The organism is Catellatospora chokoriensis (assembly GCF_011297315.1).
Lineage (GTDB): Bacteria > Actinomycetota > Actinomycetes > Mycobacteriales > Micromonosporaceae > Catellatospora > Catellatospora citrea.
This window is the reverse complement of record NZ_JAAOTI010000021.1, coordinates 1-115,343: the sequence shown is the minus strand read 5'-3', so window position 1 is coordinate 115,343 and position 115,343 is coordinate 1. Positions and strand designations below refer to the sequence as shown.

At 72.7% G+C, this 115,343-nt stretch carries 92 protein-coding genes and 2 pseudogenes (1 of these 94 running past the window's edge); 25 read left to right on the top strand and 69 right to left on the bottom strand.

Going from position 1 to position 115,343, the window contains the following annotated elements; genetic code table 11:
- From HAV39_RS28135 to HAV39_RS28105, 7 genes are all read right to left on the bottom strand, one after another.
- Positions 1–179: the start of an FAD-dependent oxidoreductase gene (locus tag HAV39_RS28135; RefSeq protein ID WP_191842201.1), read on the bottom strand. 1,084 nt of this gene lie to the left of the window's left edge; 179 of the gene's 1,263 nt are visible here — the first part of the coding sequence; it begins with the start codon at positions 177–179; the stop codon falls past the left edge of the window.
- A complete protein-coding gene (locus HAV39_RS28130) occupies positions 172–1,557 on the bottom strand; it encodes an acetyl-CoA carboxylase biotin carboxylase subunit (RefSeq protein WP_191842200.1) in 1,386 nt (461 codons plus the stop codon). Before HAV39_RS28130 ends, HAV39_RS28135 begins: the two co-directional genes overlap by 8 nt.
- A 9-nt stretch (positions 1,558–1,566) precedes the next feature.
- Entirely contained in the window at positions 1,567–2,163 is a 597-nt protein-coding gene (locus HAV39_RS28125; protein ID WP_191842199.1) for an acetyl-CoA carboxylase biotin carboxyl carrier protein, read from the bottom strand.
- A complete protein-coding gene (gene accA, locus HAV39_RS28120) occupies positions 2,160–3,869 on the bottom strand; it encodes an acetyl-CoA carboxylase carboxyl transferase subunit alpha (RefSeq protein ID WP_191842250.1) in 1,710 nt (569 codons plus the stop codon). The genes HAV39_RS28125 and accA overlap by 4 nt, the downstream gene beginning before the upstream one ends.
- Positions 3,870–3,895: 26 nt before the next feature.
- A complete protein-coding gene (locus tag HAV39_RS28115; protein ID WP_191842198.1) occupies positions 3,896–4,156 on the bottom strand; it encodes an acyl carrier protein in 261 nt (86 codons plus the stop codon).
- A 104-nt stretch (positions 4,157–4,260) separates the two neighbouring features.
- Positions 4,261–6,192, bottom strand: coding sequence for an AMP-binding protein (locus HAV39_RS28110; RefSeq protein WP_191842197.1), 1,932 nt, complete (start codon positions 6,190–6,192; stop codon positions 4,261–4,263).
- Positions 6,182–7,114, bottom strand: a complete 933-nt coding sequence (locus tag HAV39_RS28105; RefSeq protein WP_191842196.1) for an SRPBCC family protein — start codon at positions 7,112–7,114, stop codon at positions 6,182–6,184. The genes HAV39_RS28110 and HAV39_RS28105 overlap by 11 nt, the downstream gene beginning before the upstream one ends.
- A 295-nt stretch (positions 7,115–7,409) precedes the next feature.
- Here HAV39_RS28105 and HAV39_RS28100 point away from each other — a divergent pair, with 295 nt between their 5' ends.
- The 4 genes from HAV39_RS28100 to HAV39_RS28085 all read left to right on the top strand — a co-directional run bounded on the left by HAV39_RS28100 (position 7,410) and on the right by HAV39_RS28085 (position 13,146).
- Positions 7,410–8,270, top strand: coding sequence for an AfsR/SARP family transcriptional regulator (locus HAV39_RS28100; RefSeq protein WP_191842195.1), 861 nt, complete (start codon positions 7,410–7,412; stop codon positions 8,268–8,270).
- Positions 8,271–8,481: 211 nt separating this feature from the next.
- Positions 8,482–9,750, top strand: coding sequence for a beta-ketoacyl-[acyl-carrier-protein] synthase family protein (locus HAV39_RS28095; RefSeq protein WP_191842194.1), 1,269 nt, complete (start codon positions 8,482–8,484; stop codon positions 9,748–9,750).
- On the top strand, positions 9,747–10,988 hold the full coding sequence (locus HAV39_RS28090; protein WP_191842193.1) for a ketosynthase chain-length factor: 1,242 nt from the start codon (positions 9,747–9,749) through the stop codon (positions 10,986–10,988). The genes HAV39_RS28095 and HAV39_RS28090 overlap by 4 nt, the downstream gene beginning before the upstream one ends.
- Before the next feature lie 214 nt (positions 10,989–11,202).
- Entirely contained in the window at positions 11,203–13,146 is a 1,944-nt protein-coding gene (locus HAV39_RS28085) for a multicopper oxidase family protein (protein ID WP_191842192.1), read from the top strand.
- 82 nt (positions 13,147–13,228) lie between these two features.
- Here HAV39_RS28085 and HAV39_RS28080 read toward each other — a convergent pair whose 3' ends face one another.
- The 5 genes from HAV39_RS28080 to HAV39_RS28060 form a co-directional block, all read right to left on the bottom strand.
- The gene (locus tag HAV39_RS28080) at positions 13,229–14,509 is read right to left on the bottom strand and encodes an alpha/beta hydrolase family protein (protein ID WP_191842191.1); all 1,281 of its coding nucleotides are present in this window, start codon (positions 14,507–14,509) and stop codon (positions 13,229–13,231) included.
- Between the two features lie 182 nt (positions 14,510–14,691).
- The gene (locus HAV39_RS28075; protein ID WP_191842190.1) at positions 14,692–15,366 is read right to left on the bottom strand and encodes a phosphatase PAP2 family protein; all 675 of its coding nucleotides are present in this window, start codon (positions 15,364–15,366) and stop codon (positions 14,692–14,694) included.
- A complete protein-coding gene (locus HAV39_RS28070) occupies positions 15,359–18,721 on the bottom strand; it encodes an efflux RND transporter permease subunit (RefSeq protein ID WP_191842189.1) in 3,363 nt (1,120 codons plus the stop codon). The genes HAV39_RS28075 and HAV39_RS28070 overlap by 8 nt, the downstream gene beginning before the upstream one ends.
- A gap of 16 nt (positions 18,722–18,737) precedes the next feature.
- Positions 18,738–19,199: an efflux RND transporter periplasmic adaptor subunit gene (locus HAV39_RS28065; RefSeq protein ID WP_203736068.1), complete on the bottom strand. Its 462-nt coding sequence runs from the start codon at positions 19,197–19,199 to the stop codon at positions 18,738–18,740.
- Positions 19,200–19,206: 7 nt separating this feature from the next.
- The gene (locus tag HAV39_RS28060) at positions 19,207–22,347 is read right to left on the bottom strand and encodes an efflux RND transporter permease subunit (protein ID WP_191842188.1); all 3,141 of its coding nucleotides are present in this window, start codon (positions 22,345–22,347) and stop codon (positions 19,207–19,209) included.
- Between the two features lie 234 nt (positions 22,348–22,581).
- On the opposite strand from HAV39_RS28060, the gene HAV39_RS28055 reads away from it, so the two are divergent.
- A complete protein-coding gene (locus HAV39_RS28055) occupies positions 22,582–23,304 on the top strand; it encodes a Bax inhibitor-1/YccA family protein (RefSeq protein ID WP_191842248.1) in 723 nt (240 codons plus the stop codon).
- A gap of 103 nt (positions 23,305–23,407) precedes the next feature.
- Here HAV39_RS28055 and hisF read toward each other — a convergent pair whose 3' ends face one another.
- Together hisF and HAV39_RS28045 are read right to left on the bottom strand one after the other, a co-directional pair.
- The gene (hisF, locus tag HAV39_RS28050) at positions 23,408–24,166 is read right to left on the bottom strand and encodes an imidazole glycerol phosphate synthase subunit HisF (protein WP_191842187.1); all 759 of its coding nucleotides are present in this window, start codon (positions 24,164–24,166) and stop codon (positions 23,408–23,410) included.
- Complete coding sequence (locus HAV39_RS28045; RefSeq protein WP_191842186.1) at positions 24,163–25,119, bottom strand: EamA family transporter; 957 nt, start codon at positions 25,117–25,119, stop codon at positions 24,163–24,165. The genes hisF and HAV39_RS28045 overlap by 4 nt, the downstream gene beginning before the upstream one ends.
- 71 nt (positions 25,120–25,190) lie before the next feature.
- Here HAV39_RS28045 and HAV39_RS28040 point away from each other — a divergent pair, with 71 nt between their 5' ends.
- On the top strand, positions 25,191–26,099 hold the full coding sequence (locus HAV39_RS28040; protein ID WP_191842185.1) for a LysR family transcriptional regulator: 909 nt from the start codon (positions 25,191–25,193) through the stop codon (positions 26,097–26,099).
- Positions 26,100–26,191: 92 nt separating this feature from the next.
- On the opposite strand, the gene priA is transcribed toward HAV39_RS28040, so the two are convergent.
- The 6 genes from priA to hisD all read right to left on the bottom strand — a co-directional run bounded on the left by priA (position 26,192) and on the right by hisD (position 31,055).
- Entirely contained in the window at positions 26,192–26,914 is a 723-nt protein-coding gene (priA, locus tag HAV39_RS28035) for a bifunctional 1-(5-phosphoribosyl)-5-((5-phosphoribosylamino)methylideneamino)imidazole-4-carboxamide isomerase/phosphoribosylanthranilate isomerase PriA (RefSeq protein ID WP_191842184.1), read from the bottom strand.
- A complete protein-coding gene (locus HAV39_RS28030) occupies positions 26,914–27,246 on the bottom strand; it encodes a hypothetical protein (protein WP_120316091.1) in 333 nt (110 codons plus the stop codon). Before HAV39_RS28030 ends, priA begins: the two co-directional genes overlap by 1 nt.
- 55 nt (positions 27,247–27,301) lie before the next feature.
- Positions 27,302–27,925, bottom strand: coding sequence for an imidazole glycerol phosphate synthase subunit HisH (gene hisH / locus HAV39_RS28025; RefSeq protein WP_120316092.1), 624 nt, complete (start codon positions 27,923–27,925; stop codon positions 27,302–27,304).
- A 22-nt stretch (positions 27,926–27,947) separates the two neighbouring features.
- Positions 27,948–28,574 (bottom strand): imidazoleglycerol-phosphate dehydratase HisB, encoded by a 627-nt coding sequence (hisB, locus tag HAV39_RS28020; RefSeq protein WP_191842183.1) that lies wholly within the window; start codon positions 28,572–28,574, stop codon positions 27,948–27,950.
- A gap of 67 nt (positions 28,575–28,641) precedes the next feature.
- On the bottom strand, positions 28,642–29,721 hold the full coding sequence (locus HAV39_RS28015) for a histidinol-phosphate transaminase (RefSeq protein ID WP_191842182.1): 1,080 nt from the start codon (positions 29,719–29,721) through the stop codon (positions 28,642–28,644).
- On the bottom strand, positions 29,718–31,055 hold the full coding sequence (gene hisD / locus HAV39_RS28010) for a histidinol dehydrogenase (RefSeq protein ID WP_191842181.1): 1,338 nt from the start codon (positions 31,053–31,055) through the stop codon (positions 29,718–29,720). Before hisD ends, HAV39_RS28015 begins: the two co-directional genes overlap by 4 nt.
- A 141-nt stretch (positions 31,056–31,196) precedes the next feature.
- Here hisD and HAV39_RS28005 point away from each other — a divergent pair, with 141 nt between their 5' ends.
- Positions 31,197–31,880 (top strand): LON peptidase substrate-binding domain-containing protein, encoded by a 684-nt coding sequence (locus HAV39_RS28005; protein WP_120316095.1) that lies wholly within the window; start codon positions 31,197–31,199, stop codon positions 31,878–31,880.
- On the opposite strand, the gene HAV39_RS28000 is transcribed toward HAV39_RS28005, so the two are convergent.
- Positions 31,850–32,515 carry a hypothetical protein gene (locus HAV39_RS28000; RefSeq protein WP_191842180.1) on the bottom strand — a complete coding sequence of 222 codons (666 nt, stop codon included), beginning with the start codon at positions 32,513–32,515 and terminating at the stop codon, positions 31,850–31,852. The genes HAV39_RS28005 and HAV39_RS28000 overlap by 31 nt on opposite strands.
- A gap of 122 nt (positions 32,516–32,637) precedes the next feature.
- On the opposite strand from HAV39_RS28000, the gene HAV39_RS27995 reads away from it, so the two are divergent.
- Positions 32,638–34,005, top strand: a complete 1,368-nt coding sequence (locus tag HAV39_RS27995; protein ID WP_191842179.1) for an SUKH-3 domain-containing protein — start codon at positions 32,638–32,640, stop codon at positions 34,003–34,005.
- Here the strand turns inward: HAV39_RS27995 and HAV39_RS27990 are convergent, their stop codons facing one another.
- From HAV39_RS27990 to HAV39_RS27980, 3 genes are all read right to left on the bottom strand, one after another.
- Positions 34,006–35,259 (bottom strand): SUKH-3 domain-containing protein, encoded by a 1,254-nt coding sequence (locus HAV39_RS27990; RefSeq protein WP_191842178.1) that lies wholly within the window; start codon positions 35,257–35,259, stop codon positions 34,006–34,008.
- 141 nt (positions 35,260–35,400) lie between these two features.
- Positions 35,401–35,967 carry a hypothetical protein gene (locus HAV39_RS27985; RefSeq protein WP_191842177.1) on the bottom strand — a complete coding sequence of 189 codons (567 nt, stop codon included), beginning with the start codon at positions 35,965–35,967 and terminating at the stop codon, positions 35,401–35,403.
- Positions 35,964–44,279: a toxin glutamine deamidase domain-containing protein gene (locus tag HAV39_RS27980; protein ID WP_191842176.1), complete on the bottom strand. Its 8,316-nt coding sequence runs from the start codon at positions 44,277–44,279 to the stop codon at positions 35,964–35,966. The genes HAV39_RS27985 and HAV39_RS27980 overlap by 4 nt, the downstream gene beginning before the upstream one ends.
- A 188-nt stretch (positions 44,280–44,467) precedes the next feature.
- Between HAV39_RS27980 and HAV39_RS27975 the strand changes: the two genes are divergently transcribed.
- Entirely contained in the window at positions 44,468–44,914 is a 447-nt protein-coding gene (locus HAV39_RS27975; RefSeq protein WP_191842175.1) for a YbaB/EbfC family nucleoid-associated protein, read from the top strand.
- Positions 44,911–45,294 (top strand): hypothetical protein, encoded by a 384-nt coding sequence (locus tag HAV39_RS27970; RefSeq protein ID WP_191842174.1) that lies wholly within the window; start codon positions 44,911–44,913, stop codon positions 45,292–45,294. Before HAV39_RS27975 ends, HAV39_RS27970 begins: the two co-directional genes overlap by 4 nt.
- Before the next feature lie 14 nt (positions 45,295–45,308).
- Here HAV39_RS27970 and dnaE read toward each other — a convergent pair whose 3' ends face one another.
- From dnaE to HAV39_RS27835, 27 genes and pseudogenes are all read right to left on the bottom strand, one after another.
- Positions 45,309–48,842 carry a DNA polymerase III subunit alpha gene (dnaE, locus tag HAV39_RS27965; RefSeq protein WP_191842173.1) on the bottom strand — a complete coding sequence of 1,178 codons (3,534 nt, stop codon included), beginning with the start codon at positions 48,840–48,842 and terminating at the stop codon, positions 45,309–45,311.
- Positions 48,843–48,932: 90 nt separating this feature from the next.
- Positions 48,933–49,916, bottom strand: a pseudogene (locus HAV39_RS27960) (MinD/ParA family ATP-binding protein); the annotation flags it as partial.
- A gap of 293 nt (positions 49,917–50,209) precedes the next feature.
- A complete protein-coding gene (locus tag HAV39_RS27955) occupies positions 50,210–51,268 on the bottom strand; it encodes a hypothetical protein (RefSeq protein WP_191842172.1) in 1,059 nt (352 codons plus the stop codon).
- Between the two features lie 46 nt (positions 51,269–51,314).
- A complete protein-coding gene (locus HAV39_RS27950) occupies positions 51,315–52,253 on the bottom strand; it encodes an RluA family pseudouridine synthase (protein WP_191842171.1) in 939 nt (312 codons plus the stop codon).
- On the bottom strand, positions 52,244–52,810 hold the full coding sequence (locus tag HAV39_RS27945; protein WP_191842246.1) for a signal peptidase II: 567 nt from the start codon (positions 52,808–52,810) through the stop codon (positions 52,244–52,246). Before HAV39_RS27945 ends, HAV39_RS27950 begins: the two co-directional genes overlap by 10 nt.
- 162 nt (positions 52,811–52,972) lie before the next feature.
- Positions 52,973–53,407, bottom strand: a complete 435-nt coding sequence (locus HAV39_RS27940) for a TraR/DksA family transcriptional regulator (RefSeq protein WP_120321371.1) — start codon at positions 53,405–53,407, stop codon at positions 52,973–52,975.
- A gap of 587 nt (positions 53,408–53,994) precedes the next feature.
- Entirely contained in the window at positions 53,995–55,473 is a 1,479-nt protein-coding gene (locus HAV39_RS27935; RefSeq protein ID WP_373311587.1) for a potassium/proton antiporter, read from the bottom strand.
- 14 nt (positions 55,474–55,487) lie between these two features.
- Positions 55,488–55,808, bottom strand: a complete 321-nt coding sequence (locus HAV39_RS27930) for a DUF167 domain-containing protein (RefSeq protein WP_191842169.1) — start codon at positions 55,806–55,808, stop codon at positions 55,488–55,490.
- Positions 55,809–55,969: 161 nt separating this feature from the next.
- Complete coding sequence (locus tag HAV39_RS27925) at positions 55,970–56,632, bottom strand: hypothetical protein (protein ID WP_155386686.1); 663 nt, start codon at positions 56,630–56,632, stop codon at positions 55,970–55,972.
- Positions 56,633–56,985: 353 nt separating this feature from the next.
- Positions 56,986–57,765 carry a DivIVA domain-containing protein gene (locus HAV39_RS27920; protein WP_120316109.1) on the bottom strand — a complete coding sequence of 260 codons (780 nt, stop codon included), beginning with the start codon at positions 57,763–57,765 and terminating at the stop codon, positions 56,986–56,988.
- 54 nt (positions 57,766–57,819) lie between these two features.
- Positions 57,820–58,116 (bottom strand): YggT family protein, encoded by a 297-nt coding sequence (locus HAV39_RS27915; protein WP_191842168.1) that lies wholly within the window; start codon positions 58,114–58,116, stop codon positions 57,820–57,822.
- Between the two features lie 24 nt (positions 58,117–58,140).
- The gene (locus HAV39_RS27910; protein WP_191842167.1) at positions 58,141–58,905 is read right to left on the bottom strand and encodes a cell division protein SepF; all 765 of its coding nucleotides are present in this window, start codon (positions 58,903–58,905) and stop codon (positions 58,141–58,143) included.
- A 168-nt stretch (positions 58,906–59,073) separates the two neighbouring features.
- Entirely contained in the window at positions 59,074–59,817 is a 744-nt protein-coding gene (locus HAV39_RS27905) for a YggS family pyridoxal phosphate-dependent enzyme (protein WP_191842245.1), read from the bottom strand.
- Positions 59,818–59,998: 181 nt separating this feature from the next.
- Complete coding sequence (gene ftsZ / locus HAV39_RS27900; protein WP_120316113.1) at positions 59,999–61,108, bottom strand: cell division protein FtsZ; 1,110 nt, start codon at positions 61,106–61,108, stop codon at positions 59,999–60,001.
- 285 nt (positions 61,109–61,393) lie between these two features.
- Positions 61,394–62,236 (bottom strand): cell division protein FtsQ/DivIB, encoded by an 843-nt coding sequence (locus HAV39_RS27895; RefSeq protein WP_191842166.1) that lies wholly within the window; start codon positions 62,234–62,236, stop codon positions 61,394–61,396.
- The gene (gene murC, locus HAV39_RS27890) at positions 62,236–63,705 is read right to left on the bottom strand and encodes a UDP-N-acetylmuramate--L-alanine ligase (protein WP_373311588.1); all 1,470 of its coding nucleotides are present in this window, start codon (positions 63,703–63,705) and stop codon (positions 62,236–62,238) included. The genes HAV39_RS27895 and murC overlap by 1 nt, the downstream gene beginning before the upstream one ends.
- Before the next feature lie 26 nt (positions 63,706–63,731).
- Positions 63,732–64,862 (bottom strand): undecaprenyldiphospho-muramoylpentapeptide beta-N-acetylglucosaminyltransferase, encoded by a 1,131-nt coding sequence (gene murG, locus HAV39_RS27885; protein WP_191842165.1) that lies wholly within the window; start codon positions 64,860–64,862, stop codon positions 63,732–63,734.
- Positions 64,862–66,382 (bottom strand): FtsW/RodA/SpoVE family cell cycle protein, encoded by a 1,521-nt coding sequence (locus HAV39_RS27880; RefSeq protein ID WP_191842164.1) that lies wholly within the window; start codon positions 66,380–66,382, stop codon positions 64,862–64,864. Before HAV39_RS27880 ends, murG begins: the two co-directional genes overlap by 1 nt.
- 76 nt (positions 66,383–66,458) lie before the next feature.
- Positions 66,459–67,850 (bottom strand): UDP-N-acetylmuramoyl-L-alanine--D-glutamate ligase, encoded by a 1,392-nt coding sequence (gene murD / locus HAV39_RS27875; protein WP_191842163.1) that lies wholly within the window; start codon positions 67,848–67,850, stop codon positions 66,459–66,461.
- Positions 67,851–67,855: 5 nt separating this feature from the next.
- Positions 67,856–68,965 carry a phospho-N-acetylmuramoyl-pentapeptide-transferase gene (mraY, locus tag HAV39_RS27870; protein WP_120316119.1) on the bottom strand — a complete coding sequence of 370 codons (1,110 nt, stop codon included), beginning with the start codon at positions 68,963–68,965 and terminating at the stop codon, positions 67,856–67,858.
- Entirely contained in the window at positions 68,962–70,386 is a 1,425-nt protein-coding gene (locus tag HAV39_RS27865) for a UDP-N-acetylmuramoyl-tripeptide--D-alanyl-D-alanine ligase (protein WP_191842162.1), read from the bottom strand. The genes mraY and HAV39_RS27865 overlap by 4 nt, the downstream gene beginning before the upstream one ends.
- Positions 70,387–70,463: 77 nt before the next feature.
- A pseudogene (locus tag HAV39_RS27860) lies at positions 70,464–72,035 on the bottom strand (UDP-N-acetylmuramoyl-L-alanyl-D-glutamate--2,6-diaminopimelate ligase); the annotation flags it as partial.
- Between the two features lie 49 nt (positions 72,036–72,084).
- Positions 72,085–74,310, bottom strand: coding sequence for a peptidoglycan D,D-transpeptidase FtsI family protein (locus HAV39_RS27855; RefSeq protein ID WP_239120138.1), 2,226 nt, complete (start codon positions 74,308–74,310; stop codon positions 72,085–72,087).
- 76 nt (positions 74,311–74,386) lie between these two features.
- Complete coding sequence (ftsL, locus tag HAV39_RS27850; RefSeq protein ID WP_120316122.1) at positions 74,387–74,938, bottom strand: cell division protein FtsL; 552 nt, start codon at positions 74,936–74,938, stop codon at positions 74,387–74,389.
- 37 nt (positions 74,939–74,975) lie between these two features.
- Entirely contained in the window at positions 74,976–75,962 is a 987-nt protein-coding gene (gene rsmH, locus HAV39_RS27845) for a 16S rRNA (cytosine(1402)-N(4))-methyltransferase RsmH (RefSeq protein ID WP_191842160.1), read from the bottom strand.
- 196 nt (positions 75,963–76,158) lie between these two features.
- A complete protein-coding gene (gene mraZ, locus HAV39_RS27840) occupies positions 76,159–76,590 on the bottom strand; it encodes a division/cell wall cluster transcriptional repressor MraZ (RefSeq protein ID WP_120316124.1) in 432 nt (143 codons plus the stop codon).
- A gap of 374 nt (positions 76,591–76,964) precedes the next feature.
- Positions 76,965–77,240: a hypothetical protein gene (locus HAV39_RS27835; RefSeq protein WP_191842159.1), complete on the bottom strand. Its 276-nt coding sequence runs from the start codon at positions 77,238–77,240 to the stop codon at positions 76,965–76,967.
- Positions 77,241–77,453: 213 nt separating this feature from the next.
- On the opposite strand from HAV39_RS27835, the gene HAV39_RS27830 reads away from it, so the two are divergent.
- Genes HAV39_RS27830 through HAV39_RS27820 form a run of 3 tightly spaced genes read left to right on the top strand, consistent with a single transcriptional unit; the run spans position 77,454 to position 80,135 of the window.
- Complete coding sequence (locus tag HAV39_RS27830) at positions 77,454–78,698, top strand: MurT ligase domain-containing protein (RefSeq protein ID WP_191842242.1); 1,245 nt, start codon at positions 77,454–77,456, stop codon at positions 78,696–78,698.
- Positions 78,691–79,398, top strand: coding sequence for a type 1 glutamine amidotransferase (locus tag HAV39_RS27825; protein WP_373311568.1), 708 nt, complete (start codon positions 78,691–78,693; stop codon positions 79,396–79,398). Before HAV39_RS27830 ends, HAV39_RS27825 begins: the two co-directional genes overlap by 8 nt.
- Positions 79,399–79,439: 41 nt before the next feature.
- The gene (locus HAV39_RS27820) at positions 79,440–80,135 is read left to right on the top strand and encodes a TVP38/TMEM64 family protein (protein ID WP_191842158.1); all 696 of its coding nucleotides are present in this window, start codon (positions 79,440–79,442) and stop codon (positions 80,133–80,135) included.
- Here the strand turns inward: HAV39_RS27820 and HAV39_RS27815 are convergent, their stop codons facing one another.
- From HAV39_RS27815 to leuS, 3 genes are all read right to left on the bottom strand, one after another.
- Positions 80,136–80,555 (bottom strand): PIN domain nuclease, encoded by a 420-nt coding sequence (locus tag HAV39_RS27815; protein ID WP_191842157.1) that lies wholly within the window; start codon positions 80,553–80,555, stop codon positions 80,136–80,138.
- The gene (locus tag HAV39_RS27810; RefSeq protein ID WP_191842156.1) at positions 80,546–80,752 is read right to left on the bottom strand and encodes a type II toxin-antitoxin system VapB family antitoxin; all 207 of its coding nucleotides are present in this window, start codon (positions 80,750–80,752) and stop codon (positions 80,546–80,548) included. The genes HAV39_RS27815 and HAV39_RS27810 overlap by 10 nt, the downstream gene beginning before the upstream one ends.
- A gap of 157 nt (positions 80,753–80,909) precedes the next feature.
- On the bottom strand, positions 80,910–83,723 hold the full coding sequence (leuS, locus tag HAV39_RS27805) for a leucine--tRNA ligase (RefSeq protein ID WP_191842155.1): 2,814 nt from the start codon (positions 83,721–83,723) through the stop codon (positions 80,910–80,912).
- A 549-nt stretch (positions 83,724–84,272) separates the two neighbouring features.
- Here leuS and HAV39_RS27800 point away from each other — a divergent pair.
- From HAV39_RS27800 to HAV39_RS27790, 3 genes are read left to right on the top strand one after another with little or no spacing between them, the layout of a single operon-like run.
- The gene (locus HAV39_RS27800; protein WP_120321374.1) at positions 84,273–85,283 is read left to right on the top strand and encodes an AAA family ATPase; all 1,011 of its coding nucleotides are present in this window, start codon (positions 84,273–84,275) and stop codon (positions 85,281–85,283) included.
- A gap of 3 nt (positions 85,284–85,286) precedes the next feature.
- Positions 85,287–86,588, top strand: coding sequence for a DUF58 domain-containing protein (locus tag HAV39_RS27795; RefSeq protein WP_191842154.1), 1,302 nt, complete (start codon positions 85,287–85,289; stop codon positions 86,586–86,588).
- Positions 86,585–89,044, top strand: a complete 2,460-nt coding sequence (locus HAV39_RS27790) for a transglutaminase TgpA family protein (RefSeq protein ID WP_191842153.1) — start codon at positions 86,585–86,587, stop codon at positions 89,042–89,044. Before HAV39_RS27795 ends, HAV39_RS27790 begins: the two co-directional genes overlap by 4 nt.
- A gap of 92 nt (positions 89,045–89,136) precedes the next feature.
- Here the strand turns inward: HAV39_RS27790 and HAV39_RS27785 are convergent, their stop codons facing one another.
- The 7 genes from HAV39_RS27785 to HAV39_RS43360 all read right to left on the bottom strand — a co-directional run bounded on the left by HAV39_RS27785 (position 89,137) and on the right by HAV39_RS43360 (position 95,452).
- On the bottom strand, positions 89,137–89,538 hold the full coding sequence (locus HAV39_RS27785; protein ID WP_191842152.1) for a DUF3040 domain-containing protein: 402 nt from the start codon (positions 89,536–89,538) through the stop codon (positions 89,137–89,139).
- A gap of 125 nt (positions 89,539–89,663) precedes the next feature.
- Positions 89,664–90,971, bottom strand: coding sequence for a DNA polymerase IV (locus HAV39_RS27780; RefSeq protein WP_275413895.1), 1,308 nt, complete (start codon positions 90,969–90,971; stop codon positions 89,664–89,666).
- Positions 90,972–91,152: 181 nt separating this feature from the next.
- Complete coding sequence (locus HAV39_RS27775) at positions 91,153–92,319, bottom strand: alkaline phosphatase family protein (protein WP_191842241.1); 1,167 nt, start codon at positions 92,317–92,319, stop codon at positions 91,153–91,155.
- Entirely contained in the window at positions 92,316–93,071 is a 756-nt protein-coding gene (locus tag HAV39_RS27770) for a methyltransferase domain-containing protein (RefSeq protein ID WP_191842150.1), read from the bottom strand. Before HAV39_RS27770 ends, HAV39_RS27775 begins: the two co-directional genes overlap by 4 nt.
- A gap of 83 nt (positions 93,072–93,154) precedes the next feature.
- Entirely contained in the window at positions 93,155–93,880 is a 726-nt protein-coding gene (locus tag HAV39_RS27765; RefSeq protein WP_191842149.1) for a PASTA domain-containing protein, read from the bottom strand.
- Positions 93,881–93,907: 27 nt separating this feature from the next.
- Positions 93,908–95,209 carry a chymotrypsin family serine protease gene (locus tag HAV39_RS27760; RefSeq protein ID WP_191842148.1) on the bottom strand — a complete coding sequence of 434 codons (1,302 nt, stop codon included), beginning with the start codon at positions 95,207–95,209 and terminating at the stop codon, positions 93,908–93,910.
- A 111-nt stretch (positions 95,210–95,320) separates the two neighbouring features.
- Positions 95,321–95,452 (bottom strand): hypothetical protein, encoded by a 132-nt coding sequence (locus HAV39_RS43360; protein ID WP_275413896.1) that lies wholly within the window; start codon positions 95,450–95,452, stop codon positions 95,321–95,323.
- A gap of 195 nt (positions 95,453–95,647) precedes the next feature.
- On the opposite strand from HAV39_RS43360, the gene HAV39_RS27755 reads away from it, so the two are divergent.
- The 3 genes from HAV39_RS27755 (at position 95,648) to HAV39_RS27745 (ending at position 99,745) form a co-directional block, all read left to right on the top strand.
- Complete coding sequence (locus HAV39_RS27755; RefSeq protein ID WP_203736069.1) at positions 95,648–96,796, top strand: tyrosine-type recombinase/integrase; 1,149 nt, start codon at positions 95,648–95,650, stop codon at positions 96,794–96,796.
- On the top strand, positions 96,793–99,237 hold the full coding sequence (locus HAV39_RS27750; RefSeq protein WP_191842146.1) for a tyrosine-type recombinase/integrase: 2,445 nt from the start codon (positions 96,793–96,795) through the stop codon (positions 99,235–99,237). The genes HAV39_RS27755 and HAV39_RS27750 overlap by 4 nt, the downstream gene beginning before the upstream one ends.
- A 100-nt stretch (positions 99,238–99,337) precedes the next feature.
- Positions 99,338–99,745: an HIT family protein gene (locus HAV39_RS27745; protein ID WP_191842145.1), complete on the top strand. Its 408-nt coding sequence runs from the start codon at positions 99,338–99,340 to the stop codon at positions 99,743–99,745.
- Here HAV39_RS27745 and HAV39_RS27740 read toward each other — a convergent pair.
- The 4 genes from HAV39_RS27740 to HAV39_RS27725 all read right to left on the bottom strand — a co-directional run bounded on the left by HAV39_RS27740 (position 99,725) and on the right by HAV39_RS27725 (position 106,412).
- Complete coding sequence (locus HAV39_RS27740; protein WP_191842240.1) at positions 99,725–103,024, bottom strand: error-prone DNA polymerase; 3,300 nt, start codon at positions 103,022–103,024, stop codon at positions 99,725–99,727. The two genes, HAV39_RS27745 and HAV39_RS27740, sit on opposite strands and share 21 nt — an antisense overlap.
- Positions 103,025–103,418: 394 nt before the next feature.
- Complete coding sequence (locus HAV39_RS27735; protein ID WP_191842144.1) at positions 103,419–104,948, bottom strand: DNA polymerase Y family protein; 1,530 nt, start codon at positions 104,946–104,948, stop codon at positions 103,419–103,421.
- A gap of 109 nt (positions 104,949–105,057) precedes the next feature.
- Positions 105,058–105,828, bottom strand: coding sequence for a hypothetical protein (locus HAV39_RS27730; protein ID WP_191842143.1), 771 nt, complete (start codon positions 105,826–105,828; stop codon positions 105,058–105,060).
- Positions 105,829–105,986: 158 nt separating this feature from the next.
- Positions 105,987–106,412 carry an SAV_6107 family HEPN domain-containing protein gene (locus tag HAV39_RS27725; RefSeq protein ID WP_120316138.1) on the bottom strand — a complete coding sequence of 142 codons (426 nt, stop codon included), beginning with the start codon at positions 106,410–106,412 and terminating at the stop codon, positions 105,987–105,989.
- A gap of 473 nt (positions 106,413–106,885) precedes the next feature.
- Here HAV39_RS27725 and HAV39_RS27720 point away from each other — a divergent pair, with 473 nt between their 5' ends.
- The 3 genes from HAV39_RS27720 to HAV39_RS27710 are packed head-to-tail and all read left to right on the top strand — an operon-like array spanning position 106,886 to position 108,940.
- Positions 106,886–107,866 (top strand): EamA family transporter, encoded by a 981-nt coding sequence (locus HAV39_RS27720; RefSeq protein WP_191842142.1) that lies wholly within the window; start codon positions 106,886–106,888, stop codon positions 107,864–107,866.
- A 46-nt stretch (positions 107,867–107,912) separates the two neighbouring features.
- A complete protein-coding gene (locus HAV39_RS27715) occupies positions 107,913–108,401 on the top strand; it encodes a YbaK/EbsC family protein (RefSeq protein ID WP_120316139.1) in 489 nt (162 codons plus the stop codon).
- Complete coding sequence (locus HAV39_RS27710) at positions 108,398–108,940, top strand: GNAT family N-acetyltransferase (protein WP_191842141.1); 543 nt, start codon at positions 108,398–108,400, stop codon at positions 108,938–108,940. The genes HAV39_RS27715 and HAV39_RS27710 overlap by 4 nt, the downstream gene beginning before the upstream one ends.
- Positions 108,941–108,952: 12 nt before the next feature.
- On the opposite strand, the gene HAV39_RS27705 is transcribed toward HAV39_RS27710, so the two are convergent.
- The 3 genes from HAV39_RS27705 to HAV39_RS27695 form a co-directional block, all read right to left on the bottom strand.
- Positions 108,953–109,642: a CDP-alcohol phosphatidyltransferase family protein gene (locus HAV39_RS27705; RefSeq protein WP_191842140.1), complete on the bottom strand. Its 690-nt coding sequence runs from the start codon at positions 109,640–109,642 to the stop codon at positions 108,953–108,955.
- 46 nt (positions 109,643–109,688) lie between these two features.
- Positions 109,689–110,609: a methylenetetrahydrofolate reductase [NAD(P)H] gene (metF, locus tag HAV39_RS27700; protein WP_191842139.1), complete on the bottom strand. Its 921-nt coding sequence runs from the start codon at positions 110,607–110,609 to the stop codon at positions 109,689–109,691.
- Between the two features lie 110 nt (positions 110,610–110,719).
- Positions 110,720–111,004 (bottom strand): hypothetical protein, encoded by a 285-nt coding sequence (locus tag HAV39_RS27695; protein ID WP_191842138.1) that lies wholly within the window; start codon positions 111,002–111,004, stop codon positions 110,720–110,722.
- 553 nt (positions 111,005–111,557) lie between these two features.
- On the opposite strand from HAV39_RS27695, the gene HAV39_RS27690 reads away from it, so the two are divergent.
- Together HAV39_RS27690 and HAV39_RS27685 are read left to right on the top strand one after the other, a co-directional pair.
- Positions 111,558–112,823, top strand: coding sequence for an NsdA family TPR-like regulatory protein (locus HAV39_RS27690; protein ID WP_191842137.1), 1,266 nt, complete (start codon positions 111,558–111,560; stop codon positions 112,821–112,823).
- Positions 112,824–112,832: 9 nt separating this feature from the next.
- Positions 112,833–113,903: a polyprenyl synthetase family protein gene (locus tag HAV39_RS27685; RefSeq protein ID WP_191842136.1), complete on the top strand. Its 1,071-nt coding sequence runs from the start codon at positions 112,833–112,835 to the stop codon at positions 113,901–113,903.
- Between the two features lie 4 nt (positions 113,904–113,907).
- On the opposite strand, the gene HAV39_RS27680 is transcribed toward HAV39_RS27685, so the two are convergent.
- The gene (locus HAV39_RS27680) at positions 113,908–114,348 is read right to left on the bottom strand and encodes a guanyl-specific ribonuclease (protein WP_239120145.1); all 441 of its coding nucleotides are present in this window, start codon (positions 114,346–114,348) and stop codon (positions 113,908–113,910) included.
- A gap of 57 nt (positions 114,349–114,405) precedes the next feature.
- Between HAV39_RS27680 and mptB the strand changes: the two genes are divergently transcribed.
- The gene (mptB, locus tag HAV39_RS27675) at positions 114,406–115,305 is read left to right on the top strand and encodes a polyprenol phosphomannose-dependent alpha 1,6 mannosyltransferase MptB (RefSeq protein WP_191842135.1); all 900 of its coding nucleotides are present in this window, start codon (positions 114,406–114,408) and stop codon (positions 115,303–115,305) included.
- The last annotated feature ends 38 nt before the right edge of the window (positions 115,306–115,343 follow it).

Below are 115,343 nucleotides of genomic sequence, written 5' to 3'. Positions count from 1 at the left end.
ACGGCCAGCCCCCCGGGCTGCAGGATCTCCCCGCGGTAGGCCCGTTCGAAGCTGGACGACTTCTCCACCACCGTGACCTCGACCCCGGATCGGGCCAGCAGCAGCGCGAGCACCAGCCCGGCCGGCCCGCCGCCGATCACGCAGACATCGGTGAGGACGTCACTGTCCCTGTCAGCCAATGGATGCCTCCTCGGTCAGACCCCGCGCCGCGCCGCACGTGATGCCGGCGACCAGCGAGGTGTCGTGGGTTCCCTCGATGAACTGCGGATGGTCGAGCACCGCGAGCAGGAAGTCGCGGTTGGTGGCCAGGCCCGGCCCGGCGGCGTGGAACTCGCCCAGCGCCCGCCGCATGCGCAGCAGCGCCTGCGGCCGGTCCGGCGCCCACACCACGACCTTGGCCAGCAGCGGGTCGTACGCCGGGGACACCCGGCCGCCCGGGTAGGCGTCGGTGTCGACGCGGACGAACGGGCCCGCGGGCAGCCGCAGCTCGGCCAGCCGCCCGGGTGCGGGCACGAAGTCACGGGACGGGTCCTCGGCGTTGACGCGGCACTCCATGGCCGCGCCGCGGGGGGCCAGGTCCTCCTGGCGCAGGGTCAGCCGCTCCCCCGCGGCGATCAGCAGCTGTTCGCGTACCAGGTCGATGCCGTGGGTCAGTTCGGTGACCGGGTGCTCGACCTGGATGCGGCAGTTGACCTCCATGAAGTGGAAGCCGCCGTCGTGGTCGACGAGGAACTCGAAGGTGCCCGCGCCGACGTAACCGGTGGCCAGCGCCCCGCGCAGGGCCGCCTCGCCCATCTGCCGGGCGAGTTCGGGCGACAGGCCCGGCGCGGGCGTCTCCTCGATGATCTTCTGCCGCCGCCGCTGCGCCGAGCAGTCGCGCAGGCCCAGGTAGACGCCGTTGCCGTACTGGTCGCAGAGGATCTGCACCTCGACGTGCCGGGCGGCGGGCAGGTAGCGCTCCAGGTAGAGCCGGTCGTCGCCGAACAGCGACTGCGCCGCCGACTTCACCTCCCGGAACTGCCGGACCAGGTCGGCCGGCTCGCGTACGACCTGCATGCCGCGCCCGCCGCCCCCGGCCACCGCCTTGACGATGACCGGGTAGCCGATCCGGGACGCGACCTGTGCCGCGAGGTCCGGGCACTGCACCGGGCCGTCGCTGCCGGGCAGCATGGGCAACCCGGCGGCGGCCATCGCGGCGCGGGCGGCGGCCTTGTCGCCCAGCCGCTCGATCACCGCCGCGGGCGGGCCGACGAAGGTGATGCCGCAGGCCTCGCAGGCCTCCGCGAAGTCGGGCACCTCGGACAGGAACCCGTATCCGGGGTGGACCGCGTCCGCGCCGGTGCGCCGGGCCGCCTCCAGGATCGCGGACATGTTCAGGTAGCTGGCGCGCGCCGGGCCGGGGCCGATGCAGACGGCCTCGTCCGCGAGGTCCACCACCGCGGCGTCGCGGTCCTCGGTGGAGTAGACGGCGACCACGCGCAGCCCCAGCTCGCGGCAGGTGCGGGCGACGCGCAGGGCGATCTCGCCCCGGTTGGCGATGAGCACGGTGGTGAACACGGCGGCCCCCTAGTGCCCGGTCGCCGGGGCGAGGGTGAGCAGCCGGTCGCCGTACTCCACGGACGTGCCGTCCGCGACGTGCACGGCCACGATCTGCCCGTCGCGTTCGGCCTCGACGGGGATCATCAGCTTCATCACCTCGATGATCGCGACCTGCTGGCCGCGCCGGACGTGGTCGCCCTCGCTGACGAACGGGGCCGTGCCCGGCTCCGCCGCGCGGTAGAAGGTGCCCACCGTGGTCGCGCAGATGTCGGCGAAGCCGTCCGCCGCCGGCGCCGGAGCCGGCGCGGGAGCCGCGCTGGCGACCGCGACCGCGCCGGACGTCGCGGCCCGTGCGACGGCCGCGACCGGCGCGGGCTCGGTCGGCAGGACGGCGTTCTCGTCTGCCCACTCCAGCTCGACGAGCACGTCGCCGGCCCGGATGCGCAGCGCGCTGGGCTGCCGGTCCACGCCGGACAGCAGTTGCTGGGCGCTGCGACGTACGTCGTCGAGGTCGTCGGCCACGGTGCGGCCCGTGTCGGGCAGCGAGCCGTGCATCGAGCAGACGTCGGCGGTGTCCACCGGAACGGGTGGCACGCGCAGGGAAGGATCCAGCAGACCGGTCACCACGAACCTCCTTCGGTCGGGATCAGTACGGCCTCATCGGGCCGGCGCGAGCTGCCGAAGCGCCGGAAGCGGGCACGCCGCTGCGCGACGAGGCGGGACTGGTCGAGCCCCGCGAGATCGGCCAGCTCGGCATGGACGGCGGCGCGCAGCGCGGCGGCCGCGGCGGCGTGGTCGGCCTCGGCGCCGCCCGGCGGTTCCGGGATGACCCCTTCCACCACGCCGAGTTCGAGCAGGGAACGGGCGTCCACACGCAGTGCCTGGGCGGCGGCGGGCGCCGCGGCGGAGTCGCGCCACAGGATCGCCGCGCAGCCCTCGGGGCTGATCACGGTGTACACCGCGTTCTCCATGATCAGCACACGGTCGGCCACGGCGATGCCGAGCGCGCCGCCGCTGCACCCCTCGCCGGTGATCACCGTGACCACCGGCACGGGCAGCGAGCCCATCAGGCGCAGGTTCTCGGCGATGGCGGTGGCCTGGCCCTGCTCCTCGGCGTCCACCCCGGGGTGCGCCCCGGGCGTGTCCACCAGCGTGACCACGGGCAGGCCCCACTTGGCGGCCAGCCGCAGCAGCCGGGCGGCCTTGCGGTAGCCCGCCGGTCCCGGCATGCCGTAGTTGCGGCGGGCCAGCTCGCGGGTGGTGTGGCCCTTCTCGTGGCCGATCACGACCAGCGGCGTGCCGCCGAGCCGGCCGACCCCGCCGACGATCGCCGGGCAGTCCCCGCCCACCCGGTCGCCGTGCAGTTCCTCGAAGTCGTCGAGGACCATGCTGAAGTAGTCGGAGGTGGTGGGCCGGGCGATGTTGCGCGCCCGGCGGACGGCCTCCCAGGCCGGCCGCTCGGGCAGCAGCGCGGGATCGCGGACCACCGTGGACGCGCCGCCCTCGACCGGGGCGGGTGGCAGGGCGTCGCGGCGGGTGCCGACGGCCAGCAGCCGGCCGATGCGGTGGCGCAGCGCCGGACGCGGGCAGATCAGATCCAGAAAGCCGCGCGCCAGCAGGAATTCCGCGGTCTGGAAGCCGGCCGGCAGCTCCTGTTTGATGGTCTGGGCGATGACCCGGGGCCCGGCGAAGCCGAGCCGCGCGCCGGGTTCGGCGACCACGACGTCGCCGAGCATCGCGAACGAGGCGGCCACACCGCCGTAGGTCGGGTCGGTGACCAGGCAGACCGTGGGCAGCCCCGCCTCGTCGAGCTGGTGCAGCGCCTGCGCGGTCTTCGCCATCTGCATCAGGCCGATGACGCCCTCCTGCATGCGCACCCCGCCGGACGCGGTGACCAGCAGCAGCGGCAGCCGCTGCGCCAGCGCCGTCTCCGCCGCGCCGGTGATCAGCTCGCCGACGGCGCCGGACAGGCTGCCGCCCATGAAGCGGAAGTCCATCACCGCGGCGATCGCGGGCGTGCCGGCCATCCGCAGCCGGCAGCACACCACCGCCTCGGTCAGCCCGGTCGTCCGCCGGGCTTCGGCGATGCGCTGCGGATACGGCTTGTCGTCGACGAAGCGCAGCGGATCCGCGGCGTCGGCGACGAGATCGAGCGGCTCGACCGAGCCGGGGTCGGCGAGCAGCGCGATCCGATCCCAGGCGGCCAGCGGGCGGCAGTGCCCGCACTGCGGGCAGATGCCGCTGCTGCGGGCCAGCCGCTTGCCGTAGACGACAGCCTGGCAGCGGCTGCAGGAGACCCACTCCGCGGCCGGGCCGGCCGGACCGGGCATGTCGCCCGATCCGGCCTCATGCCCGGTCACGACAAGGCCCCTGTCCTGGCGGAGCTGACCAGGTCGATCAGCTGTCCAGGTGTGCTCACCGCCAGTACCGCGTCGTCAGGCAGCCGGATGCTGAGGTCACGCTGCAGCCGAGCGGTGGTCTCCAACAGCGCCAGGGAGTCATACCCCAGGTCGGCGAAGTTGGTGTCGGCGATGTCCCCGTCCAGGTCCACTCTCTCGTCCGCCCCTGCGACATCGCGCAGGATGCGCCGCACGTCCTCGATGGTGAATTCGTTCATGACGCGCTCCCTTCCGTTTCGGCATCGGCATACTCATGACGCCCACTCGCTTCGCTCGCCGGCGTCATTGCCGCAAATGATCATGATTCGCTCGCTGCGCTCGCTCACCGGGAGGCGAGCGGGGCGTGCTCGTCGACCGCGTCGTACAGGTCGTGCTCCGGGACGGCCAGCCCGGCCAGCTTCACGACCTGCTCCCGGAAACCGGGGGTCTGCACGGCCTTGGCGTGCGCCGCCGCGTCGGCCCACTGCACGGTCTCGATGAAGACCTCGGGCTGGCGGCGCGAGCGGTAGAGCTGGCGGCCGATGAAGCCGGGCTGCCCGCCCATGTACGCCGAGATCTCGTCGAGCACCTGCTCGAACCGGGCGACGTCGCCGCTGACAGTGATCTTGTTGATGAACGTGACCATGTGGTCGCTCCTTCGGGTGTGGGCGGCGCCATGCCGCTCGTGTACGTGGGTGCGCACGTCCCGGCGGCGGGCTTTGCCGTTGGGCGAGCGCGGGATCTCCCGCACCAGCTCGATGCCGTGCAGGTGCTGGTATTCGGGCAGGCCCGCGTTGACGAACGCGACGACCTCGTCCGGGCCGACCTGCTCGTCATCGGTGACGACCAGGGCGTACGCGACAGCGCCGCGGTACTCGTGCGGCATGTCGACGACCATGCAGTCGGTCACCGCCGGATGGCGCATGATCACCCGTTCCAGCTCCACGGGTGAGACCAGCCAGTTGTCGCACTTGAAGACGTCCTTGAGCCGGTCGACCAGGAACAGCGTCCCGTCGTCGTCGAGCCGGCCCACGTCGCCGGTGTCGAACCAGCCCTCGGCGTCGAACGGGCGCCGCACCCCGTCCGGGGTCAGGTAACCCGCCATCAGCTGCGGCCCGCGCAGCTGCACCTCGCCGGGTGTGCCGGCGGGCAGCGGCTGCCGGGTGTCCAGGTCGACGACCCGGCACTCGGTGCCGGCGACCGGCCGGCCGACCGAACCCGCCGACGGCCGGTCGATCCGGTCGCAGTGGGTCAGCGGCGCGGTCTCGGCCAGGCCGTACCCCTGGATCACCGGGACGCCCAGCCCGGCGCAGAGCCGGGCCGCGGCGGCCGGGGCCAGCGCGGACCCTCCGGAGAGGATCGCCCGCACCCCCGGCATGCGCCAGGTGGGCAGCCGCGGGTCGGCGGCCATCCGGGCCAGCCGCACCGGCAGGCTGTAGAAGTGCGTCGCGCCGGTGCGGGCCGCCGTCGCGACGGCCTGCGTCGGGTCGGCGTCCGGGCACAGCACCTGGGTCGTCCCGGCGCTGACCGCCGAGTTCAGGTGCATCGGGTGGTAGGTCGGCAGGTGGTTGAGCGTGACCGTGTCCGGCCCGAGCCCGTGCACCCCCGCCACCTGGGCCGCGTTGTAGACCAGGTTGCGATGGGTGAGCAGGACCGCCTTGGGCCGCCCGGTGGTGCCGCTGGTGAACTGGATGACCGCCACCGCGTCCGGGTCGTCGACGGGCGAGTCGAACCGGGCCGCGCTCCCCGCCGGCGCCCCCGCGGCCGGCACGCAGTGCTCACCCGGACGGTCCAGGTAGAACACGTGCGCCAGGCGCGGCAGGTCGAGCCGGATGCGCTGCAGCTTCTCGGCCATGTCGGCGACGCCGACGAGCACCTGCACCCCGGCCGATTCCAGCGCGTACGCCAGCTCCTCCTCCCCCTGCAGCGGGTTGATCACGGCGCACACGTGGCCCGCCCGCACCGTGCCGTAGTAGGCGACGGCGAAGGCCGGGTGCAGCGCGGCGGCGACGCCGACAACGGCGCCCGGCAGGCCCGGCCGCGATGGCGCCGTGTCCCGCGGGAGCAGCCCGGTGAGCTTGGCGGCGAAGCCGTCGGCGGCTGCGTCGAGCTCCGCGAACGTCATCGCGCGGGACCCGGTCTGCACCGCGGTCCGGTGCGGCGCGCTCACCGCCGCCCGGCGCAGCAGGCCGTCAAGGGTGCCGCCGGAGCGGGCCAGCGTGTCGGCCAGTGCCCGCTCGGCGGCGACGGCGTCGGCGTCGGTGCTACTGGGCACGGGCCGGCTCCTCGGCGTACGCCTGCGCGTGGCGCAGCGTCTGCAGCGAGTTGGTGCTGAGCACCCGGCGCAGGTAGCGGCGGGCGTCGGCGACCGTGGTGTCGTCGCCGAGCAGGTTCAGCGCCGACGGCTTGATGGTGGCCGTGTGCCGGGCATGCACGGTGACGCCCTCGGGCGTCTCCACGAAGTGCCAGTGCCCGGTGTGCGCGTCGAGCAGCTTCGGCAGGCCGATCTGCTTGTAGATGATTTTGTGGGGCAGGCAGACGCGCACCGAGCGGGTGGTGTGCGCGCGGCCCTCCGGGGTGACCGTGTCCATGTCGAAGAACTGCACGCCGGGCTGGTCCTCCGTCATCGACAGTGCGGTGACGTGCGGGACCCGCTCGGGCCACTTGTCGGCCGCGTACAGGAACTCGTAGACCTGCTGCGGCTGCCCGGCGATGAACAGCGGGTCCTCGAAGGAGATGACCAGCTGCTCCAGCTCGTCCCAGCGCTCGGCCAGACCCTTGACCCGGGACACGATCTCCTCGGCGCCTTCGAGCTGCGCCGCGGCGGCGTCCGCGCCCGCGTCGCCCGGCACGGCGGTCACGGTCACCGTCAGTTCGGCCTCGCAGGCCTGCTCGCCCTGCGGCGCGAACGCCCACTCGGTGCGCACCGACACCAGCGGCGCGGCGCAGTCCCGCTGCTCGGTGACGACCCGCAGCCCGGCCCTGTCGACCGTGCGAGTGGTGCTCCACTGGCGTACGGCGTCGCCGTCCAGCGCCCACCAGCGCACGTTCGCGCCGTCGGCGTCCGGCTCGGCGTGCACGCCGTCCGGGAAGAACTGCGGCCAGTGCCGCAGGTCGTTGATGATCTCGAAGGCGACCGCGGCCGGCGCGGCGATCTCCGCGCGCTGGGTCTCGGTGTACACCTTGTTCTTGGACATCGGCGCTCCTCTACGGGCCGGGATGGGGATTTCGGCCGCACGCGGTCATCCGCGGCGAACCGGTCTGCCATGAACCGTCGCAGCCGGCCACTTGAGGACCGGTGGAAACCGACTTGAATGCGCAGGTCAAGCCACCACGCCGCGATCACGGCGGCCGGATGAACCGGCGCACCGGCCGCTTCAGAAAGATCGTCACCAGTTCCGCCGAATGGGACAGATCGCCCCTCGCGAGCACTAATAGTGGTGGAGGCGGCTTTCGCACATCGCGAGCGCGACGAGCCATTCGGGGGTGGACATGCAATGTCGAGTACTCGGCCCGCTGGACGTACGCAGCAGCGGGGTGTCGGGTGATCTGACCGCGCCCAAACCGCGCAAGGTGCTGGCGCTGCTGCTGATCCACGCCGACCGGGTGGTGCCGATCGACCTGCTCACCACCGAGCTGTGGGACGACGAGCCGCCCGCGAGCGCGCTGACCACGCTGCAGACCTACATCCTGCAGATCCGGCGCATGCTGGCCCGCACCTGCGGCATGGACCCGGCCACGGTGGCCCGCGAGCTGCTGGTCACCCACGCCGACGGCTACCAGCTGCACCTGGACGGTGCCTCGCTGGATCTGCACGAGTACCAGCGGCTGGCCGACCAGGGCCGCCTCGCCCAGCTCTGCGGCGACCGGGTGCACGCCTCGCGGCTGCTCGGCGCGGCGCTGGACGTGTGGCGTGGCTCGGCGCTGGTCGACGTGCGGCTCGGCCCGGTGCTGCGGGTCGAGGCGCAGCGCCTGGAGGAGGCGCGGCTGGCCACCTGGAAGCAGCGCATCGACGCCGATCTGGAGCTCGGCCGCCACCGCGAGATCCTGGGCGAGCTGGGCTGCCTGGCCGCCCGTCACCCGCTGCACGAGGACCTGCAGGCCCAATTCATGATCGCGCTGTACCGCGCGGGCCGGCGCACCGACGCCCTGGACGCCTTCCGCCGCCTGCGCGAGGTGCTCATCGGCGAACTGGGCCTGGAGCCCTCCCGGCGGATCCAGCGCGTGCAGCACGCCATCCTCACCGCCGACCCGGTGCTGGACACCGCGTCCGCCCTGGACACCGCTTGGACCTGGGAGGCCGGGGCGTCCGCCGGCAATGAGCTGGTCGCCGCGGGGCGCGGCCTGTCCTGACCGCGGCCGCCGGCGTCTCGGCTCGCCGGCGGACATGTTCACTGCGGTGCGTGCTCGTCTTCGGACGCGAAGGCGTCCCGAAACGGGCACGCACCGGTCGTGTACCCCTGTCCTCCGCGGTCGGCCGAGCCGCGGCGAAGTTTCTCAAGCGGGCCTCAAGCGGGCAGGGAGGACGCTCGACGAAGGTCCACCGACCCCGCAGGAGGCGTCCATGCATCGACGTGTCGTGATCACCGGATTGGGCGTGGTGGCGCCGGGCGGCATCGGCGCCAAGGCGTTCTGGGAGCTGCTGACCTCAGGACGCACCGCGACCCGCACCATCAGCTTCTTCGACCCCACGCCGTTCCGCTCCCAGGTCGCCGCCGAGTGCGACTTCGACCCGGCCGCACACGGCCTCACTCCCGCGCAGACGATCCGGATGGACCGCGCGGCGCAGTTCGCCGTCGTCGCCGCCGCGGAGGCCGTCTCCGACGCCGGCCTGGAACTCGCCGAACTGGACCCGTACCGGGTCGGCACGGTGGTGGGCAGCGCGGTCGGCGCGACCATGAGCCTGGAGCGCGAGTACGTCATCGCCTCCGAGCACGGCCGGCGCTGGCTGGTCGACAACGCACACACCTCGCCGCACCTGTACGACTACTACGTGCCCGGCTCGTTCGCGGCCGAGGTGGCCTGGTCCATCGGCGCGGAGGGCCCGGCCGCGGTGGTCTCCACCGGCTGCACGTCCGGGTTGGACGCGGTGGCGTACGCGGCCGAGCTGATCCGCGAGGGCAGCGCCGACGTGGTGGTCGGCGGAGCCAGTGACGCGCCCATCTCCCCGATCACGGTGGCCTGCTTCGACGCCATCAAGGCGACCACGCCGCGCAACGACGATCCCGCGCACGCCTCCCGGCCGTTCGACAACAGCCGCAACGGTTTCGTGCTCGGCGAGGGCTCGGCCATGTTCGTGCTGGAGGACCTCGAACGGGCCCGGCGCCGCGGCGCACCGGTGTACGCCGAGATCGTCGGCTTCGCCTCGCGCTGCAACGCCTTCCACATGACCGGGCTGCGCCCCGACGGCCGCGAGATGGCCGAGGCGATCCGCAACGCCCTGGACACGGCCAGGATGGACCCGACCGCGATCGGCTACGTCAACGCGCACGGCTCGGGCACCAAGCAGAACGACCGGCATGAGACAGCCGCGGTGAAGCTGGCGCTGCGCGAGCACGCGTACGCCACCCCGATGAGCTCGATCAAGTCGATGGTCGGGCACTCGCTCGGCGCGATCGGCGCGATCGAGGTGGCTGCCTGCGCGCTGGCCATCACCAACGGCGTGGTGCCGCCCACGGCCAACCTGCACGAGCCCGATCCCGAGTGCGACCTCGACTACGTCCCGCTGGAGGCCCGCGACCGGCGGCTCGACGCGGTGCTGTCGGTCGGCAGCGGGTTCGGCGGCTTCCAGAGCGCGATGCTGCTGGCCCGCCCGGAAGGAGACGCCCGATGAGCGAGCGCAGCGCGCAGAACGCCGACGCACCGGTGGTCACCGGCCTGGGCGTGGTCGCCGCGACCGGACTGGACGCCGAGACGTACTGGAAGGCCACCCTGGACGGGCGCGGCGGCATCGGCCGCATCGCCCGGTTCGACCCGGCGCAGTACCCGTCCCGGCTGGCCGGGGAGATCCGCGACTTCGATCCCGCCGCCCACCTGCCCGACCGGCTGCTGGCGCAGACCGACCACGTCACCCGCTTCTCGCTGACCGCCGCCGCGCAGGCCCTGACGGACGCGGCCGTCGACCCGGCGGTGCTGGGTGAGTACGACATGAGCGTGGTGACCGCGAGCTCGGCGGGCGGCTTCGAGTTCGGGCAGAAGGAGCTGGAGAAGCTGTGGTCCAAGGGTGGTGACCACGTCAGCGCGTACCAGTCGTTCGCCTGGTTCTACGCGGTCAACACCGGGCAGATCTCCATCCGGCACGGCATGCGCGGCCCCAGCGGGGTGCTGGTCACCGACCAGGCCGGCGGGCTCGACGCGATCGGCCAGGCGCGCCGCCACCTGCGCGCGGGCACGGCGCTGGCGATCACCGGCGGCGTCGACGGCTCGCTGTGCCCGTGGGGCTGGATCGGCCAGCTCGCGACCGGCCACATCAGCGAGTCCGACGACCCGGCGCGCGCCTACCTGCCGTTCGACCGGGACGCGAACGGGTTCGTGCCGGGCGAGGGCGGGGCGATCCTCGTCGTCGAGCAGCGCGAGGCCGCCCGGCGCCGGGCCGCGCCCCGGGTGTACGGCGAGATCAGCGGCTACGCCGCCACCTTCGACCCGGCCCCCGACCGCGACCGCCCACCGGGCCTGCGCCGCGCGATCGAGCTGGCGCTGGCCGACGCGGGCTGCCCGGCGGCGGAGATCGACGTCGTCTTCGCCGACGCGGCCGGCGTGCCCGAACTGGACCTCGCCGAGGCCACGGCACTGAACGGGGTGTTCGGTCCGGGCCGGGTGCCCGTGACCGCGCCCAAGACGATGACCGGGCGGCTCGCGGCCGGGGCCGGCGGGCTCGACGTCGCCACCGCGCTGCTGTCCCTGCGCGACCAGGTCATCCCGCCGACCGTCAACGTCGGCACGCTCGCCGACGGCTGCCGGGACCTGGACCTGGTCCTCGACGCCGCCCGCCCCGCGCCGCTGCGCCGCGCGCTGGTCCTGGCCCGCGGCATCGGCGGCTTCAACGCCGCCGTGGTGGTCACCGCGCCCTAGCCGGAAGAAGATCGCCGTTTGGCGCCAGAACCCGAGGTCAGACCAGAGGTTCCGGCACCAGACGGCGATCTTCGTGGGTACGGGACGGCCGGTGCGCCTGTTTGCCGAGGTGGTGGTGGGCGGTTACGTTGGCGAGGTTCCTGGCATTTTGGACAAAACGTGCCTATGCGCCGCTCGCCAGGTTCTCCGACATCGGCGACCGAAGGGTGCAGCGATGCCTTCCCGACGACAACTTCTGAGCACCGGACTGCTGTCCGGCGCGGCGGTCTTCCTACCTTCCCCGGCGGGCGCGGCCCGGCCCGCGGCCGCCGCGGCCGCCGCGGGCCGGCTCGACGCCTCGAAGATTCACAAGTACAAGACCCGGCTGCCGGTCCCGGCCGCGATGCCCGCGGTCTCCACCAGCGGCAACGCCGACCGGTACGCCGTCGAGGTGCGCCAGTTCCGCCAGCAGATCCTGCCGCCCGGCATGCCGCAGACGCAGGTCTGGGGATACGGCTCCGCGGCCCACCCGAAGACGTTCGGCTACCCGGCCCGCACCATCGAGGCCACCGTCGACCGCCCGGTCGAGGTCACCTGGATCAACGGCCTGGTCGACGCCAGGGGCCGGGCCCGGCCGCACCTGCTGCCGGTGGACCCGACCCTGCACTGGGCCAACCCGGCGGGCGGCGCCGGGCACCAGGACATGCCCGCCCACTTCGGCGGCACGCCCGCGCGCTACACCGGCCCGGTGCCGATCGTGACGCACGTGCACGGCGCGCACGCCGCCGAGGAGGCCGACGGCTACCCGACGGCCTGGTACCTGCCCGACGCCCCGCTGCCGCGCGGCTTCGCCGCCACCGGCTCGGACTTCGCCGCGATGCGGGAGAAGGCGGAGAGCTACGGTCCGCGCTGGCAGCCCGGCCAGGCCGTGTTCCGCTACGACAACGACCAGGCCCCGGGCACGCTGTGGTATCACGACCACGCGCTCGGCATCACCCGGCTCAACGTGTACGCGGGCCCGGTCGGCTTCTACCTGATCCGCGGCGGCGAGCAGGACCTGCCGGCGGGCACGCTGCCCGGCCCCGCGCCGGGCCCCGACGACCCGGAGAACACCCGGTACTACGAGATCCCGCTGGTCATCCAGGACCGCTCGTTCCACACCGACGGCTCGCTGTACTACCCGGACAGCCGCAGCCAGTTCCACGACGCGTTCGCCGGTCCGTACGTGCCGGCCAGCGACATCGCCCCGATCTGGAACCCGGCGTACCTGGCCGACACCATGGTGGTGAACGGCCGCACCTGGCCGCAGCTGGCCGTCGAGCCGCGCCGCTACCGGTTCCGGCTGCTCAACGGCAGCAACTCCCGCTCGCTGATCCTGAAGATCGCGGCCAGCGCGACCACGCCGCGCCCGGCCGCCGCGGTGACGTCGTTCTGGCAGATCGGCTCGGACGGCGGCTGGCTGCGCGAGCCGGTGCGGCTGGAGCAGCTGCTGCTCGGGCCCGGCGAGCGGGCGGACGTGATCGTCGACCTCACCGGGCTGGCCGAGGGCACCGAACTGTTCCTCATCAACGAGGCCCCGGACGTGCCGTACGCCGCGGGCGTGCTCGGCACCGACTACCAGCCGGCGAACCTCGCCACCACGGGCCAGGTGATGAAGCTGCTGGTCATCCCGTTGCGCGGCCAGGACACCAGCGTGCCGCCCGAGCACCTGACCCTGCCCGCCGCACCGAAGCTGGCCGACTCGGCGGCGGCCTGGCGGGTGCTGCTCGACGACCTGCCGTCGGCGATGCTGACCGGGGTGAACCACCGCGTCGCGACGCTCGGCACGGTCGCGCCGGACCGCACCCAGACCCCGCTGCGCTGGCACGACGCCCCGACCGAGAAACCGGTGCTGGGCCGCAGCGAGACCTGGGAGATCCTCAACTTCACCGACCACTCGCACACGGTGCACCTGCACCAGGTGCAGTTCGAGGTGGTCAGCCGGCAGCCCTTCGGCATCCCGCCCAAGCCCCGCCCCGCGGAGGCCTGGGAGTCCGGCCGCAAGGACACCGTGCTCACCCACTCCGGCGAGGTGACCCGGGTCAAGGCCGTCTTCGACCGGCCCGGCCGCTTCGTCTGGCACTGCCACATGCTCGAACACGAGGACAACGAGATGATGCGCCCCATCCTCGTCGCGTAGGTGGAAAGGAAGGGCACCTTCACATCGCTCCGCGATGTAGAAGGTGCCCTTCCTTTCGCGCCAGGGGCGCTGAGCTGCGGCGTCAGAGTGGCGTCTTCGTCACCTTGCCGACGTGGTCGACGTACCAGCGCTCGCTGGTCAGCGGCACCCCGCGCAGCCGGTCGGCGAGCCAGTCCGCGGCCAGCGTCGGCGCGAACGGGCCCAGGTTCGCCGCGGGCACGCCGCCGATCGAGTGCCGCGAGTCCTGGTACACCACCAGCTGCTTCGGCCCGCCGACGTGCGCCAGCAGCGCCTCGGTGCACTCCAGCGGGCTCAGCTCGTCGCGGTCGCCGGCCAGCACCAGGTACGGCATGGACAGCTGCTCGGCGTGGCCCTCCCAGGTCAGCGTCCGGGCGAAGTCGTCGAACGCGTCCTCGTCGGTGTGCCCCGACATGTACATGAACCGCATCTTGTAGGTCGGCCAGGCCTGCTCGAACGCCGCCGTCCAGCCCGGCTGGTGGCAGGTGTTCATCACCGCGCAGGCCTTCAGCCGGGGCTCGTGCGCGGCGGCGATGGTCCCGGCGAACGAGCCGAAGCTGATGCCGCTGAGCACGATCCGCTGCGCGTCGACCTCCTCGCGTCGGGACAGCCAGTCCACGCACGCGGTGCCGGTCCGCGCCCAGGCGGGCACGGTGGTGTGGATGCCCATCATGGCGGCCTCGTACTGCCCCGGCCCCTCGATCGCCAGCACCGCGAAGCCCCGGGCCAGGAAGCGGTCGCCGTGCAGCGCGACGGTGGCCTCTTTGAAGCTGTCCATGCCGGGCACCGCGATCACGGTCGGCACGCGCCCCCCGTGGTAGCCGGGCGGCAGGTGGAACCAGGCCGGCAGCGACCCGCCCGCGAACGGGATGGTGACCGCCTCGATGCGGTGGTCGGCCAGCTCGGCGTAGTGCGCGTAGCAGGCCCGCTTGCGCCGGTGGTAGAAGCGGTTGACCTCGTCGTCGGTGTGGATGGGCCACTGCGCCGCACCCCAGTGCACCGCCGCCATGAAGTAGTTGTCCCGCGCGGTGACCTGGTGGCCGTCCGCGGCGGCCGCCTCGGCACGGGCCTCCCGGCGCCGGGCCACCGCCTCGAAGGTGGGGGCGAAGTCGGCGTACCGGCGCACCCGGGCGCGCACGGTGGCGAAGTCGGCCCCGGCCTCCACGCCGCAGGCGGCGTTCCAGTAGATGGAGCGGGGCTGGTCGAAGTCCACTCCCGTCTCGGCGATCGCCGCCTCCAGCCGGTCGCGTTCGACGAGCCAGCGCCGGGTGCTCCGGACGGGCCGCTCGGGTCCCGGTGGCGCGGCGGCCGGCCGGGTGTCCGTACGTGATGTGACCTGGTCCATGACCATCTCCTTCGTCGCGCGACACCGTCGCCGGCCGGCGCGCAGCACGCCGGCACACCGTCCCGATGGCGCGCAGCGGCGCCGCAGGGCTGCCCGACGGTGTCCGCCGCGAAGCCAGGCGGCACCGTCCCCGTAAGCACCCTGGCACACCGCCGAGCTCCGTGAGACCGAATCAGTCCAGGTCAGACGTTCACCCGAGGGCGGGAGGCGGCACGCAGGCGGTCGTGCACCACCGCGGCCGCCACGACGACGGCGAGCCAGCACGCGCCCAGGGCGTAGCCGGCCAGCACGTCGGTGAGCCAGTGCACGCCGAGATACATCCGCGAGAAGCCGACCAGCAGCACCACCGTCGTGGCCGCCAGCCAGACCAGCGGCTTCGCCGCACGCCCGACGCGGACGCTGACCAGCAGGGCCAGCACCCCGTACGCCGCCGCGGCCTGCGCGCTGTGGCCGGACGGAAACGCGTACCCGGTCGCGGTGGTCAGCACCTCGCCGACGACGGGCCGCGGCCGCACCGTGAGCAGCTTGCCGACGGTGACCAGCAGCGCGCTGCCCATGGAGACGGCCAGCACCAGCGCCACGGTGCGCCGCCGGTCGCGCCACACCGGCAGCAGCAGCGCCGCCAGCACCAGCAGCGGCACCGTCACCCAGCCGCTGCCCAGCCAGGTCACGGCCTGCATGAACGGGGTCAGCCAGGGCGTGCGGTGATCCGCCAGCCAACTCGCGACCGGCGGATCACTCCTGCTCAGCTCCTCCTGCGCGACCACGTCGTCGGTGATGCCAGCGAGCACCCACACCCCGACGAGCGTCGCTCCCGCGCCGAAGGCCAGCCACCCCCGCAACGCGCGATCAGGCAACGCGCAACCTCACCCTGATCATGCGGACGCGAGCGGCCGCCGCGGGGCCTGCCCGCACCCCGCCGCGGGAGGCCGCACGAGCCGTCGCCGCGCCTGGTGACGGTCCGCCGGGGTGCGCGGCCCCGCGGTCCATCGCCAGGTTCGGCGACAGCCCGGTCTGCGGGCCGGTGCCCGGCTGCGGGTCGGTCGCACCGTGCCGGGGACCGGACGGCGAGGTCGGCGGGGTCGGGCCCGCGTCGAGCGTGTCGTCGCGGCGGCCCCGGCCGAACCTCAGGTACAGCGCGGGCAGCACGAACAGGTTCAGCAGGGTCGAGGTGACCAGGCCGCCGAGGATCACCACGGCCATCGGGTACTCGATCTCGTGACCCGGCAGGTTGCCCAGCACCACCAGCGGCACCAGGGCCAGCGCGGTGGCCAGCGTCGTCATCAGGATCGGCGACAGCCGCTCGCGCGCGCCGCGCAGCACCAGCTCCAGCCCGAACGTCTCGCCCTCCTCGCGTTCCAGGTGCTGGAAGTGGTTGATCATCAGGATGCCGTTGCGGGCGGCGATGCCGAGCACCGTGAAGAAGCCCACCAGCGAGCCGAGTGAGATCACCCGGCCGCTCAGGAACGCCGCCAGCACGCCGCCGACCAGGGCCGCGGGCAGGGTGAGGAAGGACAGCGCCGCCAGCCGCCAGCTGCCGTAGCACGCCTGCAGCAGGAAGAAGATGGCGACGGCGGCGATCACGGCGTACACCAACAGCCGCCGGTCGGCGGCCTGGCGCTCGGCGTACTCCCCCAGGATCTGGGCGTAGTGGCCGCGCGGGAAATCGACGGTCTGCATCTTCTCCTCAAGCTCGCCGACGACCGAACCCAGGTCGCGGCCCTTCACGTTCGCGTCGACATCGATCTTGCGCAGGGTGGCATCGTGCTCGATCTGGTTCGGCGTCGCCGCGATGCGCACGTCGGCCACCTCGCCCAGCGGCACCGTGCCGCCGGCGGGCACGTCGATCGGCAGCTGCCGGATCGCGGTGACGCTGGCCCGCGTCTCAGGCGTGCTCCAGACCTGCACGTCGTATGACTTGCCGTCGCGGAAGACGTCGCCGACCTCCTCGCCCGCCATCAGCGTGGCAGCCGCGCGGCGCACGTCACCGGGCTTGATGCCCAGCTGCTGCGCCTTGGCGAGATCGACCTCGATCTCGACCTGCGGCACCTGCTTCTGCAACGAGATGTGTTCGTCGACCACGCCGTCGATGCCGGACAACACGTTGAGCACCTTCTCGGCCTGCTCGCGCATGACCTGGAGGTCCTCGCCGTAGATTCGCACCACGATCGCGTCGCCGGACCCGGTGAGCACCTCGCGGATGCGCTCCTTGAGGTAGGTCTGCACGTCGCGGACCAGGCCCGGGTAGCTGTTCACGACCGCTTCGATCTTCTGGTGCGTCGCGTCGTAGTCGGCGTCCGGGTCGATGCTGATCCAGTTCTCGCCGAAGTTGACCCCGACCACCTCGTCGGCGATGAGCGCCTGTCCGATGTGCGCGCCGAAGTTGCGCACCCCCGGGATGGCCATGAGGTCCTTGCTGGCCTGCTCGGTGATGCGCACCTCTTCCGGATGCGACGCGCCGGGCTCGGTGACCCAGTGCATCAGGAAGTCGCGCTCCTTGAACGAGGGCAGCAGCGCCTGGCCCAGGCCGGGCAGCACCGCGAGGCCGGCCAGTGTCATGACCGCCACCAGGGCGTACGCTCGCACCGGCCGCGTGGTGATGCGGCTCAGCGCCGACTGGTAACCCCGCTGCAGCCAGCGCACCAGCGGCGACTCCCGCCGCTCCAGCGGCGCCCGGCGCAGCAGGATCAGCGCCAGGGCCGGGGTGACCGTCAGCGCGACCACCATGGACACCAGCACGGCCAGCATGTAGGCCAGGGCCAGTGGCCGGAAGAACGCGCCGGTCAGGCCCTCCAGGAAGAAGATCGGCACGGCCGACGCGATGATGATCAGCGTGGCGTAGACGATCGGGCCCCGGACCTCCAGCGATGCGTCGAGCACCAGCTTGGCGGTCGTGGGCACGGAGTCGTCGGCGCCGGCCCGCCGCGCCTGGCGCAGCCGTCTGACTATGTTCTCGATGTCGATGATGGCGTCGTCCACCACCACGCCGACGGCGATCACCAGCCCCGCCAGGATCATCGTGTTGATGCCGTACCCGAACGCGTGCAGCACGAGACCCGCGCCCACCAGCGACAGCGGGATGGCCACCACGCTGATCAGCGCGGTGCGCCACTCGAACAGGAACAGCGCCAGCACCAGCACCACCAGCAGGCAGCCCAGCAGCAGCGCCCGGCCCAGGTTGTGGATGGCGGTCTCCACGAAGGTGGCCGGCCGGAAGATGGTCGTGTCGACGGAGATGCCGGCCAGGCCCGGCGAGAGCTCCTTCATCGCCGCCTCGACGCCCTCGGTCACCTCCAGCGTGTTGCCCCAGGGCAGCTTCTCGACGATGAGCATGATGCCGGGCCCACCGTTGATCACCGCATCGCCGATCAGCGGCTGGTGGTCCTCCTTGACCGTGGCCACGTCCGCCAGCAGCACCTTCTTGCCGTCCCGCTCGGCCACCGGGACCTGCGCCAGATCCTGCGGCGTCACGATCGGCAGCACGTGCTGGATCGCCATGCGCTGGTTCGGGGTCTCCAGGAAGCCGCCGGTGCCGATCACCGCACCGTCGGAGTAGCGCAGCAGGCCCGCGTCGAGCGCGTCGGCGGTGACCTCCATGACCTCGTCCAGCGACACGTCGTGCGCCTTCATCCGGGCCGGATCGGCCTGCACCTGCATCATCTGCAGGCGCTCGCCCCAGATGGCCACGTTGGCCACCCCGGGCACGCGCAGCAGCCGGTTGCGGATGGTCCAGTAGGAGACCATCGACATCTCCATCACGGACCGGCTGTCCGAGGACAGCCCGATCTTCATGACCCGGCTGGTCGAGGACAGCGGCTGGAGCATGACCGGCGGGCTCGCCCAGGTGGGCAGCATCGCCGACGCCTCGTTGAGCCGCTCCGACACCAGCTGGCGCGCCTTGAGCAGGTCGGTGCCCGGCTTGAAGATGAGCACGATCGACGACAGCTGCGACACCGACTTGGACCGGATGTCGGCCAGCCCCTCCACCCCGTTGAGCGCCTGCTCCAGCGGCACCGTGACCAGCGCCTCGACCTCCGCGGCGGACAGTCCCAGGCTGGGTGTCTGCACCTCGACGCGCGGCGGGGCGAACTCCGGGAACACGTCCACCGGCATGTCGCGCAGCTGGCCGGCGCCGAAGAACATCATGCCGCAGGCGATCGCCACCACCAGCGCCCGGAACTTCAGGCTCGATCCGACGATCCACCGCATCATGGCCGCGCCGCCCCCGTCACTTGCCGATGCCGGTCTCGGCGCCGTACAGCTCCGCCGCGCCTACGGACACCACCTTGGCCCCGGCCGCCGGCCCCTGGGACAGCCTGACCTGGTCACCCTCGATCTTGGTGACGGTGATCGGTTCCCGCTGGTAGCTCAGCGGCGCCGTCTCGACGTAGGTCCATGTGCTGCCGTCCGGCTGGTAGATGAGCGCGGAGTACGGGATGGTCTTCACCCCCGCCGCCTCAGCCATCGGCACCGTGGTCAGGCCGAGCCGGCCCACTCCCTCCTCGGTGAGCGTGACCTTCTTGACCTTGCTGCCTTCGATCGCCTCCACCTTGGCCGGTTTGGCGGGTGTCGAGGTGCTCGTCGGCACCCCCCTGGCCGCGGCGACGCCCAGCGCGCCGACCACCAGCAGGCCGACCAGCAGGCCGCCGACCGTCCACCGGTCGAGCTTCTCGCCGAAGTGGTGTCTCATCGCCAGGTCACCCCAACCGTGGATCTGCGTGGAGCGCGAGGTCCTCGCGCTGCGAGCCGGCCCCGAAGCGCAGGTAGAGCGGGGGCACGGCGAAGAGGCTGAGCAGCACGGCCAGCACCAGGCCGCCCAGCACGACCAGCACGATCGGCCGCAGCAGTTCCATGCCGGCCCGGCCGCCGAGCAGCAGGAGCGGCAGCAGCAGGGCGAACGTGCACACCGCGGTGACCAGGATCGAGCCCGCCTGCTCCCGGGCCGCCCGGGTCACCAGGCCCGGACCGAACGGCTCCCCGCCCTGCCGCTCGAGGGCCTGCAGGTGGCCGACCATCTGGAGCACGAACCGGGCCGTGATCGCGGCCACGGCGACCAGCGCGACCAGCGTGGTGATCGCCGACAGCCCCGAGATCAGCCCGGCGACCAGCCCGCCGGCCATCGCCACCGGCAGCGCCAGGAACACCAGCGCGGTGAGCTTCCAGCTGCCGATCGCCGCCTGCATCAGCAGGAAGATCGCGATGAGCGCCGCGACGCCGACCAGCAGCAGCCGGTTCTGGTTCTCCTGCTGGTGCTCGTACGCGCCCAGCAGCTCCGCGTGGTGCTCCAGCGGGAACGGGATCGCGCCCAGCTTGGACTCGACGTCGCCGACCACGGCCCGGTAGTCGCGTCCCTTGATGCCCGCGCTCACGTCGACGTACCGGAACACCGAGTCGCGCTCGATGACGGTCGGGCTCGGCGCGATCGACACGTCGGCGACGTCGCCGAGGCGGATCTGCTGCCCCGACGGCGTGTTGATCCTGAGGTCCTGAATGCTGGACAGGCTGTTGCGCACCGCCGGCGCACCCCAGACGACCACCTCGAAGACCTTCTGGTCCTCGAAGAGGTTGCCGACCTGGATGCCGGACAGCATCGCCGCGGCCGCCCGGCGCACGTCACCGGGCTTGATATTCGCCTGCTGCGCCTTGGCCAGGTCCACCTTGACCCGCACCGTCGGCTCCTCCACCGGCAGGTCGGCGGTCGGGTTGACCACGCCGTCGACCGAGCCCAGCATCTGCTGCACCTCGGCCGCCTTGCTCCGCAGCACGTCGAGGTCCTGCCCGTACACCCGCACCACCACGGCTTCCTCGTCGCCGCCGAGCAGCTGGGTGATCCGCTCCTCGGGGTAGGTCACCACGTCGGTGTCCAGCCCCGGGTAGCTCTTCACCAGCGAGGCGATGGCGGCACGGGTCGCGCCGTAGTCGGCGGCCGGATCGATGTTGACCCACAGCTCGCCGGAGTTGACGTTCACCACCTGGTCGGACGTGATCGCCCGGCCCAGGTGCGCGCCGACGGCCCGTACGCCGGGCACCGCCTGCAGGTCCTTGCTCACCTTCTCGGTGATCCGGGTCATCTCGATGCCGGAGGTGCCGGGGGTGGTGTCCCAGTGCACCAGCAGGCTGCGCTCGCGCAGCGCCGGCATCAACGTCTGGGCCAGCGGCTGGGCCAGGGCCAGCACACCGCCCAGCGCGACGAGCCCGGCCAGCCCGTACGCGATGGCGGGCGTGCGCAGCACGGGCGACAGCGACTTCGGGTACCAGCCGCGCGCCGTCCGCAGCAGCGGCGAGGAGTGCCTTTCCAGGGCCGCGTTGCGCAGCAGCACCAGTGACATGGCCGGGATGAAGGTCAGCGCCACCACCGTCGAGGCCAGCACGACGGCGATGAAGCCGAGGGCCAGCGGCCGGAAGAACAGGCCGGTGAGCTCCGGCAGCAGCAGCACCGGTGCGGCCGCGACCAGGGCGATGACGGTGGCGTACGCCATCGGCTTGCGCACCTCGAGCGCCGCGTTGAAGACGGCCCGGCCGACCGGCTCCTCGCTGCCCGACAGCCGGCGTTCGCGCAGCCGGCCCGCGATGTGCCGGACGTCGCCGACCGCGTCGGCGATCGCGAACACCACCCCCAGCACGAGGCCGGCCAGCAGCATCAGGTTCACGCCGTACCCGGCGAAGCTCAGCACCACCCAGGCCAGCGCCACCGACACCACGACCGCCAGGAACGCGGTGAGCGTGGTGCGCCACTCCCAGAAGCACAGCGCCAGCACCAGTGCGAGCAGCAGCAGGCCGAGCAGCGCGACCAGGGCGGAGCTGTCCAGCGCCTGGTCGATGAAGGCGGCCGGCTGGTACACGTTCGTGTTCATGTCGATGCCGGTCAGGCCGGGCTTCATCGCGCTGAGCGCGGCCTGCACGTCCTTGGTCACCTGCATGGTGTTCGCGCCGGGCAGCTTCTCGATCACGAGCATCAGGCCGGGGCCGCTCTCCACGAGCGCGTCGCCGATGAGCGGCTGGTGGTCCTCGACCACCGTGGCCACGTCACCCAGGCGCAGGCGCTTGTCGCCCTCCTGGCTCTCGATGGTCACCTGGGACAGGTCCTGCGGGGTGCGGATGGGCAGGATGTGCTGGATGCTCAGGCGCTGGTTGGGCGTGTCGATGAAGCCGCCGGTGCCGGGGGTCGACGCCTCCAGGAAGGTGAGCGGGGAGACCCACAGCGCGTTGCCGGTGGTCGCGATGACCTGGTTGAGCGTCACGTCGTTCTGCTGCAGCTTCGCCGGGTCGACCTGCACCTGCAGCTGCCGCTCGCGGTTGCCCCACACCGCCACGTTGGCCACGCCCGGCACGCCGATCAGGCGCGGCTTGATGACCCAGCGGGCCAGCACCGACATCTCGGTGAGCGGGACGTCCTCAGAGGTCAGGCCGACCATCATGACGCGGTTGGTCGACGACAGCGGCTGCAGCATCACCGGCGGGCTGGACACGTTGGGCAGCGCACCGGCCTGCGTCAGCCGCTCCTGCACCATCTGGCGGGCCCGGTACACGTCGGTGCCGGGCTCGAAGATCAGTTCCACTGAGGAGAGTCCGGGCACCGACTCGGAGTTGATGTGGTCGAGCCAGGCGACGCCGTTGAGCAGGTCGGACTCCAGCGGCACGGTGATGAGCTGCTCGACCTCCTCCGCGGACAGGCCGAGCGCCTCGGTCTGCACCTCCACGCGGGGGGCGCTGAACTCGGGCAGCACGTCCACGGGCGCGCTCTTGAGCCTCACCGCGCCGAGGACCAGCAGCGCCGCCGCCAGCGGCAGGATCAGCAGGCGAAACTTGAGACTGGTGCCGACGATCCAGCGGATCATGGTCGTGGACCTCTCCTCCGGCGACCGGCGGAGCGGAAGGTACATCCGTCCGATGGGGTGCGAACGACAGTTCGCCCAACACGCATAAGCTGACCGTAAACCGCTTCTGCCCGATTTGAGAAGCACATTCGGATTTCAGAGTTATCCCAGTAAACGCACAGACTGAGAGCATTTAGACAGCTAATGTCCGGTTGAGAGTGCCGTTCACGTCGTCAGCGGAGGACGTCCGTGGTGATGCAGAGCTCCAATCCCGTGCTCACCCGTCCGATCGAGGCGCCGGTGGTGCTCGACCAGCGGCGCGGCCTGACCCTGGACGGCGTGTGCGGGCGCACGCTGGTGCTCATCGCCGTCACCGTGGCCTGCGCCGCCGCGGCCTGGAACCTGCTGCAGGCCCCGGCCTGGACCGGGATCGCCGTGATCGGCTCGACGCTGGCGACGCTCGTGCTCGCCCTGGTGATCACCTTCAAGCAGATCACCAACCCGCTGGTGATCAGCGGGTACGCCGTACTGCAAGGGATCTTCCTGGGAGTGGTCAGCCGGGAACTCGAGCAGCAGTTCCCCGGCATCGTCGTGCAGGCCGTCATCGGCACGTTCGGCGTCTTCTTCGCCATGGCCGCGCTCTACCGGGCCCGCATCCTGCGCGCCAGCAAGCGGTTCACCCAGGTGATCACCGGCGCGCTGCTCGGCATCCTGCTGCTCAGCCTGGTCGACCTGGCCCTGCGCCTCTTCGGCCGCGCCCTGCCGATCTACCAGGCCGGCACGCTGGGCGTGATCTTCGCGGTCATCTGCATCATCGTCGGCGCGCTGACCTTCGTCATCGACTTCGACCAGGTCGAGCGCGCGGTCGCCGCCGGCCTGCCACCCCGCTACGGCTGGTACCTGGCCTTCGGCATGCTGGTCGGCCTGATCTTCCTCTACTGGCAGATCCTCCGCCTCCTCAGCTACCTCCGCCGCTGAGCCCAAAGGAAGGGCACCTTCTTAACGGTTTCCGTAGTGGAAGGTGCCCTTGTTAGCGTTCCGAGGCGGTGAGCTGCGACTACTCGCGCTCGACATGGTCAGGTCAGCGGACGGGGCGGCCGGCGGCGCGCAGGGCGGTCTTGACCTCGCTGATGGTGACCTCGCCGAAGTGGAAGACGCTCGCCGCCAGCACGGCGTCGGCCCCGGCGTCCACGGCCGGCGGGAAGTCGGCGGCCTTGCCCGCGCCGCCGGAGGCGATCACGGGGATGTCGACCACGGCCCGGACCTCCTTGATCAGTTCGAGGTCGAAGCCCTCCTTGGTGCCGTCGGCGTCCATGGAGTTCAGCAGGATCTCCCCCGCGCCGAGGTCGGCGACGCGGCGCGCCCACTCGATCGCGTCCAGCCCGGCCGACTTGCGGCCGCCGTGGGTGGTCACCTCGAACCCGCCGCCGTCGGAGAGTCGCCGCACGTCCAGCGACAGCACCAGCACCTGGTTGCCGAAGCGGCGGGCGATCTCGGTGATCAGCTCCGGGCGGTGGATCGCCGCGGTGTTGACGCCGACCTTGTCCGCGCCCGCGCGCAGCAGCACGTCCACGTCGTCGACCGAGCGCACGCCACCGCCCACAGTGAGCGGGATGAAGACCGTCTCCGCGGTGCGCCGCACCACCTCGAGCATCGTGCCGCGCCCCTCCACGGAGGCGGACACGTCAAGGAAGGTGATCTCGTCGGCGCCTGCCGCGTCGTACGCCGCCGCCAGCTCCACCGGGTCACCGGCGTCGCGCAGGTCGACGAAGTTGACCCCCTTCACCACCCGCCCGGCGTCCACGTCCAGACAGGGGATGACCCGCACCGCGACACTCATGCGCTCGACGCTACCTGCCGACCCGCCGCGACGACCCGCTGGTCCGGCTCGTGGGACGCGGCGCGGCGCGGTGGCTCGCCGTCCACCGGGACCGCGGCCCGGCCGCCGCCGCTCGCCCCGAGCAGCACTCCCCCGATGACCAGCGCCCCGGCGATCACGTCGCCCGCCTGCAGCGGCTCACCCAGGAACAGCGCCGCCGAACTCATCCCGAAGAACGGGACGAGCATCGAGAACGGGGCCACCGTCGCCGCGCCGTACCGCTTGATCAGCACGCCCCATCCGGCGAACCCGGCCAGCGTGGAGATCCCCGCGATGTAGGCCAGCGCGCCCAGGCCCGACAGGTCCAGCCCGGACAGTGCCGCGCCGATCCGGTCCGGCCCCTCGAACAGCAGCGACAGCGCGAACAGCGGCAGCGTGGCCACCGCCGACACCCAGACCATGAAGCGCAGCATGTCGGGCGGAGCGGCCCGCCGCATCATGATGTTGGCGACGCTCCACGCCACGGCGGCGGCCAACACCAGCACGAACCCCTCCACCGGCCGGTCCGACCCGAGCCGGGAGGCGACCAGCCCGACGCCCGCCACGGCGACCGCGAGCCCGGCCCACTGGCGCGGTCCCGGCCGCTCACGCAGCAGCGCGACCGCGAAGACCGTGGTGAAGATCGCCTGGCTCTGCAGCAGCAGCGAGGACAGCCCGGCCGGCAGCCCGGCGGCCATGCCCGCGAACAGCAGCGAGAACTTGACCACGCCGAGCACCAGCCCGATCCCGAGGACCCACCGCCAGGGCGTACGCGGCCCGCCGATCAGCAGCACCGCCGGGAACGCGGCCAGCGCGAAGCGCAACGCGCCGAACAGCAGCGGCGGCATCTGCCCGAGGCCGACCTCGATCGCCACGAAGTTGCAGCCCCACGCGGCGGCGACGGCCACGGCCAGCATGATGTCCCTGGGTTTCATGAGCCGAGTCTCAGCCGGACAACCGTGCAGCACCAGCGAATAGTTCTTCAGTATTCGTTTAGAATCGCTACATGCTCGACATGGGACGCCTGCGCGCCATCGACGCCCTCTCCCGCCACGGCACCGTGCACGCCGCCGCGGCCGCCCTGCACTGCACGCCTTCGGCCGTGTCCCAGCAGCTGGCGAAGCTGGAGCGGGAGACCGGCACGGTGCTGTGCCACAAGGACGGCCGCGGGCTGCGCCTGTCCGACGCCGGGCGGCTGCTGGCCGAGCACGCCGCGCTGGTGCTCGCGGCCGCCGACACCGCCTCCGCCGCGCTGGACGCCTACCGCGGCGAGGTCGCCGGCGAGGTCACCGTCGCCTGCTTCGCCACCGCCTGCCGCGGCCTGCTGCCACCCGCCCTGACCGCCCTGACCACGGCGTATCCCCGCCTGCGCCCCCGCGTCCTGGAGACCAACCCGTACGAGGCGCTCCAGGCGCTCGACCGCGGCCGCGTCGACGTCGCCGTGATCGACGACTGGCGCGAGGTGCGCCTGCACCTGCCCCCGGGCGTCTCCTCGACCGTGCTCGGCGAGGACACCGCCGACCTGGTCGTGCCCGCCGACCACCCGCTCGCCACGGCTGGGCCGGGGCCGCTGGACCGGGCCGCGAACGAGCGCTGGATCGCCTCGCCGGAGGGCACCATCTGCCACGACTGGCTGGTCCGCGCCCTGCCCGGCCTGCGCCCGGCCTACCTGGTGGGCGAGTTCGAGACGCAGCAGGCGCTGGTCGCCGCGGGCCTGGGCGTCGCCCTGCTGCCCCGCCTGGCCCGCATATCCATCGCCCCCGGCACCGTGGTCGTCCCCGTCGACCCGGTCCCCACCCGCCGCGTCAGCGTCACCTGGCGCACCGCCCACTACCAGCGCCCCGCCGTCAAAGCCGTGATCGAAGCCGTGACCGAAGCCTGGTCCACCCGCACCACCGCCCGCGCCGGCTCCTGACCCCACCCGGCTTCCGATAGACGTTGGCCTATCACATCGCATATTCGATGATCGAACTCGATGTGATAGGCCAACGTCTATGCCAAAGCGGGTCAGGCGGCCAGCACCGCCAGCGCCTCGGCGACGGTGAACGCACCTGAGTACACGGCCTTGCCGGTGATGACGCCCTCGACGCCGATCGGTTCCAGCGTCGCCAGGGCGCGCAGGTCGTCGAGCGTCGACACGCCACCGGAGGCGATCACCGGAGCCGGGGTCGCGGCGCAGATGTCGCGATACAGCTGCAGGTTCGGCCCCTGGAGCATGCCGTCCTTGAGGATGTCGGTGACCACGTACCGGGCGCAGCCCGCCTTGTCGAGCCGCTCCAGCACCTCGTACAGGTCGCCGGCCTCCCGGGTCCAGCCGCGCGAGGACAGCACCCGCCCGCGCACGTCGAGGCCGACGGCGACCCGGTCGCCGTACTCGCCGACGACCCGGTCGCACCACGCCGGGTCCTCCAGCGCCGCCGTGCCGATGTTGACCCGGGCCGCGCCCGTGGCCAGCGCCGCGGCCAGCGACGCGTCGTCCCGGATCCCGCCGGACAGCTCGACCTTCACGTCGACCCGCCCGACCAGCTCGGCGAGCAGCGCCGCGTTGGAGCCCCGGCCGAACGCGGCGTCGAGGTCGACGACATGGATCCACTGCGCCCCGGCCGCCTGGAAGTCCAGCGCGGCGGTCAGCGGCGCGCCGTACGACGTCTCGCTGCCGGCCTCACCCTGCACCAGGCGCACCGCCTGGCCTCCGACGACGTCCACGGCGGGCAGCAGATCCAGGGCCATCAGGAACTCCTTCGATCGAAAGCGACGATCACGAACACGGGCAGGGTCAGCGTCAGCAGCAGGGTCAGCGCCAGGGCCAGCGCCGTCGACGGCACCAGCGTCCAGATCACGAACAGCGCCAGGGCGACCACGATGGCGACCCCGGCCCGCTCGGCCGCGCTGCGCCGTGCCGACAACCGGCCGGTACGACGTATGCGCAGTTCATACAGGCTGATCCGGCGCCAGAGGGCGCGACGCGCCAGGCGGCGGCCCGCCCGCCGCTCCTCGGCCGCGACGGCCTTGCGTGCGGCCGCCTCGCGCGCCTCCCGGCGCAGCTTGCGTTCCTTGCTCATGTGTCGTCTCCACCCCGGTCCCGCCGCAACGTCGCGGCGAGCCTAACGAGTGGGGTCACAGCGTGGCGATCCAGTTCCGCAGCACGCGTGCGCCGACCGCGCCGGACTTCTCCGGGTGGAACTGGGCGACCGCCAGCGGCCCCCGCTCCGCGGCGGCGACGAACGTCGCGCGCTCATGGGTCGACGTGGTGACCAGTGCGACCGCGTCCAGCTCGGCGTTGGGCGGCGCGGCGTACGAGTGCACGAAGTAGCAGCGCGCGTCGGCCTCGACCCCGGTGAACAGTGTCGAGCCCGCGGGCGCGTCGAGCAGGTTCCACCCCATGTGCGGCACCCGGCGCGCGGCCAGCCGGGTCACCGCGCCGGGCAGCAGGCCCAGGCCCTTGGTGACCACGCCGTGCTCGTCTCCGGAGTCGAACATGATCTGCGCCCCGACGCAGATGCCCAGCACCGGCCGCCCGGCCATGACCCGGTCGGCGATCACCGGCCCGGCCTGCGCGGCCTCGATGCCCGCCATGCACGCGGCGAACGCGCCCACGCCCGGCACCACCAGGCCGTCGGCCCGCTCGGCGGCGGCCAGATCGGCGGTGACGACCACGTCCGCGCCCGCCGCCTCCAGCGCCCGCTGCGCCGAGCGCAGGTTGCCCGACCCGTAGTCGAGCACCGTCACCTTCGGGCTCATGCCTTCTCCTCGCCGCGCTCGCTCACAGCACGCCCTTCGTGCTCGGGACCGCACCCGCGCTGCGCGGGTCGATCTCCACGGCGGTGCGCAGGGCCCGGGCCAGCGCCTTGAACTGGCCCTCGATGACGTGGTGCGCGTCCGGCTTCTGCCCCGGGCGGGACGCCCGCAGCACCGACACGTGCAGCGTGATCCGCGCGGTCTGCCCGAACGACTCGAAGATGTGCCGCGTCATCGACGTCGGGTAGACGGGGCCGCTGCCCGGGTTGATGTAGTCGGCGATGTTCTCCGGCTCGTCGTGCACGACGTACGGCCGCCCGGACAGGTCGACCGCGGCCTGCACCAGCACCTCGTCCATCGGCACCACCGCGTCGCCGTACCGGCGGATGCCCGCCTTGTCGCCCAGTGCCTGCGCGAACGCCTCGCCGAGGGCGAGCGCGGTGTCCTCCATGGTGTGGTGCGCGTCGATCTCCAGGTCGCCCTCGGTGCGCACGGTCAGGTCGAAGCCGCCGTGCCGGGCGATCTGGTTCAGCATGTGGTCGAAGAAGCCGACCCCGGTGCTGATGTCGCCGCGGCCCGTGCCGTCGAGGTCGATCTCGACGAGGACCTTGGTCTCCTTGGTGACCCGCTCGACGCGTCCGGTCCTGGTCATGCCGTCACCTCGCTGCGCCCGCCGACGACATGAGCCTTGAGCCTCATGATTCGCTCGCTCCGCTCGCTCATGCTGCCAACCCCTTCATAGCCGCCAGGAAGGCGGAGGTCTCTTCCTCGGTGCCCGCGGTGACGCGCAGCCAGCCCGGCAGGCCCACGTCGCGGACCAGCACACCCTGGTCCAGCAGAGTCTGCCAGGCGGCCATCTGGTCGGTGAACCGTCCGAACAGGACGAAGTTCGCGTCCGAGTCGGCCACGGTCCAGCCGCCCGCGCGCAGCTCCGCGACGATGCGGTCGCGCTGTGCCTTGATCGCCTCGACGGTGCCGAGCAGCACGTCCGCGTGCGCCAGCGCGGCGCGGGCGGCGGCCTGGGTGAGCGCGGAGAGGTGGTACGGCAGGCGCACCAGCTGCACCGCCTCCACCACCGCCGGGTGCGCCGCGAGGTAGCCGACCCGCGCCCCGGCGAAGGCGAACGCCTTGCTCATGGTGCGGCTGACCACCAGCCGCGGGTGCCGGTCCAGCAGCTCCAGCGCGCTGGGCGTGCCGGGGCGGCGGAACTCGGCATAGGCCTCGTCGACCACGACCAGGCCGCTCGTCTCGGCGAGCACCGCCTCGATCACCGCGAAGTCGAGCGCGGTGCCGGTCGGGTTGTTCGGCGAGCACAGCAGGGTCAGCGCGGGCCGGTGCGCCCGGACCTGCGCGACCGCGTGCTCCACGGTCAGCCCGAAATCCGCGTCGCGGCGACCGTCCACCCAGGTGGTGGCGGTGCCGACGGCGAGCAGCGGATGCATCGAATACGCCGGGCCGAAGCCCAGCGCCGTGCGCCCTGGCCCGGCGAACGCCTGGAACAGCTGCTGCTGCACCTCGTTGGAACCGTTGGCGGCCCACAGCTGCTCGGCGGTCAGCCCGTGCCCGCAGTAGGCGGCCAGGTCGGCGCGCAGCTTCACGGCGTCGCGGTCGGGGTAGCGGTTCAGGTCCGCGATCTCGCCGGTGATCGCCCGGCTCACCGCCCGCACGATCTCGTCGGGCAGCGGGTACGAGTTCTCGTTGGTGTTCAGCCGCACAGGCACGTCCAGCTGCGGCGCGCCGTACGCGCTGAGCCCGCGCAGATCCTCCCGCAGCAGCTCCTGCACCCACTTCGCGCTCATGCCACACCACTCTCGAAGCGGGCGGTCACGGCCTCGCCGTGCGCGGGCAGGTCCTCGGCGTTGGCCAGGGCCACCACGTGGTGCGCCACGTCGCGCAGCGCGTCCTGCGTGTACTCCACCACGTGGATGCCGCGCAGGAACGACTGCACGGACAGGCCCGAGCTGTGCCGGGCGCAGCCCGCGGTGGGCAGCACGTGGTTGGAGCCGGCGCAGTAGTCGCCCAGCGACACCGGCGCGTACGCCCCGACGAAGATCGCCCCGGCGTTGCGCACCCGCATCGCCCACTCGCGGGCGTCGCGGGTCTGGATCTCCAGGTGCTCCGCGGCGTACGCGTCCACCACGCGCAGCCCGTGCGCCAGGTCGTCGACCAGCACCGTGGCGGACTGCCGCCCGGACAGCGCGGTGGACACCCGCTCGCTGTGCTTGGTGCGGGCCACCCGCACCGCAAGCTCGGCGTCGACCGCGTCGGCCAGCGCGGGCGAGTCGGTGACCAGCACGCTGGCCGCCATCGGGTCGTGCTCGGCCTGGCTGATCAGATCAGCCGCGACGTGCGCCGGGTCGGCGGTGTCGTCGGCCAGGATCGCGATCTCGGTCGGACCGGCCTCGGCGTCGATGCCCACCACGCCGCGCACCAGGCGCTTGGCCGCGGTGACCCACAGGTTGCCGGGGCCGGTGATCAGGTCCACCGGCGCGCAGTCGTCGTGGGCGGGCAGCTCGCGTTCCGGGTCGGCGGTGCCACGGGTGCCGTAGGCGAGCATCGCCACGGCCTGCGCGCCGCCCACCGCGTACACCTCGTCGACGCCGAGCAGCGCGCAGGCGGCCAGCACCCGCGCGTCGGGCAGCCCGGTCGCCTTCTGCGGCGGGCTGACGACCACCAGGCTGGGCACCCCCGCGGCCTGCGCGGGGACCACGTTCATGACCACGGTCGACGGGTAGACGGCCAGGCCGCCGGGCACGTAGAGGCCGACCCGGGACACCGGCAGCCAGCGCTCGGTGACCGTGCCGCCGGGCACCACCTGGGTGGTGTGGTCGGAACGGCGCTGGTCGGCGTGCACCTTGCGGGTGCGCGCGATCACCTCCAGCAGAGCGGCCCGGACCTCGGGTTCGAGGGCCTGCTCGGCTTCCTTGATCGCTTCCGCCGGCACCCGCAACGCGGCCAGGTCCACCCCGTCGAGGCGATGGGTGGCTTGCTTGACCGCCTCGACGCCATGCTCGCGCACCCCGTCGACCAGCGGGCGGATCTGCTCCACCGCCTGGCTGACGTCGATCTGGGCACGGGGCAGCAGGTTGCGTGGATCGATGTCACGTCCACGCAGGTCGATACGGGTCAACACCTCCCAAAGTCTACTGGCGCAGGCACGCGGGCCGGTGTACGCGCCCAGGCACTGGGACAGTGACCCGGACCACTGAGTCATGGCCAACGGCTACCGGGGCGGACTCTGCCCGTGGACACACTCCGGCGTTAGGCTCACCTGATGACCGGGACGCTGCCGCTGTTCCCGCTGGGCACGGTGCTCTTCCCGGGCCTGGTGCTGCCGCTGCACATCTTCGAGGAGCGCTGGCGCACGCTGATGCGCAACCTGATGGAGCTGCCCGACGGCACGCCGCGCGAGTTCGGCGTGGTCGCCATCGAACGCGGCCTGGAGGTCATGCCCCCGCCGCACGACGGCGTCGCCACCTCCGAGGTCGTGGTGCACGAGGTCGGCTGCGTGGCACAGCTACGCAAGATCACCGAGCTGCCCGACGGCAAGTTCGACATCGTCACGGTCGGGGCGCGCCGGTTCCGCATCACCGGTTTCGTGCCCAGCCCGCACCCCTACCCGGTGGTCGGCGTGGAGTGGCTGCCCGAGCCCGCCCCCGACGAGCTGGCCGACCAGCTCGCGCCCCGGGTGCTGGCCGCGTTCCGGGAATACCTGAGCGTGCTGCGCGGCGGGCCCGACGACCAGCTGCCCGACGACCCGACGGTGCTGTCGAACCTGGTCGCGGCCAGCGCGTCACTGACCGTCGGCGACCGTCAGCAGCTGCTCAGCGCGCCCGACCCGGCGACCCGGCTGCGCCACGAGCTGACCATGCTGGCCCGGGAGACCGCACTGCTGCGGGAGGTCCGGGCGGTGCCGGCCCAGCTGTCTCAGCTCGGCCCGGCGCCCGCGATGAACTGATCGTCGTCGTGGTCGGCCCACTCCTGCTCGTCCTCGTGACGGCGCAGCGAGGGCCACCGCGACCAGGCCGCCGCCAGCGCGTATGTGACCACCGCGCCGAGCGCCGGGATGAGCAGGACACCGCCGATCGCGTACGGGAAGAAGCTCAGCTTCTTCACCGCGCGCAGGTCCACCGGCCGCTGGACCAGCGTGTCCACCGGCGCGTTGGCGAGCTTGTCCTGGTAGGCGGCCAGCCCGATGTCGTGGCCCAGCCACCACGCCGCCCAGCCCGCGACCAGGGTGCCCAGCAGCAATCCGGCCAGCTGGATCGGTCCCCGGCGGGCGGGCAGCAGCGCCCAGGCCGCGATCGCGCACAGCATCCCGAACCCGAGGCCGAGCAGCACGAACCAACCCTCCGCCGCGGCCAGCTGCTCCGGCTCGGTGGAGGTGTAGACCGCGCCCTCCTCGACGATGCGCAGCGGCAGGGTCGGCGCGACCGCGTGCCACAGCAGCCCCAGCCCCAGCCCCAGCACGGCGATCACGACCGCCAGCGCCAGCGCCCAGAGCACGTCCGCGCCGCGGCCGCCGCCCGGCGCCGACACGGGCCGGCCCGGCTCGATCGGGCCGTGGTACTGGGATGTGTCGTCGGAAAGCATGTTCGAACCGTAGTCCCCTCAGCTGTGGCCGGGTCCGCGCCCGGGCACGATGGGCGGGATACCTCCCTTCGTGCCCTGCTGCGATAAGTTGTCCAGACCGATCGCCGAACGCGGGAGCCGCAATGATTTCACAGGAACGGCTGCAGGAGATCGCGCGGCACTGGGCCGTCGCCGAGACCCTGCGCCGCGGCTACCCGTGCGAGCCGCGGCTCACCGAGTTCCCCGGCGGCTGGGTCGTCTGGTCGCCGCGCCCGGCGGACGGAACGGTGCCCGAGCCAGGCAGCGGCGAGACCGTGATCATCGATCGGGAGACCGGTGCGCTGACCGTCGTGCCCGGCCTGCCGCCCCAGGTCGCCATGAGCCGGTACACCGGCCCCGCCGCGACGGCCCAGGCCGCATACCCCGCGCCGCCGCTGCCCGTCCCGCCGCCCGGCGCCGTCAGCACGATGCCTCCGCCGATGCCCCCGCTGCCGCCCACGACCTCCGGCGCGGCCGACCCGTTCGCGCTGACCCCCGGCCCGCCCCCGCCGAACGCCGCCCTGGTGTCCTCCCCGTTCGGCCCGCCCCGGCTGCCCGCCGACGAGCAGGCCCGGCGCGCGAACGCGCTCGCGGCGCAGCTCGCCCGGCTCAGCGGCCGCCCGCCGGCACCCCCGCTCCCGCAGGTCGTGGCCACCCTTGAGGTGGTCGGCCGGACGTTCCAGGCACTCGGCCACACCGTCGACGCCGAGCCCGTCCATCACCCCGCCGTCATGCAGGCGCTGGCCGCGATCCCGCCCGGCAGCCGCACCCGCGGCGCGCACCGGCACCCCGACCTGATCGTCGTGTCCAAGGCGCTGTTCGAGCTCGGCGGCGCCGAGCACGCGGACACCGCCTGGGCCGCCCGCCAGCTCGCCGGGGCCACGCTGCGGCTGCACCTGCTGCGCGAGGGCACCGCCTCGGACAATCCCGCGCCCGCCGCCGCCTGCCACACCTGCGGCACCGTGCTGGTCGCCCTGGGCCTGCCCGGCGAGCCGCCCCGCGACCTGGTCCGCCCCGAGCCGCCGCAGCGCGGCGTGGCCGGACGGGCGGCGCTGCGGGCGATCACCGCCGAGGCGGTGGCCGCCACGATCGCCGTGCCCGGCGTGCGCCACCGCCTGCCCACGCTGCCGTTCCTGATCGACCTGCTGGAGCCGTACGCCCCGTTCCACCCCGTGCTGCAGAGCCAGCCCGGGGCGGCGCAGCGCGTGGAGTCGTTCACGCTGGATGTCTGGACCCGGGAGCAGACCGCCGACACCCTCGGCGACCTCGCCGAACGCCTCGGCGCACCGCTGTTCCCGATCGGCGGCGAGGCGGGCGGCCTGCACTCCATCCTCGCCGTCGACGAGCGCCACCGCGTCTTCGCCGTCGACCACGCCGGAGCCTGGTTCCTCGGCCCCACCCTCGACGACGCCCTGCAGACCCTGCTCATCGGCCGTTCCACCCCACGCGTGCGGGACACCGGCACCTGGTGATCAGGCGGGCGGTTCCAGGGTGCCGTCGTCGCGCACCCGCGGCATCGGGTGGCCCTGCAGCAGCACGACGAACGCGGTGTCCAGATCCGGGCCGGCGTACCACTCACCGGCCTGGTCGAGGACCCAGACCTGGCCGTTCGCGTCCACGGCGATGATCGCGTCGCCGGCCTGCTCGGCGCCGATCGGGGCCAGTTCCGTGCCGATCACCCGGCCGAAGTCGGCCAGCGAGGCGGCTGTCGCGCCGACCAGGTCGCCGCCCAGCTCGAACGGGCGCACCCAGTGCGCCACCCCCGGTCCGCGGCGCACCGAGACCAGGTACGGGAACTTCTCGATCGCCGCCCGCAGCGGCTCCAGCGGCGGGTGGCCGTACTCCCCCAGCGCCCGTACCGACAGCTCGGCCCACTCGGACGCGGACACGATCCGCCCGTCCAGCCGCAGCGGCACGTCCCAGCCGCCCGCGGCCAGTGTCGCCGCGACGTCCGGAGACAGGTTGGCCAGCGGCCCCGGGATACCCGTCGGCGGCGCGACCGGCTCGACCGGCCCGACCGCGGCGGAGGCGGGCGCGAGCCCGAAATGGATCCAGGCGGCCAGGCAGGTGTCGCACGGCCCGGCCGGGGTGCCCGCCAGCGGGTCGCCCGGATCGCGGATCAGGGTCAGCCGCAGTTCCTGCACCTGCTGCGCGGCAGCCCGCACCTGCGCGATGCCGAGGCCGGGCTCGCCGCGCGACACCGCCGCGTGCTCCAGCTCGTGCAGCCAGTCCGACAGCACGATCAGCTCCGCATGCCGCCGGGTGCCGCGCACCAGCGAACCCGGCGACTGCACCGCCAGCCACTTGACCACCAGCGGGTGATGGTGGAGCACCTGGTCGCCCTTGGCCCCGGTGGTCTCGCGCGGCAGGCCGTCGCCGGGCACCAGCCGCACCGCGACGCCGGGCGCGAACCCGCCGCCGAGCCGCCGCAGCGCCGCCGCCGGATCCGCGGTGACCTGGGCAGCCGGCTCCTGCTCGGCGCGGTGCTGCCGGTGCAGGCGGCGTACGTGCTCCAGCGGCACCGACGGGTACGTGCTGACCCGGGCGTCCTGCCGGTCGATGACCAGCCGCGCGCCCGCGCCGGGCTCCGGCGGGCCGTCACTGTCGGGCAGCGTCCAGACGATGAAGCACTCTGGGAACTCGGCGACGTACGGCCGGTGCGTGCCGCCCGCCCCGCGGGCCAACTGCTCGGCTACTCGCTGCGCGTCCTGAGCGGTGACGGTCATCGGAGTCCCTTCCTGCCTGATCCGGCCCACGCCCTGGCGCAGACCGGGTATCACCCTGCCACGGCCAGGGACGATCCCCGAAACATGTCCAATGTAGACCGGTGATCCTATGGCGCACCCCGGCCCGCCCCGCCACCGGCGTCAACCGTCGCGCTGCGGGCGACCGGCGCGGACCCGCCGCCGCATCTCCTCCCGCCGGGCCTGCCACGCCGCGTCCAGCGCGTCCAGGGCCGCCGGGTCGGTGGCGACCGGTTCCGCGGCCAGGTGGTCGGCCATCGAGCCGAGCTTCACGCCCATCGGGCCGAAGTAGATCAGGCCCGCCTCCTGCTGGAACTGCCCGCCGCGCTCGTACAGCTCGATCAGCGGCGCGAACGGGTCCGGCAGCGCGGACCCCGGCTCGGCCAGCGCCGCGAAGTGCAGGGCGTACTCGCACAGCCGCCGGTCGAGGTGGTTGGCCCCGCGCGCGGCGACCTGCGCGTAGACCTCGCGCACCAGCTCGGGGTCGGCCCGCGTGCCGGGATCCACCAGCTGCGCGATGTCGAAGAACGGCCAGCGCCCCGCGGCGTCCAGCCGTTGCGCCCACAGCGCCGCCCGGCGCAGGTACTCCGACATCAGCCGCGCCCGCGACGGCGCGCGTTCGTCGTCGTCGAGCCACTCGACCCGGGCGAGGCGGTCCGCGAGCGCGCGTGTCCGTTCGTCCGCACTCATTCGTGCCTCAACCTCCGCATGATCTCGTCGACGACGTGTTCCAGGTTGCTCAGGTCCGGCGCGATCTCGACGTCCGGCTCCTCCAGGCCCATGTCATGGTAGTGGCCGAACGGCCAGCGCCGCCCCTGCGAGGGAGCCACGTCATGCGCCGCGAAGTGCTCCGGTGTCGCGGTCGGGTACTCCCACTCGTTGTTCTCCCAGTAGTCGAAGTGCGCCGGCCGGTAGGCCATGCCGTGGCGCTCCATGAGCACCGACTCGACGTACTCGTGGGCCAGCGTGCGCCGGAAGCGCTCCAGGTCGGCGCCTTCGAGCGGGCCCGCGTAGGCGGCCTGCCAGTCCAGGCCGATGTTCAGGATCGCCGTGAACAGGCCGGTCTCCAGCTGGTCGGTGCCGGTGGCCACGTCGGCGTGGACCTGGAGGAACAGGTTCCGCCGGGCCCGCGCGACCACGTCCTCCGGGATGCCCTGGTTTGCCGCGATGCGCTGCACGTCGTCGGTCAGGCGGCGGATGTCGGCGTACAGGGCTACCGCTTCACCCTCGTTCTGGTCGCCGCCGATGTGGTGGCCCTCGGTGCCGGGCGGCGGGTTGGGCAGCGTCGGCCGCCCACCCGGGTCTGGCAGCGGCGCGGGACCGTCGGCGGCAGCCGGGCCGGGCTGCGGGTCCGGGGTCGGCGTCGGCTCCGGGGCGGGCGTGGGCTGCTGCTCGGTCGCCTGCTGCAGATCCGGCTCGGGGTCCGGCGTGAGCTGCAGATCCGGCTCGGGTGCGGGGTCCGGCTCGGGCTGCGGGTCCGGCTCGGGCTGCGGGTCCGGCTCGGGCTGCGGGTCCGGCTCGGGAGCCGGTGACGGCTGCTGCTGTTGCTGGGCGAGTTCCGCGGCGCCCCAGGTGGTCTGCGCGAGCGAGCCCATCGGCTGCGGGTCGCCCTGGGCGTCCAGCATCATCGCGTACATGCCGACGACGTTGCCGTTGTTCGACGGGTCGCCGGTGTGCCCGTACATCGACACGTTCTCGCTGATCTGGCGCGTCTGCGGGTCCAGGAACAGGATGGTGTCGTTCTGGTTGACCGCGAGCCAGGCGTGCGACGTGCCGGCCTGCCACTCGGTGACGATGAACATCGCCGCGCCGTGGCCCGCCTCGGTCAGCTCGTGCGTGATCGACGCGAAACCCCAGTCGGACCACTGCTGGGCCTGCGCGGCCGGCGCCTTCGCCATGTTCGGGAACACGGTCTGCCAGGCCCCGCCGACGGCGGCGGCGACGCGGGCCATGCCACCGATCTCACCGCCGGTGACGGCGTTGACGTTCGTGCCCGCATACCCGTCGAAGGTGCGCGGCGCGGACACCTGCGGGCGGCCCCGCCAGGTCCGCCACGCGGAGATCATGCAGTCGACGCAGTTGATGCCGCGGCTCGGGTCCAGTTCGGGCCCGCCGTCGTTGGCGAGGCCGAACCAGGTGCCCACGCGCGGGTCGGGGTTCATCTGCAGATACCCGCCGGGAGTGCGCGGCAGCGCGGCGATCAGGTCGTCCTGGTGCTGCTGCAACGGCGGGCGCAGGCCGCCCCGGTAGAGGTAGGGCCGCCCGTCCGCCGCGGGCACGTCGACCAGCAGCTCGCCGTCGTCGGTGTTGACCGCGACCCAGGCCGTGTCGTTGTCCACGGTCGTCGTCTGGTGGGCCGTGTACGTGCCGTTGTACGCGGCCTTGGACGCGTTGCCCCACTCCGCGGCCCACTGCTGGTGCTTGTCGGCCCACTCCTGGCACAGTTTCGCCTGCTCCGCGTCGGGCTGCTGCGCCGAGTAGAACGCCGCCCACGACCGGTACTTGTGCATCTCGGCGAGGTGCTTGGCCGCCTCCGCCGCCAGTGCGTCCGCCTCCTGCTGACGCCGTTGCAGCTCCAGCGACATACGCCGGGTCTGCAGCCCGGCCCGGTAGGGCCACTGCGGGTGGTTCGGGTCGGACGGGTCCATGCCGACCGGGCCCGGCGGCGTGCTGCCCGGCATCGGCGGCGTCTCGGGGTCCGCGGTCGCCGGGTCGGTGTCCGTCGCCAGGTCCGGCCCCGCCGGGTCGGCTGCGGGGTCTAGTCCAGCGTCCCCGCTGCGCGGCGCCGGTGCGACTCCCGGAACGCCTCGAGGATCTCCTCCTCGCTCGGCAGCGGGTCGATCCCCTTCGTGATCAGCGTCGCGATGCGCTCGGCTTCCGCTCGGGTCACCGGCCTGCGTCGGAAGTCGTAGTCCTCCCGGCCCAGGATGTACCCCGCCGTCTCCGGGTCGTACCGCCAGCTCTGGGCCCGATGGTCCCAGATCATGTGCTCCCGGTAGCCCTGCCCCGAGATGATCAGACCCGTCGGTTCCTGGTCCGGGAAGTCCTCGATGTCCTTGCGGTAGATGGCCTTGTAGTACAACATCGAGCTCCTCCAGGCGGGCGGCGACCTTCGGGGTGACCGGGAAGTCGTCAGGCGTCAGATCGTATTCGGCGATGACGTCGCCCGGGGTGAGCCCCCGCGCCTCGAGCTGCTGGGTGAACGCGCGCCAGACCTCCGGGTTGTCGCTGATCCACTTCGCGAGGCTCGCGTCCTTGGCGTCGTCGCCGACCATGCCGGGCGGGATCGCGTCGAGCATGCCGGCCGAGCGGTTGACCTCCAGCATGCGCAGCAGCGCCCGGATCCGCTGCTCGGGCTCGGCGTCGACGTCGCGCATCACCTCGTACTCGACGTGCGTGGCGTGCCACAGCTCGTACGACAGCTGCGTCGGGAACTGCACCTCGACCAGGGTGCCGTCGGGGGCGCGGAACGTCGTGTTGGTGCCGTAGAAGCGGTTGCCGGACCGCCAGAAGCTCTTCGGCGTGCCCTCCAGCTCGTAGCCCGCCGCCGCCAGCTGCGCGATCACCGCGTCCAGCGCCGGGCGGTACGCCGCCCCGTCGGGCAGCTGCACCGAGAAGCGCACCGAGTCGTTCACCGTCGCGGCGAACTGCTCCGGACCACCGATCCGGCCCTCGGCCAGGTACTTGCGCTGCAGCGACTCCCGGCTCTTGGCGCGGTGCTCGGGGTCACGCAGCGGCAGCGAGCCCTCCGGCAGGCCCAGCGCCTGCTCGACCGAGGCGGTCACCCGGCGCAGGTCGGTCAGCGCCGTCTCGGAGGCGGCCAGCGCCCGCTCGTAGACGTCGTCGAGCATCGCGGTCTCGTACGCCGACAGCTCGGCGTCCGGTCGCGGCTCGAAGAACCGGCCGCCCGGCTCCGGCGGGGACGGCGGATCGACCGGGCCGGCCGGGTCCGCCGGGGACTCGGGCTCGGCGGGATCCGTCAGTCCTCGTCCTGCGGCGGGGCTCCCTTCCACTGGAAGATCCAGAGAATCGTCTCCTCGTCGGGGAGCGCCTCGGTCCCCTTCGTGATCTCCAGCATCAGGGCTTCCGCTTCGGCCCGGCTGATCTGGTCGAACTTCTCCACGTTCTCCGGGGAGTCCGTGAACTCGTCGATCGACCACGGGTCGTAGACCCAGGCCTTCTGGTCGTAGTCCCACAGCATCGCGTCCGGGTGCGTCCCCGTCACGAAGATCCCCCGGGGCAGGCCGTCCCCCTTGCGCCTGACGTAGCTCTGGTAGTAGCGAATCATCGATGTCCTCCAGCCGGGCGGCCAGTTCCGGGTTGACAGGCGTGTCCTGGCTGTCCAGACCGAACTCGGCGAGGATCGACGCGAAGCCGTCGTGGGAGACGCCCTGCTGATCCAACCACGCTCGGTAGGCCTGCCAGATCTCGGGCTTGTTGGCGATCCAGGTGGTCAGACTGGTGTCGATCACCGGCGGCACCCGCTCGGCGTCGGAGTCGGAGGGGTCGGGTTCCGGGAAACGCTCCCGCACGAACTCGTCGATACCGGGCGGCACGGACTCGTTGAGGCCGAGCTCCCGGTTGACCGCGAGCATGCTCAGCAGCGCATGCACCCGGCGCGGCTCCAGTTCGTTCTTCTGCCGGAAGACCGCGTAGGCGTCATGCGTCAGCTCCCACGCGCGGAACGACTCGGCCGTGGGGAACTGGATCTCCATCAAGCCGCCGTCAGGGGCTTTGAAGGTGGCGTTCAGGCCTTGGTAGCGGTTGCCGGGCCGGAAGAAGTTCTTGAGATCGGTCAGCTCGTAACCGGCGTCCTCCAGCGCGGCGATCGTCTGACGCAGACTGCCCAGGTACTCCGGGCCGCCGGGCAGCTGCAGGCTGAACCGAGCCGCGTCGTTGACCTCGCCGGCGAACTGGTCGACACCCTGCCGCCGACCCTCGGTCCAGAACTTGCGCTCCAGCGAGCTCTGCGACTTGACCATCTGCCCGGTGCCGCGAAGCCGCACCGGCGGCTCGGGCTCCGGCGTGAAGTCCGGGTCGTTCGGGTCGCCTTCGATCTCGGCGTCCAGCACGCGGTCGGTGGTGACGTTCTGCGCCGCGTTGAGATCCACGGCGATCCGGCGCAGCACCGGCAGCGCCCTCTCCGCCCGGCTCACCGCAGCCGTGCGCAGGTCGTTCAGCACCTGCTGCTGGTGCGGGTTGAGTGCGACCAGGGGACGGTCCGGGCCGGGCGGCTTGCCGATGGTCGCCGGACTGACGTCCGAGCCGTAGAGACGACCCGGCAGCAGGCTGCGCTGCTCCGCGGCGCGGAACAGGGCCGCCTCGCCGAAGGTCGTCGGCACCGTGCCCGCCTCGTGCACCAGGGTGCCCCGGTCGCCGCCGACCACCAGGCGGCCGTCGACCATCCGGATGTCGACCGCGAGCGGCCTGCGGTACTTGTCGCGGTCCGGGTCCTCGGCCTCGGGCATGCTGCTCAGCGGCTCGTCCGGCCGGTGCACGCAGACCGGGACGGAGGTGAGCCCCGCCACCCGGGCGGCACGCATCCGCCGGTTGTCCATGCTGGACATCGAGCCGTCGCCCCACGCGATGACGTGGGCCGGGCCGCCGCGCCAGCCGGTCTCGGCCATCTGCGCGGCGAACTCGTCCATGGTCACGTTGCCGCTGTTCGGGCTGACCGAACGCTGGGTGAACCGCAGGTCCTGGGGGTTGGTCAGCGCCGTCTGCGGCAGCAGCGACTCCAGCCGGGCCCGCTCGGCGTCGTCGAGCACCGACGGGTCCGGATAGCCGAGGTCGGCCATCGTCGCCTCGCCGACGCCGAGGTCGGCCATCTCCTCGTCGGTGAGCGGCCGCTGCATGTCCGCGTCGAGCGGGCTCGTGTCCGCCCCGGCCGGGGCGGCCGCCGGCTCAGGCCGGCCCTGGTACTGCGACCACGCCCCGGTCGGCGCGCCGTCGATCACGGACTGCTCGCCGTCCGGCCCGATCACCATGGCGTCCATCTGGATGATGCCGTCGGTGTAGGGCGGGGTGGTGGTCGGCGTGCCGGGCGGCTGCTGCGGGTCGGCGTACATGATGACGCCGCCGTCGTTGAAGACCGGCCAGGTGTGCGCGGTGCCGTCGGACGAGTGGTGGATGACCACGGCCATCGCACCCGGACCGGCCTGGCGCAGCTGGTCGGCCAGACGGGCGTAGGACGCGTCCACCGCCTGCCGGGCCGCCTGGCGGTCCAGGCCGCGGGTGTCCGGGCACAGCTGCTGCAACCGGCCGCCGAAGAAGTCCTCGATGCGGTGCGGGCCACGCGGCTCCGGCCCGGCCGGTTGGTCCGGGTTTCCGCTGGCAAACCCGTCGAGGGTACGCGCGGCGGCGCAGCGCGGACGTCCGTGCAGCCAGGTGTCGGCCACCGACAGCAGCACGTCGACGCAGTTCACCGCGCGGGTCGGGTCGGCCTGCGGCCCGCCGTCGTTGGCGAAGCGCAGCCACCCCGAGCGCAGCGGCGGGAACTGCAGCGGGCGGCCGTTCTCGTCCCGCGGCACCGCGTTCTCGAGGTCGAGCTGGTGCTGGGTGAGCACTGGCCGGTAGCCGCCGCGCTGGTCGTAGCGGCGGGTGGCGTCGACCGAGGGCGGCTGGTCGGTGCCGGTCAGCGCCGACGTGTCGTCGGTCGTGACGCCGCCCCGGGTGAAGTCCGCGCCGTCGTGGCGGTTCAGCGCATCCCAGGCGGCCGCGGCCAGCGCACCGGGGCGGCCCATCGAGGCCAGGATCTCGCGCCGCTGCGCGCGCAGCCCGCCGTGGTACGCGTCGCTCCAGCGCCGCGCCTCAGCCCGGCTGCGTTCGCCGTCGCGCCGCCCGTCGGCGGCCGGGGGCCTGGTGTCGGCGTCCGGGCCGGGGCCGCGCGTGTCCGGGCCGGGCACGACGGCGACCGCGGGCGTCGCCGGATCGGTCTGCTGGGCCGGGATCGGCTGGGGGCGGGCCGGGTCGCCGGGCGTCTGCTGCGCTGGAGTCGCCTGCTGGTTCGTCGACGGGCTCTGCGGTGACGCGGCCGGACCCTGCTGGGCAGCCGGGTTCTGCGTCGTCGACGCCGGGTTCTGCGTGCTGGTGGACGGCGTGGTCGTGCCCTGCGGGCCGGTGGCGGTGGTGCCACCCTGGTTCGCCGGGCCGGTCTGCGCGTTGGCGCTCGCCTGTGCCGTGGACCCGGTCTGCGTGGACGGCGTCGTCACCGACGTGTTCGGCTGCGCGGACGGGGTGGTCGTGGTGGCGCTGGCCTGCACGGACGGTCCGGTCTGGGTTGGCGTGCCGGTCTGCGCCGCCAGCCCTGCCTGCGACGAGGGAGCTGTTGCGCTGATGCCCGCGGTGGGCCGGGTGCCGGTGGCCGGGTTCGCACCGGTCGAGTTGGCCGTGCCGGACCCTGAGGCCGTGCCCGAACCCGAGGTCGACGAGGACCCGGACGGGCCGCCCGAGCTGGTGCCGGTGCCGCCGGTGGCGGGGCCGGTGCTCGCCGAGCTTGCGCCGGCCGAGGTCGAACCGCCGCCGGAGGCCGAGCCGGACAGGCCGCCGGATCCGGACGATACCGAGGTGGACGCGGACGCCGAGGGCGCGACAGACGAAGCGGCGGACGTCCCGGCCAGGCCTGACGCCGGGGACATCGCCGCGGGCGCGGCGGCGGCCGGTGCGGCCATGCTCTGCGGCGCCGCCGCGACCGCCGGGGCGATCACGGTGTTGTGCTGCGCGGGGACGTTCGCGACCGGGGCCGGTCCGGCAGGTGCCGCCGGGGCGGCGGTCGCCTCCGGCGGGGCCACCCCGGCCAGGCCGCCGGAACCGCCCGGGTACCCGCCCGATCCGCTGCCGGAGCCGCCGTGCGAGCCGCCGGAACCGCCGCCAGAGCCGCCGGAGCCCGTGGTCCCGCCGTGCGGCCCACCCGAACCGCCGCCCGAACCGCCGCCTGCCGCGGCCGCCGTGCCCGCCGCGGCGGCGGTGATGTTCGTGCTGGGGTCGCCGTCGAAGGCGGTCCCGGCGAGGTTGCTGACGATGTTGTTCGTCATGTTGTTGAACTCGCCGGTCAGGTGGCTGTTCACGCTGGAGCGCGCGCCCGAGGTCGCCGCCATGCCCAGGTTCCCGACGTCCGGCAGCTGGCCGGTCGCCAGCGAGCCGCCGACGTCGCCGAGCACCTCGCCGCGTACGCCGTGGGCGACCTTGCTGGCGAAGCCGCCGTTGTGGCCGCCCGCCAGGGTGCTGGCCGCGCCGCCGGCGAAGCCCGCCCAGCCGGCCATCGCGAGGTCGCCGAGGTCGAGCCCGTCACGGCGACCGGTGGCGGTCTGGTACGTCTGGATGGCGCCCTGGGTGAGCACCTCCTCCTTCATCTCGTCCAGGCCTTCCTTACCGGCCTTGATCGCCCACTTGCCGAGCTTCTTGCCGAAGTCCTGGCCGAGGTCCTTGAGCTTGTCCTTGAGAGCACGCTTGATGCCGCGCTCGACCAGGGACCTGAGCAGCCGCTTGAGGATCTCCTTGATGGCGAAGCGGGTCGCCATGCAGGCCGGACCGGCCGCGGCGGTGGACGCGCCGAAGGTGAAGAACGCGGCGACGGCCAGCGCGATCAGCTCGATCAGCAGCAGGCCGAGCTCGATGTAGTACTCCAGCTTCGCGCCCTGGATGTCGCAGCCGCCGCCTTCGAGCATCTCGCCCAGCGCGCCCGCGACGTAGGCGGCGGCCTGCAGTGCCGACTTCTCGTTGCCGCTGCCGATCTGCCCCCAGGCGTCCTTGATCGCGGCGGCGACCTTGCCCTCCGCGCCGCCGAACGCGGCGACCGCGTCCAGGGCGGCCCGCTCGGACTCGGTCAGCGGGTCGGCGAGGTCACCGGCGACCGCGTACCAGTCGTCGGCGAGGTCCCAGGTGGCCTGCTCGTCGCCTTCGGGCCAGTCCATGCCGATGACCCAGTCGAGGCATTCCTTCATCCACCCCGGTGCGTCGAAGTAGGACAGCGGATGCGGTATCGGCGACGGCAACCACGACATCCGCACCCTCCCCAGAGTTCGGCTCTCCCGCGCGGTCCGGTCCGTGCCGGGCACGCGACATCCGATGGCGCGCAGGCGCTCTGGGTAAGTTACTCGATCCGGACAAGAGCGCGCCAACCCGGTTGCGGCGAGGGGTGCCGATCCGGGCTAGAGTCGGCGTCACCGGCCGTACCAGGGGAGGAGCCGCCGTGGCACAAAGCTCCGATCGCGACGCCAACTGGGCGCTGCGGGAACGCTTCGCGCAGGTGCACGACCAGTACACGCGGCTGCGCAGCGGCATGGGCGACCTGCAGACCAAGCTCAAGGCATACCGGGCGACGGAGAAGTCGCGCGACGGCCTGATCAAGGTCGCCGTCGACGCCCGCGGCCGGCTGGTCAAGCTGGAGCTGGAGCCTGCCGTGCTGCGCTCCTACAGTGCCGCGGGGCTCGCCGAGGAGATCACCAAGACGGTCGCGCGGGCGGCCGACGCGGCGGGGGCGGGCGTGACGAGCCTGATGGCCGAGGTGATGCCGCAGGACTCCGGGGCGGTGACGTTCCTGCGTACCAATGACATGAACGACCTGCTCAAGCGGCACGACGACATCATGGACTACCGCCCGGAGCCGCGTGGCGACGAGCCGGAGGCCGCGCGATGAAGGAGTTCATCCCGGTCCGCCAGCTGAGCTGGCCCGGCGGCGACGGCACGCACCTCGACCTCGACCTGGCCCGGGACGCGGGCGGCCGGATGACGGCGGCGGGCAAGGACGTGACGGCCCTGCGCAACGGCGCCGGCGCGAGCATCGAGTCGGCCGGGTCGGCCAAGCCGTGGGGCACCGACGACGTCGGCAACGCCCTGGACAAGGGCTACTCGGAGATCGCGCCGAACATCCTGGCGCTGTTGCGGCAGGTCGGCACCGCCCTGGAGTCGATGGGCGGCAACATCACCCAGGCCGCCACCGTCACCTCCGACACCGACGTAGCCGCGTCGAAGCGCACCGACCAGGCGGGCAACCACCAACCGGACATCCCGGTCTGACCTTTCCGCCCGGGTCAGCTGGCCAGGGCGGACGGGCCGAGCAGGGCCTTGAGGTCGGCCATCAGCGCGGGCACCGGCGACACCCGCATCGGGCCGAGCCGGTAGGTCGACGACTTCTGGCCGTTGGTGAGCCGCACGTGCACCTCGGCCGGGCCGGGGTGGGTGGACAGCACCTCGCGCAGGCGCTCGACCAGCGGCGGCGTGCAGCGGTTGGCCTGCAGCGCCAGCACCACGGGCTTGGCGTCGTCGGGCGCGCTGGTGTCCGGGATGGACATGTCCATCGCCATCAGCTTCGCCTGGTCGTCGCGGCGGTCCGCGCGGCCCTTGACCACCACGATGGCGTCCTCGGCGATGTACTGCCCGACCAGGTCGTAGGTGTTGGGGAAGAACAGCACCTCGACCGCGCCGTCCAGGTCCTCCAGGGTCGCCGAGGCCCAGGCCTTGCCCTGCTTGGTGATGCGCCGCTGCACGCCGGAGAGGATGCCGGCGAGGGTGACGATCTGCCCGTCGCTGACGCCGCCCTCCTCGTTGAGCGCCGCGATCGACATGTCGGCGGCCTTGCTCAGCACGTGCTGGAGGCCGAACAGCGGGTGATCGGAGACGTACAGGCCGAGCATCTCGCGCTCGAAGACGAGCAGGTCGGTCTTGTCCCACTCGCCCGGCGGGATGGGCGGCGTGACGATCATGCCCGCGCCGGTCGAGTCGGTGTCGGCGAACGCCGAGCCGAACAGGTCGAACTGGCCGATGGCCTCGTTCTTCTTGACGCTCATGAACGAGTCGATGGCGTCGGCGTGCACCGAGAGCAGCCCCTTGCGGGGGTGCTCCATCGAGTCGAACGCACCCGCCTTGATCAGGGACTCGATGGTGCGCTTGTTGCAGGCCACCGCGTCGACCTTGCGCAGGAAGTCGTAGAAGTCGGTGAACGCGCCCTGCTCCTTGCGGCCGCGCACGATCGCCTCGACGACGTTGCCGCCGACGTTGCGCACCGCGCCCAGGCCGAACCGGATCTCGTCGCCGACCGGGGTGAACCGGGCGGTGGACGCGTTCACGTCGGGCGGCAGCACCTTGATGCCCATGCGCCGGCACTCGGCCAGGTAGACGGCGGACTTGTCCTTGTCGTCGCCGACGGAGGTGAGCAGCGCCGCCATGTACTCGGCCGGGTAGTTGGCCTTGAGGTAGGCGGTCCAGAAGGAGACCAGCCCGTACCCGGCGGTGTGCGCCTTGTTGAAGGCGTAGTCGGAGAACGGGACCAGGATGTCCCACAGCGTCTTGATCGCCGCGTCGGAGTAGCCGTTCTCCTTCATACCGCCGGAGAAGGGCACGTACTCCTTGTCGAGGATCTCCTTCTTCTTCTTGCCCATCGCGCGGCGCAGCAGGTCGGCCTGGCCGAGGGTGTATCCGGCCAGCTTCTGCGCGATGGCCATGACCTGCTCCTGATACACGATCAGGCCGTAGGTGTCGCCGAGGATCTCCGACAGCGGCTCGGCCAGCTCGGGGTGGATCGGCACCACCGGCTTGCGGCCGTTCTTGCGGTCGGCGTAGTCGTTGTGCGCGTTCGCGCCCATCGGGCCGGGGCGGTACAGCGCCAGCACCGCGGAGATGTCCTCGAAGCCGTCGGGGATCATCGAGCGCAGCAGCGCGCGCATCGGGCCGCCGTCGAGCTGGAACACGCCCAGGGTGTCGCCGCGGGCCAGCAGCTCGTAGGTGGGCTTGTCCTCCAGCGGCAGCTCTTCGAGCACCACGTCGATGCCGCGGTTGGACTTGATGCCCTCCAGGCAGTCGTCCATCACGGTGAGGTTGCGCAGGCCCAGGAAGTCCATCTTGAGCAGGCCGATGGACTCGCAGGCGCCCATGTCCCACTGGGTGATGATGGCGCCGTCCTGCTCGCGCTTCTGGATCGGCAGCACGTCCATCAGCGGCTCGCCGGACAGGATCACGCCGGCCGCGTGCACGCCCCATTGGCGCTTGAGGCCCTCGATGCCCTTGGCGGTGTCGACGACCTTCTTCGTGTCCGGGTCGGTGTCGTACAGCGCCCGGAACTCCACCGCCTCCGGGTAGCGCGGGTGGTTGCTGTCGAAGATGCCGGTGAGCGGGATGTCCTTGCCCATGACCGCGGGCGGCATCGCCTTGGTGATCTTGTCGCCGACCGCGAACGGGTAGCCGAGCACCCGGGCCGCGTCCTTGATCGCGGCCTTGGCCTTGATGGTGCCGTACGTGATGATCTGCGCGACCCGCTCCTCGCCCCAGCGCTGCGTCGCGTAGCGGATCATGTCACCGCGCCGGCGCTCGTCGAAGTCCATGTCGATATCGGGCATGGACACGCGGTCGGGGTTGAGGAAGCGCTCGAACAGCAGGCCGTGCGACATCGGGTCGAGCTCGGTGATGCGCAGTGCGTACGCGATCAGCGCGCCCGCCGCCGACCCACGCCCCGGACCCACCCGGATGCCCTCCTGCCGCGCGTACGCGCACAGGTCAGCGGTCACCAGGAAGTAGCCCGGGAAGCCCATCTTGCAGATGACGTCGAGCTCGTAGTCGGCCTGGCGCAGCCGGTCCTCGGGCACCCCGTTCGGGAAGCGGTCGCGCAGACCCCGGTGCACCTCGGCGCGCAGCCACGACTCCTCGGTGTAGCCCTCGGGCACCGGGAACGACGGCATCAGGTTGCGGTGCGCGAACACCTCCTTGTAGTCGCCGATCCGCTCGGCGATCTCCAGGGTGTTGTCGCACGCGCCCGGCACCAGGTCGTCCCACTGGCGGCGCATCTCCTCGGCCGACTTGAGGTAGAAGTCGCGGGCGTCGAACTTGAAGCGCTTCGGGTCGGCCATCGTCGACCCGGACTGCACGCACAGCAGCACCTCGTGCGCGTCGGCGTCGGCCGCGTACGTGTAGTGCAGGTCGTTGGTCACCAGCGGCTTGAGGTTCATGTGCTTGCGCAGCCGGTCCAGCCCCTCGCGGGCGGCCTTCTCGATGCCGATGCCATGGTCCATCAGCTCCAGGTAGAAGTTCTCCTTGCCGAAGATGTCCTGGAACTCACCCGCCGATGCCACGGCCTTGTCGAAGTCGCCGATGCGCAGCCAGGTCTGGATCTCACCCGACGGGCAGCCCGTGGTCGCGATGACCCCTTTGCCGTATGCGTGCAGCAGCTCGCGGTCGGCGCGGGGCTTGTAGAAGTAGCCCTCCAGGCTGGCCTTCGACTGCATGCGGAACAGGTTGCGCAGCCCGTCGGCGTCGGCCGCCAGCATGGTCATGTGGGTGTACGCGCCACCGCCGGAGACGTCGTTCTCACCGCCGTCGGCCCAGCGCACGCGCACGCGCTCCTGCCGGGCCGTGTTCGGGGTCACGTAGCTCTCGACGCCGATGATCGGCTTGATGCCCGCGGCGGTCGCCTGCTTGTAGAAGTCGTACGCGCCGAACATGTTGCCGTGGTCGGTCATCGCCAGGGCGGGCATCTCCAGGCGGTTGGCCTCCTTGAAGAGCTCCTTCAACCGGGCCGCGCCGTCGAGCATCGAATACTCCGTGTGCACGTGAAGATGCACAAAAGAGTCGCCCACGGCGTACCCACCCCCAGCTAGTCGACGGTAAACCTCAGCCTAGTCCTGCGCTCCGAAGCGTTCCACCCGCCGCTCCCGGGGTGCCCGGCGTCACCGGGCGAAGGGTTCCACCATCGCCGATGCCGCGTTCAGCCAGGCCCGCTTCGTGGTCTGCTGAAGCGCGCCGTACTCGATCGACGAGCCGGTCTCCAGGGCCGGGTCGAAGGGCACCACGACCACCGCGCGGGTGCGGGTGGCGAAGTGCTTGCGCAGGTCCTCCAGCAGCGGCGAGGTGCCCGGGGTGGCGCAGGAGAGCAGCGTCACCGCGTTCTCCGCCAGCTTGCCCAGGCCCAGCTCGTGCAGCAGGTCGATCATCCAATCCGCGGTGAAGGCCGCGTCCTCGCGCGGCACCGTGGTGATCACGAGCTGGTCGGCGGCGCGGATCACCGTCTGCCAGTTGGCGCTCTCCACGTTGTTGCCGGTGTCCACGCAGACCACGTCGTGGGTGCGGCACAGCAGCTCCAGCACCCGGCGCACGGTGTGCTGGTCGAGCCGCTGGGCGAAGCGCGGGTTCTCCTCGCCGGCGAGGACGTCGTAGGACCCGTCGGACGCGTGCCGCAGGTAGTCGTCGAGCCTGTCCTTCAGCTCGGGCAGCGGCGCGTTCTCGATCTCCAGCAGGTCGCTGAGCAGGTGCCGGATGGTGCGCGCGTGCCGCGCGCTGCCCGCCCGCAGCCCCAGCGTGCCGCGCAGCTCGTTGTCGTCCCAGGCCAGCACGCCGCGCCCGCGCACGCTGCCGATGGTCGCCGCGGCCAGCACGGTGGCGGTGGTCTTGTGCACCCCGCCCTTGGGGTTGGCGAACGCCAGCACCTTGGGCCCGCCCAGCTCCCGGCGCAGCACCGACACGGCGTGGTCGACGTCGTCGGCGCGGGCCGCGGGGCGCCACTCGATCCGTCCGGCGGGCGCGCGGTATGCCGGACCCGCCGGGGTGGCCGTGGCCGGGCCGGCCGGCGCGGGCTCGACCGGCGCCGGGTCGCGGGGCGGCGCGGCGCGGGCCCGGTCGAGCAGCACCCGCCAGCGTGAGGTCGCCTCGGCGGGCGTCAGCTCGCCGGGTCGGCCCCAAGCCGTGGGGCCGTCGCCCCGCTGGCCGTTGCGCTCCACGGTCTGCGCCCTCCCCGCCCTGCCAGAGTGGATCAATGATCAATTCGATGCCAGGCTACGCACCTCGACACCAGCTTGACCACCCTATGTGTTCTGGCACCCACACCTCCAGACCCTGTCGGCCGATTGCCGCCGAGAAGAGGTGAAGAGGTCTTGCGAACCGGGTCTCCCCCTGCTCAACGACGCCATTCGATGCAGGGTGCGGACACCCGCGAGGGACCCCCGCACGCTCAGCCGGACTGCCCGGCGCCGGACGCCGCGGCCGAGGGAGCGTGTTCCGGGGACGCCGGGGCCGAGTCGTCGCCGGACGGGCTCGTCTGCGCGGCCGGCGACGCATGCGGTGCGGTGGGACCGGAGCTGGGCCTGGCCGACGGCGGCCCGCTCGCTTCGGCGCCCGGCCGGCCGCTCGGCTCGGCGCTCGGCTCACCACCAGGCGTCGCGCTGGGCTGCGCGCTCGGCGACGCGCTGGGCACGGCCGAGGCCGACGGGTCGAGCTGGCCGACCTGCTCCGGCAGCGGGGGCAGGAAGACCGCCCGGTCCAGGCGGCGCACCTCGGGCGCGGGGTCGACGGCGCGCACCTCGGGACGGGCCGCGATCTGGTCCAGCGCCGCCGGGGTGGCCCGCACCACCGCCGCGTACACGCAGGTGCAGCCGGTGCGGTAGGCCTCCGCCTCGGCCTCGGCGACCGCCGAGCCGCCCAGGTACGTGTCGCGCAGGCGGTCCTCCTCCGCGTCCGCGGTGGTCAGCTTGCCGGCCAGCCCCCGGAAGTCCGCCGCGTCGGCGTCCTTGCGCACGGCGACGTGCTTCATCCCGGTCACCACGTCCTCAGGGATCTTGAAGGCCGGGATGCGCACCGATGCCGTCGACGTCTTGCCCAGCGGCACGCGGGCGTAGACCTCGACCACCGAGACGCCGCCGAGCACCGGCGTGAGCCGCTCCGGCGCCAGGTACGCCTTGAGACTGACCAGGGCGTACGTCTCCACCGGCGTCGCCGACGGGCGCTTGAGCAGGCCGGCCAGTTCCGAGCGGGCCTGCTTGGCGTACAGCGGCACCGACTGCCCCTGCACGACGCCGACCTGCACCGTCTCGCCGAGCGTGCTCTCCGGGGTGGCCGTGGTCCCGCGGTGCGCGGTCCACACCACGGCCAGCAGCACTCCGGTGACCCCGAACAGGGCGGCCCCGGTGAGCAGCCGCAACCGCAGCCGCCCGCGCGCGAGGCGGACGAAGCCGCCCGCGAGCCGCGGCACTATCACCTGGTCCAGATGGCGCAAGAACCTTTGCGGGCGCATCCCGCGTTCCTCTCATCCGACCTCGCGCGCCGGGCGCGAGCGCGTGTCAACCAGCCTCTTGCAGCAGGGTGAGGGCCTGCGCGAGATCTGGCGGGTACTCGCTGACGAACCGGACCTCGAGTCCGGTGCCGGGGTGGATGAAGCTGAGCTCACGCGCGTGCAGCCACTGCCGGTGCAGGCCGAGGCGGGCGGAGAGCGTCGGGTCGGCGCCGTAGGTCGTGTCGCCTACGCAGGGGTGCCGCAGAGCGGAGAAGTGCACCCGGATCTGGTGGGTGCGCCCGGTCTCCAGTCTGATGTCGACGAGGCTGGCGGAGGGGAAGGCCTCCAGCGTGTCGTAGTGGGTGATGCTGGGCTTGCCGCCCGACATCACCGCGAACTTCCAGTCGTGCGTGGGGTGCCGGTCGATGGGGGCGTCGACCGTGCCGCGCAGCGGGTCGAGGTGGCCCTGCACCACCGCGTGGTAGCGCTTGTCCACCTCCCGGTGCTTGAAAGCCCACTTCAGCGCGCTGTACGCGGTCTCGCTCTTGGCGACGACCATGAGGCCGGTGGTGCCGACGTCGAGGCGGTGCACGACGCCCTGGCGCTCGGCGGCGCCGCTGGTGGCGACCGTCTGCCCCATCGCGGCGAGGCCGCCGATCACGGTCGGGCCGGTCCAGCCGGGGCTCGGGTGGGCCGCGACGCCGACCGGCTTGTCCACCACGACGATGTCGTCGTCGCTGTGCACGATCTGCAGGCCGTCGACCCGCTCAGCCACCACGGCGGGGGCCGTGGGCGGGGCGGGCAGGGTCACCTCCAGCCAGCTGCCGCCGGTGACCTTGTCCGACTTGCCGCGGGACACGCCGTCGACGGTGGCGTCACCGGATTCGACGAGGGTGGCCGCCGCGGTGCGCGACAGCCCGAACAACCGTGAGACCGCCTGGTCCAGCCGCATCCCGTCCAGCCCGTCCGGGACCGGCAGGGAGCGGGTCTCCCCCGTCAGCCCCATGACTGGGCACCGCGGTCGGAGGGGACGGCTGCGGACGAGACGTCGCGCGGGTCGCCCAGCGCGGGGCCGTCGTCGATGTCGGTCTTCTTGTCCGACGTGATGCGGCTGCCGTCGCGCTGGCGGCCCAGCAGCTCCAGCAGGATCGCCAGGCTCACGCCGCCGACCAGCGCCATGTCCGCGACGTTGAAGATCGGGAAGGCCTGGCCGTGCGGGTGGAACACGCTGATGAAGTCGACCACGTGCCCGTGGAACGGGGCCGGTGCCCGGAAGATGCGGTCGGCCAGGTTGCCGACCACCCCGCCGAGCACCATGCCCAGCGCGATCGCCCAGGGCAGCGAGCGCAGCTGGCGGGCCATGAAGCCGATCCAGCAGAGCACGCCCAGGGCGATGATCGGGAAGATGTAGGTGTGGTCGGCGAAGAGGCTGAACGCCGCCCCGCTGTTGCGGGTCAGCGACATGTAGACGGCGCCGCCGAGCAGCTTGATCGGCTCGTGCGGGTCCAGTTTCGTCGCCCACTCCTTGGTGACCAGGTCCAGCGCCAGCGCGAACACGGCCATCCCCGCGAAGACCGACAAGGCCTTGCCCCGGCTGATCCGACGTGGGGAGTGCTCCGGTTCCCTCTGGTTGTCCTGCTCCACCGACACACTCCCCAAGTCACGGACGCGGGCGCGCCCTTCGTACGATCATGCCCGGTCGGCTCCGGGTGGCGGGAACCGGCCCTAGCGGCGCTCTTCCAGCTGCTTGCACGTCACGCACAGGGTGGCGGACGGGAACGCGGCCAGCCGCTCCACCGGAATCGGGTTGCCGCACTTCTCGCACCACCCGTAGCTGCCCTCGTCGAGGCGCTCCAGTGCGCGCTCGACCTGGGTGATCCGCTCCAGGATGTTGTTCGCGAGAGTGATCTCCTGCTCGCGCTCGAACGTCTTGGTGCCGGTGTCGGCCTGGTCGTCGCCGGCCGAGTCGGTGAGCCGGTCGCGCTGCAGTTCGGCGATCTCGACGAGCGTGTGGTCGTACTCCTCCTGCAGCTCGTCACGGCGCGCCGTGAGCGCTACGCGGATCTTCTCGGTCTCCGCGGCGCTGCGATCACCCTTCTTCACCGCGGTCGCCTTGGCGGCCGTACGGCTGGCGGTCTTGGACTCGGCAGGTTTGACCATGGTCGCTCCCTCGGCCGCGGTCGTGGCGGCGCTCGGCGTTGCCTGGGCGGGGGGATTCTCTTCCGTCCCGGCGGCGTGCCGCCGGGTGGCCGTGGTGGTGGCGCGCGCCGTCTTCTTGGCGTCGGCGGCCACCGCGGCGGGCTTGGCCGCCGTCTTCCGCTCGGGCGCGGCCGCCTTGGCGGCGCGCTTGGCGGTGGTGCTGTCTGAGGTAGCCGTCACCGTCTCCCCCTTCGCCGTGGCCGCCCCCGCGGCCACTGTCTTCACGGAGCGCTTCGGCGCCGCGGTGGTCTTCGCGACGGCCTTCTTCGCCGCCGCTCCGGTCTTGCTCCCGCCTGCCCTTTCGGCCATGGCGTCCCCCAGATGCAAAACGGGCGCGCGGCTCACGCCGCGCACTCCAATAGGCTGGCAAGAATACGGAACGTATGGACGGTCCACAAACATGCCACGCACTGCCTGCCGAATTCGGAGTGAGTACCCCGGATCGACCCGAAGTATCCGCAGGAAAGGCACGGATCACCGCGGCCGTGACGGGCATTGCCGCGCCGGCCGTCCCTTTCTGGTGAATTTGGCAAAAGGGACAATATCACCTAGTCACCGTGTTCTCGGCCGTCCTCCCCGAACCAGTGGGCCAGCCGGCCCCGCCGGCTCACCGCCCGCAGCCGACGTTCGGCGTCGTCGCGCACCGCTTCGGTGGCAACGATTAGCAGACTGTCACCCATTCGCAACCGTGTGTCGCGATCGGGTACGAACCCGACACCGTCCCGCAGCACCAGCGTCACCGACGCCCCCACCGGCAGCCGCAACTCGTCGAGGTGGACCCCGGCCAGGCCGGACCCCGGCGGCACCTCGATCTGCAGCAGCTCGGCGTGCATCCGGTCCAGCGGGGCCGTCTCCACCCGCAGCTCGGTGGCCTCCCCCGGGGCGGTCACCCCCAGCCGGACCGCCACCGACGGCAGGGTGCCCGCCTGCACCATGGTGAACACCACCACCAGCACGAACACGATGTTGAACAGCGCCTCCGCGCCCGGCACACCCTGCGCGAGCGGGATCGTCGCCAGCACGATCGGCACCGCGCCGCGCAGCCCCGCCCAGGACAGGAACATCTGCTCACGCCAGCCCACGCCGAACGGCGTGGCACTGGCCAGCACCGACAGCGGCCGGGCCAGGAAGGTCAGCACCACCCCCACCAGCACCGCGGGCACCAGCATCTGGACCAGTCCGGGCGGCGAGACCAGCAGGCCGAGCAGGACGAACAGGCCGATCTGGGACAGCCAGGCCAGGCCGTCGGCGAAGCCGAGGATCGCCTGGCGGTGCGGCAGCCGCGAGTTGCCCAGCACCACGCCCGCCGCGTAGACGGCCAGGAAGCCCGAGGCGTGCACGACCGCTCCCCCGGCATAGGCCAGCACCGTCAGGCCGACCGCGGCCAGCGGGTAGAGGCCAGCCGCGGGCAGCGCCGCGCGGCGCAGCAGCTCCCGGCCCACCAGTCCCACCAGCAGACCGATCACCGCACCGGCCGCCAGCTCGTACGCGATGAACAGGGTCTCCTGCCACCACGGCCCGATGCCCTCCGGACTCGACAGCAGGATCACCAGCAGCACCACCGGGGCGTCGTTGATGCCCGACTCCGCCTCGAGCGTGGCCACCAGCCGCGGGCGCAGCCGCAACCGGCGCAGCGTGGAGAAGACGGCCGCCGCGTCGGTGGACGACAGCACCGCGCCGATCAGCGCCGCCGTGCGCCAGTCCCAGCCCAGCACGAAGTGGCAGACGACGGTGACCACCACCACGCTCACCAGCACGCCCAGCGTGGCCAGCGTCGAGGCCAGCCCCAGCACCGGGCGCAGCGTGGTCCAGCGGGCGGTGAGGCCGCCCTCGGCGATGATCAGCACCAGGGCGCAGGTGCCCAGCAGGCGCACCAGCTCGGCGTTGTCGAACCGCAGGCCGAACACCGAGCCGAGCAGCACGCCGAGGGCAAGGTAGACGAGCAGACTCGGCACACCCAGCCGGGTGGACCAGCGCACGGCGGCCACCGCGACGAGCAGCACCGCGGCCCCGATCAGCAGGGCCATGTCGAGGTGCGCGATCACCGACCCGCCTCGTGCAGCGCGGTCAGGCGGGCCGCCAGGTCGGCGGGCGGCGTCTCGATCAGGAAGAGCTTGTCCCGGCTGGCCAGGCCCGTGCGTAGCGAGACACTCGCCGCGGGCAGCGACAGCGCGTCCGCCAGCGCGCGGCGGGCCGCCTCTGTCGCCCGGCCGTCGACGGCGGGCGCCTGCACCGCCACGATCAGCGCGATGCCGTGCGGACCCGGATAGGCGCCGCCGACCCGCGTCCGTCCCGCGCCCGGTTTGACCCGGACCGCGACCACGGCGGGTTCCGTCACCGCGGAGGACCGATCACGTGCCATGACCCATTGTGCCGGAAGCCCCTTCCGGCCGCGTGGCAGGACCTCCGGTGTCCCGCCCGGGATCACCGACCCGCCCCGGCGCGCCACCCCGGAGGGCGGCGTGCCGAGCGGTCGATCGCCCCGCCGAGAAGAGCAGCGGAGCACCGGATGATCGGGACCGGTCAGACCCGGCGGGCGTCGGCCAGCAGGGCGCTGTCCGGCTCGCAGAGACCACAGGGGCTGAACCCCAGGTCCACGGCCTCGGACACCGGCAGCGGCTCGTACGGCCGTCCCAGCAGGTGCACGCACCCGGCCACGTGGTAGCGCGGCCGTCCGTCGATCACGAGCACGTCCGCCGACATCCGGGCGATCCGCGCCGCGTCCGCCGGGGAGATCCGCTGCGCCACCGGCTCGTCCGGCGGGTCCTCGTCGTCGAAATCGTCGGCTCGCCCGCCCGCGCCCTGCGCCGGCAGCACGACCTCGGTCTGCTGGTATCCGGCGGACATCGGTTCGTTGTCGGTGCGGCCGAGCACCGGCTGGCGCGCCGGCTCGTCGTCCCAGTCGTCCCGTTCGGGGACCCGGGGCGGCACCACAGCCCGGCCGCCGGCACGCCGGCCGGCCGGTTCGTCATCCTCGTCACCATCGAACTGCTCGTCCTCGTCTTCGTCGAGGAGCCCGGCCGCGGCTCGCGCGGCAGCAGCCTGGCGAGCGCCCACCACAAGGGCGACCGCGGCCAGCAGGCTGGTGCCGATCGAACCGACGAGCAGACCGCTCGATCCGTCCGTGAGGCCCAGCACGAGCAGCACAACGGCAACGAGGATGAGCAGCAGACTTGCGACTATCACAGCTCACCCCCGCCGCGTCGGCTAGATCCAGGTCTCGGCCCGGTCCGGGACACGCTCCTGGGCATCACCCGGGGGAAAGCGCTCACGAACCGGCCGTCTCGCTACCGGCGCGGGAGGGTCCCGCACCGGCGAACCCGGGGCGCCGGCCGTGTCACGGCTCGGAGGCACCCAGGCTCGTTTTCTATCTGCGGTGCGACGGCAGCGACGAGGGGTGAGGCTGCCGCGGTGACTCTGGCGGTGCGTGAGGGGTGGTACAGGTGGGACATGCCGTCGGGCTCCACCGCCGCGCCCCGGCGGTCCGCCGAAACGGACCGCCCAGGGACGCCGGTGGTCTCACCCGGTGGCGCAGCCGCTCAGCGGCCGTTGAAGGAGCCCGAACCCGAGCCCGCGGCGGCCAGGCCACCGCCGGCCGGACGGTCCTCGCGGCCGATCTCGGCCTCCAGGCTCTGTCCGCGGCCTTCGAGGTCGCGCAGCTGGCTCTCCAGGTACGCCTTCAGGCGCGTGCGGTACTCCCGCTCGAACTGCTTGAGCGTGTCGATGTGCTGCTGCAGCGCGGTGCGCTTGGCGTCCAGGCCGCTGATCGCCTCCTGGTGGCGCTGGCGGGCGTCGCGCTCCAGCGCGTCGGCCTTCGCCCGGGCGTCCCGGGTGACCTCCTCGGCCTTGGAACGGGCCTCGGACAGCACCTTGTCGGCCTCGCGGCGCGCGTCGGACACGTGGTCGTCGGCGGTGCGCTGGGCCATCATCAGCACGCGCAGGGCCTGCTGCTCGCCCTCGGGGCCGGACATCGCCGCCGCGGCCGCCATGCCGCCGCCGCGGAGCTGCTCCAGCTCGTTCTGCATGGCGCGGGCGGCCTGCTCGGCTGCGGACTTGTCGCGCTGCATGCGGTCGAGCTGAGCCTTCATCTCGTTCAGCTCCGCCGCCAGACGCGGGTCGGGGCCGCCGGGGCCGACCGGACGGCCACCGCCGCCGCGCTCGACCTGCATGCGCAGTTCGCTGTTCTCTTCGATCAAACGGGCGAGTTCGCGCTCGACCTCATCGAGGAAGGCGTCGACCTCCTCCTCGTCATACCCCCGCTTGCCGATCGGAGGCTTTTTAAAGGCGACGTTGTGCACGTCGGCCGGGGTGAGCGGCATCGAAACTCCTCGGGTCAGTCGCGGCCGCGTTGGGAACCGGTCACCGGATGGGGGTCACCCGGTGATCAAATTCCCGACGATAATCATCAGCACGTAAAGGATAATCAACAGGACGATGGAGCTCAGGTCGATGCTCACGGTACCAATGCGCAACGGTGGGATCACACGCCTCAACGCTTTGAGAGGCGGATCAGTGACGCTCCACACCACCTCGAGCGCGGCGGCCGACCCTCGCACCGGCTGCCAGCGCCGGCTGAACGAGAGCACGTAACCCATCACGAACCTGGCCAGAAGCACCAGGTAGAACACGTAGATCGCGACATACGCGACCTGCAGCACAGGCGAAAACACGACAGTCGGAGTCCCTCGGTAGGACTAACTCTGGTTGAGGTACCCACCCTCGGCGATCTTGGCCTTGTCCTCGGCGGTGACCTGGACGTTGGCCGGTGAGAGCAGGAACACTCGGTTGGTGACGCGCTCGATCGTACCCCGCAACCCGAATGCGAGTCCCGCAGCGAAGTCAACCAGACGCTTGGCGTCCGCCTCGTCCATCTCCGTCAGGTTCATGATCACCGGCGTGCCGTCCCGGAACCGCTCCCCGATCTGCCGCGCCTCGTTGTAGGTGGTGGGGTGCAGCGTGGTGATCTGCGGCCGCCGGTCGTCCTCGGCCGTCGCGGCCACCCGCTGCTGCGGCTGCACCTGGGGCGCCAGCGCCAGGTTGTCGCGCGTCGCGGTGGCGCTCGTCGCCGTGGCCGGCGCCGCGGTCAGCGGACGGGTGATCGGGCGGACCGTGGCCCGCTCGGCCCGCGCCGCCTCCAGGCGTGCCTCCACGTTCAGCCGGGTGGCCTCCGCCCGCGCCGACTCGCGCGCCGCCTCCAGGCGCGCCGAACCGCTGCGGTCGGCCGCCATCCGGGTACGCGGAACCGACGGCGCCTCGTCGAGATCGTCGTCGTCCTCGAAGTCGTCGTTGTACCGGCCCCCGTCACGCGAGTAGCGGTCATCCGCCCGGTCGCCGCGGCGACCCCCGCGGTCGCGGTAACCGGAGGAATACCCCTTGTCGTAGGCAGGCTCGTCGTACTCGTGCTCGTCATCGTCCTCGACCAGCCCGAGCCAGACACCCGCCTTCCGCAGTGCGCCCATTGCCGCGCCCCTCCGTCCGCCGTGCGGCACAAACCCCCGTGCCTGTGCCGCTCTCTCGCAGACACCAGCTTCTTTGTCAAAGCCCGCCACCAAGCCGGTGCCTGCTGCACTTCATCTTCACTCACGTGGGTTAACCACACTCGTGTAATTTCGGTGCCAGCCGCCAGGCTACCGCAGGGGTGGTCGCATTCCGAGCAATGCGCTGCCGATGCGCACATGTGTCGCGCCGCACGCCACGGCCTCGTCGAGATCGTCGCTCATGCCCGCGGAGACCACCGTCGCATCAGGATGTGCCGCCCGGATCAGCGCGGCGCACCGGGCCACCTCGGCGAAGGCGCGCTCGGGCGCCCAGTCCAGCGGAGCCACCGCCATCACGCCGCGCAGCCGCAGCGCGGGCGACGCGGCGACGGCCTCCGCCACGCGCAGCAGTGCCCGATCAGGATCGTCGCCGACCGCCAGCGCGCCGCCCCGCTCGGCGTCACCGTCCACACTGAGCTGCACCAGCGCGTCGAGCGGCGCCGGCCGGCCCTCGTCGGCCGCCCGCGCCGCCGCGGCCCCCAGGGCCGTCGCCAGCCGCACCGAGTCGACCGAGTGCACCATCGCGGCGTAGGAGGCCACGGAACGGGCCTTGTTGCGCTGCAGCTGCCCGATGAAGTGCCAGCGCAGGTCCACCCCTGCGGCAGCGGTCTCGGCGGCCTTGGGGGCGGCCTCCTGGTCCCGGTTCTCCCCCACGTCGGCCACCCCGAGGGCGGCCAGGTGCAGCACGTCGGAGGCGGGGTAGGTCTTGGTGACCGCGACCAGGGTGATCTCGGCCGGGGAGCGCCCCGCCTTCGCGGCCGCGGCGGCGATGCGCTCGCGCACCGCCGCCAGGTTCGCCGCGATCTGCTCGCGCCGCTGCTCGTCAGTCAAGATCCACTCCAGGTACGCAGAAAGCTCCGGTCATGCCGTTCATACCGCATGACCGGAGCCTCGCTCACGACAGGCAGGCCGCGCCGTCGGCCCGTGAAGATCGCCGTTTCGTGCCAAGATCTGCGGCCTGACCGCACCTTGTGACCCGAAACAGCGATCTTCCCCAACCCGCCTACCGGGGGACCTACGAGCCGTTCTTCAGGAAGTCCGGCACGTCGACGTCGTCGAACAGCACCTTACGCTGCGACTGGGTCGGCGGGGTGTTGGTCGGTGTCGGGTGGCGCAGCGTGGGCGCCTCCACCGGCGGGGTGACCTTGCGCGGGATCTCCACCGGCTTGTAGGACGGCGAGCCGCCGTCGAAGCCGGCCGCGATCACGGTCACCCGCACCTCGTCGCCGAGGGCGTCGTCGATCACCGCACCGAAGATGATGTTCGCGTCCGGGTGCGCCGCGTCGGTGACCAGCTGCGCCGCGTCGTTGATCTCGAACAGGCCCAGGTCGGAGCCGCCCGCGATGGACAGCAGCACACCGCGCGCGCCGTCCATGCTCTGCTCCAGCAGCGGGCTGGAGATGGCGCGCTCGGCCGCCTCCACCGCGCGGTTGTCGCCGCGGGCGCTGCCGATGCCCATCAGCGCGCTGCCCGCGCCGCTCATGACGCTCTTGACGTCGGCGAAGTCGAGGTTGATCAGACCCGGCGTGGTGATCAGGTCGGTGATGCCCTGGACACCGGAGAGCAGCACCTGGTCGGCCTGGCGGAACGCGTCCATCATGGTGATGCCGCGGTCGCCCAGCGCCAGCAGCCGGTCGTTGGGGATCACGATGAGCGTGTCGCACTGGTTGCGCAGCTCCTCGATCCCGGACTCGGCCTGGACCTGGCGGCGCTTGCCCTCGAAGGAGAACGGCCGGGTGACCACGCCGATGGTCAGCGCGCCCAGCTTGCGGGCGATGTTGGCGACCACGGGCGCGCCGCCGGTGCCGGTGCCGCCGCCCTCGCCGCAGGTGACGAAGACCATGTCGGCGCCCTTGAGCACCTCCTCGATCTCGTCGCGGTGGTCCTCGGCGGCGTTCTTGCCCACGTCGGGGTTGGCCCCGGCGCCCAGGCCCCGGGTCAGCTCCCGGCCCACGTCGAGCTTGACGTCGGCGTCGCTCATCAGCAGCGCCTGCGCGTCGGTGTTGATGGCGATGAACTCCACGCCCTTGAGGCCGACCTCGATCATGCGGTTGACGGCATTGACGCCACCGCCGCCGATGCCGACGACCTTGATGACCGCGAGGTAATTGTGCGGAGGTGTCATCGGACCCTTCCTTCGAGGCTCTTGTGCCACAAGGGCGAGGGCTGCGCCCCCACCCGGCCTAGCTTGCCGCAACGGCGGAGGCGGACCTCCGGTCATTGCCGCTCCGGCAGCGGTTCGGGGCGGGAACCCTAAACCTCTACTAGAGCCTTACGGTTATGTCAATCATTGTCTTGTACGGAAACGTAAGCGTCGGCACGCTGTGATCCAAGGACCACTGCGGCGTGTCTCGTACTCCACTATGGAGACCTCGCGCACGCCACCGCGGGCGCGGGCCGCCCGGCGGGTTCAGCCGAGGGTCACGACCTCCGGCACGCCGCTGACGTCGATGCGCTTGTCCGGCTTGGCCAGCAGGGCGTCCGCCACCTTCGCCTTCATCTCGCTCCCCTCAGCGTCGCCCCAGGTCACGACCCGGTCCCCGGACATCTCCAGCCGGATCCGGGCCGGTCCCTCCACGACCAGGGTGGCCAGTTCGGACCGCAGCCGCTTGGTCAGCGACCGCAGCACCGTCAGCGCGGACTGGGTGGACACGTCCTGTGGACCCGGTGTGGCCAACTGCACCCGCACCACACCGGACGGAACGCTGGAGACCGTACGGTAGATCACACCATGATCATCGAAAAGATCGTACTTCTTTCCGTTGGGCACCGCGCCGACCGGCGTCCGCTCGACCACCTCGATGACGAGAGTGGACGGCCAGCTGCGGGTGACGGTGACCTCCCGGGCCGGGGGCAGCGCCGCCACCCGGGCGCGCACCGCCTCGGTGTCCACCCGCGCCAGCGGTGTGCCGTCGGCCACCGCCGCGGCCACCCGCACCTGGTCCGGTTCCAGGATCAGCACGCCGGACACCCATACTTCGCGCACCCCGAGCACCGGGGAGACGAAGACCAGCCAGCCCAGCACGCCCACCACCGCCAGCGCGACGGCGGCCAGGCCCAGCCGGGCCACCAGCAGCCGGCGGCGGCGCACCCGTCCCGCCCGGGACAGCGGGATCCGCGGACGCCGCATGAACTGCCGGACCCACGGCGGGATGGCGTCGGTGCCGGCCCGCACGAGCCGCCAGCGCCGCCGCGATCCGTCACCCGCGGCGGCGCCGGCGGCGTTGGTGTCGCGAGTCCGGCCCTCGGGCATCAGCCCAGCTCTCGTGCGTCCGGCGAGGCGTGACGGGCGACGTACCCGTTCGGGGAGACCGGCTCGGCGGGCTCCGCCAGGGCCGCCATGAGTTCGTCGCCCATCAGCGAGATCGGCGGCGCGCCCATGGTCACCACGACGTCGCCCTCGCGGGCCCGGCGGACCACCTCACCCGGCACGTCCTCCCAGGACGGCACGAAGATCTTCTGCTCCGGCGGCAGCGGGACGGCCGCGGTCAGCGCCACCCCGCCCTCACCGGGCTCGCGCACCTCGCCGGGGCCGAACACCTCCATGATCACGGCTTCGTCGGCGAGGCCGAGCGCGGTGGCCATCTCCTCCTGCAGGTCCCGGGTGCGGTACATGCGGTAGGGCTGGAACACCACCACCAGGCGGCCGTCCCCGGCCACCTCGCGCAGCGTGTGCAGGGCGGCCGTCATCGAGGTCGGGTGGTAGGCGTACTCGTCGTAGACGCGTACCCCGTTGACGATGCCCTTGAGCTCGAAGCGGCGGCGCACGCCCGGGTGCGCGGCCAGACCCGCGGCCACCACCTCGGGGTCCACGCCCAGCTTGAGCGCGGTCAGCACGGCCGAGGCGCTGTTGAGCCCGAGGTGCCGGCCGGGCACCGGCATGGAGAACTCGCCCAGCTCCTGCCCGTCCAGCGCGGCCAGGTAGCGCACGCCCGCGGCGGTCGTGGTGATGTCGGTCAGCCGCAGGTCCGCGTCAGGCGACTCGCCGTACGTGAACACGGTGCGCCCCAGCTCGCGCAGCCGGGCCGTGACCCGCATGGCGCCCGGGTCGTCGGCGCAGGCCACCACGAAGCCGTCCGGCTCCACCAGCGTGCCGAACTCGACGAAGGCGTCCTCCAGGTTGGCCAGCGTGCCGTACGTGTTGAGGTGGTCCTCCTCCACGTTCGTGATGATCGACACGTGCGGCCGGTACAGCAGGAACGACCGGTCGCTCTCGTCGGCCTCGGCGACGAAGAACTCCCCGGTGCCGTGGTGGGCGTTCGAGCCCACCTCGGAGATCTCGCCGCCGATCACGAACGACGGGGCCAGCCCCGCCTGCTGCAGGATCAGAGTGATCATCGAGGTGGTGGTGGTCTTGCCGTGCGTGCCGGCCACCGCGATGGTGCGCCGCCCGGTCATCGACGCCGCGAGGGCCTCGGAGCGGTGCAGCACGCGCAGGCCGCGCCGGCGCGCCTCGGCCAGCTCCACGTGGTCGGCCGGGATCGCCGTCGAGTAGATGACCGTGTCGACGCCGTCCAGGTTCGACACGTCGTGGCTCATGTAGATGGTGCCGCCCAGCGCGCGCAGCGCCGCCAGCGCGGGCCACTCGCGCAGTTCCGAACCGGACACCGGCACGCCGCGGGTCAGCAGCAGCCGGGCCAGGCCGCTCATGCCGACGCCGCCGACGCCGATCATGTGTACCCGGCCCAGGTCCTCCGCGGTGAGCACACCCGCCGGGATCATCTCCGCCGTCTCCACTGCACGCCTCCCTAGTTTCGCTTCGCCGACGCCAGCGCGTTCAGCAGGAACGCCCGCAGTTGCTCGTCGCCGTCCCGCCGGCCGTAGGCCGCGGCCGCGTAGCCCATCGTGGCCAGCCGGGCCGGGTCCGTGACCAGCGGCAGCACGTTCTGCTCGATCCACTGCGGGGTCAGCTCGGCGTCGTCCACGATAAGTCCACCACCAGCCTCAACGACCGGGAGCGCGTTGCGCCGCTGCTCGCCGTTGCCGTACGGCAGCGGAACGTAGATCGCGGGCACCCCGAGCGCGGCGGTCTCCGCGCAGGTCATCGCGCCACCGCGGCACAGCGCCAGGTCGGCGGCGGCGTAGCCCAGCTCCATCTCGTTGATGAACTTGACCCGCACGTACGGCGCGGCCAGGTCGCTGGGCACGTCGAAGTCGTCGTTGCGGGCCCCGATCACGTGCAGCACCTGCACGCCCGCCGAGGTGAGCGCCTTCGCCGACGCCGCCACGGCCAGGTTGATGGAGCGCGCGCCCTGCGACGCGCCGAACACGAACAGGGTCGGCCGGTGCGGGTCCAGCCCGAAGTGGGCGCGGGCCCGCTCGCGCAGCGCGACCCGGTCCAGCGTGGTGATGGACTGGCGCAGCGGCACGCCGACCACCGTCGCACTGCGCAGCGACTCGTCCTGGCGCGGCTGGTGCGGGAAGCCCACCGCCACGTTCTCGGTGAAGCGCATGCCCAGCTTGTTGGCGACCCCGGCCGGCACGTTCACCTCGTGGATCACGATCGGCGTGTGCCGCCGCCACGCGGCCAGGTAGGCCGGGACGGAGACGTACCCGCCGAAGCCGACGACCGCGTCCGCCTCGACCTCGTCCATGACCGCGCGCGCCGCCTTGGTGGACCGGAACATCCGGTCCGGGGTGCGCAGCAGGTTCATGTTCACCGAGCGGGGCAGCTGGTATGCCGGGATGTGCCGCAGGTCGTAGCCGGCCGCCGGGATCAGTTCCGTCTCCAGGCCGCGCGGCGTGCCCAGGCACGTGATGCGCACGTCCGGGTCGTGGCGGCGCAGACAGTCCGCGAACGCCAGCAGCGGGTAGATGTGCCCGCCGGTGCCACCACCGGCCAGCACCACCGACCGCAACCGGCCGTCACCTGACACCATCACCGTCTCCTCTCACCCGGACCACCTGCGTTGCCGGACCTGCCTGGCGACCCGCCCGGACGGCGGTCCCCCGAAGACTGTCCACCGGCCCGCGTCGCCGGCTCCTTCGCCTGCGGTTCGCGCGCCTTGACCACTCCCGTCGCCGCGGTCGCGGAGGCCGCCGTGTCGGCGGGTCGCGCCGGGGACGGCAGGGGTGGCAACGGGGCCCACACTAGCTGGGCCCACTTCGGGGCCGGACGGGCATGCAGGGCTCGTGCCGCGTCCGGCTCCGCGCGGGCGAACGACGCCAGCATGCCGACCGCCGCCAGGGTCACCACCAGGGCCGTGCCGCCGTCGGAGATGAACGGCAGCGGCAGGCCGGTGATCGGCAGCAGCTTGACCACCCCGCCGATGTTGATGACGGCCTGTGCCACCAGCCACAGCGTCACCGCGCAGGCCGCCATCCGGCGGAACGGGTCGTTGACCCGGCGGGCGATGCGCAGCCCGGTGAAGGCGAGCACGGCGAACAGTGACAGCACCACCAGGCAGCCCACCACGCCGAGCTCCTCGGCGATGACCGCGAAGATGAAGTCGTTGTGCGCGCTGGGCAGCCAGTTCCACTTCAGGCTGCTCTTGCCCAGCCCGACCCCGAACCAGCCGCCGTCGGAGATCGCCAGCAGCCCCTGCTTGGACTGGTAGCACGTGTCGTCGTTGGCGGTGCAGGTGATGACCTCGGCGTCGGTCTGGAAGAACGCGCCGAACCGGTCCGACCGGTAGCCGCCCAGGCCGGGCGCGACGATCAGCAGGGCGATGCCGGCCAGGCCGGTGCCGATCAGCATGCCGAAGTAGCGCATCGGCGTGCCGGCCGCCCAGAGCAGGCCGATGAACAGGATCAGCAGGCACAGCATGGTGCCCAGGTCGGTGTAGCCGACCAGCACGAACAGCAGGCCCACCAGCGGGAACAGCGGCGAGAACAGCTCGCGCAGGCGCACGATCGAGTTGCCCTTGCGGGTCAGCACGTCCGCGCCCCACAGCACCAGCGCGAACTTCGCCAGCTCGGACGGCTGGAGCTGGACCGGCCCGATGTACAGCCACAGCGTCTCGGAGTGGACGAAGCCGATCTGCGGCTTGGGCAGCACCTCGGACGCGTACAGCAGCGCGATGCCGTCCATCAGCACCAGCAGCACGATCGACACGGTCAGCGCCACCGGAGCCATGGCCCGGAAGGTGCGCCGCGGCAGGCGCTGGCAGACCCAGAACGCGGCCAGCCCCACCACCGCGGCGATGACCTGCTGCGCGATGACCGCGAACGCGTTGCCGCTGGCGCTGTACGCCGCGACGCTGGTCGCCGAGTAGACCATCGCCAGGCCGATGACCAGTAGCAGGCCCGCGCTGGCCAGCAGCAGGTAGTACGAGGCCAGCGGGCGGGACAGCAGGCCGCGCAGGGCGGCCAGCCAGGTGAACAGGTCCACCCGCAGCGCGCGGGGAGCCGGCGTGGCCGCCTCGGCGGGCGGGGCTGCCGTACGGGCGTCACCGGTCATCGAGAGGACTCCGATCTCGGCCGCTGCGGACGGGGTGCTGTTCTGTTGTGCCGGGCGCCGCGCGGCGCGGGCCGGGTCAGCCGGGCAGGGCGCGGACCGCCTCGGCGAACGCCTCGCCGCGGCGGGCATAGCTGGGGAACATGTCCAGGGACGCGGCGGCGGGCGCGAGCAGCACGGTGTCGCCCGGCTCGGCCAGCCGGGCGGCCGCCTGCACGACCTCCGCCATCGCCCCATCATCCGTGCGGGCGACGTCCACCACGGGCAGGTGCGGCGCGTGTCGCGCGAGCGCCGCGGCGATCTCGGCCCGATCCACGCCGAGCAGCACCGCCCCGGCCAGCCGTGGCGCGACCCGGGCCGTCAGCTCGTCGATGTCGACGCCCTTGAGCTGCCCGCCCGCCACCCACACGATGCGCTCGTACGAGGTCAGCGACGCCTGCGCGGCGTGCGGGTTGGTCGCCTTGCTGTCGTCGACCCAGGTCACCCCGCCGACCACGGCCACGTGCGCGTTGCGGTGGGGTTCGGGCACGTAACCGGCCAGGCCGCGCTGGATCGCCTCGTGCGGCACGCCCACCGAGCGCGCCAGCGCGGCGGCGGCCAGGGCGTTGGCCACGTTGTGCGCGCCGACCGGGTGGATGTCGGCCAGGGTGGCCAGCTCGTGGGCGTCGCCGTCGCCGGTGCGGTCCACGAGCACGTCCTCGACCACGCCGACGCAGCCGCGCGGCGGCACGTCGAGGGTGAAGCCGACCAGCGGGCCGGGCGGCCCTGCCGCGTGCAGCCCTTCCAGCAGCGCCCTGACGCGCGGATCGTCGAGGTTGCCGACCGCGGTGCCCCCGGTGGCCGCCGAGCGCCACACGGCGGTCTTGGCCCCCGCGTAGTGGTCGAAGCCGCCGTGCCAGTCCAGATGGTCGTCGGCGAGGTTGAGCAGCGCGCCGCCGTGCGGGGCCAGCGTCGAGGACCAGTGCAGCTGGAAGCTGGACAGCTCGACGGCCAGCACCTCGTATCCGGCGGGGCCGCCGGCCTGGGCGTCGACCAGCGGCACGCCGATGTTGCCCAGCGCCGCGGTGCGCAGGCCGGCCGCCGCCAGGATCGCGGCCAGCATGGTGACCGTGGTGGTCTTGCCGTTGGTGCCGGTGACCGCCAGCCAGCGGGGGCCGTCCGGCTTGCGCAGCCGCCAGGCCAGCTCCGGTTCGCTGTACACCTCGATGCCGGCCGCCGCGGCGGCCAGGGCCAGCGGGTGGTGCGGCGGGATGCCGGGCGTCACGACCAGGTCGTCGACCCCGGACAGCAGCTGCCCGGGGTCGGGCTCGCCGATCACCACGGGGATGCCCAGGCCCGCGAGCCGCTCGGTGACCTCCGATGCCGTCCGGTCGACGACGGTCACCTTGGCGCCGAGGCCCGCCAGGGCGGTGGCGCAGGCGGCTCCGGCCACCCGCGCCCCGGCCACCAGCACCGAACGGCCCTCGTACATCGATGTCACCCCATCACGCGCAGGAAGTCGCTGTAGAAGATGCCCAGGCCGATCGCCACCCCGATGCCGCCGATGATCCAGAAGCGGACGACGATGTTGACCTGGCTCCAGCCTGCCAACTCGAAGTGGTGGTGCAGCGGCGACATGCGGAAGACCCGTTTGCCGGTGGTCCGGAAGGAGATCACCTGGATCACCAGCGACATCGTGATGATCACGAACAGGCCGCCGATGATGGGCAGCAGCAGCAGGGTGCGCGTCGACATGGCCAGGCCCGCGATGAGCCCGCCCAGCGCGAGCGCACCGGTGTCGCCCATGAAGATGCGGGCCGGCGAGGTGTTCCACCACAGGAAGCCGACCAGTGCGCCGGCCGCCGCGGCGGCGATCATCGCCACTTCCAGCGGGTCGCGTACCGCGTAGCAGTAGTTGTTGGGGTTCGCCGCGTAGCCGGAGGTGTCGGCGCACCAGTGCTGGTACTGCCAGGCCGCGATGAAGCTGTACGCCCCGATCACCATCACCGAGGTGCCGGTGGCCAGGCCGTCCAGGCCGTCGGTCAGGTTCACGCCGTTGGTCGCGCCGAGCACGACGAACACGAACAGGACGATCGCGGCGACCTTGCCGATGTCCAGCCAGCCGATGTCCCGGACGAACGAGATCTTGGTGGAGCCGACGGTCTCGGTGTTCGAGCCCGGGTCGCTCAGCGCGATGATGCCGAACGCCGCGCCGACCAGCAGCTGGCCCAGCAGCTTGCCGCGCTTGTTCAGGCCGCCGCTGTTGCGCCGGCGCACCTTGAGGAAGTCGTCGATGAAGCCGACCGCGCCGGAGAACACGAACAGGCCGAGCAGCACCAGCGCGGTGATGGTCGGGGTGATCTGGGCGATCTGCTTCTCGGGCAGGGTGGTCAGGCTCAGGTGCGCCACCACGTAGGCGATGACGGTGGCGAAGATGAACACCACGCCGCCCATCGTGGGCGTCCCCTTCTTGGCCAGGTGGGTCTGCGGCCCGTCGGTGCGGATGGGCTGGGCGGCCTTGAGCCGGGTGAAGGCTTTGATGGCAAGAGGGGTGCCGAAGAGGGATACCGCGAACGCCACCAGGATCGCGACGATGATGGATCTCATCGGTGGCCGTCTCCGTCACTCGCACCCTGCAGGGCACGTGTCTCGCGCAGTGCGTCCACCACATCCCAGGTCCGGTATCGCGAACCCTTCACCAGCACGACGTCCGCGGACCGCAGACGCTCCCGCAGCACACCGATCGCCGCGGCCTGATCGCTGACCAGCACCGACTCACCTTCCCACTGCCGCACCGAGGCCGCGCCGTCGAGGATCGGCGCGGCCGACTCGCCCACCACGATGAGCAGGCCGACGCCGAGCGTAGCCGCCAGCGCTCCCACCTCGGCATGGCCGTCGCGCTCCGCCGGACCGAGCTCGGCGTGGTAGCCGAGCACCGCCACGGTGCGCCGCTCGTCCTGACCTGCGCCGCCGAGGGTGTGCAGCGCGCGCAGCGCCGCCGCGGTCGAGGCCGGATTCGCGTTGTACGAGTCGTCGATGACCGTGACACCGTCGGCACGGTCGAAAACATCCATCCTTCGGGTCGAGACGGCGCGCAACCGGGCCAGCGCCGCGGGCAGTTCGGCCCACGGCAGGCCGCAGCGCAGCGCGACCGCAGCCGCCAGCAGCGTGTTGCCCACCTGGTGCGCGCCGGTCAGCCCCAGCTCCACCCGTGCCGACTCGGTTCCTCGCACCACGGTGTACGAGGGGCGCCCGCGCCCGTCCAGCACGACGTCCACGGCCCGCAGGTCCGCGTTCTCGGCCTGACCCACCAGCACCGACGGCGCGGCGGTGACGCCGGCCATCGCCGCGACCCGCGGGTCGTCGCCGTTGAGCACGGCCAGCCCGTCCGCGGGCAGCGCCTGCACGATCTCGGACTTGGCCAGGGCGATGCCCTCCACCGAGCCGAACTCGCCGATGTGCGCCACCCCGACGTTGACCACCACGCCGATGTTCGGCGGGGCGATCTCGCAGAGGTCCTTGATGTGCCCGGCGCCGCGCGCACCCATCTCCAGCACGAGGAACCGGGTGTCCGCGTCGGCTTTCAGCGCCGTGTACGGCAGCCCCAGCTCGTTGTTGAACGTGCCGGGCGGTGCCACGGTCGGGCCGAGCTCACTGAGCAGGCCGCCGATCAGGTCCTTGGTCGTCGTCTTGCCCGACGAGCCGGTGATCGCCACGACGGTCGTGTCGAGGCGGTCCAGCACGGCTCGGGCCAGCCGGGCCAGCGCGGCCAGCGGGTCGGCGACCACGATCGTCGGCAGTTCGGGCACCGGGCGCGTGCCGAGCAGAGCCACCGCACCGGCGGCCGCGGCGGCCGGGGCGAAGTCGTGCCCGTCGGCCTTCTCCCCCGCGAACGCGACGAACAGGCCACCGGTGCCGATCTTGCGGGAGTCGAACTCCACGGTGCCGGTCACCCGCGACTGCGGGTCGCCGCCGTGCAGCTCGCCGTCGACGGCGGCGGCGATCTCGGCCAGGCTCAGCGGGATCATCGGCCCTCCTCGTGTTCGGCGGCCGGGTCGGCCTGGTCTGTCGCGGCGTCACGCGGCGCGGCGGCCCGCTGACCGGAGCCGTGGCGGGCCGTCAGCGCGGCGGCCAGTTCGATGCGGTCGTCGAACGGAAGCACCTCGCCGTTGATCTCCTGGCCGGTCTCGTGGCCCTTGCCGAGCAGCGCGATCACGTCGCCGTCCTTGGCCCGCTCCACCGCCTCGGCGATGGCGGCCCGGCGACCGGCGATCTCGACGACCTCGGCCACGGCGCCCGCCGTGCCCGCCAGCACGCCGCCGCGGACCACGGCCGGGTCCTCGGTGCGCGGGTTGTCGTCGGTGACGATGAGCAGGTCTGAGCCCTGCGCCCCGGCCGCGCCCATGAGCGGGCGCTTGCCGGTGTCCCGGTCGCCGCCCGCGCCGAGCACGCAGATCAGGCGGCCGCCGCGCGCGTCGGCCAGCGAGCGCAGGGCCAGCAGCGCCGCCTCGATCGCGCCGACCTTGTGCGCGTAGTCGACCACGCCCACCACCGGGCCGGGCGCGTCGACCTGCTCCAGCCGGCCGGGCACGCCCGGGCACGCGGCGATGCCGTCGGCGGCGGTGCGCGGGTCGACCCCGACCGCGGTCAGGCAGGCCAGCGCCAGCAGCGCGTTGGCCACGTTGTGCAGGCCGGGCAGCCGGACCCCGGCGGGCACCGGGCCGGCCGGGCCGAGCGCGGTGAAGCGCTGGCCGAAGTCCTGCTCGACGACGTCGGCGGCGTGCCAGGTCGCGGCGGGATCGCCCAGGGCGGAGTAGGTGATCGTGGCCGGGCGGCGCAGCGGCAGCAGGGCCGCGTCGTCGAAGTTGAGCACCTCGACCCGGCAGCGGCCGTCGAACAGCCGCGCCTTGGCCTGGAAGTAGTCGTCGGAGTCGGTGTGGAAGTCCAGGTGGTCCGAGCCGAAGTTGGTGTAGCCGCCGACGGCGAAGCGCACCCCGCCGACGCGGCCCATCACCAGCGCGTGGCTGGACACCTCCATCACCACCGCGGTGACGCCGTTCTCCCTGGCCAGCGCGAACAGGGCGTGCAGGTCGGTCGCCTCGGGGGTGGTGCGCACGCTGGTCACCCGGACGTCGCCCAGCCGGGTCTCGACGGTGCCGATCAGGCCGGTCACGTGTCCGGCGGCGCGCAGCCCGGACTCGACGAGGTACGCGGTGGAGGTCTTGCCGGCGGTGCCGGTCAGCCCGATCACGGTCAGCGCCGAGGTGGGCGAGCCGTAGACGGCGTCGGCGACCGGCCCCAGCGCCTCGCGGGCGTCCGCGACGACCAGCACGGGCACCCCGGCCGCCAGGGCGGGCGCGAGCGCCGGGTGGGCCGCGCCCGCGGCGTCGGTCAGCACGGCCACCGCGCCGGCGGCCAGCGCCCCGGGGACGAACTCCGCGCCGTGGCGGCGGGCGCCGGGCAGGGCCGCGTACAGATCCCCGGGCCGCACCTGGTCGCTGGCGTGGGTGATGCCGGTCACCTCGGCCGCGAGCGCCTCCGGCGAGGCCTCGCTGACGGCTCCGGACAGGCTCGCGAGCGCGGCGAGACCGACCGGCGCCACGCGGGCGGGCCGCAGCGGGGCGGCGGTGGAGCTGAGTTTCCCAGGCACGGCGTCAGACCTTACCCGCTGGCCCATGACCTACCGCACACCTGTGCCCGCTGTGTCTGACTTCTAGTGACATGCATCAGTAATACGTGACGAACTTGGGCGACCCGATGGTGCTCGGCAGCACCTTGAAGTGCCGCAGCGTGTACGCCATGATGTCGCGGAACGCCGGACCGGCGACCTTGCCGCCCGCCCCGACGCCCGGCGTCTTGACGAACACGGCCACCACGTAGCGCGGATTCTCGGCGGGGGCCATGCCGATGAACGAGCCGACCTCGCCCTTGACGTACTTGCCGTTGAGCACCTGCGAGCCGGTGCCGGTCTTGCCGGAGATGCGGTAGCCGGGCAGCGCCGCCGAGCGGCCGGTGGCCTGGTCGACGGTGGTCACCGCCTCCATGATCTCGCGCAGCGCGGCGGCGTTCTCGGCGCTGATGACCCGGTGCGACTTCGGCGGCGCGGGCTCGGTCACCTTGCCGCCGGGCGCGATGGTCTGCTTGATCAGGTGCGGCTGCACCCAGACGCCGTCGTTGGCGATCGCCGCGTACGCCGCCGCCATCTGCAGCGGCGTCACCGCCATCTCGTGCCCGATCGGGATCGAGCCGTGCGACGTCCCGCTCCAGTCCTCGGGGGCCTGCAGCTGGCCGGACGACTCGCCGGGCACCCCGATCCCGGTGGGCTGGCCGAGCCCGAACAGCTTCTGGTACTCGTACAGCTTCTCCGCGCCCAGCTTCTCGGCGATCTTGATGGTGGCCACGTTCGACGAGTACGCCATCAGCCCCGGCAGGGTGATCCGGGTGCCCTCGGCGAACTGGTGGGTGTCCCAGTAGACCTGGTCGCCCTTCTTGATCGACGGGCCGATCTTCACCGTCGAGTCGGGCTCGATCACGCCCTCCTGCAGCGCCGCCGACAGCACGATCGCCTTGTGCACCGAACCGGGGTCGACCACCACCGAGGTGGCGTTGTCGGCCAGCACCTCCGGCTTGGCCTCGCTCGGGTTGGCCGCGTCGAACGTCGGGTGGCTGCCCTGCGCGACGACCTCGCCGGTCCGGGCGTCCAGCACCACCACCGCACCCCAGACCGCCTTGACCTTCTCCATGTTCGCGGCCAGGATGTGCTGCGCCTGGAACTGCACGTCGCGATCGATGGTGAGGGTCAGCGAGCTGCCCGGCTGCGCCGGGGTCTCCCGCCGGAAGCCGCCCGGGATGGGCTTGTTCAGCTGCCCGTTGCCGGTCTCGTACTGCAGCTGCCCGTTGCGCCCGCGCAGCACCTGGTCGTAGCGGGCCTCGATGCCGGCCAGGCCGTTGAGGTCGGTGCCGGTGAACCCGATGAGATTGGCCGCCAGGTCGTGGCCCGGATGATCCCGCCGCTCGTCGCGGTCGACGATGATGCCGGGCAGCTTGAGCGCGCGCACCATGTTCGCGGTGTCCACGCTCAGCCCGCGCAGCAGCCACCGGAAGCGGATGGGCTTGCCGCTGACCTCCTGCTTGCCCTTCTGCAGCAGCGGCTCGATCTCCGAGGGAGCCTTGCCCAGCAGCGGCGCGAGCAGCCCGGCGGTCGTCTGGGGCTCCACGACCAGCTCGGGGTCGACCGCGACGAAGCGCGCCTCCACGCTCTGGGCCAGCACCGCCCCGGTGCGGTCGAAGATGCCGCCGCGCGGCGCGGGCAGCTTGATCGTGTCGAGCCGGTCCTCGAGCCCCTGCGCCGCGAACGCGGGCGCGTCGGCCAGCTGGAACTGCACCAGCCGCACCCCGATCGCGGCGAACAGCAGCAGCGACAGGGCGGTGGCCAGGCGCAGCCGGCGGCGCGGCTCGCCCATCTTCGGCGGGTCGGGCGGCGGGGCGACCGGGCGCTGCCGGCGGTCCTGCGGCCGGCCGCGGCCTGCGGGCAGCCGGTCGTCGCGGTACGGGTTGCGGGCCCGGGCGGCCTGCGTACGCCCGACGAACTCGCGGTCCGCGCGGACCGCGGGCCGGCCGCGACCCGCGGCGGCGGTGCGCCGGCGCGGAGCCTCCTCGACGTCGAAGTCGCCCTCGTCGTCGGCGCGGCGCGGCCGCCGGCTCGGCGCCCCCGTGACCCGTCCCAGCCGCTGCGGCGGGCGGCCCTCCTCGGCCCGGCCGCCGCGCACCATGCGCAGCTCGGCCCGGCGGCGCTGGAGCTCGGCCTCGGCCTGCGGGTCGGGGGCGGAGTCCGCGCCGGAACCGCCGTCGCGGGTGGTCCGTCCGCGGGGAGTGAAGGCGCGTGCGTCGCCGATACCGCTGCGCCGGTTGCGCCCCCGGTCCTCCGGCTCGTCGGTGTCACGTCGCGCCATCGTCGCCCCTTCTACGCCGTCATGCAGGCAGGCTCCGGCACGGCCCCCGAACGGGGGCCATGCCGGAGCGCGATGCTCACTGGCTGGTGATGCTCGGCTTGCCGGTGGCGGGCTGCGGCACCCCGATGATCTTGCCGTCGGGGAGCCGGATGAAGGCGGGCGCACCCGCCGGCACCAGGCCCAGCCGCTTGGCCGCCGCCTCCAGGCGACCCGGCGACTCCGCCTCCGTGATCTCCTGCGTGATCTGCTGCTCGCGCAGGTCGAGTTGCGCCTGCTGCTTCTTCAGATCGGTCAGCTGGATGGCACCCTCGGAGATCTTGGTGTTGAGCACCAGGATGCCGAGCACTCCGGCGACCACGACCAGCACGATGAGCAGCACGAACGGCGTTCGCGGCGCCGCCACCGGCATCGGCGGAGCCAGCCGCAGCCGCGGTCGCCGCACCTGCTGCGGCGGAACGGCCTCCGGCTGCACCGCCAGCGCGGCACTGCCCACCGTCCGGTAGCGTGCGCCCGAACGGCCTTCCTCACTCGCCTTCGCGTCGTTCGTCACGGCCCGACCCCCCGGTCGCGACGCCCCCTGCGACGGCGTTGTGCTGCGGCGCGATGCCCGCAGCGGTGTCACGTTCATCCCTACCCCCTTTGCTCGCAGCCTGCCGGTCCCCCGGTCAGGGACCCTGGTCCTGCTCAATCAGTTGCACGGCCCGCAGGCGCACCGACGCCGCCCGCGGGTTGCGGGCCACCTCGGCCTCCGACGCCATCTCGGCCCCGCCCCTGGTCAGCAGGCGCAGCGTCGGCCCGGTGCCCGGCAGCTCGACCGGCAGGTCCACCGGTCCGGTGCTGCGGGCGCGGGCCGCGAAGGCCTGCTTGGTGATCCGGTCTTCGAGCGAGTGGTACGACAGCACCACCACCCGTCCGCCGGGCTCCAGCACGTCGATCGCGGCGGGCAGGGCACGCTCCCACGTGGACAGCTCGCCGTTGACCTCGATGCGCAGCGCTTGGAACGTCCGCTTGGCCGGATGTCCCCCGGTACGCCGGGCCGGCGCCGGGATCGAGTCCCGCACCAGCTCGGCCAGCAGGGCCGATGACGTGATCGGCGCCTTGGCGCGCTCGCGCAGGATCGCCGCCGCGATCCTCGACGCGAACTTCTCCTCCCCGTACACCCGCAGGATCCGGGTCAGCTCGGGGTGCGAGTAGCTGTTGACGATCTCCTGGGCGGTGACGCCCCGGGTCTGGTCCATGCGCATGTCGAGCGGCGCGTCCTGGGCGTACGCGAACCCGCGGTCGGCCTCGTCGAGCTGCAGCGACGACACCCCGAGGTCGAACAGGACCCCGTCGACCCGCTCCAGGCCGAGCTTCGGCAGCACCTGCGGCAGCTCGTCGTAGACGGCGTGCACCAGGTGCACCCGGTCGCCGAACCGCTCCAGCCGCCGCTGCGAGTGGGCCAGGGCCTCGGTGTCGCGGTCGAGCCCGACCAGGATCGTGTTCGGGTGCGCCAGCAGCACGGCCTCGGCGTGGCCGCCGAGCCCGGTGGTGCCGTCGACGTAGACCGTGCGTCCGCCGGGTGCGTGACCGGGCCGGTCCAGGGCGGGGGCCAGCAACTCCAGGCATCGATCAAGCAGAACCGGCACGTGTACGCCACGTGGCTCCACCATCTCGACCCCCCTGTTTTCGCTGTGCCTCGTCGTACCGCCAGATCCCCAACCGCTTCCCCGTTCTCACCCTCGTCGCGGCCGAGGGTGAGAGCGATGCGCCTGGCGTCGGGGAAGTGACGCCAGGTGCCGGAGCGGGTGGAGATCTCGCGGTACGACTTCCGAGCCCGGCCGTTGTACGCGTGCCGGACCCCCGTCCTCACAGACCGCCGGGCAGCACCCCCTCCTCGATGTCGGCGAACTCGTCCTCGTTCGCCTCGAGGTAGGCGTCCCACGCCTGCTTGTCCCAGACCTCGACCCGGGTGCTGGCGCCGATGACCACGAGGTCCCGCTCCAGTCCCGCGTATTCGCGCAGGTGGCCCGGGATGGTCACCCGGCCCTGCTTGTCGGGGATCTCGTCGTGCGCGCTGGCGAAGAAGACCCGGCTGTAGGCACGGGCCGCCTTGTGCGTCATCGGAGCCTCGGCCAACTGGCCCGCGATGCGCTGGAACTCCGGCGTCGGAAAGACGTAGAGACAGCGCTCCTGCCCTTTGGTGATCACGACACCTCCTGCCAGCTCGTCACGGAACCGAGCGGGCAGGATCAGCCGGCCCTTGTCGTCGAGCCGGGGAGTATGGGTGCCCAGAAACATCGGCCCCCACCCCCTCCAGCACCGACACCGACGCCGTCTCGTTTCGCGGACGAGTCGGCGTGCGTTGCCCCCGGGGCCGGCGGACCATCCGGCCCGCCATTGCGCCCCACTTTACTCCACTTCCCTCCACGGTCAATGCGGATTCAGCCTTCCGGGTGCGGTTTCGCTCCACATAGGCGCAGCTCATGGCCGTAAACGACCGGTGGAGGGCGGCGCGGCGCGTTACCAAGGTCATCTTTTTGACACCCGGAGTCGCCGCAGCAAAAAGCACCCTCCGTCTCCGCGCAATCACCCGGAGGTGGCTATGCGGTGACAGAGGGTGCTTGACAGCTGCCTCTTGGTACTACTCAGTTATATGACCGTCGATCTCCAGGTCAGTCCCCGGCGGTGTCGGCTTCAGCCTCGTCGCCGTCCTCCTCGGTCCGGGCGGCGGGCCCGGCGGACTCCGGGCCGGCGTCCGGGTCCTCGCCGGACGGGCGGCGCTGGTCGCGGCGGGACTGCCCGTCGGGCTGGGCCGACGCGCTGGCGGAGGTCTTGGCGGTGGTCGGGGCGGGTTTGGCGGCGGGGGCGCCGAGCAGGCTGACCGCGGCGATACCGGCGCCCAGGCCCAGCAGCAACCGGGCGGGGCGCCGCTCGGGGAGTTCGAGCACAGCGATGTCCTTCCAGGGGTGCGGCTTCCCACTATGCCGGAGGCTCGCCACCGGCACGTGGCGCGCAGACGCGCGCGGCTGCTGTATCGTTTTACCCTTTCGGACCCGATTCGCGCAATACGCTGGGAAAACAGCCGACCGGACAGTGGTTCACGCCACAGGCCTGACGCCGTCCGGGAGTCAGGTAGCCTCTCCGGCGTGACGGAGAACAAGCTGCCGCTGCGAGCCTCGCTCGCGGCATCGGTCTCGCGCACCGCCGCCGCGCTCTCGCGCGCCACCGGCCGGGGCGACGGATCGGTCATCGGCGGGCGACTAGGCATGATGATCGACCCGGATCTGCTCGCCCACCTGGCGGCCGGGCGGCGCATCGCGCTGGTCTCCGGCACCAACGGCAAGACCACCACCACGCGGTTCACCGCGGCGGCGGTCGGCGTGCTGGGCGACGTCGCCACGAACTCGTTCGGCGCGAACATGCCCACCGGCCACACCTCCGCGCTGGCCCGCGCCGGCGCCACGCCGTACGCCGTGCTGGAGGTCGACGAGCACTACCTGGCGCAGGTGCTCAAGGCCACCACGCCGCTCGTCGTCGCGCTGCTGAACCTCTCCCGCGACCAGCTCGACCGGGCCAAGGAGGTGGCGATGATGGCGCAGCTGTGGCGCGACGCCCTCACCGACCACCCCGACGTGCACGTCGTCGCCAACGCCGACGACCCGATGGTCGTCTACGCCGCCGCCGCGCACGCCGCGGCCGGTGAGGGCCGGGTGACCTGGTTCTCCGCCGGTCAGCGCTGGCGCGAGGACGCGCACGTCTGCCCCGCCTGCGGCGCGCACATCGAGCGCGACGAGGCCGACGCGGACTCGTGGCGCTGCGCCACCGGCGACCTGGTCCGCCCGGCGCCCCAGTGGACCGTCGACGAGTCCGCCGTGATCGACCCCGAGGGCGTACGCCACGAGGTCAAGCTCCAGCTCCCCGGCAAGGTCAACGTCGGCAACGCGGCGACCGCGCTGGCCGTGGCGCACCGGTTCGGGGTCTCCCCCGCCGACGCCGCGCCCAAGCTGGCCGAGGTCGCCAGCGTGGCCGGCCGCTACGCCCAGGTCGACCGGGACGGGCGCAACATCCGCCTGCTGCTGGCCAAGAACCCGGCCAGCTGGCTGGAGGCCTTCGACATGGCCGAGGAGCAGCCCACCCTGCTGTCGATCAACGCGCGGGACCCCGACGGCTTCGACACCAGCTGGCTGTTCGACGTCGACTTCGCGCCGCTGCGCGGCCGCCAGGTCCTCATCACCGGCGACCGGGCCTACGACCTCGCCGTACGGCTGCAGGTCAACGACGTCCCCTTCACCCACGTGAAGACATTCGACGAGGCGGTCGCGGCGGTGCCGCCCGGCCGCCTGGAAGTGATCGCGAACTACACCGCGTTCCAGGACATCCGAGCGGAGTTGGATCGAGTTGTCTAGCGCACTCCAGATCGTCTGGGTCTACCCCGACCTGCTGTCCACCTACGGCGACCGCGGCAACATGCTGATCCTGGCGCACCGCGCCAAGCTGCGCGGCATCCCCGCCGAGACCGTCGAGGTGCGCTCCGACCAGGCGCTGCCCTACGGCGACATCTACCTCATCGGCGGCGGCGAGGACGGCCCGCAGGCCCTGGCCGCCCAGCGGCTGCTGGCCGACCGCGGCCTGCACCGCGCCGTGGACCGCCGCGCGGTGGTGTTCGCCGTCTGCGCCGGTTACCAGCTGCTCGGCAACAGCTTCTTCGCCAAGGGCGCCAAGTGCGACGGCCTGGGCCTGCTCGACCTGCACTCCGACCGCGGCCCCACCCGGGCCGTCGGCGAGCTGGCCGGCGACATCGACCCGGCGCTGGGCCTGCCCATGCTCACCGGCTTCGAGAACCACGGCGGCCGCACCCACCTCGGTCCCGGGGTCAAGCCGCTGGCCAAGGTCCGCGCCGGCATCGGCAACGACGGCGCGACCGAGGGCGCGTGGTCCGGCACCGTCATCGGCACGTACTCGCACGGCCCCGCCCTGTCGCGCAACCCGGCCCTGGCCGACCTGCTGCTGCGCTGGGCGACCGGCGAGGAGAACCTGGCCGCCGCCGACGACACCTGGCACACCCGGCTGCGCAGCGAGCGCCTCGGCGCAGCGGGACTCGTGTGACCGCCGCTGCCGAGGTCACGACCTCGACGACGACTGACACCATGGCGCCGGACGCTCCGCCGCAGACACCGCCGACCGGCCGCGCGGCCGGCACGCACTGGCCCCGGCTGGTCGCGCTCGCCGGCCTGGTCGGGCTGGCCGGCTTCGCCGCGTGGAAGCTGCCGCTGGAGAAGCTGCCTGCCTGGGTGGACCAGCTCGGCCCGGCCGCTCCGGCGGTCGCGGTGCTGGTCTGCACGGTGCTGCTGTGCGCGCTGGTGCCGCGTACCGCGATCTCGCTGGGCTGCGGGGCGCTGTTCGGCGCGATCGGCGGGGCCGCCTGGTCGTTGACCGCGGCGCTGCTGGCCGCGACGATCACGTACGCCGCCGGGCGCTGGGCGGGGCGTGACTTCGTCGCCGCGCACGCCGGGGACCGGCTGGCCCGGCTCGACCGGTGGCTGGCCCGGCGCGGCCTGCTGGCCGTCATCGTGGTCCGGCTACAGCCGATCGCCCCGTTCGGCCTGGTCGGATACGCGTACGGGACCAGCTCGGTGCGCTTCCGGCACTACCTGCTGGGCACCGCGCTGGGCGGGCTGCCGTCGTCGTTCAGCTACGCCACCATCGGCGCGGCCGCAATCGCCCCGCACTCGCTGAGCTGGCTCACCTTCATCCCGGCCGCGACCGGCATCCTGATCAGCGCCGCCGCCGCCCTGCACTGGCGCCACCAGACCCGCACCACCGCCCGCCCGGCCACCGCCTGATCAGTCCGCGGTGCCGGCGGGCACCACCCACTGCGTGGACTGGCCGGTGACCGCGGCGATGGTGTCGAAGTCGCGGTCGTAGTGCAGCACGGTGAGCCGTTGCAGTTCGGCGGTCGCCGCGAGCAGCAGGTCCGGTATGGACGCGGCACGGTGCTGCCCCCGGCGCGCGAGTTCATGCTGCACCTCCGCGGCGCGCTCCCAGGCCCGTTCGGCGACCGGCACCCAGGCGAAGGCCAGCCGGAAGCGCCGCGCACCGGCCTCGTACTCGGCCAGGTTGCGGGCTGAGTAAAGGGTCTCCAGCTCGGAGACGGGGCACATCGCCACCCGGCCGGACTCGATCAGCGGGCCGAGCACCGCCAGCACGGCCGGATGCCGCAGCCGGTGCAGCGCGCTGGTGTCGACCAGGTAGGTCACGACCACGCGGCGGCGTGGACGGCATCGTCGCCGAGGTCGGCGAAGGCGCCGCCGGCGAACATCTCGATGACGTCACGTCGTGCCTTGGCCGCGATCACCTCGCGGATGGCGAGCCGGACCGCCTCGGTGTTCTTCGTGGTGCCGAGGATGTCCTTGGCCTGCGTGAGCTCTTCCTGGTCGATGTCGACGAGCACCTGGGTCACCGCACCGCTCCGATCTTTAAAGAATCTTCACCCAGAAGTTTAATGAACGATGCCCTAGATCGTAAGAGCGGCTGGTGGCGGCCTACGTCGAAGGCGTTAAGAAGGGCACCTTCCATAACGCGGAGCGTTAAGAAGGTGCCCTTCTTTCGGGCACAGCTCAGGCGACGATGCTGACCAGGCGGCCGGGGATGACGATGACCTTCTTCGGCTCCTTGCCGGCCAGGGAGTCGGTGACCGCGGCCAGCGCGGCGGCGCGGACCTCGTCCTCGGCGGCCTCGGCAGCCACCTCGACCCGGCCGCGGACCTTGCCGTTGACCTGGACCGGGTAGGTGACCAGGTCTGCGGTCAGCAGCGCCGGGTCGGCGACCGGGAAGTCGGCGAAGGTCAGCGAGCCGTCGTGGCCCAGCTTGGACCACAGCTCCTCGGCGATGTGCGGGGCGACCGGGGCCAGCATCAGCACCAGCGGCTCGGCGATCTCGCGCGGGGTCGCGCCGGCCTTGGTCACCGCGTTGGTCAGCTCGATCAGCTTCGCGACGGCGGTGTTGAAGCGCAGCGCGGCCATGTCCTCGCGGACCCCGGCGATGGTGCGGTGCAGCAGGCGGCGCAGGTCGTCGGAGGCCGGGGCGTCGACCACGGTGACGCCGCCGGTCTGCTCGTCGACGATGGTGCGCCAGACCCGCTGCAGGAAGCGGTACGAGCCGACGACGGCCCGGGTCTCCCAGGGGCGGGACACCTCCAGCGGGCCCATGGACATCTCGTAGACGCGGAAGGTGTCGGCGCCGTAACGCTCGACCATCTCGTCGGGCGTGACGACATTCTTCAGCGACTTGCCCATCTTGCCGTACTCGCGGTTGACCTTCTCGCCGTTCCAGGTGAAGACGGTCGGCTGCTCCTCGGCGACCTCCTCGGCCGGGACGTAGGCGCCCCGGTCGTCGGTGTACGCGTACGCCTGGATGTAGCCCTGGTTGAACAGCCGGTGGTAGGGCTCGTAGCTGCTGACCCGGCCCAGGTCGAACAGCACCTTGTGCCAGAACCGGGCGTACAGCAGGTGCAGCACGGCGTGCTCGACGCCGCCGACGTACAGGTCGACGCCGCCGGAGTCGCCCGCGTGCTGCGGACCGACCCAGTAGGCCTCGTTGGCCGGGTCGACGAAGGCCAGCTCGTTGGTGGGGTCCAGGTAGCGCAGCTGGTACCAGCAGGAGCCGGCCCACTGCGGCATGGTGTTGGTCTCGCGGATGTAGGTCTGCGGGCCGTCGCCCAGGTCCAGCTCGACCTCGGTCCACTCCTTGTTGCGCGACAGCGGCGTCTCCGGCGAGGAGCCGGCGTCGTCGGGCTCGAAGGTCTTCGGCGAGAAGTCGGCGACCTCGGGCAGCTCCAGCGGCAGCATCGACTCGGGCAGCGCGATGGCCTGGCCGTCGGGGCCGTACACGATCGGGAACGGCTCGCCCCAGTAGCGCTGGCGGCTGAACAGCCAGTCGCGCAGCCGGTACGTGGTCGCGCCCTGGCCGTGGCCCTCGGCCTCCAGCCAGGCGATGATCTTCTCCTTGGCCTCGGCGATGCCCAGGCCGTCCAGCATGCCGGAGTTGATCGCCGGGCCCTCGCCGGTGAACGCCTTGCCGTCGAAGCCCGCCGTCGGCTGCACGGTGCGGATGATGGGCAGCTCGAAGACCTCGGCGAACTCCCAGTCGCGCTCGTCCTGGCCGGGGACGGCCATGATCGCGCCGGTGCCGTAGCCGGCCAGCACGTAGTCGGCGATGAACACCGGCACGCGCGCGCCGTTGACGGGGTTGACCGCGTACGCCCCGGTGAAGACGCCCGTCTTGACCTTGGCGTCGGCCTGGCGCTCGACCTCGGTCTTCGCCGCGGCCTCGGCACGGTACGCGGCGACCGCCGCGGCCGGGGTGTCGTGCCCGCCGGTCCACACCTCGTGGGTGCCCTCGGGCCAGGCCGCCGGCACGATGCCGTCGACCAGCTCGTGCTCGGGCGCGACGACCATGTATGTCGCGCCGTAGACGGTGTCCGGGCGCGTGGTGAACACGCGGACGACCTCGGCGCTGCCCTCGACCGGGAACGAGATGTGCGCGCCCGTCGAGCGGCCGATCCAGTTCCGCTGCATCGCCTTGATCGGCTCGGGCCAGTCCAGCGTGTCCAGGTCGTCGATCAGGCGATCGCCGTACGCGGTGATGCGCATCATCCACTGCTTCAGGCTGCGCTTGAAGACCGGGAAGTTGCCGCGCTCGCTGCGCCCGTCGGAGGTGACCTCCTCGTTGGCCAGCACCGTGCCCAGGCCGGGGCACCAGTTCACCGGGGCCTCGGAGACGTACGCCAGGCGGTGCTCGTTGATGATCGCGCGCTGCTCGGCGACGGACTTCGACGCCCAGGTCGGGTCCTCGGCGGCGAACTTCTCGACCAGCTCGCTGATCGGCCGGGCCTTGCCCTGCTCGGCGTCGTACCAGGAGTTGAAGACCTGCAGGAAGATCCACTGGGTCCAGCGGTAGAACTCGACGTCGGTGGTGGCCACCGAGCGCCGGTCGTCGTGGCCCAGGCCCAGCATGCGCAGCTGGGCACGGTAGCGCTCGACGTTGCGCTCGGTGGTGACCCGGGGGTGGGTGCCGGTCTGCACCGCGTACTGCTCGGCGGGCAGGCCGAACGAGTCGAAGCCCATCGTGTGCAGCACGTTGAAGCCCGCCATGCGCTGGAAGCGGGCGAACACGTCGGTGCCGATGAAGCCCAGCGGGTGGCCCACGTGCAGGCCCGCGCCGGACGGGTACGGGAACATGTCCAGCACGAACTGCTTCGGGGCGCCCGAGCGGGGGTGCGCCGGGTCGGCCAGCGGGCCGGCCGGGTTGGGCGCGTGGAACGTGCCGTGCTCCTGCCAGAAGTCCTGCCAGTGCGCCTCGATGGCGTTCGCGGTCGCGGCGGTGTAGCGGTACGGGGGAATGTCGGCCGGGGTCTCGGCGTGCTCGCTCATGTCCAGGTCCTCACGAGTCAGATCAAGATCAAAGTCATCGGGCGGTATGCGGACGCCGCAGCGCGTCGCGGCGTGCTCCAGGCACAAAAAATCCCCTCACGCAGGAGGGGTCGCCGTGCTCACGCGCGCTCTGTCGCGTCAGCACGGCTCACTAAGGAGCGCCAGGGCCCAAGCCATGTCCGCATGATACCCCCGGGCGCGCGGCCCCCGCATCTCGCATAGCGCGCAGACCGCCCGATCCGGCGCGCCGCGTGACAGCTGCGTCCTGCCATTGCCGCATGCGCCGCACCTACGGAACACTGCGGACAAGGCTCTCACTGCCATGCGAGCCCGCCCGACACGCCGTGCCGGCCACCCGGCCAGGTACTTGCCCTGCGAAGCAACCTCCCCGACGGAGGTCGGCGTTCTGTCGGGGCGCAGGTGATCAGAATGGTGGGAGGCCAGGGTGAGCGCAGGAAGCGCCCGTCCCACGGGGGCCAGGCCCCGCAGTTGCGAACTACAGGAGGACATGTGACCACGCAACGCAGTGGGGGCGAACTCACCGACCCCATGACGGTCGACGAGTTCCGTGCCACGACCAACGCCATCGTGGCCAACATCGAGCAGGTCATCGAGGGCAAGACCGCGACCGTGCGGCTGGCCCTGGCCGTGCTGCTGGCCGAGGGCCACCTGCTCATCGAGGACGTCCCCGGCGTGGGCAAGACGAAGCTGGCCAAGGCGCTGGCCCGGTCCATCGACTGCTCGGTGCGGCGCATCCAGTTCACCCCCGACCTGCTGCCCAGCGACGTCACCGGGGTCAGCGTCTACAACCAGGAGACGCGCGACTTCGAGTTCAAGCCGGGCGCGGTCTTCGCCAACCTGGTGGTCGGCGACGAGATCAACCGGGCCTCGCCGAAGACCCAGTCGGCGCTGCTGGAGTGCATGGAGGAGCACCAGGTCACCGTGGACGGCGTCACGTACGCCATGGAGATCCCGTTCATGGTGGTCGCGACGCAGAACCCGATCGAGATGGAGGGCACGTACCCGCTGCCCGAGGCCCAGCGCGACCGGTTCACCGCCCGCATCGCGATGGGCTACCCCGACGCCGCGGCCGAGTACGCCATGCTCGACGGCTACCACTCGCACGACCCGCTGGAGGACCTGACCTCGGTCGTCGACGGCGGCACCGTACGCCGGCTCATCGCCACGGTGCGCAGCGTGCACGTCGCCGAGGCGGTCAAGCGCTACGCCGTGGAGCTGGTCACCGCCACCCGTGAGGCCCCCGAGCTGCGCCTGGGCGCGTCCCCCCGGTCCACGCTGCAGCTGCTGCGCACGGCCAAGGCCGTCGCCGCGCTGGACGGCCGCGACTACGTGGTGCCCGACGACCTGCAGACGCTCGCCGTGCCGGTGCTCGCGCACCGCGTCATCCCCACCGCCGACGCGCAGCTGGCCCGGCGCACCACCGACGCGATCCTGTCCGAGCTGGTGCACCGCCTGCCGGTGCCGCACGACCGCGGGCGCTCCCCCTACGACACCCGCCCGGCGACGCCGCCCAACTCCTTCTACGACCGGCGGGGCTGACCGATGCGTGAGGCGCTGCGCGGGCTCACCACCCGTGGCCGCTCGTTCCTCGCCGCGGGGGCGGCCGCGCTGCTGTGCGCGCTCGCCCTCGGCGAGAAGGACCTGATGCGGGTGGCGGTGCTGCTGGTGGCGCTGCCGTTGATGGCGGCGGCGTACGTCGGCCGGGCGCGCTACAAGCTCGCCTGCACGCGCAGCCTCGACCCGTACCGGGTGCAGGCCGGCGGCAGCGCGCGGGTGCTGCTCCGGCTGCAGAACATGTCCCGCCTGCCCACCGGCACCCTGCTGCTGGAGGACCGGCTGCCGTACGCGCTGGGCAGCCGCCCCCGCCTGGTGCTGGAGCGCCTCGGCGCGCAGCAGGCCAGCTCGGTGGCGTACACGGTGCGCGCCGAGCTGCGCGGCCGCTACGAGGTCGGCCCGCTGACGCTGCGCATGACCGACCCGTTCGGGCTGTGCGAGCTGACCCGCTCGTTCCCCAGCGCCGACAAGCTGACCGTCATCCCGAACGTGTCGCCGCTGCAGCTGGTGCGCCTCGCCGGGGAATACTCGGGCACCGGCGACAGCCGCGCCCGCTCGGTCGCCGTGCACGGCGAGGACGACGCCGCGACCCGCGAGTACCGCCGCGGCGACGACCTGCGCAGAGTTCACTGGCGCTCCACCGCCCGGGTCGGCGAGCTGATGGTGCGCCGCGAGGAGCAGCCGTGGGAGAGCCGGGCCACCGTCCTGCTCGACACGCGGCTGGGCGCGCACCGGGGCGAGGGCCCGACGGCCAGCTTCGAGTGGGCGGTGTCGGCCTCGGCCAGCATCGCGGTGCACCTGCGCCAGGCCGGATACCGGCTGCGCCTGGTCACCGACGCCGGCGCCGACATCGACGCCACCGAGGGGGTCGGCGACGGCATGCTGCTCGACCACCTGGCCGAGGTGAAGGCGTCCCCGCGCGGCGACGTCGCCGGCCTGGTCGAGCACACCCGGCGGCGCGCCGACGGCGGCCTGATCATCGCGGTGCTGGGCCTGCTCACCGCCGAGGAGGCGCGCCTGCTGTCGGCCCTGCGCACCAGCGGCACCACCTGCGTGGCGTTCTTCCTGGACGCCAGCACGTGGCTCAACCTGCCCGCGCCGGCCCGCGAGGCCGCCGAGCACGAGCACGCGGCGGCGGCACTGTCACTGATGCAGAGCGGCTGGCGGGTCGTGCGGGTCAAGCACGGCGACCAGCTGCCCACGCTGTGGCCGCAGGCGGCCCGGGGCCAGCAGGGCTTCGCGGTGCGCGCGGCGATGGCCGAGACGGTCACCATGGGAGGCGGCCGATGAACTCACGACGTCATCTGGGCCTGGTCGCGGGCGCGGCCACGGTGCTCGCCTCGGCCCCGATCTCGCAGATCTTCGCCGGCTGGAGCTGGCTGTTCGAGGGCGGGCTCATGGTCGCGATGGTGACCGGAGCCGCGCTGGGGGCGCGCTCGCTGCGCGGGCGCCTCTGGGCCCAGCTGCTGGCCATGCTGGCCGCCCTCCTGATCGGCCTGACCTGGCTGTTCGGCGAGGACACCGCCATCCTCGGGCTGATCCCGACGCCGGACACGTTCGCCCAGTTCGGCAAGCTGTTCGCGCTGGCCGGCGAGGAGGTCCAGAAGAGCTACGTGCCGGTGCCCGACCTGGAAGGGCTGCTGTTCGTCAGCGCGCTGGGCATGGGCGCGGTGGCGATCCTGGTGGACCTGTGCGCGGTGGGACTGCGCCGCCCGGCGCTGGCGGGCCTGCCGATGCTGGCCATCTACTCGGTGCCGGTCGCGGTCTACGTGGACTCGGTGACGCCGATCCCGTTCATCGTCGGCTCGATCGGCTTCCTGTGGCTGCTGGTCAGCGACAACGTCGACCGGGTGCGCCGCTTCGGCCGCCGGTTCACCGGCGAGGGCCGCGGCGTCGACGTCTGGGAGCCGTCCCCGCTGGCGTCGGCCGGCCGGCGGCTGGCCGTGGTCGGCGTGCTGGCGGCGGTCGCGCTGCCGCTGGCCGTGCCCGCGATGAGCGCGGGCTTCCTCGGCGACTTCGGCTCCGGCGACGGCCTCGGCCAGGCCGGCAAGGGCCCCCGCGGCAACGGCCGGGTGGACCTGTTCGCCGAGCTGAGCGGGCGGCTCAAGCAGGCCGGCGTGCAGGACATGGTGAAGGTCACCACCAACGACCCGGACCCGTTCTACATGCGCTTCGGGGTCGCCGACCAGATCAGCGGCGGCGGCTTCGCCAGCCACCAGCCCACCGGGCAACCGGTCAGCGACAACCTGCCCGACCCCGCCGGGCTCGACCTCAGCGCGGTGCGCTCGCAGGCCGCGACGGCCCGCGTCGAGATCACCGAGAACTTCGCCATGCCGCTGCTGCCGGTCTACTCGGCGCCGACCTCGATCCGCGAGCTGGACGCCGCGTGGTCGTACGACCCGTCGCTGCAGATCGTCTACTCGCAGCGAGCCAACTCCGCCGAGCTGGCGTACGAGTTCGACTACGTGCGCGCGGAGTTCACCCCCGACCAGCTGCGCACCGCGCCGACCTTGGCCGCGTCCGACGTCAACCAGCGCGAGTACAGCCGGGTGCCCGAGGTGGCCCAGGTGCGGACCCTGGTCGACAAGCTGGTCGAAGGCAAGACGAACAACTACGACCGGGTCCGCGCGCTCTACGACCACTTCTCGGCCAAGAACGGCTTCAAGTACGACGTGGCGGCCCCGGCGGGCACCTCCGGCGCGGCCATCGCGGACTTCCTGAACAACAAGCGCGGCTTCTGCGAGCAGTACGCCGCGGCGCTGGCCTGGATGGTGCGCACCGCGCACATCCCGGCGCGGGTGGCGTTCGGCTTCACGCTGGGCGGCTCGGCGGACAACGGCGTGCGCACCCTCACCAACCGCAACCTGCACGCCTGGACCGAGGTCTACTTCTCCGGGTTCGGCTGGGTCCCGTTCGACGCGACCCCCTCGACGTACGTGGTGGGCTCGGCCCCCACGGCCTGGGCCCCGGACGTGGACGCGCCCGAGGCGGCCCCGGGCGGCGTACGCCCCTCGCTGAGCCCGGGTGCCAGCGGCGGGCCGGAGGGGCCGGGCGGTCCGTCGCGCGACCCGATCGACCCCGACGGCGGCGTGATCGGCCCGATCCTCGTCGACGACGAGCTGCCCACCTGGGTCTGGGTGGCGAGCGGCGGCGTGGTGCTGCTGCTGGCACTGCTGCTCACCCCGGCGCTGCGGCGCACGATGCTGCGCCGGCGGCGTGGCATGCGCACCGCGGCGGCCCCCTCCGGCGGCGGGTTCGCCGAGGTAGGCGTGTCGGCTGCGGACCTGACCATGACCGTGGTCGGGGACACCGACGCGGCCCGGCGGCAGGCCCACGCGGCCTGGGACGAGCTCATCGACACGATGATCGACCACCGGCTGGTGGTCGATCCGGCGGAGACCCCGCGGGCCACGGTCGACCGGCTGATCAGCACCGCGCTGCCCGCCTCGGCGGCCGCGGAGCAGGCACGCCTGCTCGGCCTGGCCGAGGAGCGGGCCCGGTACGCGCCGGTGCCGCTGTCGGCCGAACGCCTCACCCCGGCTGTCCGGGCGGTGCGCCAGGCCATCGCGGGCGAGGCCGACCGGGGCGTGCGCCTGACCGCGCTGCTGATGCCGCCGTCGGTGCTGCTGCGGTGGCGCAACGCGGCGTACGCCGGGTTCACCGCGCTGTCGGTGCGGATGTCCCGGCTGAGCGGGATCGGCAAGCGGGTGCTGGGGCCACTGCGGCCCGGGCGGCTGCTGCGCTGACCCGCGTTTCGCGCCAAGCATGATCGAGGGCCGCCCCATCCGGGGCGGCCCTCGTCGTCGTGGCACCGGCGCGGCACGCCGGTGCGGGGATTTCAGCGGTCGAAGTCGCCGCGCTCGCGCCAGCGGCTCTCGAGGCGGTCGATGATGCCGCCGGTGCGGCCGCCCCGGCTGCCGCCTCGGGTGCGTCGCGTCGCGGTGCCGCCCACGGAACGCAGTTCGGCGGTCTGGCTGCGCTTGTGCGCCAGCATCCAGAACGCCGCCGCGCCGAGCATCAGCACGAAGCCGACGACGCCCAGCCACAGCTTCTCGCTGTCGGCGACGCCGTAGACGACCAGGCCCAGTCCGGCGAGGATGAGCACGGCGGAGATGATGATCCGCCGGCGGGCGTGGAATTTGGGGTCGCTGTGGCGGACGGCCGAAGCGAACTTCGGGTCTTCGGACAGCGACCGCTCGATCTGCTCGAACAGCCTCTGCTCGTGCTCGGATAGCGGCACGGCTCTCCTCCCCGGTCCGCCAGGTCGGCGTTCCCTATCCAGGGTGCGACAGAGCGCCGATTCCCCAGATGAAGATCGCCAAACCGTGAATACGTGTCGCAGCCGGACGACTGCTACCCGTCAGTCTACGAGGGCGGTGGCGGGTCGGAAAGCGGGACGACCATGCCCGGAGCGGGATTTTGCGGCCGCGGGCCCGCCGCACCCGCAGAACGCCGGGTCGTACCGAGAAGACTGGCCGGACGGAGGGCCCCGCGACCGAACCGGGCGATGACAGCATCACCGGCCACCTCGGCCTCCCGCCAGCCGTCCTCCTCCTCGCCGAGCGCCAGCTGCCGCACCGCCCCATCCGCTGCCAGCAGCCCCTCCAGCCGCACCCCCACCAGCCGGATGCGCTGCTGCGCCCGCACCGCCTCGAACAGCTCCCAGGCGGTGGCGAGGATGTCGTGTGCCACATCGGTCGGTCCGGGCAGCGTGCGCGAGCGGGAGATGGTCCGGAAGTCGGCGAACCGCACCTTGATCGACACGGTCCGCCCGGCCTGTCCGGCGGCGCGGGCCCGGGCGGCCACCTTCTGCGCCAGCGCCAGCATGGTCTTGCGCAGCGCCTCCGGGTCGCCCAGGTCGGTGTCGAAGGTCACCTCGGCGCCGATCGACTTCTCCTGGTGCTCGGTGCTGACCTGGCGCGGATCGCGGCCCCAGGCCAGCTCGTGCAGGTGCGCGGCCAGGGACTGCCCCACCGCGGCACGCAGCAGGCTCAGGCTGGCGTCGGCGACGTCGGCGACGGTGCGCAGGCCCAGCCGGTGCAGCGACTCCTCGGTGCGCTCACCCACTCCCCACAGCACCGACACCGGCAACGGGCGCAGGAACTTCAGCGTCTTGTCGGCGGGGATGACCAGCATGCCGTCCGGCTTGGCCCGGGTGGAGCCGAGCTTGGCCAGGAACTTGTTCGGCGCGACCCCGATCGAGCAGGTGAGCTGAAGCTCGTCGGCGACGCGGCGGCGGATCAGCCGGGCGATCTCGGCGGGCGGGCCGAACAGCCGGCGGCTGCCGGACACGTCGAGGAACGCCTCGTCCACCGACAGCTGCTCGACCAGCGGGGTGACGTCACGGAACACCGCCATCACGGCCTGCGAGACCTCGGCGTACGCCGCCATGTCCGGAGGGATGAAGATCGCCTGCGGGCAGCGGCTGCGCGCCATCGCGGTGGGCATCGCGCTGCGCACGCCGTATGCCCGCGCCTCGTAGCTGGCCGAGGAGACCACCCCGCGCCCGCCGGTGCCGCCGACCACCACGGGCAGCCCGCGCAGCTCCGGGCGGCGGCGCACCTCGACGGCGGCGAAGAACGCGTCCATGTCGATGTGCAGAAACGGGCACCCCGCATCGTCACCGTCAGGCCCGAAGCCCTTAGGCGCCCCACCCCCGGAAGCACGTCCCACCCCTCGGACGCTACCGCCCCGGTAAGACACCACCCCGCCCGCCGCCGGGCGGCGAACCGCCGGCTGGGTGCAGTTTCGGGGAAACTGCGGCTGACGCGTCGCCGGTTCGCGCAGTTTCCCCGAAACTGCGGGCCGACGGCCGGGTAGGGCGTGGCCGGGTGAGAGTGGTGGGTGGCGGCGGTCAGGGGCGGTGGACGAGCAGGGGGATGCGCATCTCGGGTTCGGTGAGGGAGCCGTGCATGGCGATCAGGCGGGCGACCGAGGGCGGGTCGGTGGCGGTGGCCAGGATCGCCCAGTCGTCGCGGCAGACCACAACCACGTCGCCGAGGCGGGCCGCGTGGCGTTCGCCCAACGGGCCGTACCAGCCGGTGGCGATCGCCTCGTCGCGGGAGCCGATCCAGGCCGCGTGCCCGGCCCGGGACCGCCAGGCGGCGAGCACGTCCGCGGTCGCGCCCGGCGCGGTGTGCAGGTAGCGCACCCGGGGCTCGCCGGTGACCACCCGCACCCCGGCGGACAGCGCCGGGTCGGCGTGCACGTCGATGCGGTGGTCGGCGGGCACGTCGAGCTGCCCGTGATCGGCGGTGACCACCAGCGCGGCGTCCTCGGGCAGGCCGCCGACGAGCCGGGCCAGCAGGACATCCACCTCGGCGGCGGCCTGCGCCCACTCGGCCGAGGTGAGGCCGTGCTCGTGGCCGGCCTTGTCCAGGCGCGGGTGGTAGCCGTAGACGAGGGCGCGCGCCGGGGCCTCCTTCAGCGCCGTGAGCATGCCGGTGGCCAGGGAGTCGACGTCGACCGCGGGCAGGTATCGCGCACCGGCGCTGGTCGCCGTGGTCAGGCCGCTGCCCGCGTACTCGGGGCGGTTCACCACCGTGGTGTCGATCCCGGCGGCGGCCGCGGCGGCGTACAGCGGTGGCACCGGCACCCAGGCCGCCGGTGGTGGATCGTCGGCCCAGACGGTGTGGTTGAGCACCCGGTCGGTGCCCGGGACGAGGGTGTTGAACGCCAGCACACCGTGCGCGCCCGGCAGCGCGCCGGTGGCGAGGCTGACCAGGCTGGTCGGGGTGGTCGACGGGAAGCCGCAGGTGGTCGACAGTGCCAGACCGAGCTCGCCGCGCAGGGTCGCCGCGATCACCGGGGCGACCGGGGCCATCGCGGGCAGCTGGTGGTGCCCCATCCCGTCGACGAGCAGCACCGCGACGCGGCGTACGCCGTCGAGCCGGGCGGCCAGGCCCAGCCGGTCGGGCAGGCCCGGCACACCGAGCGCGGCCAGCGCGCCGGGCAGCACGTCGGCGAGCGTGCCCTCGTCGTAGTTCGGCGCGACGAACACGGCGGCCTCCCGGCGGGTCAGTGATCGGTGTGGCCGCGGCGGCGGGCCAGCAGGTGCAGCTGGGTCGCCACGTCCCGGTACGGCGGCACGGCCGACGCGGCCAGCTCGAAGGCCAGCAGCGCCTCCGGGTCGGCGTCGGCGACGACCCCGGGGACCAGGTCGGCGACCACGCGCACCCCGTGTGCCTGCTCGACGAGCAGCCCGGCCTCGGCCAGCAGCGCCTCCGCGCCGATGAGGTCGAACCGGCGCCGCACCGTGTCCCGCCCGGTGACCCGGGCCTGCGCGTCCGCCAGCAGCGCGGCCGCGGCCTGCCACTGCCCGGCGACCGCGCGGGACAGCACCGCGGCGGCCCGGTTGGCGACCAGGACGCTGGCCGCGCCGCCCGGCCGCAGCGCGTCGTGCAGCGCCTGCGCGACCGCGTCCGGGTCGTCGACGAACTCGAACACGGCGTGGCACAGCACCAGGTCCGCGGCGGCGGGCGGGATCAGGTCGCCGAGCGAGTCGGCGTCGCCCTGCAGCGCACGCACCCGTTCGGCCACGCCCGCGTCGGTGGCCCGGCGCAGCAGCGACGCCAGCGCGTCGGGGCTCGGATCGACGACGGTCACGGTGTGTCCGGCCTCGGCCAGCGGCACGGCGAACCCGCCGGTGCCGCCGCCGACGTCGACGACGCTGAGCGGGCGGCCGTCCTGTCCGGCCAGCTCACCGCGCAGCACCGACCAGATCACGGCGGTACGGGGTCCCGCAATGCGGGCTTGCGCCACAGTTCGCTCCACGCCGCCGAGCCTAGCGGCCGTCGGTGGCGTGCCGTCGGGGCACGCCGTCCCGGCGGGCCGCCGGGACGGGCCGCCGGCGGGGGTCAGCTGTCACCCCGCAGCCTGCCCTCGACCGGGCCGCGTTCGATCACGAGCTTCGCGCCGAACCGCTCCATCAGCTGGGCCGTCTGCTCGTCGCTGAGGTCGGCCCGCATCTGCACGGCGCAGGCGTATCCGTCGATGCTCAGCGAGAACGTCAGCGCGGCGGCGGTGGGCAGGAACCGGCGCTCGCTCAGCTCGACGACCACCTTCTCCAGGTCGACCCGCGAGTGCGGGCAGGTCACCAGCCGGTAGGGCTTGCCCTTCACGTACTTCTCGACGCCTTCGACGACGCCGGGCAGCCCGTTGCCCTCGTGCACGCCGAGCACGACGGTGCCCTTGGCGTCGATCCCGGTGCCGACGAACGTCTCCCAGTGCCCGCGGATGTACTCGTCGAGGCTGGCCGGCTCACCCGCCACCACGACCCGGACCACGCTGCCCCGGGGCAGGCTGGTGCCGCCGGGCGGATCGGTCACCGCGACGACGCCGCGGTCGAGCAGCAGCCCCGGCTCGTACTTGACGAGGGGCACCAGACCGGCCTTACCGAACTCCTTGTCCAGCAGGCCGATGCCGCCGTCCACCACGTGCGGCACCCGGGTCGTGGCGACGGCCGCGTCGGCCGACGGCTCCGGCACGTCCGCGGGCGGCAGGTTGCGCGCGGCGCAACCGGCGACCGCACCGGCGAGCACCAGCGCGGCGACCCGCGCCGGCCAGCTCCGCTGTCCGCTCATGTCCAGCCTTTCCTACGTGCCGCCGCCTCAGGAGGTGAGGATGGTCGCGTTGAGGTGGGTCTCGATGTTGGTCAACTGCTCGGCGACGACGCCGCGGCAGCCGCTGGTGCAGCCGACGATCATCCCGAGGGCGATGGCGTTGCTGGCGCCGGATCTGATGTAGACCGGGCCGCCGGAGTCGCCGGTGCGCACGATGATGTCGCCGTTGCGGCCGCCCTCCATGAGCCCGCCGGTGCAGCCCTCGGCGTCGCAGATCATGGCGTTCAGGCCGATCACGGTGACGCCGCAGGTGGCCTTGGTGACCATGCCGCTGAGGCAGACCACGTCGCCGACCAGCGGGTTGCGCTTGGCGGTGATGTTGCGCTGGGTCGGGCAGCACGGGTCGGTGTGGATGACGTTGTCGTAGGTCTCCGCGGCGGAGCCCACGAAGAGCATGTCGTACGCCGGGTAGTCGCTCTTGCGCGAGCCGGTGCCCCAGAACTGTGTCGAGGAGTAGATGTTCTGCCCGTTGCCGAAGCAGTGCCCGGCGCTGATGCCGCCGCTGTACACCGCCGTGTCCCCGGTGACCGACTTGCGCCGGGCGACGAACGCGGTGGTGCAGGTGTTCGTCGGGCCGGAGTTGACCCGCACGCCCGCGCCGCCGAAGTGCGCCTCGCCGTCGTTGAGCCGGCCGGTGCGCGCGGCGGTGTCGACGGTGACGTCGGCGACCTCGCCCAGCGCGTCCCGCAGCGCCTGCGCGGCAGCCGGGAAGCGGGGGTCGAAGGTGACCTGGTAGCGGGAGTCCGCGGCGCGCAGGCTGTAGCTGAACGTCGCCCGCGCCGCGTCGGGGTGCCAGGCGCGGCCCGCGAGCAGTTCGTCGGCGGCGGCCAGGCGCTCGGCGGAGAAGCAGCCGACCTTGACGGCCGTCCTCATGGCGACCGCGCCGTCGGCGGCCTGCGCCGCCGTGGCCAGGCCGCTGCCGAGGGAGGCCGCCCGGGTGCGCTGCTCCGGGGTGACCACGATGGTCACCGTCTGCGTGTTGTGGTCGATCGCGGTGCCGATGTAACCGCGGCGCACCTGGTCGGCGATGCGCTCCTTGCCCCCGGTCACCCCGAGGGCCTGCCGCGCGGCCGTCTGCACGGCGCGGTTGGCCTCGCGGGCCGGCTCGGTGTCGAGCCACTGCCCGTAGGCGGGCGCGCGGTCGGCGGTCAGGCTCGCGGCGAGCCCGGCGGGCGGCGCGGCGACCTGGCAGTCCACGGTGAGCGCCGGCACGGCCTGGGCGGGCAGGGAGGTGACCAGGATGGCCAGCAGCAGGCCGCAGCCGGCCACGATCGACGACGTTTTCCGCATCTGGTGTCCGTTCGTCCCAGGGGTGATGGGTCGAGCGAACGTTATCGACAGATTCTCGTCCACACAAGACGTACGGTCGTCCTTTATGGACCACGAGTAATCGATCCGCTACTAACGGAAATCCCTGGAGGCGACCGGGGTCGCCACGGTCAGCGTCTCCAGCTGATCCGCGACCAGATTGCGCACCCCCGACGCCGACTCCAGCCGCCCCCGGACCAGCAGCGCCGCACTGCCCCGGGCCACCTTGCGGTAGCGCAGCCACTCTGTTGACCGGATTAAGCAGCGACTCGCCGAAGCGGTGCGGGGCGTCGGCGATGGAGCTTCGGTAGTTCTTGTCGCGTGATGCCTGGTTATGGCCAAGAGCGCGACCTGAGTTCCATCGTTCTGCCCCGGTGGGGCAGGGTCGAGGCGTCGGACGGGGTTGTCCCCTGGGCCGTCGTGGACGAGGCCGGGCGGGTGGTGGAGCCGGTCGCCCGGTTCCTGCGAGACTTCTTCGCCTGTGGATACGGGGCGTTGAGCGTACGCAGTTACGCCTTTGACCTGCTGCGTTGGTGGAGATGGCTGCGCGTGATCGGGGTCGAGTGGGACAGGGCGACCTCCGAGGACGTGAAAGATTTCGTGCTGTGGTTGCAGCAGGCGGCAAAGCCCCGGCTGTCGCCTCGGACTGGGTCGGCGTTCACTGCGGGCACCGTCAACCCAGTGACCCGCAAGGCCTACCTCGATGATCGGTACAAGCCTCGGACCACTCGGCACAGCAATGCCGTGCTGCGCAGCTTCTACGACTTCTGGATCGACTCCGGCGGCGGCCCGCTGGTCAATCCGGTGCCGCTGCAGCGGGCGCGGGGACAGCGCGCGAACGCCCATCACAATCCGCTGCAGCCGTTTCGGGCGGAGGGTCGGCTGCGTTACAACCCGAAGGTCCCCAAGACCAGACCGCGCGCTCTGCCCGATGAGCTGTGGGCCGAGCTGTTCGCCGCGCTGGGCTCGCACCGGGACCGCGCGATTCTGGCGATCGCCGTGTCCAACGGCGCCAGGGCGTCGGAGATCCTGGGCATCCGCGGCGTCGACGTGGACTGGGGTGAGCAACTGGTTCGGGTCGTGCGCAAGGGAAGCCGGGCGCAGCAGTGGCTGCCGGCCAGCCCTGAGGCGTTCGTCTGGCTGCGTCTCTACCTCGCCGAGGTGGGCGGCCTGGATGCGCAGCAGACGGTGTGGTGGACGCTGCGCCGGCGCGACCGCGGTGAGGGCCTGCATCGGCAGCCGATGAACTACGAGGCGTTACGGGCGGTGTTCCGCCGGGTCAACGGGCTGCTGGGCACGAACTGGTCGATGCACGACCTTCGGCACACGTGTTCGCTGCGGATGGCGCGAGACGAGAACCTGTCGCTGCGTGACGTCCAGACGATCCTGGACCACAAGCACCTGAGCACGACCGCTGATCTCTACATGCTCGAGGAGGAAGCCGATGTCGTGCGCCGCGTCGCCGCGCACCTGGAGGATCGCAAGGTCCCGCCGACGGTCGAGCCGTCGATGATCGGCGGTTACGAGGCCGCCGACCTCGAAGTGCTGTTCGGGGGCCGGGCCGCGTGACCACCGTCGTCGAGGTGCCGCGGGTCAACCTGATCGCCCGGCCGAAGTTGGTCAACCATGAGCATCTGCTGGCCCGGCCCCGGTCCGGAGCGCGCGACGTGCTTACCAAAAGCGAGGTGCTGGCACTGCTTCCGCAGCTGGGTGACTGGCAGCAGGTCGAGAAGCTGCGCGGGGTGTCGAAACAGGCGCAGCGGGTCAAGGGCGTGCTCTATCGGCAGCAGGGCTGGCTGCGGGGCGCGAACAAGATCCTGGCGTGGTTGAAGATCCATCCGGGGCGGGGCTGGCAGGAGCGATGGGTCAACTCCGGCGCGGACAAGGACCTGTCCTGGATCGAGGAGATGGACCCGTTCGACGGCCGCTGCGCCGAGGTCCAGCGGGCGGACTACACCGGCGCGCTGGCGGCATTGTTCCTGCTGCGGGTCGTCTTGCCCAGCTACGACGTGCTCACCGAGTTCAAGTGCGGGGGCACGCTGGCGCGGGTGAGGCAGTTGATGCGCCCTGACGTGTTCGCGCGGGTCCACGACGTGGGCGTTCGGCGGAGCATCAGCAAGATGCACCTGGACCAGGCGTTGGCGGTGTTAAGCAAGATCGTGCTGCATACCGGCCGGGATGTCGACCAGCTCACCCCTGATGATCTTCTTGAGTTGTTCGCGTGGAGCCTGTCGGTGCGGGGTCGCGGTGTCGTCGGGCTGCATCTGGCCTGGGACCTGCTTGCCGATCTGGGGATCCTCCCGCCGGGCAGCACCATGCGCAGTCGGCTCCTGCACGGCCAACGCCCCACCAGTGAGCTGGTCGACGACCACCAGATCCGAAGCAGCGCGGTCCGCGACGTCCTGATCCGCTATCTCGATCAGCGCCGCGCCGCGCTCGACTACAGCACGCTGAGGTCGCAGGCCGGCATCCTGGCGGGCAGGTTCTGGAGCGACGTCGAGGCCCACCATCCGGGCATCGACTCGCTGCGCCTGCCCGAGTCGGTCGCGCAGGCGTGGAAGGAGCGCATCCAGCTCTGCAGGCGCCCGGACGGTGAGCTCATCGCGCGGCAGGACCTGCTGCATCTGCTCACCCAGGTCAGGGCGTTCTACCTCGACATCGCGGAGTGGGCGCGCGAGGACCCCAGTTGGGTGCCCTGGGCCGCGCCCAGCCCCGTCACCCGCCGGGAGGTGCAGGGCCACTTCAAGACCCGCAAGCAGCGCCAGGCCGTCATGCACCAGCGGATCCGTGAACGGCTTCCCCACCTGCCGCTGCTGGCCGACACCGCCCACCGGCTGCGCGAGCAGACCGCCTCGCTGCTGGCCGCCGCCCAGGCCCAGCCGATGAACACGGTCTTCGACCACAGCGGCCGTTCCTATCGGCGGACGAGGCCGAACAACAACGTCACCCGCGCCGGCGCGGCCGCCGAGCCGTGGGTGCACGTCAAAGACCTCGACACCGGCAAGCTGATCAACGCCACGCAGGAAGAGGACTCGATGTTCTGGTCCTGGGCGATCATCGAGACGTTCCGGCACACCGGCGTCCGGGTGGAAGAGCTGCTGGAGATCACCCACCTGGCGCTGGTGTCCTACCGGCTGCCCGACACCGCAGAACTCGTCCCGCTGCTGCAGATCGTCCCGTCGAAGTCGAACGAGGAACGCCTGCTGCTGATCAGCCCGGAACTGGCCAGCGTCCTGGCCAGCATCGTCACCCGGTTGCGCGCCCAGCACGGCGGAGCGGTGCCGCTCGTCACCCGTTATGACGAGCATGAACGTCTCACCGGGCCGCCGCTGCCGCACCTGTTCCAACGCTGTCGTGGGGGAAGGCCCAACGTCATCAGCAGCACCCACCTCAAGAACCTGATCAACAAGGTCCTCGCCGCCACCGGGCTCAAGGACGCCACCGGCCAGCCGCTGATCTACACCCCGCACGACTTCCGGCGGATGTTCGCCACCGACGCCGTCACCGGCGGGCTGCCGGTGCACATCGCGGCCCGGCTGCTGGGCCACGCCTCGCTGGAGACCACGCAGGCATACCTGGCGGTGTTCCAGGACGACATGATCCGCGCCTACCGCAGCTACCTGCAGGAGCGCCGTTCGGTCCGACCCGCGCAGGAATACCGCGAACCCACCGACGACGAGTGGCACGAGTTCCAGCAGCACTTCCAGACCCGCAAGCTCGAACTGGGCACCTGCGGCCGCCCCTACGGCAGCCCCTGCAAGCACGAGCACGCCTGCATCCGCTGCCCGATGCTGCACGTCGACCCCGGCCAGCAGCAGCGTCTCGCCGAGATCATCCAGAACCTCGGCGACCGCATCAGCGAAGCCCGCATGAACGGCTGGCTGGGCGAAGTCCAGGGACTCCAGATCAGCCTCGACGCCGCCGCGAACAAGATGGCGAGCCTGCGCAGAACATCGAGCAAAGGCGCTCAGACAGCGATGATCGGCATGCCAGTGATTCGTCAACCGTGACAGTTCAAGGCACCGATCGGCGAAGCAGCCATCGGGCCTGACGAGTCACGATCTCGTCACGAGGACAGCGGGACTGGAGTCGATCAGCCAACATGGCGGGATGCCGGAGTGCCCGTTCTGCCTGCCCGCAGTCGAACCCCAGATCGTGCTGTCCGACCAGTGGTGCTACTCAGCCTTCACCCAGGACACCGGAACCCCGGTCGGCTCGGCGATGGTCCTTCCGCTGGCGCACCGGCCCACCGTGTTCGACCTGACGGAGCAGGAATGGGCCTCCACGGCCTCGCTGCTTCACCAGATGAAGGAGATCATCACTGCCGAATATAGCCCGGACGGCTGGAACGTCGGCTGGAACGTGCAAACCGTCGGCGGACAGAGCATCCCGCACGCGCACTGCCATCTCGTTCCCCGATACGCTGACGAGCCTCTGGCTGGTCGGGGAATCCGGTCATGGATCAAGGACCCGGCCAACCGGCCACCCCGCGCACAACTACCTCCAGTCGCGCGATGAAGGCTTGGTCGCGATCGTCAACGGCGTCACCTTGTCCGCCACCAGATTGATGACGCCTGAAGCGCTTTCGAGCTGGCCTCGGACGATGAGGGCAGCGCTCATCTGAATAATCTTCTTACTCCGGAGAAACAGGCCGGGCGAGCAGACCACGTTGAGCATCCCGGTCTCGTCCTCCAGGTTGAGGAAGGTCACCCCGCCCGCGGTGGCCGGCCGCTGCCGGTGCGTGACCAGGCCGCCGACCAGCACCCGGGACCCGTGCTCGACCCCCGTGAGCCGCGCGATCGGCAGTGCCCCCGCCGCGGCCAGCCGCTCGCGCACCAGCCGGATCGGGTGGTCGTCCGGGGAAAGCCCGGTCGCCCACACGTCGGCCACCAGCCTGTCCACCGCGTCCATGCCGGGCAGGGTCGGCGCGTGCACGCCGACGACCGTGCCGGGCAGCCGGTCCGGGGTGTCGGTGGCGGCCGCGCCCGCCGCCCACAGCGCCGCCCGCCGGTCCAGGCCGAAACAGGCGAAGGCGTCCGCGGTGGCCAGCGCCTCCAGCTGGGTCGCGGGCAGGCCGGCCCGCCGGGCCAGATCGGTCATGTCGGCGTACGCCCCACCGCGCTCGCGCTCCTGCACGATCCGTGCCGCGACGTCCTCCCCCAGCGTGCGCACGCTGTCCAGGCCGAGCCGCACGGCCGGGCCGCCCAGTCCCCACTGCGACGGCTGCTCCCCCGGCACGCTGCCGGAGCGGTCCCCCGGCGCCCACTCCAGGTCGGCCTTCACCAGGCTCGCGTTGACGTCGGGGCGGCGCACCTGCACCCCGTGCCGCCGGGCGTCGTCGACCAGCGACTGCGGCGAGTAGAAGCCCATCGGCTGCGCCCCGAGCAGCGCCGCGCAGAACGCCGCCGGGTGATACCGCTTGAGCCAGGCGCTGGCGTACACCAGGTAGGCGAAGCTGATCGCGTGGCTCTCCGGGAAGCCGTAGTTGGCGAACGCGGCGAGCTTGGCGTAGATGTCGTCGGCCAGCTCCGGCCCGATCCCGTTGCGGGCCATGCCCGCGAACAGGCGCTCGCGCAGCCGCTCCATCTTGTCCATGGACCGCTTGGAGCCCATTGCCCGGCGCAGCTGGTCGGCCTCCACCGGGGTGAAGTCGGCGACGTCGATGGCCAGCTGCATCATCTGCTCCTGGAACAGCGGCACGCCCAGGGTGCGGGCCAGCGAGTTGTGCATGCGCGGGTGCGGGATGTCCACCGGCTCCAGCCCGTTCTTGCGCCGGATGAACGGGTGCACCGAACCGCCCTGGATCGGGCCGGGCCGGATCAGCGCCACCTCCACCACCAGGTCGTAGAAGCGCTCCGGGCGCAGCCTGGGCAGCGTCGACATCTGCGCCCGGCTCTCCACCTGGAACACCCCGACGGTGTCGGCGCGGCACAGCATCTCGTACACCTCGGGGTCGTCCGGTTTCAGATCGCCGAGGTCCAGCTCCTGGCCCAGGAAGTCGAACGCGTAGTGCAGCGCCGACAGCATGCCCAGCCCCAGCAGGTCGAACTTGACCAGGTCGACCGCCGCGCAGTCGTCCTTGTCCCACTGCAGCACGGTGCGGCCGGGCATGCGCGCCCACTCCACCGGGCACACCTCGATCACCGGCCGGTCGCAGATGACCATGCCGCCGGAGTGGATGCCCAGGTGGCGGGGGGCGTTGAGCAGCTCGTTGGCGTACTCCAGCACGTGCTCGGGGATGCCGTCGACGTCCTTGGCCGACACCCCGTGCCAGCGGTCGATCTGCTTGCTCCAGGCGTCCTGCTGCCCCGCCGAGAAGCCGAACGCGCGGGCCACGTCGCGCACCGCCGAACGCGGCCGGTACGAGATGACGTTGGCGACCTGCGCGGTGTGCTGCCGGTCGTAGCGGCGGTAGACGTACTGGATGACCTCCTCGCGCCGGTCGGACTCGATGTCCACGTCGATGTCGGGCGGCCCGTCGCGCTCCGGGGCCAGGAAGCGCTCGAACAGCAGCCCGCCCTCGCCGCCGACCGGGTCCACGTTGGTGATCCGCAGCGCGTAGCAGACCGCCGAGTTCGCCGCCGACCCCCGCCCCTGGCAGTAGATGTCCACCTCGCGGCAGAACCGGACGATGTCCCAGACCACCAGGAAGTAGCCGGGGAACTCCAGCTGCTCGATCATCTTGAGTTCGTGCTCGATGCGCTCGTACGCCTCCGGGTACGCCTGCCGCGGCCCGTACCGCTGGGCCGCGCCCTCGTAGGTGCGCTCGCGCAGGAACGCCACCTCGTCGACGCGGTTGCCGTGCTCGTCGGTGAACGGCGGCAGCTTCGGGGCGACCAGCCGCAGGTCGAACGCGAGCTCTTTACCCAGCTCCGCGGCGTACGCCACCGCGCGGTCCGCGCCCGGATACGGCATCGCCGCGAACCGGGCCGCCATCTCCGCGCCGGAGCGCAGGTGCGCCGTCGCCGCCGCGGGCAGGTAGCCGTCGATCTGGTCCAGGCTGGTGCGGGCGCGCACCGCCGCGGTCACCGTGGCCAGCCGCCGCCGCGCCGGGGCGTGGTAGTGCACGTTGTTCGTGGCGAGCACGGGCAGCCCGGCCCGCTGCGCCAGGTGCGCCAGGACCTCGTTGCGGTCGCCGTCCGCCGGGTCGGCGTGGTCGGTCAGCTCCACCACCACGTTCTCCGCGCCGAACAGGTCTTTCAGCCGGTCCAGCTCCCGCGCGGCCGCCGCCACCCCCTCGGTGAGCAGCGCATGCGGCACCGCCCCCTTCCGGCACCCGGTCAGGATCACCGCCTGCCCGTGCAGCGTCTCGGCGATCTTCCCCAGCTCGTAGGACGGCCGCCCCTTCTCGCCGCCCAGCAGGTGCGCCTCGGACAGGGTGCGGGCCAGGTTCGCATACCCCTGCGGCCCTCTGGCCAGCGCCAGCAGGTGGGTGCCCGCCGGGTCGGGCGCTCCCCCGCCGCGCGGCAGGCCGGCCAGGTTCAGCTCCGCCCCGAACACGGTCGGCAGCCCGTGCTCCCGCGCCGCCTCCGCGAACCGCACCACCCCGTAGAACCCGTCGTGGTCGGTGATGGCGAGGGCCTCCAGCCCCAGCCGCACCGCCTCGGCGACCAGCTCCTCCGGATCACTGGCCCCGTCCAGGAAGCTGAAGTTGGTGTGACAGTGCAGCTCCGCGTACGGCACCGCCGTCTTCGGCCGCTCGATCCGCTCGGCCCGGTACGGCTCCCTCTTCCGCGAGAACCCCGGCGCATCCCCGCCGTCGGCGACCAGCGGATCGACCACCTGGCCGCCCCGCATACGCCGCTCGAGCTCCGCCCACGGCAACTGCCCCTGACTATCGAACCCCACTCGAACAACTGTACTAACCCGCAGCTCACCCCCACCCCGGGGGGCCTCGCGTTGATCATGAACTTAGGTACGTGTTCGACGGCGTGTCGCCGCCTTAACATCATGATCGCCTTGCCGGGGACGGCCCGCCGGTCGACCAGCCACGCCCGAACCGGGGGCGAGCCCTCGGCAGCCTGGACCCGGCGCCCCCGCCTGGATGAGCGCCGCCAGCCGGATCGGCGCGTTTATCGACCCAGGTCGGCGCGAACCGCCCCGACCGACCAGTGTTGATCATGAAGTTATGGCAGCGACACGCCGTCGAACACGTCCATAAGTTCATGATCAACGCAGAAAGGGGCGGCGGTCAGTCGAAGTGGAGGGTTATGGACCATTGGCCGGCGTCGAGGGTGAGCAGGAGGGCTCGGCCGGTGGAGAGGAGGACCTGGAGGCGGGCGGAGCGGTGGGTACGGCGGCCGTCCCACCACTGCTCCTCCACCGGCCACGGGCCCGCCCAGCCGGCCACCTCGATCTTCCGGCCCTCCCAGACCAGTCGGGCGGGCGGGGCACTGAGCTCCAGCCGGGCGCTGACCCGCAGCACCTCGCCGGAGGCGTCAAGCAGCTGCACCGGCAGCGGCTCCGGCAGCACCACGGCCGGCGAGGGCGGCGGCAGCCTGCCGGGCCACGGGCCGGCAGGCTGCCGCGGCACCCGCTCGTCGCCCCACGGCACCAGGGTCGCCTGCGCATCGGGGTCACGGCCCCCGCCGAGCACCCCGGTCACCACCGCCTCCGGGCCGAGGATGCCCTGCACCCGGTGCAGTGCCCGGTGCGCCCGGTCGCGTTCCTGCCCGACGTCGCCCCACAGCCCGGCCTGCAGTCCGGCCTGCTGGACGAGTCCGTCCGGGATGAGCCGCAGCGCGATGATCCCGGCGGTCATCCGGCGCTGGGTGATCCACCCCTCCAGCTGCCAGCGGGTGCGGTCGGCGATGGCGTGCGCGGTGAGCACGCCGTCGTGGCGCCACACCCGGTGCAGCTCGCGGCCGTCGGCGGTGACCGCGCTGATGGCCAGCCGGGTGGCCGCCATGCCGTATCCGGCGAGCCGCTCGTGCAGCCGCTCGGCCAGCGCCCGCGCGGCGAAGGCGGCGCTGTCGACGCGGTCCACCGGCTCGTCGTAGCGCTCCTCGACCTCCAGCTCGGGCGGGGCCTGGCGGACCGCGAGCGGCCGGTCGTCGCGGCCCGCGGCCAGGCGCTGCGCGAGTGCGGCGTCGAGCCCGAACCGGGCCAGCACGTCGCTGGGCGGCAGGTCGGCGAAGGCCCCGAGGGTATGCACCCCGAGTCGCCGCAGCAGGCTGGTCAACGCGGGCCGGTCCAGGGTGGTCACCGGCATCGCGGCCAGGAAGGCGGCAGTCTGCCCCGGGGCGATGATCCGCCCGGCCCGGGCGGCCAGCAGCGCGGCGAACGTCCCGTCGGCGACGCCGATCTGCGCCTCCACCCCGCACTCCTGCGCGACCTGCTCGACGATGCGCTCGGCGGCGGCCTCCTCGCCGCCGAAGTAGCGGGCCGGGCCGCGGGCGGCGAACGCGCAGACGCCCGCGCGCAGCACCGCCACCGAGGCGGCGATCTCCTCGACGGCGGCGACCACGGGTTCGAAGGCCCGTACGTCGCGGACCGGGTCGTAGTCGATCGCGATCACCTGCGGGCACCTGCTCTGTGCTTCGCGTTTGCGCAGGCCGCGGCGCACCCCTTCGGCACGGGCGGCGGCGGACGAGGCGACGACCCGGTTGGCGTGCAGCACCGCGACGGGCCGGTGCGCGGGCACCCCGTCCAGCAGGTCGGCGGCGATGACCGGCCAGTCCGGACACCAGACGAGCATGGTGCGCTGGGCGGCGTCGCCCATCAACGCACCACCGGCGGTCGGGCCCGGCCGTCCGGGTGCGGCACCACCCACGGTGGCGCCTCACTCGCGACGCCGCGCGACTGCCTCCGAAGCGGGTGCGGCAGCGCGGTCATCCCTGCACCACTCGCAGGTGGCCCCGGCTCTGCCCCTCGGCCTGGGGCGACGGGCGCGGCGGCGACACGGTCACGGGTTCGCGCGCGGTGACCGACGGTCCGGACGACGCGGGCAGCCACATGGTGACCCGGCGGGGGCGGCCCGCGGCGCCCCGGCCTCGGGCCGAGACGGTCAGTTCGCGGGCGCGCAGTCGGCCATGGCCCCGGCCCAGCCCGATCCACATGCCCTCAACCGGGGACAGCACCACATCGGCGCCCTCCCACCCGCCGCCGAACGGCACCAGCACGCTGCCGCGCTGGCGGGCGCGGGCGGCGAGCTGCTGGCGTACGGACGCGGCAACCGGCCCGGTCGGGGCGGCCACCACCACGTCGAACCCGTCGAGCAGCGCGCCGACGACCGCGGTCCACTGCGGACCGGGGTGCGGCACGAGCGCCAGCCGGTCCAGGGCGATGCCCATCTCCGCGGCGGCGGCCAGGCCCAGGCTCGGCAGCCCGACCACGGCGCACCAGGAACCGGCGGACGATGCGGCCGACAGCAGGGCCAGCAGCAGCGAGGTGGTGCCGCCGCAGTCGGGCGCGCCGGTCGAGGCGACCGCGATCGTGCTGCCCCGGCGCAGCCCCCGGCCGGGCAGCAGCTCGCGCAGCTCGGGCAGCACCGGCAGCATCCGGTCCGTGCCCAGCCCGGCCTGCTCGTCGGTGAGGTCGCTGGCTCGCCGCACCGAAGCGTGCTGCAACTCCATTGACCGGGCCTGGCTCAGCCCCGTCATGGCGTTCATCCCCCCGTCGTGCGTGGATATCGGTCGTCCTGTTCCCCGGTGGCTCGTCCCCGGCTGCCGCAGGCGGGCGGCGCCGGGGACGAGCTGTCCGAGGTGCGCCCGGTCGGGCGCGGGCCCGCCCCCGCGGACCCGAATTCACCTCGTGAGCGTCAGCTCGCTAGCACGGGCTGGATCGCGAGATCCAGCGCCTCCTGCACCAGGTCGACGAAGTGGCCGGCCTGCAACATCAGGGTGTCCGCCTCCTCGGCGGTGACCCGGGCGATGCCGGCCTCGGCGGCGGATCTCTTGGCCGCGCCGGACGAGAACAGGGACGACCAGGCGCTCAGCTCGGGAGCGACCATGGCCAGCAGCACCCACACGCTGGTGATCTGGCGGCGCCGGGCGGGCGCGGGCAGGGCCCGGGCGGCGATCACGGCGGCCGCGGCACGCAGGGCGGCGAGGTGGGCGGTGGCGTAGCGCTGCGCGTGGCCCCCGGTTTCCCGGGCCTCGGCGAGCCCGCGGCGGGCGAGGACGATCAGCTCGATCGGAGTGCGGTGCGGCAGCAGATGGGCCGGCACCTTCGTCGTGGCGTTCATGTCGGCGGCTCCCTCCATCGTCGGCCTATACCCGGCCGAACCCCAGGGCTGTCACGCGGACCCGGATCGTTCCGGGGTCGGGCGACCGCCCGCTTTCCGAGCCACGGAGGAAGAACGTGGTGTAGCGCTTGCCGGCCGGGCGTGGAGCTTCCCCACGCCACGCCCGGACCGGCTCGCCGGTCGGGCGGCCATCCGCTGCCCGGGGGTCGATGGGCAGCGGATGGCACCCGCCTGGTCGGCCGCCGGAGCCGCGAATCTCCGGTGACCTGGGTCGGTGCCGCGAACACCGGCCCGGGGTTCGCGGTTGCGAACCGCTCCCCCCGAGACATGATCGAACACTTGTCCGAACAACGAGTAGAACGTTAGTTCGAAAAAATCGCGTTGTAAACCCTGACCCGCGCCGTGTCACCATCCGGACCGCAAAGGTAAGGACCAGATGCGAATCCGTACATGACAACAGGTAGCCTCGAACAGTGCCGTTCCGTCCCCGTCCCGCGCTGGGCATCGCCATGGTCACGCTGGCCAGCCTGCTGTTCGCCGTCAACGGCACCGTCTCCAAGCTGATCCTGCGAGCCGGGGTCAGCGCACCCGACCTGACCACGCTGCGCGCCCTGGGCGCCTGCGCCGGGCTGCTCGTGCTGGGCGCGGCGCTGCGCCCAGGGCTGCGCCGGTTCGCCCTCACCGCACGGCAGTTACCGCTGCTCATCGCGTACGGCATCACCGGTTTCCTCGCCGTGCCGATGCTCTACTTCGTGGCCATCGCCCGCATGCCGGTCGGCGTCGCGCTGCTGTTCGAATACACGGCGCCGCTGTTCGTGGCGCTGTGGGCCCGCTTCGGCCAGCGCCGCCCGGTGCGCCCGCGGCTGTGGGCCGGGCTGGCCCTGTGCCTGCTCGGCCTCGCCTGCGTCGCGGAGGTCTGGGGCGACCTGAGCCTGGACGGCGTCGGCGTGCTCGCCGGGATCGGCGCGGCCGTGCTGCTCGCCGCGTACTTCATCCTCGGCGCGAAAGGCGTCGCCAGCCGTGACACCGTCTCGCTGACCGGCTGGGCGTTCGGCGTGTCGGCCGTGGCCGGCCTGCTCTTCCGGGCCGTCAGCGGCACCGCCCCGGACTGGCGCGCGCTGGCCGGGCACACCGACGGCGGCACCCCGCTCTGGCTGCTCTGCGCCTACCTGCTGATCCTCGGCACCATCGTGCCGTACCTGCTGATCGCCGGCTCGCTGCGGCACCTGCCCGCGACCAGCGTCGGCATCCTCGGCATGATCGAACCGGTGCTCGCCGCCGCGGTCGCCTGGCTCACCCTGGGCGAGCGGCTCAACCCGGCGCAGCTCGCCGGCGGCGCGCTGCTGCTGGTCGGCGTGGCGCTGGCCGAGACCGCCCGGGTGCCCGTGGCGGCGGCGATCGAGCCGGTGCCGCTGGGGCAGAATGAGGCCCATGCGGTCGCGGCCCGAACGTGACCGCGTGAACAGCACCCGCTGACCGACGGAAGACATGGATCGAGTGATGTTGTCGCACCCGAACGTGATCGCAGTCCAGCACGCGCTCGACGCCGCCGACGCCCGGGACCACACCGGCGCGGGCTGCCGGGTGATCGTCCTGGACGACGGCGTGCACACCGCCGCCGCCGCGGCCGCCGCCCTGGGCGTCGAGGCCGCGCAGATCGCCAACTCGCTGATCTTCGAGGTCGACGGCGAGCCGCTGCTCGTGCTGACCTCCGGCGGGCACCGGGTGGACACCGCGAAGGTCGCCGCCGACCTCGGCGTCGCCAAGCTGCGCCGGGCCACCCCCGAGTTCGTACGCGAGCACACCGGCCAGGTCATCGGCGGCGTCGCCCCGCTCGGCCACCCCAAGCCGGTGCGCACGCTCATCGATACCGCGCTCGCCGGATACGGCGAGATCTGGGCGGCCGGCGGGGTGCCCCAGGCCGTCTTCCCGATCACCTACCCGGAGCTGCTGAGGGTCACCTCGGCGACACCGGCGGAGGTCGCATGAGGCTGGTCCCCTGGACCTCGGACGACCTCGGCCGGCGCATGGACGACGTGCTGACCGTGTTCGGCGAGGCCATGTCGTACCACCCCCAGGCCCTGGCCGTACGGCGCGGCTACATCACCACGCACCTGCAGCGGCCGCACTTCCGGGCCATCGCGAGCCTGAGCGACATGGGCCAGCTGCTCGGCTTCGCCTACGGCTACCACTCCGAGCCCGGCCAGTGGTGGCACGACCAGGTCAGCGCGGTGCTCGACCCTGCGGCGCGGCAGCGCTGGCTGGCCGACTGCTTCGAGGTGGTCGAGCTGCACGTGCGCCCGGCCGCGCAGGGCCACGGGCTGGGCGAGGCGCAGCTGCGGGCGCTGCTGGCGATGACCGGCGCGGCGACCACGCTGCTGTCCACCCCCGAGGCCGACGAGCAGGCGTCCCGCGCCTGGCGGCTGTACCGGCGCACCGGCTTCGTGGACGTCTCCCGCCACCTGCTCTTCCCCGGCGACCCCCGCCCCTTCGCCGTCCTCGGCCGCCCCCTCCCGATGACCCGCTGACCGGGCGCCGGGTCAGGTCAGGACCTTGCGGACCACGGTGAGGAGCTGGCCGAGGCCCAGCACGGCCAGGGAGAACCACAGGACCAGGACCATGGTCACGACGCCGGCCGCGAGATCGGGACCGACCTGGGCCGTCGACGCGGCCGCGAGCAGCAGTGAGAGCAGCGTCAGCCAGGCCCGGGTGGGCCGGTCGCCGATGGTCGCCGAGCCCGCCGCCCGCAGCCCGACCGCCCCGGCGCGGGCCCGGATGTACTCGTGCAGCCACACCATCGCCCCGCAGGCCAGCAGCAGTGTCTGCTGCGCACCGAGCGTCGCCAGCGCGATCAGCCAGCACACCTCGCTCATCCGGTCGAGCATGGTGCGGTAGAACGAGGCCAGCCGGGAGGTCCTGCCCAGCAGCACCGCCAGCGTCTGCCCGACCGTGTCCGCGGCCAGCCCCAGCCCCAGGACCGGAGCCGCCAGCGCGGGCCACGAACCGCCGCGGGCCGCGATGACCGGCACCAGCACCGCGCAGGCCGCGGCGACCGTCATCGCGTACGCGGGCCGCGCGCCGAACCTGGCCAGCACCCCGCTGACCGTGAACGCGGCACGCAGCCACTTGCGCAGCAGCGGACCCGCATGGCGCGGGTCGTACCCGTCGTGCGAGTTCGACCAGCCGGAGACGTACCCGTCCCAGCTCGTGCCCGTCGTCGGCGCCGTCATGCTCCACTCCCGGTCCGCCTGCCCTGGCAGGCCACCCGGGTGGGAGCTACACCGCGGCGCCCACCCGTAGCCGCTGCCACACCTCGCGGGTGGCCGTCGACCGGTTCAACGTGATGAAGTGCAGGCCGGGTGCGCCCTCGGCCAGCAGCTTCGTGCTCAACTCGGTGGCCACCTCGACGCCGACGGCCCGCACCGCCTGCGGGTCGTCGGCGACCGCGCGCAGCCGCTCGGCCAGGTCGGGCGGGAACGCCGCGCCGGACAGCTGCGCCATCCGCTCGATCTGGCTGACGTTGGTCACCGGCATGACGCCCGGGATGATCGGCACGTCGCAACCCGCCGCCGCGGCGGCGTCGCGCAGCCGCGCCCAGTCCTGCCAGTCGAAGAAGAACTGCGTTATCGCGTAGTCGGCGCCCGCCCGGCACTTGCGGACGAAGTGGTGCACGTCCGAGGCGAAGTCGGCCGACCGCGGGTGCTTCTCCGGGAACGCGGCCACCCCGACGCAGTAGTCGCCGCTGTCCTTCAGCAGCCGCACCAGCTCCTCGGCATAGTGCAGCCCCTGCGGATGGGCGACCCACTCCGCCTGCGGGTCGCTGCCCGGCGGGTCGCCGCGCAGCGCCAGCATGTTGCGCACGCCCGCGTCGGAGTAGTGCCCGATGACGTTGCGCAGCTCGCCGACCGAGTGGTTGACCGCGGTCAGGTGCCCCAGCGGCAGCAGCGTCGTCTCGGTCGCGATGCGCTCGGTGAGCTGCACCGTCGTGTCCCGGGTGCTGCCACCCGCGCCGTACGTGATGGAGACGAACGACGGCTGCAGCGACTCCAGCTCCCGGATCGACTGCCACAGCACACGTTCGCCGTCGGCGGTCTTGGGCGGGAAGAACTCGAACGAGAACGTCGGCTCCCCCGACGTCAGCAGCTCGCGGACAGTCGGCCGGGGTCCCGGCATGGTCGATGGAGCACGCAGCGTCACCCTGCCGACTCTATCGGCCGACCGGCCTGAGGAGCTGATTCGTCCCAGTGCGTGGTGCGCCCCGCCGACGTGACCGTGCTCACCAGCCCCTCCCGCCCCAGCCGGCGCGCTCACCGCGGCTCCTCGCCGGTGAGGAACCAGTCCGCGAACGAGGCCGACCCGCGCCCCACCGCCGGGTGGTGGCAGGCGGCGAGCAGCCCGCGTTCGGCATACCGCCGCGCCGGGCAGGGCCACGGCAGCTCGCACACCCGGCAGCGGTGCACCGGCGGCCGGAAACCCGCCCCCGGCACGTGGTCGTGCAGCAGCCGCGCGGCCAGCCGCCACATCAGCGGCTGCACCACCCGCTCCGGCGGATCGAGCGGCGGGTTCTCCCAGTCGATCGGGGGCAGATCCATCAAACCCTCCAGGGTGTATGCGACGAAGGGCACCGGGGCGGCGCAGGCCATGGGAGTGACGCGCCGCCCCGGCGGCTCACACCGGTGCGGGAGTGCCGTCCACCAGCGCGAGCCCGTTCATCACAGCGAAGATTCCGCCCCACGGGAGGGGCCAGCACGAAGATGTGACGGGGCCAGGGCACTTCGAGTCCTTACACGGCCCCTACCAGCGCGAACATCTACGGCGCGGCCCGAGCGCTCCCCATCATGCGAGGTCAAGGACTGTCAATAGCCCAATCGCCGAAATCCGCGCCCTCACCCCCGATCCGATCGAGACGCCGGAGGTCCGGCAGCTCGCGGCGACGCGGCTCGCCTCGCGATGATCGTTGCCTCGTGTCCGAAAGTGACGCCAGACCACGCTTTCCGGCGCGAGACAACGATCATGGCCCCTCGGCGGCGGGCTGGGGGCGGCCGGACTGTCGTACGCGGACGGTAGAAACGGGTCGGCGCATGGGGGCCTGCGCCGGGGGTCGGCTGTGTCCGGTTATGCCGTGGGACGAGCCTGGAGGCCGCCGTGTCCCGTCCACCGCTGGGCAGACTGATCGCCGATACCCGACGCCGTCGTGGGTACAGCCAGACCAGGCTCGCCGCGCTGCTCTGCGCGGCGGCCGGGGCCACCACGGTGACCAGGCACGAGGTGAGCCGCTGGGAGCGGGGTGACCGGCTGCCCGGCGCGCAGTGGCTGGCCTGGCTCGCGCTCGTGCTCGACCTGCCGCCCGCTTGGCTGGCCGCCGCCCACCCGGTCGACCGGCCGGCTCCCGCCGACGGCGTCACCCGGTTGCAGCAACTCGCCGAGCGGTGGCTGCGCCACGCCGTGCACGGCGACGCCGCGCCGGGCGAGTCTCGGGGCTCGTCGGACCGGCGCGCGGCGGGGCAGCTCGATCGGCACATCGCCGAGCTGCGGCGGATGGACGATCTCGTGGGCGGGGCAGATCTGGCCCCGGTGGCGCGCCGGTGCTGGGCGCAGGCGGCGGACCGGCTGCACCGCGCCCGTGGCGCGGATCGGCGGCGGCTGCTGCGGCCCGTCGCCGAGCTGGCCCAGCTGGCCGGGTGGACCGCCGCCGACGCCGGGGACCGGACGGCGGCGCTGCGGGCATACCGGGCGGGGCTGGTGCTGGCGATGGAGGCGGGCGATCCGGCGCTGGGCGCGCACGTGCTGGGCGGGGCGAGCCATCTGCTCTGCGAGGCGGATCCGGGGGCGGCCTGGCGGCTGGCCCGGATCGCCGCGGCCGGCGCCCGCCAGGACGGCAGCCCCGGCCTGCGGGCGCTGCTCGCGCACCGGGCGGCGCTGGCCGCGGCACGGGCCGGGGACGGTCGCGCCGCGCAGGACGGCTTGCTGGTCGCCCGGCGGCTCGGCGACCGGGTCCGCGCGGAGCACGAGCCGTCCTGGCTGTACTGGCTGGACCCGGCGGAGCTGGCCGCGATGGCGGGCCGCTGCCTGGTCGCGCTGGACCGGCCCGCGCGGGCGCTGCCGCTGCTGGAGCAGCCGGGCCTGCGGCGGCCGCGGCGCGGTCAACCGCGCACCCGCGCGGTCTATGCGGGCTGGCTGGCGCGGGCCCTGCTGGGCGTCGGCGAGGTGGAGCAGGCCTGCGCGGTCGGCGCGGACGCGGCGGTCGAGGCGGTGCGCGCCGGGTCGGTGCGGGCGGCCGAGCAGACCCGCGAGCTGTCGGTGCGGCTGGCGGCCCGGCCGCAGACCCGGGCGGTTCGTGACTTGAGTGAACTGATCACCCAGCTCACGTCATACCTACCGGGGTCATCCACACGGCCGGGAGTGAACTAAGTTCGTCCCATGACCATTCACCCGGTGGACCGGGCCGCGCTGCGTCCGCGGGTCGAGAAGGCCCTCGCGGTCTTCCTGGCCGACCGCCGGGCGCACATGGCGGGCATCGACGCCGGCCTGGGCCCGCTGGCAGACGCCGTGGAGGCTTTCGTGCTGGGCGGCGGCAAGCGCCTGCGCCCCGCCTTCGCCTACTGGGGTTACCGCGGCGCGGGCGGCGAGGACCGCGACGACGTGGTGTCCGCGCTGGCCGCGCTGGAGCTGGTGCAGGCCAGCGCCCTGATGCACGACGACCTGATGGATGCCTCCGACACCCGCCGCGGCGAGCCCGCGGTGCACCGCCGGTTCGCGATGCTGCACGACCGCGAGCGGTGGCAGGGCGGGGCGGCCGGGTTCGGCGCCGCGGCGGCGATCCTGCTCGGCGACCTGTGCCTGGTCTGGTCGGACGAGATGCTGCACGCGAGCGGGCTCGACCCGGTGACCGTGGCGCGGGCGCGGCCGGTCTTCGACCTGATGCGCACCGAGGTCATGATCGGGCAGTACCTCGACGTGCTCACCCAGGCCTCGGCCGACACGTCGGTGGAGCGGGCCTCGCAGGTGGCCCGGTTCAAGTCGGCGAAGTACACCGTCGAGCACCCGCTGCTGCTCGGGGCCGCGCTGGCCGACGCCCCGGCCGCGCTGAGCGAGGCGTACTCCGCCTTCGGGCTGCCGCTGGGCGAGGCGTTCCAGCTGCGCGACGACGTGCTCGGGGTGTTCGGCGACCCGATCGCCACGGGCAAGCCGGCCGGGGACGACCTGCGCGAGGGCAAGCGGACCTACCTCATCGTCATGGCGCTCGCGCACGCCGCGCCCGCCGACCGCGACACTCTCGCCGCCGCGCTGGGCAGCGCCGACCTCGACGAGGCGGGCGTGGCGCAGCTGCGCCGGATCATCACGGAGTCGGGGGCGCTGGCCCGCACGGAGGCGTACATCGCCGAGCTGACCTCGACGGCGCTCGCGGCGCTCGCGGCCGCACCGGTCGAGCCCGAGGCCGCCGAGATGCTGCGCGAGCTGGCCGACGCCGCGGTGCACCGCGCCGCCTGATCGGCTACCGCAGCACCTGGCGGAAGCTGTCGTAGTGGTCGTCGGTGTAGTAGAGGTCACCGTCGCGGCCGGCCACCAGCCGCCGCGCGCCGCGGTCGCGTGAGCCCGGCGTGGGCACCGTGTACTCCCGGTAGTAGCCGCGCGGCTGCTTGGGCAGGACGCCCTCCAGGTTGCCGAACACGGTGCCGTCCTTGTCGTACGGGAACGGCCCGTTCGCGTCGATCAGCGCGACCGTGGCGACCGCCTCCCTGGGCAGCTCGCGCAGGGGCACCGTGGGCAGCCCCGACACCGGGGTCCGGCCGGCCGACGCGGCGGGTGCGCCGCCGTCGCGGGCGGGCGTCATGGCGGTACGCGCGCAGTAGCCCACCAGCGCCATGAGGGCGATCAGCAGCACCGCCACCACAGCGGCGATCGTGATGTTGCGCCGCGTCGCGTAGCTGTCCACATCAGGGAGTGTGCGGTGTCGCGTGGTCGCGATCAAGGACCGTGGAATCATCAACGGGTGCTCCCCCACGCCACCCCCCGTGCCATCGTCGCCCTGGGCTGCGTCTCGGGCGTGCTGCTGGCCGTCTCGGCGTACCTGGCGGGCGCGTTGCCGGGCGGCGATCCCGGGCCCGGGCTGCGGCTGGGCGGGTTCGGCGCGGTGCCGGGGAGTTTCTCGCTGGGGCTGGTGTGCTGGCTGGCCGGGATGGCCGGCTGGACGGCCGCGTGGTGGCGGCTGGGCCGGTCCGGTGACCTGATCACCGGCAGGTCGGCCCGGCCCGGCGCCGTGGGCTGGTGGAACGGCTCGGCGTGGCGGCTGCTGGCGATCGGGGCGGCGTGGGCCGCTCCGCTGCTGGTCGCGCCGCCGCTGGGCAGCCGCGACGCCTATGCGTACGCCTGCCAGGGCTGGCTGTGGCGCGCGGGCCTGGACCCGTACGCGATGGGTGTCGCCGACGGCGGCTGTCCCTGGACCGCGGCGGTGCCCGAACTGTGGTGGCACACCCCGACCCCCTACGGTCCGGTCGCGGTGCTGCTCACCGCCGCGGTGACCGCCCTCGGCGGCCTGCTCGGCGCCCTGGCCGGCCTGCGCCTGCTCACCCTCGCCGCGGTGGCCCTGCTCACCCTGGCACTCCCACCGGTCGCCCGCGCCTGCGGCGTCCCCACCCCCGCCGCCTACTGGCTGGCCCTGCTCACCCCCCTCACCGCCGTCCACGCCCTCTCCGCCCTCCACAACGACGCCCTCGTCGCCGCCCTCACCGTCACCGCCCTGGCCGTATCCCTGCCCCACCCCCGCCAAGATCACGACGATCTTGCGCGAACCGTTGCCCCTTTGTCCGGTTCGGGCGTGTCGTCCCCGCAGTTCGCGCAAGATCGTCCCCGGGTGGGTGGGGCGGCGGCCGGGCCGTTGTCGGCCAGCTGAGCCTTGGAGATCAGGTCCTGATACCAGCGGGGAAAGTC

Bases quoted from the DNA above. Each gene is read 5' to 3' on its own strand.
- HAV39_RS27930 (WP_191842169.1), bottom strand. From the start codon at position 55,808: ATGGCACGTGATCGGTCCTCCGCGGTGACGGAACCCGCCGTGGTCGCG.
- HAV39_RS27980 (WP_191842176.1), bottom strand. From the start codon at position 44,279: ATGTCGTGGTTGCCGTCGCCGATACCGCATCCGCTGTCCTACTTCGAC.
- HAV39_RS27920 (WP_120316109.1), bottom strand. From the start codon at position 57,765: ATGCCGCTCACCCCGGCCGACGTGCACAACGTCGCCTTTAAAAAGCCT.
- HAV39_RS27820 (WP_191842158.1), top strand. From the start codon at position 79,440: ATGGCGCCGGACGCTCCGCCGCAGACACCGCCGACCGGCCGCGCGGCC.
- HAV39_RS28005 (WP_120316095.1), top strand. From the start codon at position 31,197: ATGACCGGGACGCTGCCGCTGTTCCCGCTGGGCACGGTGCTCTTCCCG.
- HAV39_RS27985 (WP_191842177.1), bottom strand. From the start codon at position 35,967: ATGAGTGCGGACGAACGGACACGCGCGCTCGCGGACCGCCTCGCCCGG.
- HAV39_RS27995 (WP_191842179.1), top strand. From the start codon at position 32,638: ATGATTTCACAGGAACGGCTGCAGGAGATCGCGCGGCACTGGGCCGTC.
- HAV39_RS27855 (WP_239120138.1), bottom strand. From the start codon at position 74,310: ATGGCGCGACGTGACACCGACGAGCCGGAGGACCGGGGGCGCAACCGG.
- HAV39_RS27895 (WP_191842166.1), bottom strand. From the start codon at position 62,236: ATGCCCGAGGGCCGGACTCGCGACACCAACGCCGCCGGCGCCGCCGCG.
- HAV39_RS27730 (WP_191842143.1), bottom strand. From the start codon at position 105,828: ATGACGGGGCTGAGCCAGGCCCGGTCAATGGAGTTGCAGCACGCTTCG.
- HAV39_RS28090 (WP_191842193.1), top strand. From the start codon at position 9,747: ATGAGCGAGCGCAGCGCGCAGAACGCCGACGCACCGGTGGTCACCGGC.
- HAV39_RS27740 (WP_191842240.1), bottom strand. From the start codon at position 103,024: ATGCGGGGCGGCCAGGTGGTCGATCCGCTGGTCGCCGACGGCGGGGAT.
- leuS (WP_191842155.1), bottom strand. From the start codon at position 83,723: ATGAGCGAGCACGCCGAGACCCCGGCCGACATTCCCCCGTACCGCTAC.
- HAV39_RS28065 (WP_203736068.1), bottom strand. From the start codon at position 19,199: ATGAGACACCACTTCGGCGAGAAGCTCGACCGGTGGACGGTCGGCGGC.
- HAV39_RS27945 (WP_191842246.1), bottom strand. From the start codon at position 52,810: ATGGCCGTGTTCGCGCTGGCGCTGGACCTGGTCACCAAGGAGTGGGCG.
- HAV39_RS27715 (WP_120316139.1), top strand. From the start codon at position 107,913: ATGTTGTCGCACCCGAACGTGATCGCAGTCCAGCACGCGCTCGACGCC.
- HAV39_RS27935 (WP_373311587.1), bottom strand. From the start codon at position 55,473: ATGGCCCTGCTGATCGGGGCCGCGGTGCTGCTCGTCGCGGTGGCCGCC.
- HAV39_RS28015 (WP_191842182.1), bottom strand. From the start codon at position 29,721: ATGAGCGCGAAGTGGGTGCAGGAGCTGCTGCGGGAGGATCTGCGCGGG.
- hisH (WP_120316092.1), bottom strand. From the start codon at position 27,925: ATGAGCCCGAAGGTGACGGTGCTCGACTACGGGTCGGGCAACCTGCGC.
- HAV39_RS27695 (WP_191842138.1), bottom strand. From the start codon at position 111,004: ATGGATCTGCCCCCGATCGACTGGGAGAACCCGCCGCTCGATCCGCCG.
- priA (WP_191842184.1), bottom strand. From the start codon at position 26,914: ATGGCCCTGGATCTGCTGCCCGCCGTGGACGTCGTCGGAGGCCAGGCG.
- HAV39_RS28030 (WP_120316091.1), bottom strand. From the start codon at position 27,246: ATGAGCAAGGAACGCAAGCTGCGCCGGGAGGCGCGCGAGGCGGCCGCA.
- ftsZ (WP_120316113.1), bottom strand. From the start codon at position 61,108: ATGACACCTCCGCACAATTACCTCGCGGTCATCAAGGTCGTCGGCATC.
- HAV39_RS28085 (WP_191842192.1), top strand. From the start codon at position 11,203: ATGCCTTCCCGACGACAACTTCTGAGCACCGGACTGCTGTCCGGCGCG.
- HAV39_RS27990 (WP_191842178.1), bottom strand. From the start codon at position 35,259: ATGACCGTCACCGCTCAGGACGCGCAGCGAGTAGCCGAGCAGTTGGCC.
- HAV39_RS28105 (WP_191842196.1), bottom strand. From the start codon at position 7,114: ATGTCCAAGAACAAGGTGTACACCGAGACCCAGCGCGCGGAGATCGCC.
- HAV39_RS27735 (WP_191842144.1), bottom strand. From the start codon at position 104,948: ATGGGCGACGCCGCCCAGCGCACCATGCTCGTCTGGTGTCCGGACTGG.
- HAV39_RS28115 (WP_191842198.1), bottom strand. From the start codon at position 4,156: ATGAACGAATTCACCATCGAGGACGTGCGGCGCATCCTGCGCGATGTC.
- HAV39_RS28045 (WP_191842186.1), bottom strand. From the start codon at position 25,119: ATGAAACCCAGGGACATCATGCTGGCCGTGGCCGTCGCCGCCGCGTGG.
- HAV39_RS27865 (WP_191842162.1), bottom strand. From the start codon at position 70,386: ATGATCCCGCTGAGCCTGGCCGAGATCGCCGCCGCCGTCGACGGCGAG.
- HAV39_RS28095 (WP_191842194.1), top strand. From the start codon at position 8,482: ATGCATCGACGTGTCGTGATCACCGGATTGGGCGTGGTGGCGCCGGGC.
- HAV39_RS28080 (WP_191842191.1), bottom strand. From the start codon at position 14,509: ATGGACCAGGTCACATCACGTACGGACACCCGGCCGGCCGCCGCGCCA.
- HAV39_RS27955 (WP_191842172.1), bottom strand. From the start codon at position 51,268: ATGCGCCCGCAAAGGTTCTTGCGCCATCTGGACCAGGTGATAGTGCCG.
- HAV39_RS27725 (WP_120316138.1), bottom strand. From the start codon at position 106,412: ATGAACGCCACGACGAAGGTGCCGGCCCATCTGCTGCCGCACCGCACT.
- HAV39_RS27765 (WP_191842149.1), bottom strand. From the start codon at position 93,880: ATGAGCGGACAGCGGAGCTGGCCGGCGCGGGTCGCCGCGCTGGTGCTC.
- HAV39_RS27745 (WP_191842145.1), top strand. From the start codon at position 99,338: ATGCCGGAGTGCCCGTTCTGCCTGCCCGCAGTCGAACCCCAGATCGTG.
- accA (WP_191842250.1), bottom strand. From the start codon at position 3,869: ATGCCCGGTCCGGCCGGCCCGGCCGCGGAGTGGGTCTCCTGCAGCCGC.
- HAV39_RS27710 (WP_191842141.1), top strand. From the start codon at position 108,398: ATGAGGCTGGTCCCCTGGACCTCGGACGACCTCGGCCGGCGCATGGAC.
- HAV39_RS27800 (WP_120321374.1), top strand. From the start codon at position 84,273: ATGACGGTCGACGAGTTCCGTGCCACGACCAACGCCATCGTGGCCAAC.
- hisF (WP_191842187.1), bottom strand. From the start codon at position 24,166: ATGAGTGTCGCGGTGCGGGTCATCCCCTGTCTGGACGTGGACGCCGGG.
- HAV39_RS28070 (WP_191842189.1), bottom strand. From the start codon at position 18,721: ATGATGCGGTGGATCGTCGGATCGAGCCTGAAGTTCCGGGCGCTGGTG.
- HAV39_RS28040 (WP_191842185.1), top strand. From the start codon at position 25,191: ATGCTCGACATGGGACGCCTGCGCGCCATCGACGCCCTCTCCCGCCAC.
- HAV39_RS27940 (WP_120321371.1), bottom strand. From the start codon at position 53,407: ATGGTCAAACCTGCCGAGTCCAAGACCGCCAGCCGTACGGCCGCCAAG.
- rsmH (WP_191842160.1), bottom strand. From the start codon at position 75,962: ATGGTGGAGCCACGTGGCGTACACGTGCCGGTTCTGCTTGATCGATGC.
- murC (WP_373311588.1), bottom strand. From the start codon at position 63,705: ATGATCCCGGCGGGTGTGCTCACCGCGGAGGACCTGGGCCGGGTACAC.
- HAV39_RS27705 (WP_191842140.1), bottom strand. From the start codon at position 109,642: ATGACGGCGCCGACGACGGGCACGAGCTGGGACGGGTACGTCTCCGGC.
- HAV39_RS28060 (WP_191842188.1), bottom strand. From the start codon at position 22,347: ATGATCCGCTGGATCGTCGGCACCAGTCTCAAGTTTCGCCTGCTGATC.
- HAV39_RS27910 (WP_191842167.1), bottom strand. From the start codon at position 58,905: ATGGGCGCACTGCGGAAGGCGGGTGTCTGGCTCGGGCTGGTCGAGGAC.
- murD (WP_191842163.1), bottom strand. From the start codon at position 67,850: ATGTACGAGGGCCGTTCGGTGCTGGTGGCCGGGGCGCGGGTGGCCGGA.
- ftsL (WP_120316122.1), bottom strand. From the start codon at position 74,938: ATGAACGTGACACCGCTGCGGGCATCGCGCCGCAGCACAACGCCGTCG.
- mraY (WP_120316119.1), bottom strand. From the start codon at position 68,965: ATGAGATCCATCATCGTCGCGATCCTGGTGGCGTTCGCGGTATCCCTC.
- mraZ (WP_120316124.1), bottom strand. From the start codon at position 76,590: ATGTTTCTGGGCACCCATACTCCCCGGCTCGACGACAAGGGCCGGCTG.
- HAV39_RS27795 (WP_191842154.1), top strand. From the start codon at position 85,287: ATGCGTGAGGCGCTGCGCGGGCTCACCACCCGTGGCCGCTCGTTCCTC.
- HAV39_RS28055 (WP_191842248.1), top strand. From the start codon at position 22,582: ATGCAGAGCTCCAATCCCGTGCTCACCCGTCCGATCGAGGCGCCGGTG.
- HAV39_RS27760 (WP_191842148.1), bottom strand. From the start codon at position 95,209: ATGCGGAAAACGTCGTCGATCGTGGCCGGCTGCGGCCTGCTGCTGGCC.
- HAV39_RS27790 (WP_191842153.1), top strand. From the start codon at position 86,585: ATGAACTCACGACGTCATCTGGGCCTGGTCGCGGGCGCGGCCACGGTG.
- hisB (WP_191842183.1), bottom strand. From the start codon at position 28,574: ATGACCAGGACCGGACGCGTCGAGCGGGTCACCAAGGAGACCAAGGTC.
- HAV39_RS27950 (WP_191842171.1), bottom strand. From the start codon at position 52,253: ATGGGGCTGACGGGGGAGACCCGCTCCCTGCCGGTCCCGGACGGGCTG.
- HAV39_RS27970 (WP_191842174.1), top strand. From the start codon at position 44,911: ATGAAGGAGTTCATCCCGGTCCGCCAGCTGAGCTGGCCCGGCGGCGAC.
- murG (WP_191842165.1), bottom strand. From the start codon at position 64,862: ATGGTGTCAGGTGACGGCCGGTTGCGGTCGGTGGTGCTGGCCGGTGGT.
- HAV39_RS27685 (WP_191842136.1), top strand. From the start codon at position 112,833: ATGACCATTCACCCGGTGGACCGGGCCGCGCTGCGTCCGCGGGTCGAG.
- HAV39_RS28000 (WP_191842180.1), bottom strand. From the start codon at position 32,515: ATGCTTTCCGACGACACATCCCAGTACCACGGCCCGATCGAGCCGGGC.
- HAV39_RS28100 (WP_191842195.1), top strand. From the start codon at position 7,410: ATGCAATGTCGAGTACTCGGCCCGCTGGACGTACGCAGCAGCGGGGTG.
- HAV39_RS27880 (WP_191842164.1), bottom strand. From the start codon at position 66,382: ATGACCGGTGACGCCCGTACGGCAGCCCCGCCCGCCGAGGCGGCCACG.